Annotated in this window: 111 protein-coding genes (2 of these 111 only partly in view); 40 read left to right on the top strand and 71 right to left on the bottom strand. The window is 57.7% G+C overall.

The genetic code is table 11. The features are described from left to right. From ABJM03_RS10045 to ABJM03_RS09995, 11 genes are all read left to right on the top strand, one after another. A protein-coding gene (locus ABJM03_RS10045; RefSeq protein ID WP_348417252.1) for a paraquat-inducible protein A crosses the window boundary here: on the top strand, positions 1-130 show its final stretch. The gene continues 332 nt to the left of window position 1, outside the view; only the last 130 of its 462 coding nucleotides appear in the window; its start codon lies off the left edge, out of view; the stop codon is at positions 128-130. Between the two features lie 138 nt (positions 131-268). Then, complete coding sequence (locus ABJM03_RS10040; RefSeq protein ID WP_348417251.1) at positions 269-1072, top strand: DNA repair protein; 804 nt, start codon at positions 269-271, stop codon at positions 1070-1072. Positions 1073-1185: 113 nt separating this feature from the next. Beyond that, the gene (gene radA, locus ABJM03_RS10035; RefSeq protein WP_348417250.1) at positions 1186-2553 is read left to right on the top strand and encodes a DNA repair protein RadA; all 1368 of its coding nucleotides are present in this window, start codon (positions 1186-1188) and stop codon (positions 2551-2553) included. 27 nt (positions 2554-2580) lie between these two features. Further along, entirely contained in the window at positions 2581-3138 is a 558-nt protein-coding gene (locus ABJM03_RS10030) for a CvpA family protein (protein WP_348417249.1), read from the top strand. A gap of 269 nt (positions 3139-3407) precedes the next feature. After that, positions 3408-4892 carry an amidophosphoribosyltransferase gene (purF, locus tag ABJM03_RS10025; protein WP_348417589.1) on the top strand — a complete coding sequence of 495 codons (1485 nt, stop codon included), beginning with the start codon at positions 3408-3410 and terminating at the stop codon, positions 4890-4892. 110 nt (positions 4893-5002) lie between these two features. Next, positions 5003-5407, top strand: a complete 405-nt coding sequence (locus tag ABJM03_RS10020; RefSeq protein WP_348417248.1) for a hypothetical protein — start codon at positions 5003-5005, stop codon at positions 5405-5407. A 113-nt stretch (positions 5408-5520) separates the two neighbouring features. After that, the gene (locus tag ABJM03_RS10015; RefSeq protein WP_348417247.1) at positions 5521-5781 is read left to right on the top strand and encodes a pilus assembly protein PilZ; all 261 of its coding nucleotides are present in this window, start codon (positions 5521-5523) and stop codon (positions 5779-5781) included. 40 nt (positions 5782-5821) lie between these two features. Next, entirely contained in the window at positions 5822-6466 is a 645-nt protein-coding gene (locus ABJM03_RS10010) for an SDR family NAD(P)-dependent oxidoreductase (protein WP_348417246.1), read from the top strand. 59 nt (positions 6467-6525) lie between these two features. Further along, complete coding sequence (surE, locus tag ABJM03_RS10005; protein ID WP_348417245.1) at positions 6526-7311, top strand: 5'/3'-nucleotidase SurE; 786 nt, start codon at positions 6526-6528, stop codon at positions 7309-7311. Then, a complete protein-coding gene (locus ABJM03_RS10000; protein ID WP_348417244.1) occupies positions 7308-7967 on the top strand; it encodes a protein-L-isoaspartate(D-aspartate) O-methyltransferase in 660 nt (219 codons plus the stop codon). Before surE ends, ABJM03_RS10000 begins: the two co-directional genes overlap by 4 nt. A gap of 61 nt (positions 7968-8028) precedes the next feature. After that, complete coding sequence (locus ABJM03_RS09995; RefSeq protein WP_348417243.1) at positions 8029-9306, top strand: peptidoglycan DD-metalloendopeptidase family protein; 1278 nt, start codon at positions 8029-8031, stop codon at positions 9304-9306. A gap of 88 nt (positions 9307-9394) precedes the next feature. Here ABJM03_RS09995 and ABJM03_RS09990 read toward each other — a convergent pair whose 3' ends face one another. Genes ABJM03_RS09990 through ABJM03_RS09975 form a run of 4 tightly spaced genes read right to left on the bottom strand, consistent with a single transcriptional unit; the run spans position 9395 to position 11966 of the window. Then, complete coding sequence (locus ABJM03_RS09990; RefSeq protein ID WP_348417242.1) at positions 9395-10237, bottom strand: ATP-binding protein; 843 nt, start codon at positions 10235-10237, stop codon at positions 9395-9397. After that, entirely contained in the window at positions 10234-11151 is a 918-nt protein-coding gene (tatC, locus tag ABJM03_RS09985) for a twin-arginine translocase subunit TatC (RefSeq protein ID WP_348417241.1), read from the bottom strand. Before tatC ends, ABJM03_RS09990 begins: the two co-directional genes overlap by 4 nt. Then, positions 11148-11738: a Sec-independent protein translocase protein TatB gene (tatB, locus tag ABJM03_RS09980; RefSeq protein ID WP_348417240.1), complete on the bottom strand. Its 591-nt coding sequence runs from the start codon at positions 11736-11738 to the stop codon at positions 11148-11150. The genes tatC and tatB overlap by 4 nt, the downstream gene beginning before the upstream one ends. Positions 11739-11744: 6 nt before the next feature. Next, positions 11745-11966, bottom strand: a complete 222-nt coding sequence (locus ABJM03_RS09975; RefSeq protein ID WP_348417239.1) for a twin-arginine translocase TatA/TatE family subunit — start codon at positions 11964-11966, stop codon at positions 11745-11747. Between the two features lie 171 nt (positions 11967-12137). On the opposite strand from ABJM03_RS09975, the gene ABJM03_RS09970 reads away from it, so the two are divergent. Continuing rightward, positions 12138-12809 carry a YafY family protein gene (locus tag ABJM03_RS09970; RefSeq protein WP_348417238.1) on the top strand — a complete coding sequence of 224 codons (672 nt, stop codon included), beginning with the start codon at positions 12138-12140 and terminating at the stop codon, positions 12807-12809. On the opposite strand, the gene ABJM03_RS09965 is transcribed toward ABJM03_RS09970, so the two are convergent. The 6 genes from ABJM03_RS09965 to ABJM03_RS09940 form a co-directional block, all read right to left on the bottom strand. Further along, entirely contained in the window at positions 12799-13155 is a 357-nt protein-coding gene (locus tag ABJM03_RS09965; RefSeq protein WP_348417237.1) for a Lin0512 family protein, read from the bottom strand. The two genes, ABJM03_RS09970 and ABJM03_RS09965, sit on opposite strands and share 11 nt — an antisense overlap. After that, positions 13152-13499 (bottom strand): Lin0512 family protein, encoded by a 348-nt coding sequence (locus tag ABJM03_RS09960; protein ID WP_348417236.1) that lies wholly within the window; start codon positions 13497-13499, stop codon positions 13152-13154. The genes ABJM03_RS09965 and ABJM03_RS09960 overlap by 4 nt, the downstream gene beginning before the upstream one ends. Before the next feature lie 15 nt (positions 13500-13514). Next, the gene (locus ABJM03_RS09955) at positions 13515-14612 is read right to left on the bottom strand and encodes an ABC transporter ATP-binding protein (RefSeq protein ID WP_348417235.1); all 1098 of its coding nucleotides are present in this window, start codon (positions 14610-14612) and stop codon (positions 13515-13517) included. Between the two features lie 39 nt (positions 14613-14651). Further along, entirely contained in the window at positions 14652-16007 is a 1356-nt protein-coding gene (locus tag ABJM03_RS09950; RefSeq protein WP_348417234.1) for a sodium:proline symporter, read from the bottom strand. Positions 16008-16102: 95 nt separating this feature from the next. Beyond that, positions 16103-17218: a hypothetical protein gene (locus ABJM03_RS09945; RefSeq protein WP_348417233.1), complete on the bottom strand. Its 1116-nt coding sequence runs from the start codon at positions 17216-17218 to the stop codon at positions 16103-16105. Positions 17219-17223: 5 nt separating this feature from the next. After that, positions 17224-18003, bottom strand: coding sequence for an SDR family oxidoreductase (locus ABJM03_RS09940; RefSeq protein WP_348417232.1), 780 nt, complete (start codon positions 18001-18003; stop codon positions 17224-17226). 139 nt (positions 18004-18142) lie between these two features. Here ABJM03_RS09940 and ABJM03_RS09935 point away from each other — a divergent pair, with 139 nt between their 5' ends. The 4 genes from ABJM03_RS09935 (at position 18143) to ABJM03_RS09920 (ending at position 23543) form a co-directional block, all read left to right on the top strand. Continuing rightward, on the top strand, positions 18143-19153 hold the full coding sequence (locus ABJM03_RS09935) for a Hint domain-containing protein (protein ID WP_348417231.1): 1011 nt from the start codon (positions 18143-18145) through the stop codon (positions 19151-19153). 103 nt (positions 19154-19256) lie between these two features. Beyond that, on the top strand, positions 19257-20876 hold the full coding sequence (locus ABJM03_RS09930) for a peptide chain release factor 3 (RefSeq protein WP_348417230.1): 1620 nt from the start codon (positions 19257-19259) through the stop codon (positions 20874-20876). A 3-nt stretch (positions 20877-20879) separates the two neighbouring features. After that, complete coding sequence (locus tag ABJM03_RS09925) at positions 20880-21830, top strand: glycosyltransferase family 2 protein (RefSeq protein WP_348417229.1); 951 nt, start codon at positions 20880-20882, stop codon at positions 21828-21830. A gap of 123 nt (positions 21831-21953) precedes the next feature. Beyond that, positions 21954-23543 carry a DEAD/DEAH box helicase gene (locus ABJM03_RS09920; RefSeq protein ID WP_348417228.1) on the top strand — a complete coding sequence of 530 codons (1590 nt, stop codon included), beginning with the start codon at positions 21954-21956 and terminating at the stop codon, positions 23541-23543. A gap of 85 nt (positions 23544-23628) precedes the next feature. Here ABJM03_RS09920 and ABJM03_RS09915 read toward each other — a convergent pair whose 3' ends face one another. From ABJM03_RS09915 to ABJM03_RS09745, 35 genes are all read right to left on the bottom strand, one after another. Then, positions 23629-25296 (bottom strand): ribonuclease J, encoded by a 1668-nt coding sequence (locus ABJM03_RS09915; RefSeq protein WP_348417227.1) that lies wholly within the window; start codon positions 25294-25296, stop codon positions 23629-23631. Next, positions 25293-26072 (bottom strand): type III pantothenate kinase, encoded by a 780-nt coding sequence (locus ABJM03_RS09910; RefSeq protein ID WP_348417226.1) that lies wholly within the window; start codon positions 26070-26072, stop codon positions 25293-25295. Before ABJM03_RS09910 ends, ABJM03_RS09915 begins: the two co-directional genes overlap by 4 nt. An 18-nt stretch (positions 26073-26090) precedes the next feature. Beyond that, a complete protein-coding gene (locus tag ABJM03_RS09905; RefSeq protein WP_348417225.1) occupies positions 26091-26825 on the bottom strand; it encodes a biotin--[acetyl-CoA-carboxylase] ligase in 735 nt (244 codons plus the stop codon). Between the two features lie 8 nt (positions 26826-26833). Beyond that, complete coding sequence (gene nuoN, locus ABJM03_RS09900) at positions 26834-28273, bottom strand: NADH-quinone oxidoreductase subunit NuoN (RefSeq protein ID WP_348417224.1); 1440 nt, start codon at positions 28271-28273, stop codon at positions 26834-26836. Between the two features lie 10 nt (positions 28274-28283). Beyond that, entirely contained in the window at positions 28284-29846 is a 1563-nt protein-coding gene (locus tag ABJM03_RS09895; RefSeq protein ID WP_348417223.1) for an NADH-quinone oxidoreductase subunit M, read from the bottom strand. Next, complete coding sequence (nuoL, locus tag ABJM03_RS09890) at positions 29846-31942, bottom strand: NADH-quinone oxidoreductase subunit L (RefSeq protein ID WP_348417222.1); 2097 nt, start codon at positions 31940-31942, stop codon at positions 29846-29848. Before nuoL ends, ABJM03_RS09895 begins: the two co-directional genes overlap by 1 nt. A gap of 4 nt (positions 31943-31946) precedes the next feature. Next, on the bottom strand, positions 31947-32252 hold the full coding sequence (gene nuoK, locus ABJM03_RS09885; protein ID WP_348417221.1) for an NADH-quinone oxidoreductase subunit NuoK: 306 nt from the start codon (positions 32250-32252) through the stop codon (positions 31947-31949). A gap of 246 nt (positions 32253-32498) precedes the next feature. Further along, complete coding sequence (locus ABJM03_RS09880) at positions 32499-33101, bottom strand: NADH-quinone oxidoreductase subunit J (RefSeq protein ID WP_348417220.1); 603 nt, start codon at positions 33099-33101, stop codon at positions 32499-32501. Next, the gene (locus tag ABJM03_RS09875; RefSeq protein WP_348417219.1) at positions 33098-33502 is read right to left on the bottom strand and encodes a carboxymuconolactone decarboxylase family protein; all 405 of its coding nucleotides are present in this window, start codon (positions 33500-33502) and stop codon (positions 33098-33100) included. The genes ABJM03_RS09880 and ABJM03_RS09875 overlap by 4 nt, the downstream gene beginning before the upstream one ends. A gap of 70 nt (positions 33503-33572) precedes the next feature. Beyond that, entirely contained in the window at positions 33573-34061 is a 489-nt protein-coding gene (gene nuoI, locus ABJM03_RS09870; protein WP_335752377.1) for an NADH-quinone oxidoreductase subunit NuoI, read from the bottom strand. A 1-nt stretch (position 34062) separates the two neighbouring features. Further along, positions 34063-35103: an NADH-quinone oxidoreductase subunit NuoH gene (nuoH, locus tag ABJM03_RS09865; protein WP_348417218.1), complete on the bottom strand. Its 1041-nt coding sequence runs from the start codon at positions 35101-35103 to the stop codon at positions 34063-34065. Positions 35104-35109: 6 nt separating this feature from the next. Further along, positions 35110-35484, bottom strand: a complete 375-nt coding sequence (locus ABJM03_RS09860) for a hypothetical protein (RefSeq protein ID WP_348417217.1) — start codon at positions 35482-35484, stop codon at positions 35110-35112. Positions 35485-35489: 5 nt separating this feature from the next. Next, a complete protein-coding gene (gene nuoG / locus ABJM03_RS09855) occupies positions 35490-37505 on the bottom strand; it encodes an NADH-quinone oxidoreductase subunit NuoG (RefSeq protein WP_348417216.1) in 2016 nt (671 codons plus the stop codon). A gap of 4 nt (positions 37506-37509) precedes the next feature. Further along, a complete protein-coding gene (locus tag ABJM03_RS09850) occupies positions 37510-37911 on the bottom strand; it encodes a DUF5333 domain-containing protein (protein WP_348417215.1) in 402 nt (133 codons plus the stop codon). A 113-nt stretch (positions 37912-38024) separates the two neighbouring features. After that, positions 38025-38357, bottom strand: a complete 333-nt coding sequence (locus ABJM03_RS09845) for a hypothetical protein (protein ID WP_348417214.1) — start codon at positions 38355-38357, stop codon at positions 38025-38027. A 90-nt stretch (positions 38358-38447) separates the two neighbouring features. Next, entirely contained in the window at positions 38448-38687 is a 240-nt protein-coding gene (locus ABJM03_RS09840; protein ID WP_348417213.1) for a hypothetical protein, read from the bottom strand. A gap of 91 nt (positions 38688-38778) precedes the next feature. Then, complete coding sequence (locus ABJM03_RS09835; RefSeq protein ID WP_348417212.1) at positions 38779-39087, bottom strand: hypothetical protein; 309 nt, start codon at positions 39085-39087, stop codon at positions 38779-38781. Continuing rightward, positions 39084-40382, bottom strand: a complete 1299-nt coding sequence (nuoF, locus tag ABJM03_RS09830; RefSeq protein WP_348417211.1) for an NADH-quinone oxidoreductase subunit NuoF — start codon at positions 40380-40382, stop codon at positions 39084-39086. The genes ABJM03_RS09835 and nuoF overlap by 4 nt, the downstream gene beginning before the upstream one ends. 5 nt (positions 40383-40387) lie before the next feature. After that, on the bottom strand, positions 40388-40612 hold the full coding sequence (locus ABJM03_RS09825; RefSeq protein ID WP_348417210.1) for a DUF5337 family protein: 225 nt from the start codon (positions 40610-40612) through the stop codon (positions 40388-40390). A gap of 17 nt (positions 40613-40629) precedes the next feature. After that, complete coding sequence (locus tag ABJM03_RS09820; protein ID WP_348417209.1) at positions 40630-41220, bottom strand: hypothetical protein; 591 nt, start codon at positions 41218-41220, stop codon at positions 40630-40632. 67 nt (positions 41221-41287) lie between these two features. Beyond that, complete coding sequence (locus ABJM03_RS09815; RefSeq protein ID WP_348417208.1) at positions 41288-42541, bottom strand: NADH-quinone oxidoreductase subunit E; 1254 nt, start codon at positions 42539-42541, stop codon at positions 41288-41290. A gap of 81 nt (positions 42542-42622) precedes the next feature. Beyond that, positions 42623-43849 carry an NADH-quinone oxidoreductase subunit D gene (locus ABJM03_RS09810; protein ID WP_348417207.1) on the bottom strand — a complete coding sequence of 409 codons (1227 nt, stop codon included), beginning with the start codon at positions 43847-43849 and terminating at the stop codon, positions 42623-42625. Next, the gene (locus ABJM03_RS09805) at positions 43846-44451 is read right to left on the bottom strand and encodes an NADH-quinone oxidoreductase subunit C (RefSeq protein WP_348417206.1); all 606 of its coding nucleotides are present in this window, start codon (positions 44449-44451) and stop codon (positions 43846-43848) included. The genes ABJM03_RS09810 and ABJM03_RS09805 overlap by 4 nt, the downstream gene beginning before the upstream one ends. 25 nt (positions 44452-44476) lie before the next feature. Further along, positions 44477-45019 carry an NADH-quinone oxidoreductase subunit B family protein gene (locus ABJM03_RS09800; RefSeq protein WP_348417205.1) on the bottom strand — a complete coding sequence of 181 codons (543 nt, stop codon included), beginning with the start codon at positions 45017-45019 and terminating at the stop codon, positions 44477-44479. Further along, a complete protein-coding gene (locus ABJM03_RS09795) occupies positions 45010-45375 on the bottom strand; it encodes an NADH-quinone oxidoreductase subunit A (protein WP_348417204.1) in 366 nt (121 codons plus the stop codon). Before ABJM03_RS09795 ends, ABJM03_RS09800 begins: the two co-directional genes overlap by 10 nt. Positions 45376-45570: 195 nt before the next feature. Continuing rightward, positions 45571-46341, bottom strand: coding sequence for a DUF805 domain-containing protein (locus tag ABJM03_RS09790; RefSeq protein ID WP_348417203.1), 771 nt, complete (start codon positions 46339-46341; stop codon positions 45571-45573). A gap of 208 nt (positions 46342-46549) precedes the next feature. After that, positions 46550-47332, bottom strand: a complete 783-nt coding sequence (locus ABJM03_RS09785; protein ID WP_348417202.1) for a crotonase/enoyl-CoA hydratase family protein — start codon at positions 47330-47332, stop codon at positions 46550-46552. 35 nt (positions 47333-47367) lie between these two features. Further along, positions 47368-48222, bottom strand: a complete 855-nt coding sequence (locus ABJM03_RS09780) for a hydroxymethylglutaryl-CoA lyase (protein ID WP_348417201.1) — start codon at positions 48220-48222, stop codon at positions 47368-47370. A 79-nt stretch (positions 48223-48301) separates the two neighbouring features. Continuing rightward, on the bottom strand, positions 48302-50245 hold the full coding sequence (locus tag ABJM03_RS09775) for a biotin carboxylase N-terminal domain-containing protein (protein WP_348417200.1): 1944 nt from the start codon (positions 50243-50245) through the stop codon (positions 48302-48304). Next, positions 50245-50661 carry an ASCH domain-containing protein gene (locus ABJM03_RS09770; RefSeq protein ID WP_348417199.1) on the bottom strand — a complete coding sequence of 139 codons (417 nt, stop codon included), beginning with the start codon at positions 50659-50661 and terminating at the stop codon, positions 50245-50247. The genes ABJM03_RS09775 and ABJM03_RS09770 overlap by 1 nt, the downstream gene beginning before the upstream one ends. An 11-nt stretch (positions 50662-50672) precedes the next feature. Beyond that, positions 50673-52277, bottom strand: a complete 1605-nt coding sequence (locus ABJM03_RS09765) for a carboxyl transferase domain-containing protein (protein WP_348417198.1) — start codon at positions 52275-52277, stop codon at positions 50673-50675. Between the two features lie 7 nt (positions 52278-52284). Further along, positions 52285-53817, bottom strand: a complete 1533-nt coding sequence (locus ABJM03_RS09760; RefSeq protein WP_348417197.1) for an AMP-binding protein — start codon at positions 53815-53817, stop codon at positions 52285-52287. Continuing rightward, on the bottom strand, positions 53817-54980 hold the full coding sequence (locus ABJM03_RS09755) for an acyl-CoA dehydrogenase family protein (RefSeq protein ID WP_348417196.1): 1164 nt from the start codon (positions 54978-54980) through the stop codon (positions 53817-53819). Before ABJM03_RS09755 ends, ABJM03_RS09760 begins: the two co-directional genes overlap by 1 nt. 164 nt (positions 54981-55144) lie before the next feature. Further along, a complete protein-coding gene (locus ABJM03_RS09750) occupies positions 55145-56344 on the bottom strand; it encodes an aminotransferase class I/II-fold pyridoxal phosphate-dependent enzyme (protein ID WP_348417195.1) in 1200 nt (399 codons plus the stop codon). Between the two features lie 3 nt (positions 56345-56347). Beyond that, positions 56348-57019, bottom strand: coding sequence for an HAD-IA family hydrolase (locus ABJM03_RS09745; RefSeq protein WP_348417194.1), 672 nt, complete (start codon positions 57017-57019; stop codon positions 56348-56350). Positions 57020-57161: 142 nt separating this feature from the next. Between ABJM03_RS09745 and glmU the strand changes: the two genes are divergently transcribed. Both glmU and glmS read left to right on the top strand, forming a co-directional pair. Then, positions 57162-58514: a bifunctional UDP-N-acetylglucosamine diphosphorylase/glucosamine-1-phosphate N-acetyltransferase GlmU gene (glmU, locus tag ABJM03_RS09740; protein ID WP_348417193.1), complete on the top strand. Its 1353-nt coding sequence runs from the start codon at positions 57162-57164 to the stop codon at positions 58512-58514. A 2-nt stretch (positions 58515-58516) separates the two neighbouring features. Further along, entirely contained in the window at positions 58517-60337 is a 1821-nt protein-coding gene (gene glmS / locus ABJM03_RS09735; RefSeq protein ID WP_348417192.1) for a glutamine--fructose-6-phosphate transaminase (isomerizing), read from the top strand. Positions 60338-60405: 68 nt separating this feature from the next. Here the strand turns inward: glmS and ABJM03_RS09730 are convergent, their stop codons facing one another. Continuing rightward, on the bottom strand, positions 60406-60948 hold the full coding sequence (locus ABJM03_RS09730) for a hypothetical protein (protein WP_348417191.1): 543 nt from the start codon (positions 60946-60948) through the stop codon (positions 60406-60408). Between the two features lie 88 nt (positions 60949-61036). Between ABJM03_RS09730 and moaA the strand changes: the two genes are divergently transcribed. From moaA to ABJM03_RS09715, 3 genes are read left to right on the top strand one after another with little or no spacing between them, the layout of a single operon-like run. Beyond that, entirely contained in the window at positions 61037-62044 is a 1008-nt protein-coding gene (gene moaA, locus ABJM03_RS09725; RefSeq protein WP_348417190.1) for a GTP 3',8-cyclase MoaA, read from the top strand. An 8-nt stretch (positions 62045-62052) separates the two neighbouring features. Beyond that, positions 62053-63330: a 3-deoxy-D-manno-octulosonic acid transferase gene (locus ABJM03_RS09720; RefSeq protein WP_348417189.1), complete on the top strand. Its 1278-nt coding sequence runs from the start codon at positions 62053-62055 to the stop codon at positions 63328-63330. Beyond that, positions 63327-64364, top strand: coding sequence for a glycosyltransferase family 4 protein (locus tag ABJM03_RS09715; protein WP_348417188.1), 1038 nt, complete (start codon positions 63327-63329; stop codon positions 64362-64364). The genes ABJM03_RS09720 and ABJM03_RS09715 overlap by 4 nt, the downstream gene beginning before the upstream one ends. Here the strand turns inward: ABJM03_RS09715 and ABJM03_RS09710 are convergent, their stop codons facing one another. From ABJM03_RS09710 to ABJM03_RS09685, 6 genes are all read right to left on the bottom strand, one after another. Next, positions 64365-65528 (bottom strand): M20 aminoacylase family protein, encoded by a 1164-nt coding sequence (locus ABJM03_RS09710; protein ID WP_348417187.1) that lies wholly within the window; start codon positions 65526-65528, stop codon positions 64365-64367. A gap of 49 nt (positions 65529-65577) precedes the next feature. After that, a complete protein-coding gene (locus tag ABJM03_RS09705) occupies positions 65578-66744 on the bottom strand; it encodes a M20 aminoacylase family protein (RefSeq protein ID WP_348417186.1) in 1167 nt (388 codons plus the stop codon). 12 nt (positions 66745-66756) lie between these two features. After that, positions 66757-68112: an FAD-binding oxidoreductase gene (locus ABJM03_RS09700; RefSeq protein ID WP_348417185.1), complete on the bottom strand. Its 1356-nt coding sequence runs from the start codon at positions 68110-68112 to the stop codon at positions 66757-66759. After that, the gene (argE, locus tag ABJM03_RS09695; protein ID WP_348417184.1) at positions 68103-69266 is read right to left on the bottom strand and encodes an acetylornithine deacetylase; all 1164 of its coding nucleotides are present in this window, start codon (positions 69264-69266) and stop codon (positions 68103-68105) included. The genes ABJM03_RS09700 and argE overlap by 10 nt, the downstream gene beginning before the upstream one ends. Beyond that, entirely contained in the window at positions 69263-69547 is a 285-nt protein-coding gene (locus ABJM03_RS09690) for an SDR family oxidoreductase (protein ID WP_348417587.1), read from the bottom strand. The genes argE and ABJM03_RS09690 overlap by 4 nt, the downstream gene beginning before the upstream one ends. Before the next feature lie 134 nt (positions 69548-69681). After that, on the bottom strand, positions 69682-71517 hold the full coding sequence (locus tag ABJM03_RS09685; RefSeq protein ID WP_348417183.1) for an ABC transporter ATP-binding protein: 1836 nt from the start codon (positions 71515-71517) through the stop codon (positions 69682-69684). Between the two features lie 347 nt (positions 71518-71864). Between ABJM03_RS09685 and ABJM03_RS09680 the strand changes: the two genes are divergently transcribed. The 3 genes from ABJM03_RS09680 to ABJM03_RS09670 all read left to right on the top strand — a co-directional run bounded on the left by ABJM03_RS09680 (position 71865) and on the right by ABJM03_RS09670 (position 75768). Next, positions 71865-73586, top strand: a complete 1722-nt coding sequence (locus tag ABJM03_RS09680; RefSeq protein ID WP_348417182.1) for a peptide ABC transporter substrate-binding protein — start codon at positions 71865-71867, stop codon at positions 73584-73586. 120 nt (positions 73587-73706) lie between these two features. Next, entirely contained in the window at positions 73707-74774 is a 1068-nt protein-coding gene (locus ABJM03_RS09675) for an ABC transporter permease (protein ID WP_348417181.1), read from the top strand. After that, entirely contained in the window at positions 74767-75768 is a 1002-nt protein-coding gene (locus tag ABJM03_RS09670) for an ABC transporter permease (protein WP_348417180.1), read from the top strand. The genes ABJM03_RS09675 and ABJM03_RS09670 overlap by 8 nt, the downstream gene beginning before the upstream one ends. A gap of 54 nt (positions 75769-75822) precedes the next feature. Here ABJM03_RS09670 and ABJM03_RS09665 read toward each other — a convergent pair whose 3' ends face one another. The 8 genes from ABJM03_RS09665 to ABJM03_RS09630 form a co-directional block, all read right to left on the bottom strand. Continuing rightward, entirely contained in the window at positions 75823-77112 is a 1290-nt protein-coding gene (locus tag ABJM03_RS09665) for a DUF3422 domain-containing protein (RefSeq protein WP_348417179.1), read from the bottom strand. Positions 77113-77309: 197 nt separating this feature from the next. Then, positions 77310-78749, bottom strand: coding sequence for an NAD(P)(+) transhydrogenase (Re/Si-specific) subunit beta (locus ABJM03_RS09660; RefSeq protein ID WP_348417178.1), 1440 nt, complete (start codon positions 78747-78749; stop codon positions 77310-77312). Positions 78750-78763: 14 nt separating this feature from the next. Beyond that, positions 78764-80338, bottom strand: a complete 1575-nt coding sequence (locus ABJM03_RS09655; protein WP_348417177.1) for a Re/Si-specific NAD(P)(+) transhydrogenase subunit alpha — start codon at positions 80336-80338, stop codon at positions 78764-78766. A 302-nt stretch (positions 80339-80640) separates the two neighbouring features. Beyond that, complete coding sequence (locus ABJM03_RS09650) at positions 80641-81351, bottom strand: porin (protein ID WP_348417176.1); 711 nt, start codon at positions 81349-81351, stop codon at positions 80641-80643. A gap of 143 nt (positions 81352-81494) precedes the next feature. Then, a complete protein-coding gene (locus ABJM03_RS09645) occupies positions 81495-82274 on the bottom strand; it encodes a gamma-glutamyl-gamma-aminobutyrate hydrolase family protein (protein ID WP_348417175.1) in 780 nt (259 codons plus the stop codon). A 131-nt stretch (positions 82275-82405) separates the two neighbouring features. Then, positions 82406-82831 carry a heme-binding protein gene (locus ABJM03_RS09640; protein WP_348417174.1) on the bottom strand — a complete coding sequence of 142 codons (426 nt, stop codon included), beginning with the start codon at positions 82829-82831 and terminating at the stop codon, positions 82406-82408. A gap of 41 nt (positions 82832-82872) precedes the next feature. Beyond that, positions 82873-85011, bottom strand: a complete 2139-nt coding sequence (locus tag ABJM03_RS09635; protein WP_348417173.1) for a malate synthase G — start codon at positions 85009-85011, stop codon at positions 82873-82875. Positions 85012-85124: 113 nt separating this feature from the next. Next, positions 85125-85280, bottom strand: a complete 156-nt coding sequence (locus ABJM03_RS09630; RefSeq protein WP_348417172.1) for a DUF2256 domain-containing protein — start codon at positions 85278-85280, stop codon at positions 85125-85127. A gap of 189 nt (positions 85281-85469) precedes the next feature. Between ABJM03_RS09630 and ABJM03_RS09625 the strand changes: the two genes are divergently transcribed. From ABJM03_RS09625 to ABJM03_RS09610, 4 genes are read left to right on the top strand one after another with little or no spacing between them, the layout of a single operon-like run. Next, positions 85470-86420, top strand: coding sequence for a glycosyltransferase family 2 protein (locus ABJM03_RS09625; RefSeq protein WP_348417171.1), 951 nt, complete (start codon positions 85470-85472; stop codon positions 86418-86420). 5 nt (positions 86421-86425) lie between these two features. Continuing rightward, entirely contained in the window at positions 86426-86806 is a 381-nt protein-coding gene (locus ABJM03_RS09620; protein WP_348417170.1) for a GtrA family protein, read from the top strand. Positions 86807-86819: 13 nt separating this feature from the next. Beyond that, positions 86820-87581 carry a methyltransferase domain-containing protein gene (locus ABJM03_RS09615; protein ID WP_348417169.1) on the top strand — a complete coding sequence of 254 codons (762 nt, stop codon included), beginning with the start codon at positions 86820-86822 and terminating at the stop codon, positions 87579-87581. Further along, the gene (locus ABJM03_RS09610) at positions 87578-89038 is read left to right on the top strand and encodes a hypothetical protein (RefSeq protein ID WP_348417168.1); all 1461 of its coding nucleotides are present in this window, start codon (positions 87578-87580) and stop codon (positions 89036-89038) included. The genes ABJM03_RS09615 and ABJM03_RS09610 overlap by 4 nt, the downstream gene beginning before the upstream one ends. 137 nt (positions 89039-89175) lie before the next feature. Here the strand turns inward: ABJM03_RS09610 and ABJM03_RS09605 are convergent, their stop codons facing one another. Continuing rightward, complete coding sequence (locus tag ABJM03_RS09605) at positions 89176-89427, bottom strand: hypothetical protein (protein WP_348417167.1); 252 nt, start codon at positions 89425-89427, stop codon at positions 89176-89178. A 96-nt stretch (positions 89428-89523) separates the two neighbouring features. Here ABJM03_RS09605 and pepN point away from each other — a divergent pair, with 96 nt between their 5' ends. Genes pepN through ABJM03_RS09590 form a run of 3 tightly spaced genes read left to right on the top strand, consistent with a single transcriptional unit; the run spans position 89524 to position 93344 of the window. Next, positions 89524-92076, top strand: coding sequence for an aminopeptidase N (gene pepN, locus ABJM03_RS09600; protein WP_348417166.1), 2553 nt, complete (start codon positions 89524-89526; stop codon positions 92074-92076). Then, positions 92073-92813 (top strand): SDR family oxidoreductase, encoded by a 741-nt coding sequence (locus tag ABJM03_RS09595; protein WP_348417165.1) that lies wholly within the window; start codon positions 92073-92075, stop codon positions 92811-92813. The genes pepN and ABJM03_RS09595 overlap by 4 nt, the downstream gene beginning before the upstream one ends. Positions 92814-92816: 3 nt before the next feature. Next, entirely contained in the window at positions 92817-93344 is a 528-nt protein-coding gene (locus ABJM03_RS09590) for a hypothetical protein (RefSeq protein ID WP_348417164.1), read from the top strand. Positions 93345-93392: 48 nt separating this feature from the next. Here the strand turns inward: ABJM03_RS09590 and ABJM03_RS09585 are convergent, their stop codons facing one another. After that, positions 93393-94295, bottom strand: a complete 903-nt coding sequence (locus ABJM03_RS09585) for a LysR family transcriptional regulator (protein WP_348417163.1) — start codon at positions 94293-94295, stop codon at positions 93393-93395. A gap of 115 nt (positions 94296-94410) precedes the next feature. Between ABJM03_RS09585 and ABJM03_RS09580 the strand changes: the two genes are divergently transcribed. After that, the gene (locus ABJM03_RS09580) at positions 94411-94605 is read left to right on the top strand and encodes a hypothetical protein (RefSeq protein ID WP_348417162.1); all 195 of its coding nucleotides are present in this window, start codon (positions 94411-94413) and stop codon (positions 94603-94605) included. Positions 94606-94788: 183 nt separating this feature from the next. Here ABJM03_RS09580 and ABJM03_RS09575 read toward each other — a convergent pair whose 3' ends face one another. Further along, positions 94789-95589 carry a transglycosylase SLT domain-containing protein gene (locus ABJM03_RS09575; protein ID WP_348417161.1) on the bottom strand — a complete coding sequence of 267 codons (801 nt, stop codon included), beginning with the start codon at positions 95587-95589 and terminating at the stop codon, positions 94789-94791. A gap of 280 nt (positions 95590-95869) precedes the next feature. Between ABJM03_RS09575 and ABJM03_RS09570 the strand changes: the two genes are divergently transcribed. From ABJM03_RS09570 to ABJM03_RS09560, 3 genes are all read left to right on the top strand, one after another. Then, complete coding sequence (locus ABJM03_RS09570; protein ID WP_348417160.1) at positions 95870-97210, top strand: hypothetical protein; 1341 nt, start codon at positions 95870-95872, stop codon at positions 97208-97210. A gap of 225 nt (positions 97211-97435) precedes the next feature. Continuing rightward, on the top strand, positions 97436-98947 hold the full coding sequence (gene gatB, locus ABJM03_RS09565) for an Asp-tRNA(Asn)/Glu-tRNA(Gln) amidotransferase subunit GatB (protein WP_348417159.1): 1512 nt from the start codon (positions 97436-97438) through the stop codon (positions 98945-98947). A gap of 200 nt (positions 98948-99147) precedes the next feature. Next, complete coding sequence (locus ABJM03_RS09560) at positions 99148-99633, top strand: hypothetical protein (RefSeq protein WP_348417158.1); 486 nt, start codon at positions 99148-99150, stop codon at positions 99631-99633. Here the strand turns inward: ABJM03_RS09560 and ABJM03_RS09555 are convergent. Then, the gene (locus tag ABJM03_RS09555; protein ID WP_348417157.1) at positions 99630-99887 is read right to left on the bottom strand and encodes a BolA family protein; all 258 of its coding nucleotides are present in this window, start codon (positions 99885-99887) and stop codon (positions 99630-99632) included. The genes ABJM03_RS09560 and ABJM03_RS09555 overlap by 4 nt on opposite strands. 95 nt (positions 99888-99982) lie before the next feature. Between ABJM03_RS09555 and ABJM03_RS09550 the strand changes: the two genes are divergently transcribed. Next, positions 99983-100609 carry a J domain-containing protein gene (locus ABJM03_RS09550; protein ID WP_348417156.1) on the top strand — a complete coding sequence of 209 codons (627 nt, stop codon included), beginning with the start codon at positions 99983-99985 and terminating at the stop codon, positions 100607-100609. Between the two features lie 234 nt (positions 100610-100843). Next, on the top strand, positions 100844-101830 hold the full coding sequence (gene cobS / locus ABJM03_RS09545) for a cobaltochelatase subunit CobS (RefSeq protein WP_348417155.1): 987 nt from the start codon (positions 100844-100846) through the stop codon (positions 101828-101830). 74 nt (positions 101831-101904) lie between these two features. Here the strand turns inward: cobS and ABJM03_RS09540 are convergent, their stop codons facing one another. Continuing rightward, a complete protein-coding gene (locus ABJM03_RS09540) occupies positions 101905-102192 on the bottom strand; it encodes a hypothetical protein (RefSeq protein WP_348417154.1) in 288 nt (95 codons plus the stop codon). A gap of 302 nt (positions 102193-102494) precedes the next feature. On the opposite strand from ABJM03_RS09540, the gene cobT reads away from it, so the two are divergent. Genes cobT through ABJM03_RS09525 form a run of 3 tightly spaced genes read left to right on the top strand, consistent with a single transcriptional unit; the run spans position 102495 to position 106576 of the window. Continuing rightward, positions 102495-104372 carry a cobaltochelatase subunit CobT gene (gene cobT / locus ABJM03_RS09535; protein WP_348417153.1) on the top strand — a complete coding sequence of 626 codons (1878 nt, stop codon included), beginning with the start codon at positions 102495-102497 and terminating at the stop codon, positions 104370-104372. 41 nt (positions 104373-104413) lie between these two features. After that, a complete protein-coding gene (locus ABJM03_RS09530; RefSeq protein ID WP_348417152.1) occupies positions 104414-106204 on the top strand; it encodes an aminopeptidase P family protein in 1791 nt (596 codons plus the stop codon). A 27-nt stretch (positions 106205-106231) separates the two neighbouring features. After that, the gene (locus ABJM03_RS09525; RefSeq protein WP_348417151.1) at positions 106232-106576 is read left to right on the top strand and encodes a DUF427 domain-containing protein; all 345 of its coding nucleotides are present in this window, start codon (positions 106232-106234) and stop codon (positions 106574-106576) included. Here the strand turns inward: ABJM03_RS09525 and ABJM03_RS09520 are convergent. The 6 genes from ABJM03_RS09520 to ftsA form a co-directional block, all read right to left on the bottom strand. Further along, the gene (locus ABJM03_RS09520; RefSeq protein ID WP_348417150.1) at positions 106573-108261 is read right to left on the bottom strand and encodes a chloride channel protein; all 1689 of its coding nucleotides are present in this window, start codon (positions 108259-108261) and stop codon (positions 106573-106575) included. The two genes, ABJM03_RS09525 and ABJM03_RS09520, sit on opposite strands and share 4 nt — an antisense overlap. Before the next feature lie 64 nt (positions 108262-108325). Next, positions 108326-109975 carry a DNA repair protein RecN gene (gene recN / locus ABJM03_RS09515; RefSeq protein ID WP_348417149.1) on the bottom strand — a complete coding sequence of 550 codons (1650 nt, stop codon included), beginning with the start codon at positions 109973-109975 and terminating at the stop codon, positions 108326-108328. A 35-nt stretch (positions 109976-110010) separates the two neighbouring features. Then, entirely contained in the window at positions 110011-110883 is an 873-nt protein-coding gene (locus ABJM03_RS09510; RefSeq protein WP_348417148.1) for an outer membrane protein assembly factor BamD, read from the bottom strand. Positions 110884-111054: 171 nt separating this feature from the next. Next, positions 111055-111978: a UDP-3-O-acyl-N-acetylglucosamine deacetylase gene (lpxC, locus tag ABJM03_RS09505; protein ID WP_348417147.1), complete on the bottom strand. Its 924-nt coding sequence runs from the start codon at positions 111976-111978 to the stop codon at positions 111055-111057. Positions 111979-112182: 204 nt separating this feature from the next. Beyond that, positions 112183-113904: a cell division protein FtsZ gene (gene ftsZ, locus ABJM03_RS09500; protein ID WP_348417146.1), complete on the bottom strand. Its 1722-nt coding sequence runs from the start codon at positions 113902-113904 to the stop codon at positions 112183-112185. Between the two features lie 173 nt (positions 113905-114077). Beyond that, on the bottom strand, positions 114078-114857 hold the 3' portion of the coding sequence (gene ftsA / locus ABJM03_RS09495) for a cell division protein FtsA (protein ID WP_348417145.1). It continues 555 nt past the right edge of the window; only the last 780 of its 1335 coding nucleotides appear in the window; its start codon lies off the right edge, out of view; the stop codon is at positions 114078-114080.

Here is a 114857-nt window from a genome sequence, read left to right as displayed (position 1 = left end):
GATCACAAAAGGAATCGGTGTCGGCCGCATCGAAGTCGCCTGGGGGTTGTATTTATTTACCTTCTGCATCCTTACATCGTTGTTCATAAGCTGTAAAACACAGCAATCAATGCATTTTGGCCACGGTTGAGTGTTTTCCCGGAGACAGTTTGCGCAATAGCTGTCGGTTGTTTAGAAAAATTTTCTTTGCAAGTCATCTTGCGGCCCTTATTCTGCTATAGCTTGAAATTGAGCGAATTTTTGCTCAACCTGCCACCCGAGGACCCAGATGAAGCAGCTCAAAGCCGTTGGCTTTTTTATCCAATACATGATGCAGCGCGCAGCTGTGTTCTTTTTTGCGGTTTGCGCCGCAGGGCTGATAGTGGCGACAGTCATGGCCGTATTGGGGGTCTGGGCATGGGTTGATCTGCCGCTCAGCTATGCGGGCGAGCCGGTGCAGAATGCCGGCATGTATTTGCAGATCGCAGCGACCGCTCTGGCCACGGGCATCTGCTTTTTCCTGCCCGCCAACGCGCGCATCATGCAGCTGGAAAATTCGCACCGCCGTTTCTCGGTTTCTATGGACGATGTAGCCCGGGCATACGGTGCCGTACATGCCGCTGACCGCGGCCGCGCTTTTCAGCTGAGTTCGGAATTCGATGCTGTGCGCGAACGCCTTATCTATCTGCGTGACCACCCTGACCTCAGCACGCTTGAGCCTGCCCTTCTCGAAGCCGCTGCCCAGATGAGCCATATCAGCCGCGAATTGGCCGAGGTCTACTCTGACGAAAAAATCGACCGCGCGCGCAATTTCCTCAAGCAACGCCAAGAAGAGATTGATCAATTCAATGCACGCCTTGATCAGGCCAAATCCATCTCGACCGAAATGAAGCACTGGCTCCATGAGGTCGAATTGGAAGAAAGCGTCGCCGCAGCCCAACTTGCCCGTCTCTCCGAAGAAATGAACGAAATCCTGCCGCAACTGGGCCGTGAGACAGTGCTCCACGTTCCAGCCCCATCCACCGAGGATGCGCCACTTGATAGCACAGCCCTTGATAACAGCCTCTATGAGCTCCCCAAAGCTGCGGAATAATCACGCCCGACTAGGACGGCCCTGATCCAACAAAATTACTGGCACGTCATACGGGCACTTTTGCCATCTGTTTCCCATTGATCCTTACCCCGACCCAAGGCACTAAGGCGACCATGGCAAAACCTGTAAAATCATTCTCCTGCACCAAATGCGCCGCCAGCTATGGCAAATGGTCAGGCCGTTGCGACAATTGCGGCGAGTGGAACACCATTCAGGAAGACAAGGGCATCAGCGCAGGCCCGCCGTCCAAATCATTAGGTGCGCGACGCGGCTCTTCGATGGAGCTGATGGATCTTGCCACTGAAGAATCCCCCCCGCCCCGCACGCTGAGCGGTCTGGGAGAGCTCGACCGCGTGTTGGGCGGCGGGCTTGTGGCCGCCTCGGCCATTCTGGTCGGTGGTGATCCCGGCATCGGTAAATCCACCTTACTGCTTCAGGCCGCTGCCGCCTTTGCCAACCGGGGCCTGAAGGTCGTCTATATTTCGGGCGAGGAAGCCTCGGCGCAGGTGCGGATGCGCGCGCAACGCCTCGGGCTGTCCGACGCGGCCGTAAAACTGGGCGCAGAAACCAACTTGCGCGACATCCTGACCACATTGGACAAAGAACGCCCGCAGCTTGCGATCATCGATTCAATCCAGACCATGTGGGCTGACAACGTAGAAAGCGCGCCCGGTTCGGTATCACAGGTGCGCGCCGCCTCTCATGAACTCACCTCCTTTGCCAAACGCACCGGCACTTCGATTGTGTTGGTCGGCCATGTCACCAAAGAAGGCCAGATCGCGGGCCCGCGCGTGGTCGAACATATGGTAGATACTGTCCTTTATTTCGAAGGCGAACGCGGCCACCCTTTCCGCATTCTGCGCTCGGTTAAGAACCGCTTTGGCCCTGCCGACGAAATTGGCGTGTTCGAGATGACAGGCCGCGGGCTGTCCGAGGTGGTCAATCCATCGGCCCTGTTCCTATCCGAACGCGGCCAGCCCGCTGCGGGATCAGTGGTTTTTGCAGGCATCGAGGGCACCCGCCCCGTACTGGTCGAAATTCAGGCGCTCGTCGCCCCCTCGCCTCATTCGCAGGCAAGGCGCACGGTTGTCGGCTGGGACGGTGGGCGTCTGGCGATGATCCTTGCCGTTCTCGAGGCGCGCTGCGGGATTCCCTTTGCCGGGCTTGATGTCTATCTGAATGTGGCAGGCGGTATGAAGATATCCGAACCTGCAGCCGATCTTGCTGTGGCCTGCGCCTTACTAAGTGCGCGCGAAGATACCGCGCTACCTGCCGAAACCGTGGTTTTCGGGGAACTAAGCCTGTCAGGTGCGCTGCGCCCCGCCACACAGACCGAAAACAGGTTGAAAGAAGCGCAAAAACTTGGTTTTACCTCGGCGATAGCTCCCAAAGGGGGCAAACCTGTTGTCGTAGACGGTATCGCGCTCAGACCGATGACCGATCTGACAGCGTTTGTGGGTGAAATTTTCGGCGCTGGCTAACGCGTCACAACAAAAGGCGAGACAAGCATGGAAGGTTTTACCCTCATTGACGGCGTGGTGGCATTGGTCATCGTGATGTCGGCACTGCTGGCATACGGACGCGGCTTTGTACGCGAATTGATGGCCATTGTAGGTTGGATCGCTGCGGCTGTGCTGGCCTATCTGTTCGCCCCACAGGTCGAACCGCTGGTACGTGAAATCCCCGTTGTAGGTGAGTTTCTGGCCGACAGCTGTGAACTGTCGATCATCGGAGCCTTTACTTTGGTACTGGCTATCACCCTTGTTGTGGTATCGCTGTTTACTCCGCTTTTCTCGTCGCTTGTCCAACGGTCGATCCTTGGCGGTTTCGATCAGGCGCTTGGTTTTATCTTCGGTGTGGCACGCGGCATCCTGCTCGTTGCGATTGCGTTTTTCGTCTATTCCACCGTGATCACCGGCCAGCAGTTCACCATCGTGGACGACAGCCGTTCGGCACAGGTGTTTGGCCGCTTCACCGACGACATCCAGAACTCCGACCCCGATCAGGCATTGGGCTGGATCACCGGCAAATACGAAGAACTGGTCGCAAGCTGCACAGCAAGCTGATCCGTTACCCTAACGAACCAATCGCGAACCCGGCATCCTTCTGGATCGCCGGGTTTTTTAATATTGTGGCCCCCGGCTTTCAAAACATCGGCAAAGGCCAGCGGTTCACCTGCCGAATGCGCTGAAATTTCCGTCTTGGCGCTACACAAAACCGCCCCGGAGTTATTTAGCACATTCACAGCGTGACTCTGGGCGCGGACTTTCGTAATACCCCCGTAACCTTTGCCGGTCACAGGAGCGCCCCCTTGTCCCACACCCCGCCCAAGTTAATGCCCCCAGCAAATCCATTTGATACATCCTATCTGACGGATGCAGGGGATGATGATAAATTAAAGGAAGAATGCGGCATTTTCGGCGTTGTCGGTGTCGCTGACGCCGCGAATTTTGTAGCCCTCGGCCTGCACGCCCTCCAGCATCGCGGCCAGGAAGCAGGTGGAATCGTTACCCATGATTCCGAAGCCGGCTTTCAATCTGCCCGCCGCTTTGGCTATGTGCGTGACAACTTTACCAGCCAGAAAGTGATGGAAACCCTGCCCGGCCCGATTGGCATCGGGCATGTGCGTTACTCCACTGCCGGCTCCAAAGGCCAGACCGCCATCCGCGACGTACAGCCCTTCTTTGGCGAGTTCGCCATGGGCGGTGCGGCGATTGCGCATAACGGCAACATCACAAACGCCAACGCCCTGCGCCGCGAGCTGATCGAGCGCGGTTCAATCTTTCAATCTTCCAGCGACAGCGAATGCATCATTCACCTGATGGCCCGCTCGCTCCAACGGAATATCCCCGAGCGGATGGAAGACGCATTGCGCCGTGTCGAGGGGGCCTTTTCTGTTGTGGCCATGACCCGCACCAAATTGATCGGTGTGCGTGATCCGCTGGGCGTGCGCCCGCTGGTTCTTGGGCAGCTCGGCGATGGCTGGGTCCTGAGCTCTGAAACTTGTGCGCTGGATATCATCGGTGCCGAATTCATCCGCGAAATTGAGCCCGGCGAAATGGTCGTCATCACGGATGCAGGCGTGCAAAGCCACTTCCCCTTCCGCCGTCAGCCTTCCAAGTTCTGCATTTTCGAGCATGTCTACTTCTCTCGCCCCGACAGTATCCTTGGCGGGCGCTCGGTCTATGAGACACGCGAAGCGATTGGCCGTGAACTGGCCAAGGAAAACCCCATCGAGGCTGATCTGGTCTGCCCTGTGCCGGATTCCGGCACCCCCGCGGCCATCGGCTATAGCCTCGAGAGCGGCATCCCCTATGCAATGGGCATTATCCGCAACCAATATATGGGTCGGACCTTCATTGAGCCCTCCGAGAGCATCCGCAACATGGGTGTGCGCCTGAAACTCAACGTGAACCGCGCGTTGGTGAAGGGGAAGCGCATCATTCTGGTTGACGATTCCGTTGTACGCGGCACCACCAGCCGCAAGATCAAAGAGATGATCCTGGATGCCGGTGCGGCCGAGGTCCACTTCCGCATCGCCTCGCCTCCGACGGCATGGCCCTGCTTTTACGGCGTGGACACCCCTGACCGCGACAAACTGCTGGCCGCGACCATGTCCGAAGACGAAATGTGCAGCTATCTGGGCGTCGACAGCCTCAAATTTATCTCGCTCGACGGTCTCTACCGCGCGGTCGGCGAAGCCGAGGGCCGCAAGAAATCCTGCCCGCAATATTGCGATGCATGTTTCTCGGGCGAATACCCTGTGGTCCCCTCTGATCGGGTCGAAGACGGTTTCGAGATGAAGCCAGCCGCTGAATAAGCGCGCCTTCAAAATTACCATAGGGCGCGACCTGCGCCCTATGCCTCCTCCCTCTCTACATTTTGGCAGTAAAGTCACCTTAGCCTGCGCGGCTGTGCTATGCTGGCCTTATGCTTGATCCTCTGCCCGATCCCATCACCCGCACCACAGCCCACTGGCCTGCTGAAGCCCGGTTAAAATTCACAGATATCCGAGCGTTGATTCTAGAAGCGGGTGCGCGTGCTGATATCGGCCCGCTCACCGAGAGCCTGAAATGGGGCCAGCCCGCATGGCGGCCGGATCGTCCGCGCAAAGGCAGCACACTTCGGCTCAATTGGAGCGATAAGCTCCCCCGGACCCTTGCGCTTTTTGTAGATTGTAAAACCACGCTCGCCGCCGAAATATTCGCGGCCTATCCAGATGATTTTCAATACGAATCCAATCGCGCCATGCGTATGCAGCTGAATGCCCCTCTGCCCAAAGACGCCATCGCTTATTTGGCCCATGCCACCTTCACCTACCATCAAAACACCTGACCGGCGCCTTTGCGCGCACCCTATGGCAATGCTCTGCCGAGCGCAGCGTGCCCCCCTGTTTCGCTTGCGGACAAAGGCATAACTGACCCTTTGGAATGACCAAAGGAGCCACCATGGCCACGCAAGACACCGCTACCTCGCCCGCCGTCGCAGAGCTTGCGACTGAACAGGTAAACCTGCCGCGTACGGCGCTGTTGGGTATCGTTGGCACCGCATCTGCGCGCCGCGCGCTTGTCCGTTTGTCCAAGGGCAAAACCCAGACCGTGCGTGTGGGTGACCGCATCGCACGCAGCACAGTTGCGGCAATTAGCGATGACCAGCTGGTTCTATCGCGCGGCGGCAGCACACAAATCCTGACCATGCCAAAAGGTTAGAGCCCTTGACGGCACCGCGCCTCCCGCGCATATCCCTTGAATGACAGATAAAACCGTATTGATCACCGGCGCATCGCGCGGCCTTGGTGCCGCCCTCGCAGAAGCGCTCGCTCCGACCCATCACATCATTGCAGTCGCCCGCACCGTTGGCGCGCTCGAAGAGCTTGATGACCGCATCAAGGCCCGTGGCGGTAGCGCGACACTTGCACCAATGAACATTACAGACACAGGTGCCATGCAAACCTTGTGTCGCGGTATCTATGACCGCTGGGGGAGCCTTGATCTGTGGATGCATACTGCGGTTCATGCGGCACCACTGACGCCGTGCCATCACATTGACGCCAAGGACCTCAAACAATCCGTGGATATCAACATCACTGCCACCTCAACCCTGATCAACTATGTCTCACCTTTGTTGGGTGAACAGGGCCGCGCCGTGTTTTTTGATCATCCGGTGAGCGGTGGAAATTTCTATGGTGCATACGGTGCGACCAAAGCAGCGCAAATCTCTCTTGCCCGCAGTTGGCAAGGTGAAAGCGCGCGTATTGGCCCCAAGGTCGATATCATGACGCCGCAGCCTATGCCGACAGCCACCCGCGCGCGCTTTTTCCCCGGTGAGGCCCGCGATGCGTTGAATGATATCCACGTAGAAGCAGCACGCCTTCTGGCAACACTCGATAAATAAGCGCCCCCTCGCTTGCCCGCCTGCCGCACCTCGCTTATCAAGGCAAAAAGGGGCAATTTATGCGTATTCTGATTACCAACGACGACGGCATCAACGCACCGGGTCTTGCCGTGCTCGAAGGCATTGCGGCAACGCTGGCCGGACCCGAGGGCGAGCTGTGGGTCGTGGCCCCCGCATTTGAGCAATCAGGCGTAGCCCATTGCATCAATTACACAAAACCAACCCTTATCACGAAAATCAGCCCCCGCCGTTATATGATCGAAGGCAGCCCTGCGGATTGCGTGCTCTGCGCGCTTTATGATCCGATGAAAGACGCACGCCCCGATCTGATCCTGTCAGGCGTGAACCGCGGCAATAACGCAGCCGAGAATACGCTCTATTCCGGCACCATCGGTGCCGCGATCGAGGGGGCATTGCAAGGCGTGCCCTCGATTGCTTTGTCGCAATTCTATGGCCCTGCCAACCGTGACCTCGATAACCCATTCGAGGCCGCAGTTGAGCACGGCGCAGATGTCTGCCGCCGCATCCTTGCCCGCGCCCCTGCCGTGGCCAACGGGTACGGGTTGTTCTGGAACGTGAACTTCCCGCCTGTGGCCGCCAAAGACGTGGCCGGCATCCGCCTTGCCCCTCAAGGACGCAGACCCGGTGTGAATTTCTCAACCCAGCCCCATGACGCGCCAAACGGGCGGCGCTATTTGTGGATCACCGGCGGTGACCAGCAGGTTCCCCCTGCTGCAGGCTCTGACGCTGCGGTTAATCTGCAGGGGTATATCTCTGTCACGCCCATGCGCGCCGATCTTACCGCCCATGACGAATTTGCCGACATGACGGACATCAACACATGAACGACACCCCCGAGGACGAAATCGCTGAACGCAAAATGCAGTTCCTTTATGCCCTACGCTCCAAGGGCGTCACGGATAAGCTGGTGCTGGAGGCGATGGAAGCAGTCGACCGAGGCCCGTTTATCCGTGGCCTGTTTGCCGAACGCGCCTATGAGGACATGCCCCTGCCCATTGCCTGCGGTCAGACGATCAGCCAGCCATCCGTTGTGGGGCTGATGACCCAAGCGCTTGAACTGACACCGCGCGACAAGGTACTCGAGATCGGGACCGGCTCCGGCTATCAGGCCGCGATCCTGTCCAAACTGGCCCGCCGCGTCTACACCATCGACCGGCACCGCCGCCTTGTGCAAGAAGCGCGCACCGTCTTTGACGTGCTTGACCTCAACAATATCACCGCAATCATCGCCGATGGCAGCTTTGGCCTACCCGAACAGGCCCCCTTTGACCGCATCATCTGCACTGCTGCTGCCGAAGACCCCCCCGGTCCATTGCTTGCCCAATTAAAAGAAGGGGGCATCATGGTCTTGCCCGTCGGTCAGTCAGACGCAGTTCAGCATCTTATTCGCGTGCGAAAAACCGCCGACGGGCTGGAATATGACGAAATGCGCGCCGTTCGCTTTGTTCCTTTACTCGAAGGGTTGGGAAAAGACACATAATGTGGTAGGAACACTGAAAATCCCGGGCACACGGGATGGGCAGTGACAAGGACCACACGGAATGACAGCTTTTCCAAGGCGCAAAACCCTGCGCACATCGCTTTTTGCGGGCGCTGCCTGCATGGCACTAACCGCATGCAGCGACCCGCTTGATTTTGATTTGCGCGGTTTGGGCGGCGGGTTTTCAACCGCCAACGCAGCGCAGGCACCGCTGGCCGCACGGCCGCAACCCGACAGCCGCGGTGTGATCTCATACCCCAATTATCAGGTCGCCGTCGCACAGCGCGGCGATACGCTGACCGATGTTGCCCGCCGTGTGGGCCTGCCCGCCGCGACGCTGGCCTCTTACAACGGCATCGACGCGAATGTGCCGTTGCGCAAGGATGAAATCATCGCTTTGCCGACCCGCGTGTCAGAGCCTTCCCCCGCAACAGGGGCAACAGGGACCGGGCCGATCAAACCCGTGGACGTCACCAGCCTAGCCGGTAGCGCCATCGACCGCGCGCCTGCAACGCCCAGCGTACAGACCGCAGCACTAGCACCAGCCGCCACCACGCCGGCCACGCAAACCCCCAAGGCCCAAACCGGCAAAGAGCCTGTGCGCCACAAGGTCGAACGGGGCGAGACCGCCTTTACCATCGCGCGCCTCTACTCTGTTCCGGTCAAGGATTTGGCCCAATGGAACGGGCTTGGTTCTGATTTTGCGATCCGCGAGGGGCAATTCCTATTGATCCCGGTTCCGTCACAGAACCCGCCAAAGGCAGCGCCAGCACAAACCGCAAGCGCCGCTGCCGCGACCACCTTGCCAGGCCAAGGTTCGGCCACGCCAACACCGCCATCCGCGACCAAACCACTGCCCGCAGAGAAAATTGCACCAGCAGTTCAGCCCGCACCGGCCACTCCGGCGACCTCTACCGCCGCCGCCCCGAAACCCGAGCCCGCGCCGGCTCCGGTGGCTGACGTTGGCAAAACAACCAAACCCGCCGCTTCAGGCCAATTCGTCCGCCCTGTTTCCGGCACGATCATCCGCGACTATGCCAAGGGGCGCAATGAAGGCGTCAACATCAAGGCGGCACCGGGCACGCCTGTAAAAGCAGCCGAGGCTGGCACGGTCATTGCCCTGACCAAAAGCCCCGATGGCATCCCGATTGTCATTGTCCGCCACCCCGATCAGTTGATCACGGTCTATGCAAATGTCGATGACGTTGCCGTTAAAACCGGCGACACGGTCACCCGCGGTCAAAGTATCGCCAAGCTACGCAGCGGGGAGGATTCATTTGTTCACTTCCAAGTCCGCAAAGGCACCGACAGCGTCGACCCCAACCCGTTCTTCAACTAATTCACGCTACCTTTAAAAGTAACAAAAGCTCTGTCCCCGTTAGGGACAGAGCTTTTGTCATGTCTCAACCTACCACCGATGGAAGCATTCAGCCGACGGCAACCCCCTGCCGCCCGGCCAGATCAGTAAAATACTGCCATGCTACACGGCCCGAGCGGCTACCTCGGGTGGCTTGCCACTCAATCGCCTCGGCGCGTAATGTGGCGTCGTCAATCTCGACGCCATGGGCATCACAATAGCCGCGGATCATCGTTAGATACTGGTCCTGATCGCAAGCATGGAACCCAAGCCACAGGCCGAACCGATCCGAAAGTGATACTTTTTCTTCCACGGCTTCTGCAGGGTTAATCGTCGAACCACGCTCGTTCTCGATCATGTCGCGAGGCATCAGATGGCGGCGGTTGGACGTGGCATATAGCACCACATTGTCAGGCCGCCCTTCGATCCCGCCATCCAGAACCGCCTTGAGCGATTTGTAATGGGCGTCATCATTGCTAAAGCTCAGATCATCGCAGAACAGGATAAACCGCGCCTTAGCACCGCGCAGCAGGTTCAGCAGACGGCCCACCGACGGTAGGTCTTCGCGCTGAAGCTCGACCATCTTCAAATCCGGATGAGTAGCCTGCACAGCACCGTGCACAGCTTTGACAAGGCTGGATTTTCCCATCCCCCTTGCTCCCCACAACAACGCGTTATTTGCTGGCAATCCAGCCGCAAACTGTGTGGTGTTCTGCATCAAAGTATCGCGCGTGCGCCCGACCCCGACCAAAAGGGAGATATCGACACGGCTCACTTTTTTCACAGGCTCTAAGCGGTCGGGCCCCGTGTGCCAGACAAAAGCCGTGGCCGCGTCGAAATCGGGGGCGGGCTGCGGCGCTGGAGCCATACGTTCCAGCGCCGCAGCGATACGGTCCATGGGATCATCGATCACAGGTCACGGTCCTTTACATCCTCGACGATGGGGTCTTGATCCATGGTTTCCACGCCCATGTCTGCGGCCTCTTCGTCGTCGTAAAAACCATCTTCGCGCAGCTGTTTTTCGCGCTTTGCATCCACACGGCTCACAAGGAAGATCGACACCTCATACAGGCCGTAGACCACCACAAACAGGATCATCTGTGTCACAACATCAGGCGGCGTCACCAAAGCGGCCAGCAGCAAAATCCCCACCAGCGCGTATTTACGCACATTGCGTAGCCCTTCAGCACTCACCAGACCGGCCTTGCCCATCAGGGTCAACAGGACTGGCAATTGGAAGCACAGGCCAAAGGCAACGATCATTTTCAGCGTGATATCAAGGCTTTCGTTCACCTTACCGTTAAAGACGATCTCGATCCCGCCTGTAGACGGCTCTGCGTCGGCAAGCATCGCAGACAGGTAGCTTGCCGCATCCGAAAACCCCAGAAAGAACTGCATCGCCAATGGCACAACCACGAAATGCGCAAATGCAGCGCCAAGCAGGAACAACACCGGCGAGGCGATCAAAAACGGTAAAAACGCGCTTTTCTCGTTTTTATACAGCCCCGGTGCCACGAACCGCCAAAGTTGGTGCGCAATAACGGGAAAGCTGACCGCAAGCCCGCAAACCATCGAGATACGAATAAGCGTAAAGAAATATTCCTGTGGCGCGGTATATTGCATCACAGGGTTAGGGTTGCCTAGATCGCGCATGGTGTTTTCGATCGGGATCAACAAGAAATCCAGGATCGCACTGCCAAAAGAAAAGCAGATGATCATCCCCACCACAAACGCCAGCACCGAACGGATCAACCGCGTGCGTAGCTCGGCCAGATGTTCGATCAGCGGCGCGGCGCTGTCGTCGATTTGATTGTCGCTCGCAGTCATTTAGCGGCCTTCTTCTTGGCTGGGGCTTTTTTGGCCGCTGTGGTTTTCGCGGCAGGTTTCTTTGCAGCAGGCTTTTTGGCCGCAGGTTTCTTGGCGGCTGCAGGTTTGACCGCAGCAGGTGTGGCCGCCGACGCATCCTTAGCCGCCAGCGTTTCTTGCAAAGACGCCTCAAGCTCGTCTGCTTTTTGCATCGCCTCTTTTGCCTCACGCGCTTTGCGTTCGGCAGCAGAGCGCGCAGTGCTCGCTTGAATACGCTTCACATTCTCCTGACGTTCAGCAGATAGTTTTGTATCGCTCTCTGTCTCAAAATTGGTGAGAGAGCTTGCCGCGTCCTTGACCCCGTCCATCGCAGCGCCCACCGGATTGGTGGCAGCTTTTAGCGAGCTGTTGAGCCCCGAGGCCATCTCGCGCACGCCGGTATCGTCAGCGGCATCGTTCATGGCCGAAGAAAACTCTCGCGCCATGCCTTTGGCCTTACCGACAAACTGGCCCACGCGGCGAAACATCACCGGCAGATCCTTGGGGCCCACGACGATTAACGCCACAACCCCCACCACCAGCATTTCGGTCATGCCAATATCGAACATGGGCGTTTACACCTTGTCCTTGGTTTCGACTTCAGGCTGTGAAGCCTCGGCCATATCTGCGGATTTATCATCCAGCTGTTCTTTTTCGCCTTCGCTGATGCCTTTTTTAAAGCTGGTGATGCCCTTGCCTACTTCGCCCATCAGCGAAGAGATCTTGCCCCGACCAAAAAGAACCAAAACCACCACTGCAATCAGCAGCAGACCCGGCAACCCGATGTTATTCAGCATGTCGTCACTCCTAAAGATAAGGCCCACATCCGGCGCGGGCTGTCTATTGTTGAAATAACAAAGATGCTTTTGCACAAAAATATCAAAATGCATCGGCGCAGGGACACAGGCCTGCTAAACACTGCGAATTTAACTCTTGCTGGCCCATACTGACAGGTTTATGTCAGTTGCATGTCCCGCAGCGACCGTCTTTTTAGTATTTTACAGATCTTGCAAGATGGCGCACTGCATACAGCCGGCGCATTGGCCGAACGCTTGGGGGTCTCCCAGCGCACGCTTTACCGCGATATGGACAAACTTGCAGCCTCGGGCGTGCCAGTGCAGGGCACACGTGGCACCGGTTACAGGCTGGCCGATCTGACCGCCCTGCCCCCTTTGATGCTCACATCACCCGAACTCGAAGCGCTCAACCTTGGCCTTGCGATCGCGGCACAGGTCGCCGATCCCGATCTGAAAGCAGCGGCAACCCGTTTGGCCGAGAAAATCGACGCCGCTTTGCCCGAGGTCGGCGCGCCGCCCCATCACAGCTGGGGCTTTGCCACCTCACCGTTCACCGATGCCGCGCGCAGCTTTGCCCATATGCCGACCCTGCGCGCTGCAATCAAAGCACGTCAAAAACTGCGCATCACCTACACAGGGCGTGACGGCGACGTAAGCATCCGCGTTATCCGTCCGCTCGAAATGTCCTATTGGACCCGCATCTGGGCCGTCACCGCATGGTGTGAGCAGGCGCAGGCCCACCGTGTTTTCCGGCTTGATCTGATGACCTCGGCCGAAGCGCTACCAGAGCTTTTCACAGAGGAGCCAGGTAAAACGCTGGCCGACTATACGCCTAATCCTTAAGAGACCAGCCGCTTTGCTTAGGCAAAAAGGCCTCGACGCTGGCTTGGGCGATGACGATTGTCTCATCCCCACTGGGCACATTCAGCCCGCCATGAACTGCCGTCACTTCGGCGCGACCGCGCGGCAAGGTTGCCCGCAGCGCCGCAAGGTCAAGTAGATCGGGCTCCTGCACAGCCACGGTAACCTGCACGCGCATCATCTCATGAGGCATCTCGACAACGCCGAAAATAGGCAAGGATGAATGGCGAAAGGCGTCTTCAATCGCGCGTTTGGCCGCCTTGGTATAATCCATACCGTGCAGGTCATTGCCCATGCCCATTTCAATAATCAACCGCTGTTCGCTCATGATGTGCGCTCCATGTCAAAGCCAACGGATAGCGCCACATTGGCCATGATCGTCGGGTTTCCCGTGCCCTCGGGTCGGGCGATATCAAGCCCGCCTTTGACGACATTTACTGTCACCTGCCCATAGGGAAACACCGCGCGCAGCGCCTCGGCATCGACTTCTTCGGGCTTTTGCACCCCCACATCCAGCGTGATGCGCATGTCCTCTTTATCAAAGCCGAACAGCTCGGCCAGATTGATCGAGTTATGCCACAGCGCGTCTTGCACCGCCCGTGTGGCAGCCTGAGTATAGTCACCGCGCCGCAGCGAAGTACCCATACCAAATTCGATCAGCAGTTTTTGCATCAGATCGTCCTTTTCCTAGGCCTCACGCGGGAAGACGAAACATTTGTCACGCCGGATCGTCAACCACATGACTGTCCCCGCATTGGGGATAAACACATTCGGCACAGTCGCTTTCAGCAGGCTGCCGTCATGATCCATGCGGAATTCCACAAGGCTCTCATTTCCCATAAAGCGCGCCCGCTCGACAACGGCGCGGGCGGCGGTCCCATCTACGGCTGTGGGCAGAGGGCCCTTGCCTGCGCGGTCGAAATCGATCCGCACGTGCTGGGGACGGAACACGATATCCACAACCGTACCATCCTCCACCCCCGGAGCCAGAAAACGTCCGAATGCCGTATGGGCCAAAGCCCCCGACACTTTTGCCTCAACCACATTTGCATCCGAAAAGAACGACACCGCAGCACGGTCCACGGGGAAGGTATAGACATTGTAAGGTGCGCCTTGCTGCACCACCCGCCCATCGCGCATCAGCGCGATCTCATCGGCCATGCGCATGGCCTCATCCGGCTCATGCGTCACCAAAAGAACGGCTGTATCTTCTTCTTTGAGAATGCTCAGCGTCTCATCACGGATACCATCACGCAAGCGGTTGTCCAAACCGCTGAACGGCTCATCCATGAGCATGATCCGTGGCCGCGGCGCAAGCGCGCGCGCAAGTGCCACGCGCTGTTGCTCACCGCCCGACAATTGATGCGGATAGCCGTCGATGTAGCGCAGCAGGTCCACCCGCGTTAACAGCTCTTCCACGCGGGCGCGTTTTTCCGCCTTGGTCCCGCGTAGCCCGTAGGCCACGTTGCCTGCCACCGTCAGATGCGGAAACAGGGAGAAGTCCTGAAACATCAGGCCAATTTCGCGCCGCTCTGGCGGCACCCGAAACACGGTATCGCAGATCAGCTTACCATCTACATGGATCGTCCCGCTGTCCTGCATTTCAACACCGGCAATCATGCGCAAAGTAGTTGATTTACCGCAGCCCGACGGCCCCAGCAGGCAGGTCACCTGCCCCGGCATGATTTGCAGGCTTACATCATCGACAACTGCACGTCCCTCGAACGAGCGGCGCAGATTGCGAATTTCAAGGCGCGGAACAAGGCGCGGTATGGGTCCCGACATATGGGGGCTTATCCGATTGTTTCTGTCGGGTTCCAGCTATCAGCGCTGACGCGTCCCCGCAAGCACCGCAGCAAACCCCGCCACAAGAACACAGACACAGATCAACAAAAGCTGTTCGTATTTGTGACCTTCCATCAACCACGGCGATACGATGTCCCAACCGCGCGCGAAATATACAAACGCGCCCAGAATTGCCGAGGCAAATGCCACAATATAGGCCCACGGCGCGATCGTGCGGCCCATCACCAGACCAACAACCAACACCGGCGTCAAAAACATCGAAGCAGTACCGCTAACCGCGACCGCGTCAAACAGCGTCGCATTACCCCACAGCGTCAGCAACGTGCCCGCCAGCATGAAGGCCACCATCACAACGCGCCCCGAGGCAAGCGTGCGGGGCAAACCGCCCTCTTCAACCGCCAGACGCGCCGCCGAAGACAAAGCCGAATCCAGCGTGCTCATGGCGGACACCAGCAGCGAGATCATAAGCAGACCAAAAATCCAGGTGGGGAACATTGCCGCCCATGTGCCGATCAGCTCACCCTCATAGGCGGCCCCGATCAGACCGGCCTGAATACCGAAAAAGCCAAAGCCGATAATGCACAGGGTGCTGATCCAGAAAGCATGCAGGAAAGACGTGCGTGTTGTCGCCTCATCCGCGATGAAACCACGGTCCATCATCACCGGATCATGCGCAGGATAGCTGAATACCTGCAATGCGGCCACGGCCAGCAAAACCCAACCATTGTAGCTGCCTGCAGTGCCCGGCGCCGTCAGCACCGCTGCCACATCAAAACCGGGGCTAAGCACAAGTGCGACCAGCGCAACGATGAACACAACCAGAAACACCGCCATTTGCACCACATCCGTGCGCAGCGCCGCGCTTAGCCCCCCCCAAGCGGAGTAGCCAAGGCCAAGGATCGCAACGATCCAGATCGCAGCCGTCCCGCTTCCCGCGATGACCGCGTTAAAGATCAGGCCTACGACGATGAGGTTTGCAAATACTTCGGACAGCAGGCGTAGCGCGATAACAAAGTTGTAGCACCCCGTGCCCGCGCGCCCGAACCGCACGCTCAGCCAATCCTGCACCGATCCCGCACCCTGCGCCCGCAAGCGCGCCACGATAAAGCCCCCCGTAAGGAAAGACCCGTAATAGGCGGCATAGGCCAGCGTACCCGCAATCCCGTAATAATAGCCAAGAATGGCCGAATTCATCAGGCTGCGGGCAAAAATCCATGTGGTGACCTGACTGAGAACAAGCACCCAAAGCCCCGGCGCACGCCCCTGCGTACCCTGCCCGCCAAAGAAACCCTCAAGGCTCGCGCTGCGCGGCGCGGCCAACAGCGAAGCTGCGACAATAATGGTAAAAGCAGTAATCATTACAATGGGCAGCATGGCTATTCTCTCAATTATCTCGGTGATTTCGGGCTACATGAGCCGTGTGGGTTAAACCATATAAATTACATCAGATAGACAAAATGTGATGGCTGTTACGCGATTAATGCAAAATCAACAGACACCAAATCCCGCCCGTTCACCTGCAGAATAAAGCGGTGCGCACCTTCGCATAGCGAAAAAGTACTGGCTGCGGCCTTGAAAACATGTCGTTTGGAGAGGCTCAGCGCGCCGTTCTCGGGGATCACTGCGGTCTTGATCTTGAACACTTTCTCGGTTGTTTTGCCGGAAGGGCGCAGAAAGGCGATCCTGTAATCCACCAATACAGGCAGTTCTTGCCCGGCTGTTAGCGTTATATCCACCTCTAACGCCTGCCCGATCTTCACCCGCGGATCGGCCAGCGTCACCTGAGCGGTAACAGGCACGTCCCCACGGTACCCCAACGCCGCCATCGCCCCTGCGTGCCCCTGTTTGATCAATGTACGCAACGCATGGCGCGTCATCCAAGCCAGCTCTTTAGGGCTTTGCAGCCCCTGCCCGCGCCACATTGCAAGCCGTGCCAACACCTCATCCGGTGCTGTTTTGCTTAGGTCATTCAAATGGTTCGCCACCGAGCGCGTGACATAGCGGGTAGAATCCGCATGCAGCGCATCCAGCAACGGCAACGTCTGTGCAAAGGTGAGCCCTACGCCGACGGCCCATGGCAAACGCGGGCGCGTTCCCTCGCTTACCAACCGGCGCAGGTGGTAATTGTCATTCTGCGCCCAGACTGCCAGCTCGGCCAAAGTTTCCTCGGGCCAACGAATGAGGAAGGCACGGATGTAGAACTCCATCGTGAACCGCTGGGTCGCCTCATACAACAGCGCCATAGCCCGCGCGCGGTGTTCTTCCAATCCGTGGCGCACCGCAAGAATACCGGGAAGCGCGTGGATGAATTGTCCAAAATCATCATCCGCCCTTGATGGATCAAGGCGGGCGGGCAAGGCGGCCTGCAATTGGTCTGCCATGGTCGGAAAGTCGGTGGCAAGCTGCTCTTCCAGACAATCGGCCATCCACTCCAGCCGCGCCATCAATTCACGCGCGGGAAACCCCGCAAGACAAGCGGCCGCGAAGCGCGGGCCGTCAAAACCCGGCACTGCGGCCGCATACTCACCCGCCAGCTGCCCGACGCTTGTCGCATTGAACAGCTGGTCTTTCAAAAGAACCGGCACCCTGATCACATGGTGAGGTTCGTCGCCCCACCATCAAGCAGAATCGACTGCCCCACGATAAAGCCGGCGTGCTGTGAGCACAGAAAAGCGCAGGCCGCGCCGAATTCATCACGGGTGCCATAGCGCCCTGCGGGGATCGTCGCGGCACGTTCTGCCCGTGCCGTATCAAGCGAGATGTTGCGCGCAGAAACCACAGCACCGTCCAACGCGTCCGCGCGGTCAGTGGCATGAATACCTGGCAACAGGTTGTTGATTGTCACGCCCGAGCCTGCCACCTGCCGCGAGGTGCCCGCGACATAACCGGTCAGCCCTGTCCGCGCCGCATTGCTAAGCCCCAGAACACCAATTGGCGCACGCACAGATTGCGAGGTGATGTTAACCACACGGCCCCAACCACGCTCCATCATCGCGGGGATCAACGCTTTGATCAGCGCGATGGGTGCCAGCATATTGGCATCAAGGGCAGCGATGAAATCATCGCGGTCCCAATCGCTCCACATGCCGGGAGGCGGGCCGCCTGCATTGTTCACCAGAATATCCACGCCCTGCGCCTCTGCGATCACCGCGGCCTGCCCCTCTTGCGTGGCCACATCGGCTGCCACAGTAGTGATATTGACGCCGTAAGTGTCGCGCAGCCGCGCCGCCGAGGCCTCCAGCGCTTCGACACCACGCGCGTTCATCACCAGATCGACACCCGCCGCTGCCAGCGCCTCGGCACAGCCAAGGCCCAAACCTTTGGAAGACGCGCATACCAGCGCCTTTTTGCCTTTGATTCCCAGATCCATCTTGTCTCTCCCTATGATGTTGGAGGAAGTGCTAGCCCACCATGCCTGCCTGCGCCAGCAAAACACCCTCTCATTGACCGCAGCTTGCCATAATTATAGATTACCCAAGCGCAAAATCAGACCTTAAAAGGCTTCTTACATGTCCACAGGCTCTCTTTCTTCTCAGAGTGTTCCGGTCTATCTGGCCGCGCACATCCGCGCGACGGACGGGGCAAATATGGGCGATCTTTTGTCCTTTGCCAGCGAGCTAACACTCGACGATGTGTACGAACTCGACCAAGGCGCAGAACCGGCGCGCCTGTCGCTGACAGCACGGGATGATGAAACATTCGGCATTGGCCAGGACACTAGCATCGGGGACCCCGGTGCCGTGGTGCATCTGGACAGCGCGCTTACGTTCATGTCGCCGGACGGCGGGATCTGCGATGCGGTACTGATGGTCGAAGTCGACGAGGAAGGTGCTGCTGCGCAGATATACCTGCTGCCCTTCACGACGCTTGCCCCCGGAACGGAATACAGGCTGGTAGGCATCGAGCGTGATGAGGCGCACCTCAAATTCGCACAGCTTGCCTGCGTCAGCTTTACCCGCGGCACGCATATCACCATGGCGTCAGGCGCGCAAAAACCTGTCGAGGAGCTGAGCGTGGGCGACCGCGTCCTGACCCGCGATGATGGCGTACAAACCTTGCGTTGGATCGGCACCTCGACCACCCGTGCCGTGGGCGAATTTGCCCCCATCCGCATCAGCGCCGGCACGCTCAACAATACCGCTGACCTGCTGGTGAGCCCTGACCACCGGTTGTTCATCTATCAACGCACAGACGAGCTGGGCGCGGGGCGTGCCGAATTGCTGGTTAAGGCGCGCCATCTGGTCAACGGCGATACAGTCACCGTGGCGCAGGGCGGGTTTGTTGACTATTTCCAACTGCTGTTTGACAGCCACCAGATTATCTATGCCGAAGGCATCGCCGCCGAAAGCATGTTGATCACAAGCAGAACACGCCGCGTGCTGCCTGCGGATCTGTCCGAAAGCCTTGGAACCCACGTAAAAGGCCACTCCGATCTGCCCCATGCGGGCCTCGACGTGAATGAAGGTCTGCTCAAACGTCATGACGCGGCGGATTTACTCAAAAAGGCCTCGCGCCGCTGAGGCTTGCCTCTGAGGCCTGTTAGGGTATGTGTAGCGCCAATTGAAATGGCCTGTGCACGCCCTGCACGACCATGTGGAATATACATCAGGATTGCGCCGCAACATGCTGGATACAAATACAAATCGCCCCGATCTACCGCCAGAAATCGCGCGGCGGCGCACCTTTGCGATCATCAGCCACCCCGATGCGGGCAAGACAACTTTGACCGAAAAGTTCCTGTTGTTCGGCGGCGCAATCCAGATGGCGGGCCAAGTGCGCGCCAAAGGTGAAGCGCGGCGCACGCGTTCGGACTTTATGGCGATGGAGAAAGACCGCGGTATCTCTGTATCCGCCTCGGCCATGTCTTTTGACTTTGAAAACAAGGGCACAAACTTTCGGTTCAATCTGGTGGACACGCCCGGCCACTCGGATTTCTCGGAAGATACCTACCGCACGCTGACGGCTGTGGATGCGGCCGTGATGGTAATCGACGGTGCCAAAGGCGTCGAAAGCCAGACGCAAAAGCTGTTTGAAGTCTGCCGTATGCGCGATCTCCCGATCCTGACATTCTGTAATAAGATGGACCGCGAAAGCCGCGATGTGTTCGAGATCATCGACGAAATCCAGCAAAACCTCGCCATTGATGTAACGCCCGCCTCTTGGCCCATCGGCGTGGGCCGCGATTTTGTCGGCTGCTATGATATCCAGCGCGACCGGCTGGAGCTGATGGACCGCGCGGACCGCAACAAGGTCGCCGAAAGCATCGAAATTGACGGGCTGGATGACCCCAAGCTGGCCGAACATGTGCCTGCGGCCCTGCTCGACAAGCTGCGCGAAGATTTGGAAATGGTGCGTGAGCTGATGCCCCCGCTCGATCCTGCGCTGATGGCCGAAGGGTCGCTGACGCCGATCTGGTTCGGTTCCGCGATCAACAGCTTTGGCGTCAAGGAATTGATGGACGGGATCGCCACCTTCGGGCCAGAGCCTCAAATCCAAAAGGCCCAGCCGCGTGAAATCCTGCCCGAGGAGAAGAAAGTCGCAGGGTTTGTGTTCAAAGTGCAGGCCAATATGGACCCCAAACACCGCGACCGTGTTGCCTTTGTCCGCCTCGCCTCAGGTCACTTTCAACGCGGTATGAAGCTGACCCATGTGCGCACCAAAAAGCCGATGAGCATTACCAATCCGGTGATGTTTCTCGCCTCTGACCGCGAATTAGCCGAGGAAGCATGGGCCGGCGATATCATCGGCATTCCCAACCACGGGCAGCTGCGCATTGGCGATACGCTGACCGAAGGCGAAGCCATCCGCGTCACGGGCATCCCCTCCTTTGCACCCGAGCTGTTGCAAGGCGTGCGCGCGGGCGATCCGTTGAAATCCAAGCACCTTGAAAAAGCCCTGATGCAATTCGCCGAGGAAGGTGCCGCCAAAGTGTTCAAACCCGCCATCGGTTCAGGCTTTGTCGTCGGGGTCGTGGGCCAATTGCAATTCGAGGTCCTCGCCAGCCGGATCGAGCTGGAATACGGTCTGCCCGTACGGTTTGAGCAGTCGCAGTTCACTTCTGCCCGCTGGGTAGCAGGGGACAAGCAAGCCGTGGATAAATTCACCGAAGCCAACAAACAACATATCGCACATGATCACGACGGCGATATTGTCTATCTTACACGGCTGCAGTGGGACATCGACCGCGTTGACCGCGACTATCCGGATGTAAAACTCACCGCGACAAAAGAGATGATGGTCTAGACCATGGTGAAATGGGGTGTCATCGCGACAATCAAGGCCGAGCTGCCTTTGATTTTGCGCTTTGTCTCCCATCACCTCGATCTGGGCGCACATCGTGTCTATGTATATCTCGACACGCCCAACCCGCAAGTACAGCAACTACTGCGTGATCATCCGCGCTGCCGTGTGGTGCGATGCGACGACGGCTATTGGAAGCGCAACGCAGACGGCCGGCCTGACATGCACCAGCCGCGCCAGACTTTCAACGCCACGCGCGCCTACCACCGCGCGCACGAAGTTGATTGGCTTATGCATCTTGATGTAGACGAGTTTCTGGTCAGTAAACCGCTGATCGCAAATCTGCTTGGGACCCTGCCCGACACTGTGCAATGCGCCCGTGCGCGCCCCATGGAGCTGCTTTCGGGCGGCGACCCGCAACTGGACGCCGCATTCAAAACATTTATCCCTGCCGGAAAACAGCGCGAGCGCACGGTTGCCGCCCTCTACCCCACCTTTGGTCAGCACATCAAAGGCGGGTTTTTGAGCCATATCGCAGGCAAGGTTTTTGTACGTACAGGCATCGAGGGGCTGAAGTTCCGCATCCATAATGCCTTTCTAAGAGGCGAAACCAATCCCAATCAGGTTGAGCTGCCCGAATTGCATCTGGCCCATTTCCATGCCGCAGATTGGGAAACATGGCATGCGCATTTCGCCTATCGCCTCCAGAACGGCTCTTATCGCGATGGGCTTGGACCCGCGCGCAGCCGTGAACGCGGCGGGATCAGCATGCATGAGCTGTTCAACATGATCCATGAGGACAGCGGCGAGGCCGGATTACGCGCCTTCTTTGATGAAGTATGCGCCGACACCCCCCAGCTGCGTGACCGGCTCGATGCCCATGGGCACCTGTTTCGCACAGCATTCCCATTTGACACAGCCGTGGCTAAACATTTCCCTGATATCGCAACTATTTGACGCTGACCGCACAAATTGCTATGCGCAAGGCAGATATGTCGCGGCAAGTGCCGCCCTTTGGGCCATTCGGGCCGACGCTACTGCTGCCGCGGGCCAAGACGTGTCCGTAACTAACGGATACACATGACAAAATTTAGCGACCTCAGCTTGAACCCCAAGGTTCTCAAAGCCATCGAAGAAGCAGGCTATACCACGCCCACACCGATTCAGGCGGGTGCCATTCCTCCTGCCCTTGAAGGGCGCGACGTTCTGGGGATTGCCCAGACCGGTACAGGCAAGACCGCCAGCTTCACGCTGCCAATGATTACCATGCTCGCACGGGGCCGTGCCCGCGCCCGTATGCCGCGTTCATTGGTTTTATGCCCGACACGCGAGCTTGCAGCGCAAGTTGCCGAAAACTTTGACACCTATGCAAAATACACCAAGCTGACGAAGGCGCTGCTGATTGGTGGTGTGTCGTTCAAAGAGCAAGACAAATTGATCGACAAAGGCGTGGACGTATTGATCGCCACACCGGGTCGCTTGCTTGACCACCATGAGCGCGGCAAGCTGATCCTGACAGATGTCAAGGTTATGGTGGTGGATGAAGCCGACCGTATGCTCGACATGGGGTTCATTCCCGATATTGAACGTATCTTTGGCCTTACCCCCTTCACGCGCCAGACGCTGTTCTTCTCAGCCACAATGGCTTCCGAGATCGAGCGGATTACCAACACCTTCCTGTCCAACCCCGAGCGGATCGAAATGGCGCGTCAGGCGACAACGTCCGAGAACATCGAACAAGGTGTGGTGATGTTCAAGGCATCGCGCAAGGACCGCGAAGCCACTGAAAAACGCCGCCTCCTACGCACGCTGATCGAGGCGGAGGGCGACAAATGCTCAAACGCGATCATTTTCTGCAACCGGAAGATGGACGTGGATGCAGTGGCAAAGTCACTCAAGAAATACGGCTATGACGCGGCGCCGATCCACGGCGATCTGGACCAGAGCCAACGCACAAAAACCCTCGACGGTTTCCGCGGTGGCGAATTGCGTTTCCTCGTCGCCTCCGACGTGGCCGCGCGTGGGCTGGATGTGCCGACGGTAAGCCACGTGTTCAACTTTGACGTGCCCAGCCATGCCGAAGACTATGTGCACCGGATCGGCCGAACAGGCCGCGCAGGTCGGGATGGCAAGGCGATCATGATCTGCTCGCCGCGCGACGAGAAAAACTTTGAAGACGTGGAACGCCTTGTCCAAAAGGAAATCCCGCGCATCGAAAATCCGATCGCAGCCAAAGCACCGAGTGCATCAAAGGCAAAACCGACTGACAACGAGGCCGCGAGCACTGAAAAGCCCAAGCGTACCCGCTCTCGCAGCCGGAGCAAATCCACCGAAGCGCCAAGCACAGCCGCGGAAGAGACAACCACAGCACCGGTAAAGACGCCGCCCCGCTCCAACAGCCGCGCAATGGCTAAACCCGAGACAGAGGCCGCGCCGAAAACCAAAACCGCCGCAGCCCCGGTGGCGGAAACCAAACCCGCACCAAAGTCGGAAACCGCCAGCTCGTCTAAATCGGACAGCAGCCGCAGCAGTCGATCACGCTCCAACAGCAGCCGCAGCAAGGGCGACCGCCGCGACGACAACCGTGGCGGTGGAAACCGTGTGGTTGGCCTTGGCGATCATACCCCCGCCTTTATCGAGCTAAGCTTTGCGGACCGTCCCAAAGACTAAGCCGTTTTACCACCAAATAGAAAAAGCCCCGCAGGATCATTCCTGCGGGGCTTTTTTTGTTTCAATCTACGGGTCGTGCACTGCCTTAGCTTAGGCGGCTCACTACAACAGTCACTTCGGGCTTTTTGCCGATCTCGTTCTGAGCCGATTGGCGCGCGACCTTACGCAGGCCGTCATCCAGTGCTTTGTCGTCCCGCAGGGTTTTGGCACCTGCCCGACCCAGCCACTGGCCCAGATCATGCTCAACAACATCCGTCAAAGAAGACTTGCTGATGCCCATATCCGGCAGACCCATTGTGTCGACCCAAGGCTCGCCCAAAGGCTCATCCTGTTCGTCCATGAGCACAGTTACGGTCATATGACCGTTCAGCGCCATACGGATCCGGTCACGGACAACACCATCCAACGCGCCAACCTGAACCGAACCGTCGATATACGTGCGGCCGGTTTCGACGTATTCCGCAACTGTGGGCGCATTGCCCGACAAATCGATCATCATGCCGTTCACCGCCATCACGCCGGTGTAGCCTTTGCCATTCGCGATCTTTACATGTTCGCGCAGATGCCGGTGTTCGCCGTGCATCGGAATGACGACCTGTGGTTTAATCAGATCATGCAGTGTTTCGATGTCAGGGCGGTTCGCGTGGCCCGACACGTGGTATTTTCCGGAACTGTCGTCAATCACGTCAACGCCCATTTCCGAGAACTGGTTCATGATGTGAATCACGCCTTTTTCATTGCCCGGAATGGTCTTGGACGAAAAGAGGAACATATCGCCCTCTTTCATGGTCAGGCCCATGTATTTGCCACGCGCCAATTGCGCCGATGCCGCACGGCGCTCGCCCTGAGAACCGGTCACCAACAGCAGCAGGTTCTCGCGCGGCACATCACGTGCTTGCTCCGGGCTGATTGTAGGTGGGAAGTCCTTCAGAACGCCCGCCTCAATCGACGCTTCGACCATACGCTTCATCGCACGGCCCAACAGCACAACAGAGCGCCCCGCCTTTTGCCCTGCAACAGCAAGGGTTTTCACCCGTGCCACGTTCGACGCAAAAGTGGTCGCCACAACCATGCCCTGCGCACCCGAGACCAGCTCGGTAATCGCGTCAGGCAATGTCGCTTCGGAACGGCCAGCATCAGGGCTGAATACGTTGGTACTGTCACAGACGAGCGCTTTGATCCCGTCCTTTGCAATCTCTTCAAAGGCTTCCGGATCAAAAGGTTCACCCACACCCGGTGTCAGATCAACTTTGAAGTCGCCCGAATGTACGATGCGCCCAACGGGCGTGTCGATGATCAAGGCAGAGCTTTCAGGGATGGAGTGGGAAATCGGTTGGAAGCCCACCTTGAACGGTCCTGCATCCACCTGATGCGGGAAGGTTCCCACAATGGTGACCGCATCGTCAGGGTGGTTGTATTCCGACATCTTGCGCTTGGTGATATTGGCCGTGAATTTACGGGCAAAAATCGGGGCCTGCAGACGGCCGTAGGTATGGGCGATCCCGCCTACGTGGTCCTCATGTGCGTGGGTTACAAACACCGCCTCGATACGGTCCTTGCGCTGCACCAGCCAATCAATATCGGCAATAATCAGGTCCACACCAGGGGATGTGTCCATATCCGGAAAGGCCACGCCGATGTCCACGACAATCAAACGTTCCTTGTTTGGCTCACCATACCCATAGACATAGGCGTTCATGCCAATTTCACCCGCCCCGCCAAGGGGAAGGTAGATTAATCTCTCGTTGCTCATTCGCTCGCAAATTCCTTGTTATACTTATGTATCACGGTCAGCCCGTGCATCGTCAGATCATCTTGATATTCGTCAAACAGGGCTTCAGCCTGTTGAAACAGCGGTGCAAGCCCGCCCGTAGAGATCACGCGCATCTCGCGCCCGCGCTCCGTCTTTATCCGCGCACATATCTCACGCACGAGCCCAATGTAACCCCAGAAGACACCCGACTGCATACAAGCTACTGTGTTCGTGCCCACAACATCCGCCGGTTGGGTAATATCAATGTGCGGCAACGCGGCGGCGGCATTGTGAAGTGCCTCAAGACTCAGGTTCACACCCGGTGCAATTACCCCGCCTACATAGGCCCCGTCCTCGGCCACGACATCAAAGGTGGTCGCCGTTCCGAAGTCGACCACAATCAGGTCGCCGCCATATAGGTCAAACCCCGCAACGGTGTTCACCAAACGGTCCGGCCCTACTGCGGTGCCCGCATCCACACGCACATCCACAGGCAACGCGCATTCCGGTTTGCCCACAACCAACGGCCGGGTATTAAAATAGCGATCTGCCATGACCCGCAGATTCCACACCACGCGCGGCACCGTCGAGGAGATAATCATGTCCGTAATGCTGGCTTCGATCTTTTGGAGCGACATTAACGTGCTGAGCCAGACATAATACTGATCCGCTGTGCGCTGCCATTCTGTGGACGTGCGCCAGGTTGCCACAAATTCGGCCCCGTCCCAGATCGAAAAGACCGTATTGGTATTCCCGCAATCGATTGCCAAGAGCATCGCGCGCCCTCCTATCTTTTAAAAATAGACGTCAGCCGCTGTGATCGCGACGGGACCTTTGGGCGTCCGCAGCACCAGATTTCCGGCCGTATCCACATCCTCAAAAACGCCTACTGTCTCGTCGCGCATAGTGCGCGCTGTGACAACCTCACCTATGCGGGCCGCATGGGCAAGCCACGCACTGCGTACCGGCGCAAAACCGTAAGTGTTAAATTGAACTTCCCAATAGTCATAGGCCAAGGCCAGCGCATCCAGAAACGCCTCTGGCGGCACATTGACACCCAAAGCCCCGGCAAGGCTTACGGGCGTGACCGCCCCGGCTTCGATCTGTGCGGGGTTTGGTGCATGGACCAAATTGACACCGATACCGATCACCAGATGCGGTCCCACGGCTTCCAACAAAATCCCTGCAACCTTACCGCCAAACAACAGCACATCATTCGGCCACTTCAACGCAAAGGCATCGGCCATACCTGTCACAGCAACAAATGCATCTCTAAGGGCAAGGCTTGCCACAAAGCTGCGCAAAGCAGCATCTGCTGCTGTTCCCTTTCGGTGCATGATGAGGGTGCCGGCAAAATTGCCGCGCGGCGTGGACCATGTCCGCCCTCGCCTGCCCCTTGCGGCTGTCTGCTCTATGGCGAGTATCCACGTCGGCCCTGTTAATGTCGGGGCTATACGCGCGGCCTCTGACAAGGTCGAATCCAACGTGTCAAAGACCTGCCGCGCATATCCTTGCGGCCAGCCACCCACAGCAGATGCTATTGAACTAGCGTGGCCGCCGCAGATGCCGCCGCCCCTTCAATACCGAACATGTTGACGATAGCGACAAGCATGATCACAGCCGAAGCAACCAGGAACGCGCCCAGAACACCACCACGGTTCTTGTCCAACGCCTCACCTTGGTCGCTACCAAAGTACATGAAGAACACGATCCGCAGATAGTAGTAAGCGCCGATTACCGAAGCAATCACACCTGCGATTGCCAGCCAAGCCAACCCACCTTCAAAGGCAGCCCGCAGAACGTAGAGCTTACCAAAGAAGCCGAGGAACGGCGGTACACCTGCAAGGCTGAACATCAGGGCCAGCACCGCCAGCGCACGACCGGGGTGGGATTTGGAATACATATTCAACGCTCTGATGTCCGTGACCGGTGCACCGTCTTTTTCCATCAGCAAGATGAAGGCAAACACACCGATGTTCATGGTCACGTAAATTGCCATGTAGATCAGCAAGGCCTGCACGCCAAATACCGTGCCAGCCGCCAGGCCCATCAGCGCATAGCCCATGTGGGCAATGGAGGAAAAGGCCATCAAGCGTTTGATATTGGTTTGGCCAATCGCAGCAATAGAACCCAGAAACATCGACAGCAATGACAACAACGCGATGATCTGGCTCCAGTCGCTGACTGCATTGCCGAAGGCGTCATGCAGCACACGGGCAAACAGCGCCATCGCAGCGACCTTTGGGGCTGTCGCAAAGAAGGCGGTAACCGGCGTTGGAGAGCCCTCATACACGTCGGGTGTCCACATATGGAAAGGGACAGCCGATACTTTAAACGCCATGCCCGAAATCAGGAACACGATCCCGAAGAGCAAGCCAACAGAGGTCTGTCCGCCCTCAGCCGTTGTGATGATGCCAGAGAACAGCGTGGTGCCTGAATAGCCGTAAACCAGGGATGCACCGTAGAGAAGCAAACCCGAGGACAATGCGCCGAGTACAAAATACTTCAGGCCCGCTTCGGTTGATTTCACACTGTCACGGCGCAAGGAGGCCACAACATAAAGCGCCAGCGACTGCAGCTCCAGCCCCATATACAGCGCCATCAAATCACCGGCGCTGACCATCACCATCATACCGACCGCGCTAAGCGCTACCAGAATAGGATATTCGAACCGCAGCAAATCCCGTGTTCTCATATAGCCTTCTGACATGATCAAGACACAGGCAGCCGAGACAAGAATGGCGACTTTTGCAAACCGGGCAAAGCCGTCATTGATGAACATGCCATTGAAAGCTTCGTGCGTCGTGCTTCCGCTACCCGCGACCAGCACAGCAACTACAAGCAGCACCGCCGTTGTCGCCCAAAGCAGCGGCCGCGCGATGGCGTCCTTTCCGCAATAGGCACCTGCCATAAGGCCGGCAATCGCAAAGAGCGCCAGAATAATCTCGGGCAGGATCTGAAGGATATCGTTACTCATGTCTCTCGCCTCAATTATGGGCTGCGGCAGTGTCGGTCACAGCCTGAGCTGCGGCCACGGCCGTGTCATATTGTTGAACCAATGCGGATACGCTGGGCCCGATCACATCAAGGATCAGTGCAGGATAGATCCCCAACAGCAGGGTCATCACCACCAGCGGCGCAAAAGTCCATTTCTCGCGGGCGGTCATATCTGTGATCGCCTTCAGGCTTTCCTTGATCAGATCGCCCATCACCACACGGCGGTACAACCACAAGGCATAGGCCGCCGAGAAGATAACACCGGTTGTTGCCACTGTGGCCACCCAAGTGTTGACCTGGAACACCGCCATCAGCGTCAGGAATTCCCCGACAAAGCCGGAAGTCCCGGGAAGACCGACGTTCGCCATAGTGAACAACATAAACAGCAGCGCATAGACCGGCATACGGTTCACAAGCCCGCCATAGGCGTCGATTTCACGGGTGTGCATCCGGTCATAGATAACGCCGACTGCAAGGAACAACGCACCCGAGATAAACCCGTGGCTGATCATCTGGAAGATCGCTCCATCCAGCCCCTGCTGGTTGGCCGAGAAGATCCCCATGGTCACAAACCCCATGTGGGCCACAGATGAATAGGCGATGAGCTTTTTCATGTCTTCTTGAACAAGTGCCACAAGCGATGTGTAGACGATCGCGATTGCGGACATCCACAAAATCAACGGCCCGACCACTTCGGCACCAATGGGGAACATCGGCAGCGAGAACCGCAAGAAGCCGTAGCCGCCCATTTTAAGCAGGATCGCCGCGAGTACGACAGAACCGGCTGTCGGAGCCTGAACGTGCGCATCGGGCAGCCATGTGTGGACTGGCCACATCGGCATTTTCACCGCAAAGCTGGCAAAGAAAGCAAGGAACATCAGTGTCTGCATCCCGCCGACGATCTGAATGCCCATGATTTCGAAATTGCCCGCGCTGAAGCTGTGGGTCAGCAGGCTTACGTCACAGCCCCCGATACAGGTGGTGCCTGCATCCGCAAACATAGCAACCATCGCAACAAGCATCAGAACCGAGCCGAAGAAGGTATAGAGGAAGAACTTGAAGCTCGCATAGATGCGGTTTGCACCGCCCCAGATACCGATGATCAGGAACATCGGGATAAGGCTCGCTTCGAAGAACAGATAAAAGAGGATCAGATCAAGCGATACAAACACCCCGATCATCAATGTCTCAAGGATCAGGAAAGCGACCATATATTCTTTGACGCGGTGCTTAACATCCCAGGATGCGGCAATCACCAGTGGCATCATGAAGGTCGTCAACATCACAAACAGTACCGAGATGCCATCAACACCCAAACGATAGTTCAGGCCCAGCAACCATTCTTTTTCGACCAACAACTGAAAACCGGTGTTGGAAGAGTCGAACTCGGCCAAGACAAACAATGAGATCAGGAACGTAATAGACGTAGTCACCATGGCCAGCCATTTGGCATTACGCTGTGCTGCTTCATCTTCTCCGCGCAAGAATACGGCAAGGATCAGCGCGGCAAAGGCGGGCATAAATGTGACGATGGACAATAGATTGGCTTCCATCAGTTCGCTCCTCCGGTCATCGTCATCCATGTCACCAGAACCGCAATCCCGATCACCATGGCAAAGGCATAGGTAAAGATATAGCCAGACTGCATTTTCCCAGCGAGGCGTGTGAAGAAGGGTACGATGCCCATGGCCAGACCGTTCAGACCGCCATCAATCACCGCGCCATCGCCGCGTTTCCACAAAAAGCGGCCGATCGCTTTGGCAGGCTGTACAAAGATAAAATTGTAAAGCTCGTCAAAGTACCATTTGTTGAGCAGGAAGTTGTACAGATACTTCTGCTGCGCAGCCAGCCGTCCCGGTAACGATGGATCTTTGATATAAAAGAGCCACGCCATGAGGAAACCGGATACCATTGCAATGAATGGCGAGGTTTTCACCCAGGAAGGCACCGCATGCGCATCGTCAAGCACGGTATTGTCTGGCGCGATATACAGCGCACCCTCCCCCGGCTGACCCGCGAAGGCATAGTGATGCTCGGCATCGCCATGTTCATTGTCATGGCTATCGCCATGGCCGGTTTCGGCACCATCAACATGGGCTTCGCCATGTGCTCCGGCTTCGGCATAAGGAATACCATAGAAGTCCGCGATTTTGTCGGTGTGGCCAAAGAAGGAGTTATAGAACACCATCCCCGAGAACACGGCACCCAAAGCCAGCACACCCAAAGGTACCAACATAACCATTGGCGATTCATGTGCGTGATCATGGGTATGCTTGTCGCCGCGCGGCTTGCCGTAGAATGTCAGGAACATCAGGCGCCATGAGTAGAAGCTAGTGAAGGCAGCGGCGATGACCAGCATCCAGAAACCATACATCGTACCCGCACCAAAGGCGCTCTCGATGATGGCATCCTTCGACAAGAAGCCAGCAAAGCCGATATGGGTCAACGGAATGCCAACACCGGTAATCGCCAATGTGCCGATCATCATTGCCCAGAAGGTATAGGGGATCTTTTTACGCAAAGCGCCATAGTTCCGCATGTCTTGCTCATGGTGCATCGCATGGATTACCGAACCGGCCCCCAAGAATAGCATCGCCTTAAAGAAAGCGTGCGTCAGCAGGTGGAACATCGCCGCAGAATACATACCAACGCCGGCAGCCACGAACATATACCCCAGCTGGGACATGGTTGAATAGGCAATGACGCGTTTGATGTCATTCTGAACCAGACCGATTGTAGCGGCGACAAAGGCTGTCGTCGCGCCAAGGAAGGTTACAAAGGACATAGCTTCGGGTGCGAACTCCATCAATGGCGACATGCGGCAAACAAGGAAGACACCCGCAGTAACCATCGTCGCTGCGTGAATAAGCGCCGACACAGGTGTCGGACCTTCCATCGCGTCGGGCAGCCAAGTGTGCAGGAACAGCTGCGCCGATTTACCCATTGCACCGATGAACAGAAGGAAGGCAATCAGGTTGGCCGCATTCCAGTCCGCCCAAAGGAAGTGGACTGTTGTCTCGGCCAATTCCGGCGTCAGCGCAAAGATATCGCTAAAGTTGATGCTGTCGGTCAGCAAGAAAAGACCAAAAATACCAAGTGCAAAACCAAAGTCACCGACACGGTTCACCACAAAGGCTTTCATCGCGGCAGCATTAGCGGAAGGCTTTTTATAGTAGAAGCCAATCAACAGATATGACGCAACGCCCACACCTTCCCAACCAAAGAACATCTGCACCAGGTTGTCAGAAGTCACCAGCATCAACATCGCAAAGGTAAAGAACGACAGATAAGCAAAGAAGCGCGGCTTATAGCTGACCCCGTCATCAAAGTGATCATCGTGAGCCATGTAGCCAAAGGAATACAGATGGACGAGGCTGGACACTGTGGTGATCACGATCAGCATGATCGCGGTCAAACGGTCCAGACGGATTGCCCAATCTGTGCTTAGGCTGCCGCTTTCGATAAACCGCAAAATCGGGAGTGTCTCGGTCGTACCGTCAAAGGACAGGAAGACGATCCAGCTCAGCAAAGCAGAAAGGAACAAGCCGCCCGTAGCGATCCAGCATGCCGCCGTTTCGCCAATGAATTTCCAGCCAAAGCCACAGATCAAAGCACCTACCAGCGGTGCAAAGAGGAGCGTAATTTCCATGTCCTCAGCCCTTCATCACGTTGACGTCTTCCACAGCAATCGTGCCGCGGTTCCGGAAGAAACAGACCAGAATGGCCAGACCAATCGCAGCCTCGGCAGCAGCAACTGTCAGGACAAATAAGGTAAACACCTGCCCGACCAGATCGCCCAGATAGCTCGAGAAGGACACCAGATTGATATTTACCGCGAGCAACATCAACTCGATGCTCATCAGCAAGATAATGATGTTCTTGCGATTCAGGAAAAGCCCAAAGATTCCAATGACAAACAGCGTCGCCGCCACTGTCAGGTAATGTTCCAGTCCGATCATGGTCGTCCCTCAGTTTCTCCCCCGTTCGGGGGACTGTCATTCAACGCCAAAGGTTGTTTGGCGCTGCGTATTTCACAAGAAGCTAAAGCCGCCAAGCACAATGATCAGCACCACAATAAGAGCGACCAGCATGTTGCGAGACATCAGCATCCATCCTTTAGTATCTCCCGGAATATCCCGCCTCCGGTTACGGAAACGGTCCGGTGTTTAGAAACCCGGCGCGGGTTGGCGCGCCAGATCATTCGTTTAAAGCCCCTGCCCCGGCTTCACATCATGCAGGTCCATGGCCTTGGCCGGATCACGCATCATCTGGGCAACAACATCCTGACGTTTCACATCCGAGCGGTGGCGCAGGGTCAATGCAATCGCACCGATCATAGCAACCAGAAGGATCAATGCCGACAGTTGGAACAGAAGGAAGTATTCATCATATAGAACCAACCCGAGTGCGGCTGTGTTGCTCACATCCGAGGTGATCACCTGCGCGCGCAACCCTTCAGCCGCGGCGTTGGCATCCCACGCACCGTAGGCCATGATGAATTGCATCAAGATCACCAATCCGATGAGCAAAGCCAGTGGCATGTATTTGGCCATCTCCGCCTTCAGTTCGGCAAAATCGACATCCAGCATCATCACCACAAACAGGAACAAAACCGCGACCGCGCCGACATATACAATGATCAGCAACATCGCGACGAATTCAGCCCCCAGCAGCACGAAAAGCCCCGCCGCCGACAGAAATGAAAGGATCAACCAAAGCACCGAGTGCACCGGATTACGGCTTATCACCGTGAACAGCCCGCCTGCGATCACGCAGATCGCGAACAGATAAAATGCAAAAACGCTCATGCGTCACCTTCCTGTCTGTCATCATCCAAGACCTCTTGCGCCAGCGTCATTGCACGCTGCATCGCAGGGATGCCAGCAAAAGCTGACATCTGGCCAATTGTCTCGATAATTTGTTGTTTATGCGCGCCGGATTCGACCGCGTGACGGACCGTCTGGCGCACAGCCACTTCGTTTTGCGCGCCCTGCATTACCAATCCGGCAAGCGTCAAAAGCAGCCGTGTTTTGGCGTCCAATCCGTCGGGGTTCATTTTATTGCCAAAGAACGCTTCCATCATGTCTTTGGGCAATACACCCATCATCGCCTCAAAACCCTTTGGTGAAAACGCATCCATCGCCGGAAAAGCCTTAGCCATTTCCTGCGCTTGACGCATCATGTCTTCCCATGGGTTTTTATCAGTCATACCGCACACCCCGACAGCGCTGAAAAAACGCTGTCTTGTTTCTGGCTGCCTGACTGGGTGGCCTTGAGTGTCATCGGTAGGGCGCGTCCATTTCTAGATTACGGGCAATCTCGGCTTCCCAACGGTCGCCATTTTCCAACAACTTGGACTTGTCGTAGTAAAGCTCTTCGCGGGTCTCGGTCGAGAATTCGAAGTTCGGACCTTCAACAATCGCGTCCACCGGGCAGGCTTCCTGACAGAAACCGCAGTAGATGCATTTGGTCATGTCGATGTCATAGCGCGTGGTCCGGCGGCTGCCGTCTTCACGTGGTTCGGCATCAATGGTGATCGCCTGTGCAGGGCAAACAGCCTCGCAAAGTTTACAGGCGATGCAACGCTCTTCGCCGTTGGCATAACGGCGCAGCGCGTGCTCACCGCGGAAACGCGGGGACAAAGGCCCCTTCTCATGCGGGTAGTTGATCGTTGCCTTTGGCTTGAACATATATTTGATGCCCAGCTTCATGCCTTGATAGAAATCCTGCAGCAGGAAGTATTTGGCGTGGCGTGTGTAGTCCGTCATATCAGCCTCCTACCGTATAGCGGGCGTAGATGCCCCAGAACCATTCAAATTTTGCCGCGAATGCTACGAACACCACCCAGAAGAGCGAGAACGGCAGGAAGACTTTCCAACCCAGACGCATCAGTTGGTCGTAGCGGTAGCGCGGTGTGATCGCTTTGATCAGCGAGAAGAAGAAGAAGACGAGGCCCATTTTGGCGATCATCCAGAAGATGCCATCTGGCAAGCCCGGGATCGGGGACAACCAGCCGCCAAAAAACATCAGCGAGATCAAGGCGCACATCAGGACCACGGCCACCAGCTCACCGATCATGAAGAGCAGGAATGGCGTGGAGGAATATTCAACCTGATAACCGGCCACCAATTCTGATTCCGCTTCGGGAAGGTCGAATGGCGGGCGGTTTGTCTCGGCCAAGGCAGAGATGAAGAAGAGGATCAGCATCGGGAAATGCGGCAGCCAGTACCAGCTCAGCAAACCATAGCTGCTGTCTTGGGCTCCGACGATGCCGCTAAAGTTCATGGAGCCGGTGGAAATAATCACACCGATGATAATCAGGCCGATCGAGACTTCATAAGAAATCATCTGCGCCGCAGAGCGCAATGACCCGAGGAACGGGTATTTCGAGTTCGACGCCCAGCCCCCCATGATCACGCCGTAAACTTCAAGCGATGAGACCGCAAAGACAAACAAGATCGCCACGTTGATATCCGAGAGCACCCAACCGTCATTGAACGGGATCACCGCCCACGCGACCAGCGCCATGACCAAGCTCACCATCGGAGCGAGGAAGAACACCGGACGGTCCGCACCAGCAGGCACCACAATCTCTTTGACGATGTATTTGCCGAAATCCGCAAAAGATTGCAGCAGGCCATAAATGCCCACCACGTTCGGGCCGCGCCGCAGCTGAACCGATGCCCAGATCTTGCGATCCAAATACATCAGAAAGGCCAGCGCCAGCAGGAGCGGTATGACCACCAAGAAAATCTGGCCGATAATCAGCAGGATCATCCCCAGGGTGGTGTTGAAAAAGAAGTCAGCCATAGGTCCTCACACCGTCGGTATGCCTTTGTCACGGCAGTTTTCCGTGACAACTTCAGCATCAATAGTCTTCAAGCCTTTGGGCAGGCTCGGCGAGATTGTGTAAACAGCATCAGCCCGCCAAACGCCACCCTCAATTGCCACATTTGTCCTAACATGACGTGCAAATCCGTAGCCACGTATCAGAGTATACTGCGCTGCAGCACATTCAGCATAGGCAGCGACGTTTTCAGGTACCATAGCCTTTGTCATTGCAACGTTAAACTGCACCAGATCACCATCCAGCAAAGCCGTTTCTACCCCTTTGTATTCAGGGATGAAATCCTCAGCTGTGGGGCTCGCAGGCGCACAGGCAGCCAGCGCCAAAAGCGCTATAGCAGCCATGTATTTCACTCTGCCGCCATCGCCTCGGTGCGGCGCGCTTTTGCATTGGCAGAAAGTTCAGCCATCAAGCTAGACGCACGCGCGATAGGGTTACTGAGGTAGAAGTCGGCGATTACGTAGGAAACCGGTGCCGTGCCAATTTTACCAAGTGCTACGGGCTCCCATGCGTTTTCAATCACCTGATCTACCTTCGCCAAAGCCGGGTGCGCCTTAACCAAAGCCTGACGCAATGCGGCCAGCGAATCAAACGGCAGTGCCGCATCCAGTTCGGCACTTAATGCACGAAGAATGGCCCAGTTTTCCTTGGCCTGACCCGGCGCGAATCCTGCACGCTGAGCAAGCTGCGGACGACCTTCTGTGTTCACAAACAGTCCGCCCTCTTCGGTATAGGCGGCCGCTGGCAGAATGATATCGGCACGGTGCGCACCACGGTCACCATGGCTGCCTTGATAGATCACAAATGGCCCTGCCGGGATGTCACCCTCGTCGGCACCGAGGTTAAAGATAACCTCAGCCGCTAGGACATCAGAAATTCCACCCTCGGCCGTTGCCCCCACATCCATCGCGCCTACACGGCCCGCGGCGGTGTGCAGTACCAACAATTTGGATTTCGTCAACTCGCTCAGCTTCATGGCAGCGGCAAGGACGGCTTCACCATCTTCACGGGCCAATGCCCCCATGCCGACGACAATCAACGACGGTTTTTCCGCGATCTCAGAATGATCCCGCGTCATCAACTCGTCCATCAGGTCAAGGTTATCGCCCATATGGTCAACAGGATAGGTCAGATCAACCATCGGACCTATCGCATGGATATCCGCACCGCGTGCCCATGCTTTGCGCAGACGCGCATTCAATACAGGTGCCTCAACAGCCGGATTCGTGCCGACCAGCATGATGCCTTCGGCCGTATCAATATCTTCAATGCTGGCTGTACCAACATAGCCCGACCGGTTCCCCGCAGGCAGCTTGGCACCATCGGTGCGACATTCAACAACACCGCCCTGCCCTTCGATCAATGCCTTCAGCGCAAATGCAGATTCGGTCGACACAAGATCACCGATCAGACCGCCCAGCTTCTTGCCCTTCATCGCGGCTGCCGCAGCGGCCAGCGCTTCGGGCCAGTCGGCTTTGCGCAGCTTGCCGTTTTCACGGATATACGGCGTATCAAGACGCTGCTTGCGCAGACCATCCCATACAAAACGGGTCTTATCGGAAATCCACTCTTCGTTCACGCCGTCATGGTTGCGCGGCAAAAAGCGCATCACTTCGCGGCCTTTGGTATCCACCCGAATGTTTGACCCAAGCGCATCCATCACATCAATCGACTCAGTTTTGGTGAGCTCCCAAGGGCGTGCCGTAAACGCGTAAGGTTTGGACACCAGCGCACCAACGGGGCACAGATCAATGATGTTGCCCTGCATGTTACTATCGAGGGTTTCCCCCAAATAGGCTGTAATCTCGGCATCCTCACCGCGGCCCGTCTGGCCCATCTGTGTGATGCCTGCCACCTCAGTGGTGAATCGCACGCAGCGTGTACACGAAATACAGCGTGTCATATGAGTTTCGACAAGCGGACCAAGGTCCAGATCTTCGGTGGCGCGCTTTGGCTCGCGGTAGCGCGAGAAATCAACGCCGTAGGCCATGGCCTGATCCTGCAAATCACATTCGCCACCCTGATCGCAGATCGGGCAATCCAACGGGTGGTTGATCAGCAGGAATTCCATTACGCCCTCACGGGCTTTCTTAACCATGGGGCTGTTGGTTTTAACAACAGGCGGCTGGCCTTCGGGACCAGGGCGCAGATCCTTGACCTGCATCGCACAGCTTGCCGCAGGTTTGGGCGGGCCGCCTACCACTTCCACAAGACACATCCGGCAGTTGCCAGCAATCGTCAGACGTTCGTGGTAGCAGAAACGCGGCACTTCCACGCCCGCCTGCTCACACGCCTGAATGAGCGTCATCGCCCCTTCCGCCTCAACTTCGTTACCGTCGATGATGATCTTGCGAATGTCGCTCATGTTGTCACTTTTCTTTCAGCAATGAACCAATACGGCTCGATTTTTGAATTTCCTTGCGCCCTACTGCGCAATAGCTTTGCGGGTCTTCGCGGACAACCCCTTGGGCACTTAAATATGCATCACGTTTTGCGCGAATGCGTAATTTCTCGGTCTTCGATTTAGTATAGCTGTCGATCTCTTCGTTACTATAGCCGAGGTCCCGCGCATGTTGCTTTGTTGCGCTATACAATGAAAGTGCCCGTGCCATACGCGGTGCAAGGTCATCACATTTCTTGCGGATCTTATCTGCAACAGACACATCGAAAATAGCATTTTCAATCTTCGGGACATCCCGCAACGCCGGATTGGCCGAAACACTACCCGCTGACACCGCGAGAACACTCAGAGCTGTAAGTAACTGGCGCATGTTATTCTCCTCAAATACAAATAGGGGCTTTTGCCCCTGTATGCATATGGTGTCGGGATCCTTTGTTATCCAATATCACGATAAAAACCGGCAATCTTGCGCCTGTCCTTTAGTTATCTACCACCCGGGCATTTACCTTGCAAAAGCAACGTATCTCCGGAAATCGCAAGCATATCATCTGCCGCATCGGGGCCAGCGGTCCAGATCACATCAGAGCTGCCGAACTGGCTCACGCAATATACCGTCGCCTCATGCTTGCCCGCTTCACGTGCGCCCTTAAGCGAGCGCGACACAGGGCTTACCGCTACTGTGAAAGTATCAAACTGCCGGTCAACCTTGCGCAATTTTGCCCGATAGGATTGTCCGTCAAACAAGATACGGTCATCTGCGGCCGTGCACCCCGCAAGAAGTCCAACACACAGAGCAAGGCCAGTCCAAAGTTTCATCACCGTCTCCTCCGCAATTTTGCATGCGGCTCATCTATTTATCCGGCCAGTTATTACGCAATTTCGCGCATAGGGCCAGTCCTTGTTGCCTTATCCCCGCTTGCGCGTCCTAAGTGGCGATACGCCATCCAACGCCTTGCGCAAAAACGCAATTGCCAGATTGGCACCGACGTAAAGCATCCCCACTGTCGGCAGGTAAATCCACGCGCTCACCAGACCATAGGTCACCGCCGAATGGGTCGCCCAAGCAGGTGCACCAAAGGCCACCACAGTCAGAACAAATGCGATCAAACTCAGCAAGCCGTCAAAGATATTGCGAAAAAACCCCATAACACCCCCTAGCGTAACAAACCGAACATCACCAATTCCCTAGCCCGCAAAATAACGCAGGCCAAATTCGCAAGGCACGTTGCCGCCCCCGCTACCGTTGAACCGCCACTGGCCACCGGGAAAATACGATCACAAACAACGGAATGAAGGAGATCAAAGCCATCACAACCGGATAAAGCGTTATGCTAAACGGGATCGGGCCCAATACTTCGTAAAAGCTGATCCATCCTCCGCCATAGTAGATCCCGACCTGCGCCAGAATCGGCACGAAGGGGAAAAAAGCAGTCCATCGCGGTAGTCCGGCTTTGCCAAGGATCGAAACGAATAAAAGGCATTGGATCACCGCGATCACAAAAGGGATCGCGATGAAATTAAACGCTTCGGTTAGCAGTGCAATCATTCAGCTGCGACTGCCGGCGTTGAACGACCGCGCTTATGGGCAATCCGGTCCTCGATTTCGCCGCGGAAGTGCCGAATGAGGCCCTGAATAGGCCAAGCAGCGGCATCACCAAGGGCGCAAATCGTGTGACCTTCGACCTGTTTTGTCACATCCAGCAGCATGTCGATTTCTTCGGGTTCTGCATCGCCTTTGACCAGACGATCCATCACGCGCATCATCCAACCGGTACCTTCACGGCACGGCGTACATTGGCCACAGGATTCGTGCTTGTAGAACTTGGACAAACGCCAGATCGCTTTGATGATATCGGTATTCTGATCCATCACGATCACCGCTGCGGTGCCCAGCCCCGACTGTAGATCATTACGCAAATAGTCGAAATCCATCGTCGCGCCGCGCATCGCAGCGCCCGGCACCATCGGCACAGATGAACCACCCGGGATCACCGCCTTGAGATTATCCCAACCACCGCGAATACCGCCACAATGCTTTTCGATGAGCTCTTCAAAGGAGATGCTCATCGCCTCTTCAACAACGCAGGGGTTGTTCACGTGACCGGAAATCGCAAACAGTTTGGTGCCAGTGTTATTGGGACGGCCGAAACCCGCAAACCATGCGCCGCCACGACGCAGGATCGTAGGCACAACAGCAATAGATTCGACGTTGTTCACTGTCGTCGGGCAGCCATAAAGACCCGCCCCTGCAGGAAACGGCGGCTTCATCCGCGGCATACCTTTTTTACCTTCAAGCGATTCCAGCAAAGCTGTTTCTTCGCCGCAGATATAGGCCCCTGCCCCGTGGTGCAGATAAATGTCGAAATCCCAGCCGGATTTGGCTGCGTTCTTGCCAACCAGACCGGCCTCATAGGCCTCGTCAATCGCAGCCTGAAGCGCTTCTTTCTCGCGGATGTACTCGCCGCGGATGTAGATGTAGCAGGCGTTTGCATTCATCGCGAATGAGGCGATAAGGCAACCTTCGATCAGCGTGTGTGGATCGTGACGCATAATCTCGCGGTCTTTACATGTACCCGGCTCTGATTCATCGGCGTTCACGACCAAATAGCTGGGGCGGCCATCTGATTCCTTGGGCATGAAGGACCATTTCAGACCCGTCGGGAAACCCGCGCCACCACGGCCGCGCAGGCCTGATGCTTTCATCTCGTCGATGATCCAGTCGCGGCCCTTTTTGATGATCGCGGCAGTCCCGTCCCAGTGACCACGCTTTTGTGCGCCAGCCAGCGTGCGGTCATGCATGCCGTAGATGTTGGTAAAAATCCGGTCTTTGTCCTGCAACATAGTCGTTATCCGTCTCTCTCCGACCGGCGCGCGCGCCAAAGTCGATACGCTTGTATAAAGACCCACAAGAACACGGCAGCAATGCCAAGCTCAAGCAGGCCCATTGTCTGGTTCGACCATCCAAGGATGGTTCCGGCGGCTTCCACCCCGATAAACGCAAAGGCTCCGGCTACACTTACTAGAGCAAGCCGGCGTCCGTCACGTGACAGTTTGTCGTCATTATGCGTCACAGACATCTCCTTTGCACTCAGCTTTTTTTCTTTGTCGAGAACTCAGTCTCTCCACCTTTTGCCAAAATCGCGGCTTGGCCCATCCAATCGTCCCGCGCGATACGCCCCTTAAACCGCACACGGGCGTCGACCCACGCGATGTCTTCCGGCTGGAAACCCGCGATTTGGTCAAAGTGAAAAATGCCCAAGCTATTGAGCGTCTCCTCCAGCTTTGGCCCGACGCCGCTGATCCGCTTTAGATCGTCCTTGCCCTCTGGGCGCGGCGCTTCCAACACCCAATCGGGATTTCCCTCGGAAGAAACGGCCACCTGTGGTGTTATTTCGATCGTCGCTGTCCCTGTTTCTGCCGCAACAGTCGCATCTTTGGCGGCTTCGCCTTCAGTTTCAAGCACCACCGCTTGGGGCGCAGTGGTCGCCGCTTTAGCGGGCGCCTCCGACGAGGTCTCTGGCGCGTTTTCACAGGCCAACTTGCTCAAAAGGAACCCGCAACCGACGGCAACAACAAGCCCGACAAGGATCGCTTTGACCGCTCCAAAATCAAACCCGAAGAAAAACAAGACGGCAGCGACAAGGCCCGCAACGACAGCAATGCTCCAGCACGTTTTCACACACTCTGCCTTGTCTTTCGTTGAAGCCATCTCTTGAATCTACCCCTTAAATGGAAGGCACCGGACGTTAGTCGTACCGCCCATCCTTGCTGGCCTTGGCCGAGAATTCGGTCTGTTCGCCGCGCGCAAGCTTGCCGGCCTGTTCAACCCAATTGTCACGGGTTGCACGGCCTTTGAAACCTTCAAGGTTCTGATCAACCCAAGCCAGTTCATCCTGACCCCATTTTGAAATCTGGTCAAAATGGAAAAAGCCCATTGAGTTCAGCAGGCCTTCAAGCTTGGGACCGACCCCTTTGATCAACTTGAGGTCATCCGCCCCTGCCTTGCGTGGTGCTTTCAGAGTTGCCGGTTTCTTGCCAGCCTGCGTAGCTGTGCCGCTTTTCGCCTTGGCATTGGACTTTGGTGCAGGTGCCACCGATCCAGTGGCCGGTTTGGCCGCCGCCGCGTCTTTGGGTGCCTCCCCTTTGACATTGGCGTGGTCGTCAGAGGACGCACCGCGGTTGCGCGGCGCGGCCGCTGCACCTTTGGCACGGCCACCTTGTGCGCCGTCTGGCCCATCGGGAGGCATCAGATCACTGCGTTCGGCTTTCGGGGTTTTGCCCGACTTGGCCGCCTTGCCCTGCCATGGGGCAAGCAGCGGCACTTCGGTCCCGTCAATACGTTTGACAGTGTCCCCGATATCAGTCGCCAGTTGCGCGCTTGCGTTATACTGTGTCTTGCCGCTCTCATGCTCGGTGAGCGAGGTCAGACCGCTCAGCGGCTCGGAAGCATAGCGGCCGTTCTGGGGACCCGGTACCGGCACTTCGCCGCGCGCCAGCTCATCCAGCATCGCGGTAAAACGCTCACCCGTCAGATCTTCGTAATAGTCTTTGCCGATCTGCGCCATGGGCGCGTTCGAGCAAGCCCCCAGACATTCGACCTCTTCCCACGAAAATTTACCATCCGCAGACAGCTCATGGGGGTTTTTCGCAATCTTTTCCTTGCAAATCCCGATCAGGTCCTCAGCGCCGCAGATCATGCAGGACGTTGTACCGCAAACCTGAATATGTGCCACAGAACCAACAGGTTGCAGTTGGAACATAAAGTAGAAGGTCGCAACCTCAAGCGCGCGGATATAGGCCATCCCCAGCATTTCAGCGACATGTTCAATCGCCGGGCGGGTCAGCCAGCCCTCCTGTTCCTGAGCACGCCACAACAGCGGAATGATCGCGCTGGCCTGACGGCCCTCGGGGTATTTGGTAATCTGCGCTTCGGCCCATGCCTGATTGTCAGGGGTAAAGGCGAAAATTGCGGGTTGGTCAGCGTGTAAGCGGCGAAGCATCGGATCAGGCTTTCGTACTTGCGGAGGCGATAAATGCCTCCGACTGGAGTTTAGAGGGCAAAATGAAGCAGCGAGCCATGCTCACCGGTCAACCTCACCGAACACGATATCCATCGTCCCGATGATAGCGGCCACATCGGCCAGCTGGTGACCCTTGGCGATATAGTCCATCGCCTGCAGGTGCATGTAGCCGGGCGCGCGCAGCTTGGCGCGGTAGGGTTTGTTGGTCCCGTCTGCCACCAGATACACACCAAATTCGCCCTTGGGCGCTTCAACGGCGGCATAAACCTCACCGGCGGGCACGTGGAAGCCTTCGGTATACAGTTTAAAGTGGTGGATCAGGCTTTCCATATTCTGCTTCATGTCAGAACGTGCAGGCGGCGTGATTTTACCGCGGGCAAGGACATCGCCCTTCCCTTCGGGTGCTCGCAGTTTTTCGATGGCTTGCAACATGATGCTCGCCGACTGGCGCATTTCTTCCATCCGCACCAGATAGCGGTCATAGCAGTCGCCATTCACGCCAGTCGGGATCTGGAAATCGAATTCGTCATAGCATTCATAGGGCTGCGCACGGCGCAAATCCCACGCGAGGCCGGAACCGCGCACCATCACGCCGGAGAAACCCCAATCCGAGATGTCCTGTTCGGTCACAACGCCAATATCAACGTTACGCTGTTTAAAGATACGGTTTTCCGTCAGCAGCGTGTCAACGTCGACCATAAACCCTTTGAGGAATTTATGCGTCCACGCTTCGATATCGTCGATAAGCGCCTCTGGCAGGTCCTGATGCACACCGCCGGGGCGGAAATAGGCCGCGTGCAAACGCGCACCACAGGCACGTTCATAGAAGATCATCAAATCTTCACGCTCTTCAAATCCCCACAGCGGCGGGGTGAGCGCGCCCACGTCCATCGCCTGTGTGGTGACGTTCAGAAGGTGCGACAGGATGCGGCCAATTTCGGAGTAAAGCACGCGGATCAGCGATGCACGGCGTGGTACTTCAACGCCGGTCAGAAGCTCGATCGCCAAGCACCAAGCATGCTCTTGATTCATCGGGGCTACATAATCCAGCCGGTCGAAATACGGCAGGTTTTGCAGATAGGTCCGGCTTTCCATCAGCTTTTCGGTGCCACGGTGCAGCAGGCCGATGTGTGGATCGCAGCGTTCAACGATCTCGCCGTCCAGCTCAAGCACCAGACGCAGAACGCCGTGTGCCGCAGGGTGCTGCGGGCCAAAGTTGATGTTAAAATTACGGATTTTCTGTTCGCCGGTCAGGGCGTCTTCGAAACCTTTGCTGCCGTCCATCATTTCGCGGCCTCCTTCTCATCACCGGGCAAGATGTATTCGGCACCTTCCCAAGGGGACATGAAATCAAACTGGCGGTATTCCTGCACAAGGCTCACAGGCTCGTACACAACGCGCTTTTCTGCCTCGTCATAGCGTACTTCGGTATAGCCCGTGGTCGGGAAATCCTTGCGCAACGGGTGACCGCGAAAGCCATAGTCCGTCAGCAGGCGCCGCAAATCGGGGTGACCCGAAAAGAGAATACCGAACATGTCAAAGACTTCACGTTCGAACCAGTTCGCAGAAGGATGCAGAGACACCAGCGAAGGCACCATATCCTCTTCGCGCACAGCGACGCGCACACGGATACGTTGGTTCTGGTACATCGACAGAAAATGGTAAACCACATCAAACCGCTTGGCGCGGCCGGTGTAATCCACTGCCGTGATGTCCACCAAAGACGTGAACCGGCATGTTGCGTCGGATTTCAGAAACTCCACCAGCCCTGCAATATTGGCCAGCGTTACATCCAGATTAAGCTCACCATGGGAGACATCCCACCCCAGCACACAATCGGGACGTTTTGCTTCGATATAGCCACCCAGTTCGGTCAGTGCATCACTCATCGTACATTCCTTTCAAACGTGCGGATCAACGCACGATCGTCCCTGTCCGGCGCATTTTGCGCTGTAGCTGCATGATACCATACAACAGCGCCTCTGCCGTTGGAGGACAGCCGGGCACGTAAATATCCACAGGCACGATCCGGTCACAGCCGCGCACAACGGAATAGCTGTAGTGGTAATAACCGCCACCGTTCGCACATGACCCCATCGAGATCACATAGCGCGGCTCGGGCATCTGGTCATAAACCTTGCGCAGCGCAGGCGCCATTTTGTTGGTCAACGTACCGGCCACAATCATCAGATCGGATTGGCGAGGACTGGCGCGCGGGGCCGTGCCAAACCGCTCAAGGTCATAGCGCGGCATCGAAGTATGCATCATCTCGACCGCGCAGCACGCCAGACCAAAGGTCATCCAGTGCAGCGAGCCGGTGCGCGCCCAGTTGATCAAATCCTCTGTCGAGGTCAGCAAAAAGCCCTTGTCTGCAAGACTGGCGTTCAATTGCTGCGTAGCCACATCACGGTCCATACCTGCCGTTCCGGTGGATAGGTTTGTGGATGTTACTGCCATTCGAGGGCACCTTTCTTCCATTCGTAAGCAAAGCCTGCGGTCAGAACCGCGAGGAAGATCATCATAGACCAGAAGCCTGCCATGGAAATGTCGCCAAATGCCACAGCCCACGGAAACAGGAACGCGATTTCAAGGTCGAAAATGATGAACAAGATCGACACCAGATAGAATCGCACATCGAATTTCATGCGCGCATCGTCAAAGGCATTAAACCCGCATTCATAGGCCGAAACCTTCTCGGGATCGGGGTTGCGTACAGCCAAAACCACAGCGGCAAGTATCAGGGCAAGGCCCAACACAATGGCAACGCCCAGAAAAATAAGGATGGGCAGGTATTCCCTAAGCATATCGTCCAAGACTGGCTCCTCTCGAGGATGGTCGCGGCACAATGCCCGCGCAACGCTTTACATGGGGTTTAGCTGCGCGCGCAGATGGGGTCAACGGGAGGAAAGGCGGAAAGCAGCTGCAGATTTAGAGAACTTGGCCTGCCCGAGCCTGCACAATGTTGACCTTAGCGGCAATTAAACGCGGCCCGTGACACCATGCCACCGTTAAGTCCTGTGCCATAGGTTCGTTTCATCGTGATTGGCAATTTTGCTTTTACCATATTTATTTTTGCAGGGATGAGACAAGAAAGACAGAACAAACAGATGTGCAAAACCAGTGACCAAAGGCAGCGCCGTCAAGGCAAACATTGTTACCGCCATCAAATAGGTATGGCGCAGATCCCCCCAGATTTCACGTCGCAAATTGATGTTGCTCCGCCTCACATCCACCGCGCCGTTCATCGAATAGACTTCGGCCATCAGATTATTGATCGCCTTCATGCCGGTCGCATCAAGCACCATCGCGATTGTGAACATTTCCTCCCAGAATTTCTCTTGAGAGGACATAAAGAGGGTAACCGGATAGATAAGATGCCCAAGATCATCGGGCGCATCGGGCTTGCCCGTCAGGCCCGAATTCATAAAGCTCCCCAACAGGGCACACCCCACAGCCAAGGATGAAACAAACGCGACCGCAGGAATAAATGTCCAAATGCAACTGCGCCCGATGTCATGCAAGCGACGGATATTCAATGTAAACCGCGGCACGAGCGTTATCAGGAAAATAATCACGCTGGAGTAGGCCAAAGGATTAGTAGGCGGGCGTTCATGCGCAAGAAGATACGCCTCCACCATATCTAAATCGCGCCAGAAGGCAATCAGGATGACAGCCCAGGTAAACGGGACAACGGTCCAGTATTCCGCAGCAGCCGCGCGGCCCCGGACATTAAAGGCAAACAGAATGAAATTTCTGAAATTCAAGCTAAGATTGATCAAAATATAATTCCTATCAATGGATTATATTTCGAGCATCACAATCAAAAGCGGCATAAGTTTGAAAAATTTCTACCATTTGTAGAAATTGATCACTGCCTTCGAATTCCAACCAGAAATCAACCCTACCCCGTTGCTTTCACGGCCCATCCGCTTGGCCAGCCCTGATAACATACTGACTTCAATACTTTTCAAAACTGCACGGAAGGGCTCAAATCACCCAAGCCGCTTTCCGCTTGTCAAAAAACGCACCGATCCCCTCGGCGGCCTCCTCTGTCTCCCAGCGGTCAGCCAATGCAGCAATCGACATCGCGACCGCCTGCTCGGTCGCGGCACCGCCCAAATCCTGCGCCAGCTTTTTCGCCGCGGCCACTGCCCCCGGCGCGCAAGCCAGATAGGGCACTACCTCACGCTCGATCGCTGCGTCCAGGTCATCTTTTGGCACAGCCCTCGCAAGCAGGCCAAGGTCGACCGCTTCTTGCGCATCAAACACGCGGCCGGACATGAACACCCGCCGCGCGCGCCCCTCGCCCATACGGGCAATGACATAAGGACCAATGGTAGCGGGGAGAATGCCCAACCTCGTTTCGGTCAGCGCCATTTTCAGATTATCTACCCCTATTGCCACATCGCAGACCGATGCCAAACCGACACCGCCCCCAAAGGCATTGCCTTGTAGCCGCCCGATCAAGGGTTTCGGCAAACCGTTCAACGCTCCCAACATGGTCGCAAGTTTGCGCGCCTCTTGCGCACGGGTGCTGGCATCCATCGTCATCTGCGCCTGCATCCACGCCAGATCCCCCCCCGCACAAAATGTCTTACCCGTTGCGGCCAATACGACCACGCGCACAGCGTCATCTGCGCCCAGCGCCGTGGCCGCCTGCGTCAACTCCTCCAGCATCTGCGCAGACATGGCGTTGTGCTTTTCAGGCCGTGCCAAGGTCAGCGTGGCCACACCGCGACTGTCCGTCTTGATCGAAATTGTCTCAAACATGAACATTCCCTTTCGAAGTCCGCCTCGCGACCGGCTTAGCCCCGCATGGCCCGCGCCATTGCCGCCGCTGATTTAACCGCCTCAAGATCCACCCCTGTATGATACCCCAGCTTGGCCAAATGAGCCGCCAAAACTTCGGTTGCGACATTGCCCGAGGCACCGGGCGCATAGGGGCAGCCCCCCAAGCCCCCTACTGCGGCATCAAAAACCCGCACCCCAAGGCTGAGGCTTGTGTCGATATTGTCCAGCGCCAGCCCCCCAGTGTCGTGGTAATGCCCCGCCAACCGGCCCACAGGGACCACGTCACGCACTGCCAAAAGCATCCGCGCAATGCTGTCCGGCGTCGCTGCGCCAATCGTATCGCCCAGTGATATCTCGTAACACCCCATCGCAAATAACCTGTCGGCAAGCTTTGCCACCGCCGCAGGTGCCACTGCCCCGTCATAAGGGCAGGCAATCACACAAGAAATATAGGCGCGTACAGGTAGATCATCATGGCGCGCCTGTTCCAGAATAGGCGCGAAGCGTTCAACGCTTTCGGCGACCGAGGCATTTATATTCTTGCGCGAAAACCCCTCAGAGGCGCTGGCGAAGACGGCGACCTCATCCGCACCAGCCGCAACCGCATCTGTAAAGCCGCGCATATTCGGCGTCAGCGCACTATACCGCACACCCTCCTTGCGCTTGATCCCCGCAAGCACCTCTGCGCTTCCCGCCATCTGCGGCACCCACTTGGGCGAGACGAAACTTGCACATTCAATCCGGCCAAACCCTGCCGCACTAAGCGCATCAACAAGTGCTATCTTCTCTGTCACCGGAATATCGCGCGGCTCGTTTTGCAACCCGTCGCGCGGGCCTACCTCGAAAATCTCGCAAAATCCTGCTTCCATTTGGTCCCCCAAAATCACTGGTTATTTTTCTGCCGGCTCACGGCGCACCATAGCATGTGCAAGCAATCATATTGCCCGCTCATACTGGCCCCGTTTCGATCTCAAGCCGGATAAGCGCAGCACCCGCCTCTACCTGATCCCCCGCCATCGCCAGCACCTCGGCCACCACGCCATCCCGCGCGGCAAGCAGGCTATGTTCCATCTTCATTGCCTCCAGCACGGCAAGCTTATCACCGCCGCGCACCTGTTGGCCCGGTTTGGCAAAGACGTCACGCACCAGACCCGGCATGGGGGCCTCGACCAGATTACCATCCCCCTGCGGGCCTGCCGCCTGCACCAGCGGATCAATATGCGTGAACTCAAGCCCGTAGCCGTCAAAGACAGTGATCCTCTCTCCCGTCATCGCCACTTGCGCGGCAGGCAGACCACCGATCTGCCACCGCCCGCCCAAATGGCGTGCCGTGACAAGCTCATCCCCGATATGCCAATGCTGCTCCTTGGGTCCCAAAACCTCGACCTTCAACAGCGCGCTCTCTTCTCCCCAGCCCAGCATCACCTGCTGCAACAAAGGTGCCCAAAGGGTGAAACCCGCCAGCGGCTTTGGCTCAAGCAGGCCCAGCGCCGCCATACCCGCCAAGGCCAAATGTCGCGGGGCCACATGCGGGGCCTGCGTGAGCGCATCAATGTCGCGGGCAATCAGACCGGTATCCACCTTACCCTTCCCAAAACCTTCATGCCCTGCCAAAGCGCCCAGAAAGGCAAGGTTGGTGACCGTTCCCGCCACTTCACAACGGCTTAGCGCTTGGCGCAGCCGTGCCAGCGCCACATCGCGCGTCGGCCCATGCACGATCACCTTTGCGATCATCGGATCATAAAACGGGCTGATGGTATCTCCGCTGCGCACACCGCTATCTGCACGGCAGGCCGGATCAAATGCCAGATGGGTCAGCCTGCCTGTTGCGGGCAAAAACCCCTTTGGCACGTCTTCCGCATAGAGCCGCGCCTCAAAGGCATGGCCCTCAATCGCCAGCTCCTCCTGACGTTTTGGCAAAGCCTCACCTGCCGCCACGCGCAGCTGCCATTCGACCAAATCAACACCCGTGATCGCCTCTGTGACCGGATGCTCCACCTGCAAGCGGGTGTTCATTTCCATGAAGTAAAACCCATCCACACGCAGCCCGTCCGAACCATCCACGATAAACTCAACCGTGCCTGCACCCGCATAGCCAATCGCCTCTGCGGCCTTTACCGCTGCAGCCCCCATTGCGGCGCGCAGCTCGTGGGTCATACCCGGTGCGGGGGCTTCCTCAATCACCTTTTGATGGCGGCGTTGCAGGGAACAGTCCCGCTCAAACAAATGAACAGCCTGTGTGCCATCGCCAAAGACTTGCACCTCGATGTGGCGCGGATGGGGGATGAATTTCTCGACCAACACATCCGCATTGCCAAAGGCCGCCTGCGCCTCGGAGCGCGCAGAGCCCAGCGCCTCGGCAAAGCCAGCGGGGGCCTCAACCAACCGCATCCCCTTGCCGCCGCCGCCTGCCACGGCCTTGATCAACACGGGATAGCCGATCTTATCGGCCTCCCCTGCCAGCACAGCATCCGATTGATCGCTCCCATGATACCCCGGCACCACCGGCACGCCCGCCTGCACCATCAGCGCCTTGGCTGCATCCTTGAGGCCCATCGCGCGGATCGCCCCTGCGGAGGGGCCGATGAAGACCAAACCGGCCTCCTCAACAGCATCTACAAAGTCGGGGTTTTCGCTCAGGAAACCATAGCCGGGGTGGATCGCTTGTGCTCCGGTATCACGCGCGGCCTGTATGATCACATCGCCGCGCAGGTAGCTGTCTGCGGGGGCGTTGCCCCCGATATGGACCGCCATATCGGCCATCGCCACATGTTTGGCGCTTGCATCCACCTCCGAATACACCGCCACACAGCGCACCCCCATGGCCTGTGCTGTCTCGATCACGCGGCAGGCGATCTCACCTCGGTTGGCGATCAGGATTGTATCAAACATCAGGCGTAATCCTCGATGACTTTGAAACGCTCGCACATCAGCTTCATATTCGGCTCGAACATGCCCGCACGCCGGAAATACGCCTCATAGCTTGCGCGCCAATGCGCCAGATCGCGGAACTCCCCCTGCGCGGCGACAAAGGCTTCGTCCATTTCATCAAAGCGGCGGGTGAAGACCTCGACCGTTTCGACCATCACCGCAGGCGTGCCGTCCCAATTCAGCGCCACATCGCGGCGGCCGACTTCGGGCCAAGCATCTTTGCCCTTGCCGTAAGCCGCGGCGGCATCACAGGTCGCGGTCTTTGTGCCGCTCCGCACAAGGGTAAGGATCTCGGCACAGAGCTTTGCGCTATCGCCATAGCGGAATGTTTCGGCTTCGGGGTTCGCGTCGATGATCTCTTGTAGGCTCTGAGGCATTGGATCGTCCTTCACATGCGGAATACGCCAAACTTTGTTGGCTCTATGGGCGCGTTCAAACTGGCCGAGAGGCTCAGGAAGAGCGTATCACGGGTTTTGCGCGGATCAATAATGCCATCGTCCCACAGGCGGGCAGAGGCATAAAGCGGATGGGATTGCTCCTCGAACATATCTACGGTGGGTTGCTTAAAGGCGGCCTCTTCCTCAGCCGACCACGTCCCGCCACCGCGTTCAATTGCATCGCGTTTGACAGTGGCCAGCACACCTGCCGCCTGCGCGCCGCCCATGACGCTGATGCGGCTGTTGGGCCAAGTCCACAAGAACCGCGGGCTATAGGCGCGCCCCGCCATGCCGTAATTGCCCGCGCCAAATGATCCACCCACCAGCATCGTGATCTTGGGTACATTGGCACAGGCCACGGCAGTGACCATCTTGGCCCCGTGGCGGGCAATGCCTTCGTTTTCATATTTGCGCCCCACCATGAAGCCGGTGATATTTTGCAGAAATACCAGTGGAATGGCGCGCTGGGTGCAAAGCTCAATGAAATGCGCGCCCTTCTGGGCGGCCTCGGAAAACAACACACCATTATTGGCGATGATCCCGATGGGGCAGCCCTTGAGATGGGCAAAGCCGGTGACCAATGTCTCGCCAAAGCGGGGTTTGAACTCATCAAAGCGGCTGCCATCCACCACCCGCGCAATCACCTCGCGGATATCATAGGGCGTGCGCAGATCGGCAGGCACCACGCCGAGGATCTCATCCGGGTCATAGGCGGGGTCTTCTGCGCTTTCCCATTGCACGGTCGCGGGTTTGGTACGGTTCAGATGCCCCACCGCGCGCCGTGCCAGCGCCAGCGCATGGGCGTCATCCTCGGCCAGATAATCCGCCACGCCGGACAGACGCGTGTGCACATCGCCGCCGCCCAAATCCTCGGCGCTGACCACCTCGCCGGTCGCGGCCTTGACCAAGGGCGGACCGGCCAAAAAGATCGTGCCCTGCTCTTTTACAATGATCGTCACATCGGACATCGCAGGCACATAGGCCCCACCGGCCGTGCAAGAGCCCATCACCACAGCAATTTGCGGAATGCCCTTGGCGCTCATCCGCGCTTGGTTATAGAAAATCCGGCCAAAGTGATCACGATCGGGAAAGACCTCATCCTGATTGGGCAGGTTCGCACCACCACTATCCACAAGGTAGATGCACGGCAGGTGATTTTCCTCGGCGATCTCTTGGGCGCGCAGGTGTTTCTTGACCGTCATCGGGTAATAGGTGCCGCCCTTCACGGTGGCATCATTGCAGATCACCATCACCTCTTGGCCCTGTACCCTGCCCACACCGGCAATCACCCCCGCACAGGGGGCCGCACCGCCATAAAGCCCATGGGCCGCAACCGCGCCCACCTCGAGGAAGGGCGCGCCTGCATCCAACAGGTTCGCCACCCGCTCACGCGGGAGCATCTTGCCACGGCTGAGGTGACGGTCGCGGGATTTCTCACCGCCGCCAAGGGCCGCGGCTTGGGCGACCTCGCGTATCTGTGCCAGCGCCTCCAAATGGGCGGCAGTATTGGCCTTGAACACCTCAGAGGACGGGAGTGCTTGGGATGTTAATTTCATGCTCGTCTCACTTCCTGTTCAATCCGCTGGTCTGATCCGCCATGGCCCGTGCTTTCAACTCGCGCCGGATCACCTTACCGGTTACCGTCATTGGCAGCGCTTCCAGAAACTCGATTTCTCTTGGGTAAGAGTAGCTTGCCAGCCGGTCCTTGACCCAATCCTGCAACGCTACCGCACTCACTTGCGCGCCCTGCTTCACCACCACATAGGCTTTCACCAGCTCCGTGCGCAGCGCATCGGGCTTGCCCACCACGCCCACAGTCGCCACTGCCGGATGCGTCAGCAGGCAGTCTTCGATTTCCGCAGGCCCAATCCGGTAGCCGCTTGAGGTGATCACATCATCCTCGCGACCCACAAAGCGCAAGAACCCGCCCTCCCAGACACCCCGATCCCCCGTCAGCATCCAGTCACCACGGTATTTCGCCGCCGTTTCCTCGGGGCGGTTCCAATAGCCCAACATCATCGGTGCCGCTCCGCGCTTTACCGCGATCTCACCTTCGCCATCCGTGGGCATGTCACCATCCAGCACGGCAATCTCGAACCCAGGCACTGGTTTGCCGATACACCCTGCCTGCGGCGCAAAGGACGCAGAACAGCTACTGGCCACCATATTGCACTCTGTCTGGCCGTAAAATTCATTGATCTGCACGCCAAGCGCCTCCCGCCCCCAGTCCAGCATCTGTGCGCCCAGCGGCTCTCCGCCGCTGGCGACAGACCGCAGGCCGTCAATCTGCGCATCCGCCGCCTTGAGCATGCGCAAGGCCGTTGGGGGAAAGAAGACATTGCGCACATGGCCTGCCGTGATAATCCGCTGGCATTCTGCCACATCAAACTTTGCCATACGCGCCGCCACCACGGGCACACCAAGCGCAAGCGCAGGCATGGCCACGTCAAACAGCCCGCCGATCCACGCCCAATCCGCAGGGGTCCACAGGCAATCGCCCTGTTGTCCCAAGTAATCATGGCTCATCGCGACACCGGGCAAATGGCCCGTTAGCATCCGGTGGCCGTGCAGCGCACCCTTTGGGGTGCCCGTGGTCCCAGAGGTATAGATCAGCACCGCCGGATCATCCGCGCCCGTGTCCGCGAAATCCACAGGCCCACCGTCCAGTCCGACCTCATCAGCCATCCAAGCCTCGGCCAGATCGCCCAGCAGTGCGGCCCCTTCAGCATCGGTCAGCACGATCTTTGTGCCGCTATCACCCAGCCGTGACGCCAAGGCATCATGCTTGAAGAGCTTAAACAAAGGCACTGAAATTGCACCAGTTTTCCAAATCGCCAAATGCGCCGCCAGACACAACGGGCTTTGGCTGAGCAACACGCCCACGCGATCGCCGGCTTGCACGCGCCACAAAAGGGCGCGCGCCAAACCATCCACCATCACGCCCAGTTCGGCAAAACTCACATCGCGCCGCGAGGGTCCTGTCAGATCAATGACGGCAAGCGCATCACCGCGCTGGCTGAGACACTGCCGTCCCATGTTCAGCCGTGCGGGGATGTCCCACCTTCCCTGCCCATCAAGACCCGGCAAAGACTGCATCAGCCCATCGCCGCCATCATTTCGCGCCCGATCAACATGCGCCTAATCTCGGAAGTGCCTGCGCCGATCTCCATCAGTTTGGCGTCACGGAAAATACGCGCAACGGGATTGTCACTTAGATAGCCAGCGCCGCCCATGGCCTGCACGGCCTGATGCGCCTGCACCATCGCCTGCTCAGAAGCATACAGACAGCACGCCGCCGCATCCGCGCGCGTCACTTCCCCCCGATCACAAGCCTTGGCCACTTCATAAACATAGGCCCGCGCCGAATTCATCGCCGTATACATATCGGCCATCTTACCCTGCATCAGCTGGAAGGAGCCCACAGGCTGACCAAATTGCTTGCGCTCGGCCATATAGGGCATGATCTCATCCAGACAGGCCGCCATGAGGCCCAAACCGATGCCCGCCAGCACCACACGTTCGTAATCAAGGCCGGACATGAGCACCGCCACCCCGCGCCCTTCCTCACCCAGCACATTCTCAAACGGCACTTCGCAATCCTCAAAGATCAGCTCGGCCGTGTTTGAGCCCCGCATGCCCAGCTTGTCGAAATGCGGGCTGGTGGTGAAACCCTTCATGCTCTTTTCAATCAAAAACGCCGTGATCCCCTTTGACCCTGCGTCCTTGTCTGTTTTTGCATAGACCACCAGCGTCTCGGCGTCACAGCCATTGGTGATCCAGTATTTATTCCCGTTAAGCCGGTAGTGATCATTGCGCTTTTCCGCGCCCAATTTCATCGACACAACATCCGACCCCGCCGTCGTCTCTGACATGGCCAGCGCCCCCACATGCGCCCCCGAGCACAGGTTGGGCAGGAATTTTGCGCGCTGCTCATCTGTTCCGTTCAGGCTGATCTGATTAACGCAAAGATTGCTATGCGCCCCGTAGGACAATGAGACCGAGGCGCTGGCCCGCGCGATTTCCTCAACCGCGACAGTATGCGCAAGATAGCCCATCCCCGTGCCGCCCCATTGCTCATCCACAGTCATACCCAATAGGCCTAGACTGCCCATTTCCTCCCAAAGCTCTGAGGGAAATAGATTATCTGCATCAATGCCTGTGGCCATCGGGCGCACACGCTCTCGTGCCCAGCGGTGCACCGTGTCGCGCAATGCGCCCACATCCTCCCCAAGATCGAACTGCATGGTGGCGTTGAACATAGACCCTCTCCCTTGATCCGCTCTTATTGAACGCTTGTTCAATAGTTGCAGAACAGACTTCACAGGTCAAGCACCCCCACGCGAGGCACTCTACAGCGCAGGCTTGCTCACCACACGGGCGCGGTAAAGGAATGAGAATTTTCGGAATGCGCGTCAGCGCGCTGTCAGGTCACGCCTGCCTGAAACACAGCGCTTGCTTCTTCCCGGATGATCTCGCCAATCAGGGCGCAATCCTCCAGCGAGAATGTCAGCGGTACACGCATGTCGATAATGCCTGCCAACACACGGTCGCTTTCGGGCATGGGGGGCGCATCCACATAACGCCAGCTGTCATAACGGCTGGTAAAACCCACAGGTTCCGCCGCGCCAAACCACTTCAACTCAACGCCCCGCGCCGCACAACGGCTGACAAAACCCGTCACAGCATCGGCGCGCCAATCCTTTAGCAAGAACTGGATTGACGACCCTACGATGCTCTCTTCTGCTGGGCGTTCGATCACCTTGAGGCCGGGGGTCCCCCGCAGGGCTTGCTCCAATGCAAAATACCGTTCATTCCATCGCCCGCACTGCGTCGCAAGATCCGCCAACTGCGGCCGCAAGATCGCAGCACGCAGGTTATCCATCCGCCCCGAGATGTTTGGCGTCTCGTACCGGATATTGGCAAATGTTTCTTTGGGCGGGCCTGCAAGATGGGTCTCATAGAGCATATAGCTGCCCGAATACATGATTGCCCGCGCCGCTACTTCTGCGTCATCGGTCACCAACAAACCACCCTCGCCCGCGTTCATGTGCTTGTAGGTCTGGCAAGAGTAACAGCCAACAATCCCCCAAGTCCCCGAAGGCTTGCCCCTCCATGCAGCCCCCATGGTATGCGCGCAATCTTCAATCACCGCGATATTGTTTGCGTCACAGATCTCCATCAGGCGTTCCATATCGCATAGATGCCCGCGCATATGGCTAAGCATCAGCACATCCGCCTGATCCGCCTTGGCCGCCAGATCATCGAGGTCAAGCACCAGCGCATCAGTCACCCCGACGAACACAGGCACAGCCCCCACAGCAGCGATAGACCCGGGCACCGGTGCCAACGTAAAGGCGTTGGTCAGGACACGGTCGCCCGGCTTTACGCCGATGGCACGCAGGGCCGTGGCCATGGCATAGCCACCCGAAGCCACAGCAAGGCAGTATTTCGCACCCACGGAGGCGGCAAATTCCTGTTCCAGCAACACCGTCTGCGCAACTTCACCTTTAACAGTGTTGTAACGGTGCAAACGCCCGCTGCGCATCACCTCAACCGCCGCCTTGATCCCCGCCTCGGGGATCGGCTCTTGCTGTGTGAAGCTACCCTCGAATGTGCGGCCCATTGTCTATGCCTTTCCCAACAGACGCTCCACCACATCCGGCAGATCGCTATAGCGTTGCAACAATGCCTCGGGCGCAAGAGCGCTCATATCATCGCCTGAAGGGCCAAAGGTCACCAGAACCGATGGCACACCCGCAGCCCGCGAGGTATTTCGGTCGGTGTCACTATCCCCTACCAGCACGCATTGCGCCGGATCGCCCCCTGCACGGCGCACGGTCTCTAGCAGATGTTCGGGATCCGGCTTGCGTACGGGAAGGCTATCTGCACCCAGCATCGCGGCGAAGTCATCCACAATGCCCAACCGCGTAAGCAGCTCGCGCGCCAGTGCCTCGGGCTTGTTGGTGCAGATCGCAACGATAAACCCGCGCGCTTTCAATTCCTCAACCGCCGCCATCGCGCCATCATAAAGCCGCGTGTGCGTGTCGATGTCACGCGCATAGTGATACAGCAGTGCCTGATAATATTCGTCGATCAGCGGGTCGTCATCTGCGCGGCCCAACCGCTCCATGCCCAAACGCAGCATCGCGCGCCCACCGCGCAGCGCGGTACCGGCATCCAATGCGGGGTCCAACAGATCGCCCTCCCCCATATCACGGAAACAGGCATTCGCGGCCGCGATCAAGTCACCGCTGGTGTCGGCCAATGTACCGTCCAGATCAAACACCACTGTCTTCATCGCTATCCCCTGAAATACTATCGTTAACGGCCTAGCCTGCACACACCAATGTGGCAAGACGCAACCCTTTTGACCCCCCTACCTTGCGTGCCGCCACGCTTGCGTTAAACAGGACAAAACACAACGAGCAGAACGGACACCCATGAATACCAGCCTTATCATCCTTGCCGCCGGTATGGGCACACGCATGAATTCGGACTTGCCCAAGGTGCTACACCAGATTGCGGGCGACCCGATGCTGGTTCATGCCATGGCAGCCGGTGCCACCCTAGAGCCACAACACACCATCGTTGTCGCGGGCCACGGTGCCGCCAAAGTAACCGCTGCGGCGCAAGAGTTTGACGAAAATGCAACCGTCGTGGTGCAGTCCGAACAATTGGGCACCGCCCATGCCGTTGATCAGGCCAAGGACGCGCTGGCCGGTTTTGACGGGATCGCCTTTGTGCTTTATGGCGACACGCCTTTTGTCTCTCCCGAAACGCTTGAAGAAATGCTCGGCGCTGCCGAAGGGGCCGATGTGGTGGTCCTTGGCTTTGAAGCTGCCGACCCGGGGCGCTATGGCCGCCTCATCATGGAAGGCCCCTCCCTTGAGCGGATTGTCGAATTCAAAGACGCCACCGAACAAGAGCGCGCCGTCACCCTGTGCAACAGCGGTGTGATCGCATGTAAATCCGATCTACTGTTCGATCTGATTGCCGGCGTGAACAATGACAACGCCTCTGGCGAATATTACCTCACCGATATTATCGGCCTTGCACGCGCCCGTGGGCTCAAGGCGACCGCCGTCACCTGCGCCGAGGCTGAAACACTTGGCGTAAACTCCCGCGCGCAACTGGCCGAAGCCGAAGCCGCGTTTCAGGCCCGCGCCCGCGCAGGTTTGATGGAAAACGGTATCACCTTGCAAGCGCCCGAAACCGTCTTTCTGGCCCGCGATACAATCATCGGCCGCGATGCCTTTATCGAACCAAACGTATTTTTCGGACCCGGTGTGACAGTCGAGAGCGGCGCACATATCCGGGCCTTCAGCCACCTTGAGGGCTGCCATGTCGCGCGCGGTGCCGTTGTTGGCCCATATGCCCGCCTGCGCCCGGGTGCCGAGCTTCAGGAAAACACCCGTGTCGGCAATTTCTGCGAGATCAAGAACGCCGTTGTCGCCGAAGGGGCCAAGGTCAATCATCTGAGCTATATCGGCGATGCATTTATCGGGGCTGCGGCAAACATCGGTGCGGGCACCATCACCTGCAATTATGACGGCGTGATGAAGCATCACACCCACATCGGCGCGCGCGCCTTTATCGGCTCCAACACAATGCTTGTCGCCCCCGTGCATGTGGGCGATGGGGCGATGACAGGCTCTGGTTCGGTCATCACATCGGATGTGGAAGAGGACGCGCTGGCGCTGACCCGCGCACCGCAGGTCGAAAAACCCGGCATGGCGCGAAAATTGTTCGAAATGTTAAAGGCCAAGAAGGCCAAACAGCAGCGAGGCAGCTAAAAATGTGTGGAATTGTAGGGGTCCTGGGAAACCACGAAGCAGCGCCCATTCTGGTAGAAGCGCTTAAACGGCTCGAATATCGCGGCTATGACAGCGCGGGTATTGCCACGATAAATGACGGAACATTGGACCGCCGCCGTGCGGTGGGTAAACTGGTCAATCTCGGCGATCTTCTGGTGCATGAACCGCTGGCGGGAAAATCCGGCATCGGCCATACCCGCTGGGCCACCCACGGAGAGCCGAACGTCGGCAACGCCCACCCGCATCGCGCCGGCCCCGTGGCCGTGGTTCATAACGGGATCATCGAGAACTTCCGCGACCTACGGGCCGAGCTGGCCGAACACGGCATCACCCCCACGACCGACACCGACACAGAAACCGTCGCCATGCTGGCACAGCATTTTATATCCACAGGCATGGCCCCCGCGGATGCGGCCATCGCCACGCTGGACAAATTGCGCGGTGCCTTTGCGCTGGCGTTCCTGTTTGACGGTGAGGATGACCTGATCGTTGCAGCACGAAAGGGCTCCCCCCTTGCCATCGGTTATGGCGAGGGTGAGATGTTTGTCGGCTCCGACGCGATCGCGCTCTCTCCGATGACCGATCAGATCAGCTATCTCGAGGAAGGTGATTACGCCATACTCACCCGCGAGGGTGCCTCGATCTTTACCGCCGAGGGCACGCCTGCAAACCGCGAGATCCGCAAAATCGAGATCGGAAATACCCGCATCGACAAAGGTGGCCACAAGCACTTCATGGCCAAAGAAATCGCGGAACAGCCCACTGTAATTGCCGAGACTTTGGCCAATTACATCGACACAAACGGCAAAATCCGCCTGCCCGACCCACAGATCGACTTTGCCAATGTTGACCGTATCACCATGGTTGCTTGCGGGACGGCATTTCTGTCGTGCCTCACGGCGAAATACTGGTTTGAGCAGATCGCACGCCTGCCTGTCGAGGTCGATGTAGCGTCTGAATTCCGCTACCGCGAGCCGCCCATCCCTGCACGTTCTGTCAGCCTGTTTGCCAGCCAGTCGGGCGAGACGGCCGACACCCTCGCCGCTCTGCGCTATTGTGAAGGCAAAGCTGACCACATTCTCTCCGTAATCAACGTGCCCGAGTCCTCTATCGCCCGTGAAAGTGATCTGGCCTTGCCGATCCATGCGGGCGTCGAAATTGGTGTGGCATCGACCAAAGCTTTCACCTGTCAGCTCACCGTGCTGTTTTTGCTGGCCCTCAAAGCCGCATCCGACCGTGGTGAAATCACGGCCGAACAGCTGGAAGACCATCTGGCACAGCTACGCCGCCTACCTGCGCTGATGGCCGAAGCACTGGATCAGGACGACAAAATACGTGAGACCGCACGCAAGCTGTCCAACGCCCGTGACGTGCTGTTCCTTGGCCGTGGACCGCTCTACCCACTGGCCCATGAAGGCGCGTTAAAACTAAAAGAAATCAGCTACATACACGCCGAAGCTTATGCATCAGGAGAGCTCAAGCATGGGCCCATCGCCCTGATCGACGAAGACATGCCCGTCGTTGTCATGGCCCCCCGTGATGCCCTGTTTGAAAAGACAGTGAGCAACATGCAAGAGGTCATGGCACGTAAGGGCAAGGTCATCCTGATCTCTGACCGTGAGGGCCTGTCAGAGGCCAGCATCGGCACATGGGACACGATTGAAATGCCCGATGTATCGGATGCCGTCGCTCCGATCCTCTATGCGCTGCCTGCGCAGCTATTGGCCTATCACACGGCCGTGGCCAAAGGCACGGATGTCGATCAGCCGCGCAACCTCGCCAAATCTGTCACGGTAGAATAACGCCTGACACACAGGCACAGCCAACGCAGGTTTCCCCCGCCGCGGCTGTGCCTGAATAGATTGCGATCCTAGCTGCCCAATGTCACGTCGACTTCGGTCAAATCGGTAAGCGAGGCCTCAATCAGGCGCATGGCGGGCAATGACATTCGGCTGCCACCGGTCACAGGCCCGTCAATCGGGATCAACGTCACAGCCGAGGATTTCCCGTTCGCTTTATTCGTAACGCGGCCCGCTGTCTCGACCTTTACAAGCGGTGTCTTCAACCAGAACCCCGGCTCCGAAGGGCTGCCCAGACTGGCGATAGTCGTGCCGAGCAACTTGCTTTGCGCTGCGGGCGTGACGGGCGCTGCCGCCTGTGCCCTTTGCTCTGCTGTGGTGGTATCCAACGCTTCTTGCGTTTTTGCAGCCTTGGGCGGTGGCGGCGCAGAGGTCAGGACCGGATCAGGGGCAACCGCTGCCACCTCTTGTTCTGTTGCCTCTGGCAAATCCGGTGCAGCAATGACAGCCGTTGATCCACCAACGACCGGGCCGACATCATTGGGCTGACCAAAACCGAAACGGGCACAGGCGCTAAGCGACAAAAGAGCCGTTGTAATAATAATCTGTTTCATAACCTCACAGTAGACCACTCTGCACCGCCCTCCAACCCCCCGCAAAAGTGACTTGCCCCTCAAACAGACGCCCTATAGCGTTCAACCTATGAAAACGCCTCTTATTGACCCCTTCGCCCGCGCCATCACCTATCTGCGTGTATCCGTTACGGACCGCTGTGATTTCCGCTGCGTCTATTGCATGTCCGAAAACATGACCTTTCTTCCCAAGCGCGAATTACTCACGCTGGAGGAACTGGACCGCATGTGTTCGACCTTTATCGGGCTTGGGGTGGAAAAACTGCGCATCACCGGTGGTGAGCCGCTGGTGCGTCGTGGCATCATGGGGTTTTTCAACAACATGGCACGGCATCTGGAGGCAGGCACGCTCAAAGAGCTGACACTGACCACCAATGGCAGCCAGCTCGAGAAATATGCAAAAGACCTTTACGCCGCTGGCGTGCGGCGGGTGAATATCTCGCTCGACACGCTGGATGAGGGAAAATTCGCCGATATCACACGCTGGGGCCGCCTGCCCCAAGTGCTGCGCGGCATTGATGCGGCATTGGCCGCTGGACTACGGGTCAAGATTAACGCTGTGGCGCTCAAAGGCTTCAACGAGCCGGAGCTGGCGCAGATCACCCAATGGTGCGCCGAGCGTGACATGGACCTCACATGGATCGAAGTCATGCCTATGGGCGATCTGGGCAATGAGGACCGGCTGGGCCAATATTGGTCGCTCAAGGATGTGCGTGCCAAATACGCCGAGCATTATACCGTGACCGATCTGGCCGAGAACTCCGGTGGGCCTGCCCGCTATGTGCGCCTTGAAGAGACAGGCCAGAAAATCGGTTTCATCACGCCGCTGAGCCACAATTTCTGCGAATCCTGCAACCGCGTGCGCATTACCTGCACCGGCGAAATCTATCTGTGCCTCGGCCAGGAAGACAGCGCCGATCTGCGCGCGCCGCTGCGAGAGCATCCAGAGGATGACGCCCCGCTAGAGCACGCAATCCGCGCGGCAATCGGGCTCAAGCCCAAAGGCCACGATTTCGACTATTCGCGCCAGACTGCCGGTGGCCAGATGCCCCGCCACATGAGCCACACAGGCGGCTAAGGCAGCCCATGCGCGCGCCGTTTCTTTATCGCGCCTACACCGTTCTCAGCATGATCCTGCTGCCGTTTCTAGCGCGTAGTGCGGTCAACAAATTGCGCCGCGCCGGCCTGCCAGCTTACCGCGCCCATGAACGGCTGGGCAACGCCACCGAAGCCCGCCCCGAGGAGACGCTGATCTGGTTCCATGCTGCCTCGGTTGGCGAGAGCCTGTCGGTGCTGGCGCTGATTGCGCGGATGGGGGCGGCGCTGCCTTCGGCACATTTCCTGATCACCACCGGCACCGCCACCTCTGCCGCGCTGGTTGCGCAGCGGATGCCGCCGCGCTGCACCCATCAATTCGCCCCCCTCGACGCCCCCGGCCCGCTCAAACGGTTCTTGCGCCACTGGCGCCCTGATGCAGGCCTCTTTGTCGAGAGCGAGCTTTGGCCACAAATGCTACGCCGGACCCGCGCCACAGGGGCTGGCATGGCCCTGATCAATGCCCGCCTCTCAGAGCGGTCGATCAAAGCATGGAGGAAGCGCCCCCAGCTTGCGGCCTATGTCCTTGATGTCTTTGATCTGATTCTGACCCAGAATGACGCCATGGCCGAGGCGATGGTACAGATGCACGCCCCCGCCCCGCATGTAGCACGGGGGCGGAATCTCAAATCCTTTGCAGGGCCATTGCCGCAGGACGAAGACCTGCTGTTTGAAGCCCGCGCAGCCCTTGGCCACCGCCCTGTATGGATCGCCGCATCGACCCATCAGGGCGAAGAACAAACAGTGCTGCAGGCCCATCAAATCCTACGCGAAACCCATCCCGATCTAGTGCTTATCCTTGCACCGCGCCACCCCGACCGCAGCACAGAAGTGGCAGGTTTGATTACGAAGACAGGGATGCAATACACCTGCCGCAGCAATGGTGATCTACCCCGCGCCGAAGTCTATCTTGCCGATACGTTGGGTGAATTGGGCACGTGGTACGCCATGGGAAAAATCGTATTTCTGGGCGGCTCATTGCGCCCCATCGGGGGGCATAACCCGTTTGAAGTGGCTCAAGCAGGCGGCATCGTCCTGTCGGGGCAGCATGTGTCCAACTTTGCCGAAACTTTCGCGGCCATGGAAACCGCTGGTGCTGCGTGGCTTGTGGCGGATGCGAGCGATCTGGCAACCCATGTAGACAGGCTTTTGTGTGATGATCACAGCCGCGCCAAAGCTGTCGCCGCCTCACTGCGCTTTTCCCAAGGGGAGACCGGCAAGCTGGATGTGATTGCCCAACGGCTGATCAAGGCATTGGACCTCACGTGACTGAACTGAAAGATATTCAGGTCATCGCCCCCAATTTCAAACGCAGGTTGTCCGGCGTGACCGCGACCGTGGTGAGGTTGGTGCCGATACAGGCCCGCGATATTGCGATCGTGGCATCTGGTCCTGTGCTGCCCCAAGATGTGCCACAGATTCCTCTGCGGGCCCTGCTGACCCTGCCGCACAACTGTCTGCGCGTCTGGCATGCCCGCCGTAACATTGAAATGATCGCGGGGCTTGCGCTTAAACATCTGTTACGCAAACGCCTGAAACTGCTGTTTACCTCGGCCTCCCAACGCAAGCATACCGGCCTCACCCGCTGGCTGATACGCCGTATGGATGCCGTGGTTGCCACCTCTGACGCCACGGCCGCCTATCTTGAACGTCCGGCGGACGTCATCATGCATGGCATTGACCTTGAGAGCTTTACCATACCGACGGATCGTGCCGCATTGCGGGCAAGGCTGGGCCTGCCCGTGTCCGGTATCCTGATCGGATGTTATGGTCGCATCCGCCCGTCAAAAGGGACTGACATCTTTGCGGCGGCCATGACGGCCCTGCCCCCTCACCTGAATGCGCAAGCGGTGATCATGGGCCGTGCCACGGCAAAGGAGCGGACATTTCTGGCCTCTGTAAAAGAGCAAGCCGCCAAAAGCGCCCATCCCGAGCGGTTTCATTTCTTGCCCGAAGTGCCGGTACAGGACATGGCCGACTGGTACCGTGCGCTCGATCTTTACGTGGCCCCCCAACGCCAGGAAGGCTTTGGCCTGACCCCGATCGAGGCAATGGCCTGTGGCGTGCCGGTCATCGCAACCCGTGTCGGGGCCTTTGAAAAAGTCGTAACAAAGGAAACAGGCACCTTGGTGCCAGCAGGAGATGCCGCGGCGCTTAGCAATGCTATCGCCGCCGCCCTGACACCACCAGCCGACATCGAGAGCTGGGCACAGAATGCCCGCCCCCATGTCGCAGAGAATTTCTCGATCACCCGTGAGGCGGCGGCGCTGGTTGCCCTATACCACCGCCTGCTGGAGCAATAATCAGGCCGCTGGCATCCGCTGCTCGGCAATGCCCGCCCACCAGCTACAGCCCACAGGGATCACATCGTCGTTGAAATTATACAGCGGGTGGTGCACCGCCGCCGTATCGCCATTGCCCACGAGGATATACGCGCCCGGACGTTCTTCGAGCATAAAGGCGAAATCCTCGCCGCCCATCACAAGCGGAGCCTCGTCACATGAGCCCGAAACCGAGCGCGCAACATCAGCTGCAAATTCGGTCTGTGCCTCATGGTTGACCATCACCGGATAGTTGCGGTGATAGCTCACCCGCGCCTCACCGCCCATCGCCGAGGCAATACCGCTACAAATCTCGTTCACGCGTTTATCCGCGAGATCGCGCAGTTCTTCGGACATGGTCCGCACAGTGCCCTTCAGGTGCACCTTTTGCGGGATCACGTTATAGGCGTTTGAGGAAGTCTCGAATGAGGTGATCGAGACAACGATATTGCCGACCGGATCGGCATTTCGGCTCACGATGCTTTGCAGCGCGGTCACGATCTGGCTGGCGATCACTGTGGTGTCGATGGTCTCATTCGGCTTGGCGGCGTGCCCGCCCTTGCCCTCGATCTCGATATCTAGCAAATCAGTTGCGGCAAAAAACGGACCGGGGCGAATAGCAAAACTGCCCGGTTCCATTCCCGGCCAATTGTGCATGCCGTAAACTTCCTGAATGCCCCAACGCGCCATCATCCCGTCGTCGCACATGACCTTGGCGCCGCCGCCGCCCTCTTCGGCCGGTTGAAAGATGACAATGGTTGTGCCGTCAAAATTCCGCGTCTCTGCCAGATATTGCGCCGCACCCAGCAACATCGCCGTGTGCCCGTCATGGCCGCAAGCATGCATCGCGCCATCCGTCTTTGAGGCATACTCCAGCCCTGTTTCCTCGTGGATCGGCAGCGCATCCATATCCGCGCGCAGGCCAATGACTTTACCCGATGCGGTGCTTTTGCCTTTGATCACGCCCACAACACCGGTGCGCCCGATGCCCTCGACAACTTCATCACAGCCGAAACTGCGCAGCTTTTCCGCGACAGTCGCCGCCGTGCGGTGAACCTCAAACAGGATTTCCGGATTCTCGTGCAGATCGCGACGCCACGCGGTGATATCGGCGTGCAATTCGGCGAAACGGTTCTTAACTGGCATTGGTAGTATCCTTTGGAATCAGTGCAAAACGCACAAAAGTGAACAAGCTTCAGGCAAGCGGCAAACGCCGCTCGACCAATTCGGCGAACCATGAACAGCCCGCCGGAATTGCCTCATCGTTAAAGTCATACTCGGGGTGATGCACCACTGCACCGCCCCCATTGCCCAGCATGATATACGCACCGGGCCGTTCTTCGAGCATGTAAGAAAAATCTTCGCCAGCCATGATCGGCGGCGTGGCGCGGTCAACGCCCGGGCTGACCGCCTCGGCTGCATCGGCCGCAAAATCGGTATAGACCGTGTGATTGACGGTTGCGGGATAGCCGCGATCGTATTTGATATCTGCACTGCAGCCATGCGCCCGTGCCGTCAGATCTACGATTTCTATCAGCCGTCTCTGCCCCAAATCACGCACATCGCCTTCCAGCGTCCGTACCGTCCCCCTCATCGTGACGGTTTGTGGAATAATGTTGAACGCCTCATTGTGCGAACGCAGCACACAGACTGACACAACCACCTGTTTGAGCGGATCTGTGATCCGGCTGGCGACCGATTGCAGCGCAACGGTCACATGCGCTGCTGCAAGGTTAGGGTCGACCGCTTCATGCGGGGCAGCAGCATGGCCACCGCGTCCGGTAATGGTAATGTCAAACTCATCGGCTGCAGCCAATAGCGCACCCTCGCGTATGTGGAAACTGCCCACTTCCGCACCCGGCATATTATGCAGCCCATAGACCTCATCAATACTCCAGCGTTTCATCAATCCTTCGTCGCACATGACTTTACCGCCGCCGCCGCCCTCCTCGGCAGGTTGGAAGATCAGCACAACACGACCATCAAAATTGCGCGTCTCGTTCAGATATTTTGCCGCCCCCAGCAGCATTGCCGTATGCCCGTCATGGCCGCAGGCGTGCATCACACCAGCATTCTTTGACGCATACTCCAGCCCTGTTTCTTCTTTGATCGGAAGCGCGTCCATATCCGCGCGAAGCCCGATCGTGCGGCCAGATTTTTTATCGCGCCCCTCAATCACCGCTACAACGCCGGTACGTGCAATACCTGTCGTGATGTCGGCAATGCCGAAGCTGCGTAGCTTTTGTTCAACAAATTCGGCGGTCTGGTGTTCTTCGAACATCAACTCGGGGTGTGCATGCAGATGGCGGCGCCAGCCGGTAATCTCGGCGTGCATCTCGGCCATTCGGTTCTTGATCGGCATTAATTGTCCTCCTTAAACGTCCGGACCGGGCTGCATTTTTGTACCATCGCTGAACCGCGAAAAACGGAACCGGTCAAGGTCGTGCCCTGCCGGCTGGCCGGCCGCCAGATCGGCCAGTATGCGACCGATTGCAGGCCCGATGCCAAAGCCATGGCCGCTCATTCCGGTGCCCACAATCACCCCCTCGATAGGCGTGTGATCCACCACGGGCACGATATCAGGCATAGTGTCGATCATTCCGGCCCATGACGCCTTGATCCTTACCTCGCCCAGCTTGGGGAACATTTCGGCAAAATCGCGGGCCAGCTTGGCAATGATGCGCGGCACCGGCTTGGGATCGAGAATGCGCATCCGCTCAAACGGAGTTTGCTCATCGGCGCTCCAGCGCCGTTTGGTGCCCCACGCATCGGGGAAATCGCGTGGCGCGTAGGGTTTGATCATGCAGCCAAACGGGTCGATGCGCAACTGTGCCAAAAATTTTGGCAGCGCGCGAAACGCATCCGGCCCGACAAACAGCTCGGACATCATATTGGGCGCAAGCGTATAACCTCCGTCTGCACGCCGCCGGAATGCCAGTTTTTTAGCCGAAGCAGCACATTGGCCCACATCGGCCAGCGGCTCGGTTGCGGCCACTTGCGAACGCACGGAAAGCTGGGGCAAGGCCACACCGTGATTGCGCAAAAACAACGAAGACCACGCCCCGCCCGCCAGCACCACACGCGGTGCGGCCACACGGCCTTTTTCCGTCAGCACACCGGCAACCTTACCATCTGTGATATCAAGACAGCGCACCGCGCAATGCTCGATGATCTGCACGCCCTCACGCGTTGCAATCTCGGCCAACGCAGGCACGGCCGCCCATGGTTCTGCACGCCAATCGCTGGCTGTATGCAACGCGCCCTCGGGGCGATCACGTAGATCGGGATAAAGCGCGGCAATCTCCGCACGGCTAAGCAGTTTACTGTCCAGACCGTGATCTTTTGCATGGGGCAGCCACGCCTCGTAACGCGCAATGGCCTTGGGTCCATAACCCAGATAGGTCGTGCCAGATTGGGTCAGCCCGAAACCGTTGTTGATTTCACGCGAAAACTCCTGCCACAACAGCTGCGCCTCATCCACGATGGGAATTTCAGCTGGATCACGACCCTGTTGGCGAATCCATCCCCAGTTGCGGCTTGATTGCTCCGCCGCAACAAGCCCTTTTTCCAGCACCACAACCTTTGCCCCGCCGCGCGCGGCAAAAATTGCTGTTGTGATCCCGATAATGCCCCCGCCGATGATCACCAGATCGGCGGCCTGCGGCAAATCAGCAGTATAGCGCGGTGCCTGCGCCGCTGTGATCGGGAAACCGCCCAAAGTTACTGACACAACCGCTCCACCAATTTACGCATGAAATCATGCCCTGCGTTGAATTGTGATACTTCGATAAATTCATTGGGTTGATGCGCTTGCGCGATATCACCCGGCCCACAGATAACCGCGCTATAACCGGCCTCCTGAAACTGGCCTGCCTCTGTGCCATAACTGACCTTGTGGCTGGCATTATCGCCAGTGATCTGGCGCACTAGTGTTTCTGCCTCGCCGCCTTCTTCGGGCTTGAGCGCCGGCACGTCAAAGCGGGGCGTCACTTCGATCCGTGCCTCGGGTACAACCGCCTGCATGGCTTGCTCGACTTCGCGTACCTTTTCGAGATAGGCAATTTCCCACTTTTTCTTATCCTCACCCGGCACGACGCGGAAATCCATCGGGAAATGGCAATCCTTGGCGGTGATGTTATGGGCGGTGCCACCACTGATCATGCCGACATGTACAGTGGTAAAGGGCGGGTCGAACATGGTGGCGATATCGGTCGGCTTCATCTCCATGTTCAGGGTGTTCATCTCGTTGGCCCATTCAATCAGCTTGGCCCCTGCCATGATCGCGTTCACGCCTGTGTGCAGCAATGACGAGTGGACCTCGAAACCGATCACATGCGTGTCAAAGCCCGAGCCCCCCTTGTGCCCTGTCACTGCCTGCATGCTGGATGGTTCACCCACAATAACCGCACTGGCTTTGGGCACCACGCCCTGCATCGCAGCAATGAGCGGCGGCGCGCCGGTACAGCCGATTTCCTCATCAAAGCTCAGCGCGATTTGCAACGGGCGTTTGACACCGGCGTATTTGGCTTCGACCAGCGCCCAGATGGCCAATGCGTCAAACCCTTTCATATCACAGGTGCCGCGCCCGAAATATTTGCCGTCTTTTTCGACGACAACATACGGGTCCGTATCCCACGGCTGACCATCCACCGGCACCACATCCGTATGGCCCGACAACACCAACCCGCCCTCGATATCGGGGCCGACATGGGCAAACAGCCCGTGTTTGGGTTGCTCGGGGTCAATATAGCGATGGCTGATAATGCCATGGCTGGTTAGATACCCCTCGACCCAGTCGATAAGCGGGATGTTGGTATCCCGCGAGACGGTCGGAAAGCTGATGAGCTTGGTCATTAACTCAAGCGGTGTCATGCGGTCGGTCACAGCCGGTATCCTCCTGAAAAATTAAGCACTTCGCCGGTGATGGTCCGTGCCCGTTTACTTGCCAAAAAACAAACGGCATCTGCAATGACTGATGGCTCTGACAAGCGGTCTGACGCCGTCATTTCAACAACTGCCTGCGTAAGTGCCGCATCCCGAGGCGCCTGCGGCATGTTCACCGCTGCCAGTGCCACCGCATTGAGGCAAATGCCCTGCGGCCACGGCTCTTTTGCCATGGCGCGAGCCCATAAATACAGCGCGGCCTGTGCTGCGCCGGCCACCATCACGCGATGGCCGCCTTGGCAGTGTCTTGCCTCATCCTCACCGCATACGCGGTGCCACAACCTGTCATTTTACGTTCCTATGCCGGACATGTTGGAAGTCGCCTGATGGTGCAAACCTCCCCCCGCCCCTTCAATTAATACCCGCTATCCGTGATCAGCACCTTATGGCCCGGACCAACTTCGCGGTACACGCTTGGCTCGGGGCGGTAGCTGACAGGATGGATGGGCGACGGGATAGGTTTGAAATTCAAATCCTTCTCGGCCTTTCGCTTGCGCGGATCAGCAATAGGCACGGCTTTCATCAAGGCTTGGGTATAGGGGTGTTGCGGGTTTTCGAACACCGCGCGGCGCGGGCCAATCTCGACAATCCGGCCCAGATACATCACGCCGACATGGTGGCTGACCCGTTCAACCACGGCCATATCATGGGAGATAAAGAGGAAGCTCAGCTCCATTTCGGCCTGCAATTCCATCATCAGATTCACTACCTGCGCCTGAACCGACACATCCAGCGCCGATACGGCCTCATCTGCGATGATCAACTTGGGGTTAAGCGCCAATGCCCGCGCAATCGCCACACGCTGGCGCTGCCCGCCCGACAGCTCATGGGGGAAGCGGCGCATGAAGCTGCGCGGCAGCTCCACACGGTCAAACAGCATTTCAACCCGTTGGGAAATTGCCGCCCCCTTGAGGGTTTTATAGTTCAGAATCGGCTCGGCCACCTGATCGGCCAAATTCATCTGCGGATTGAGCGAGGCAAACGGATCCTGAAAAATCATCTGCATATCAAGCCGCGCCGTACGCAGCGCCTGCGTATCAAGGGCCATGATGTCCTTGCCGCCCAGATCGACCTCGCCTGACAATGGCTCAACCAGCCGCAGAATCGAACGGCCCGCAGTGGATTTGCCGCAACCGCTTTCGCCCACAAGGCTCAGCGTCTGGCCCTTGTTGATGGTAAAGCTCAGATCTTCCACAGCATGGACATTCGCCACACGCCGCCGCAACAGCCCGCCCGTGACGGGGAAACGGGTGGTCAGGTTCTTGACCGTCAACAGTACCTCATCAGTGCCCTTGATCGGCACGATGGGCTTGTCCTCACTACCCAACAGCTTCATCGGCTCGGGGTAGTCCTTGCCTGTCATCTCGCCCAGCTTGGGCACAGCGGCCAACAATGCCTTGGTATATGGGTGCTGCGGGTTCTCGAAAATTTCCTCGACCGTGCCTTCCTCGACCTTATTGCCGCGGAACATCACCACCACACGATCCGCCATCTGGGCCACAACCGCCATGTCGTGCGTAATAAACATCACCGCCGTACCGGTTTCGCGCTTCAAACGGTCCATCAAGGCTAAAATCTCGGCCTGAATGGTCACATCCAGCGCGGTAGTCGGCTCATCCGCGATCAACAGGCGCGGCTCACAGGCCAGCGCCATGGCGATCACAACCCGCTGCCGCATACCACCAGACAGCTCATGCGGATATTGGGCCAGCCGCTTTTGTGGCTCGGGGATGCGAACCTGTGTCATCAGCTCCAGCGCGCGCGCCTCGGCCTGCGATTTGTTCATCCCCTTATGCAGGCGCAGCCCTTCGGTCAGCTGTTTGCCCACAGTGAACACAGGGTTCAGCGCCGTCATCGGCTCCTGAAAGATCATCCCGATCTCATTGCCACGGATGCCGCGCATCTGATCCTGACCGGTTGCTGCTAAATTAATCGCATCCGCATCGGTGCCACGATCAAACATCAGCTTGCCGCCCGTGATTTCCCCGCCGCCGAATTCAACCAAGCGCATAAGCGACAATGAGGACACCGATTTACCCGAGCCCGATTCGCCCACAACACAAACCGTTTCCCCCGGCGAGATATCAAAAGAGACATCCTTAACCCCTACAACAGGGCCATCTTTGGTCTGAAACTCGACCCGAAGACCCTGAATCTGTGCAATTGGAGTGGTGTCGGTCTGATCAAGCATCATGAGGTCCTTATTAACTGTACGGTCAGTCTTACCGACTGCGACTTGCACACGCTAAGCGCAAGGGTCCGGCGCGTCAAACGCAGACCACTGCGCAAATCGAAGGCAAATAACAATTCATTCACATTGGCTGACAAATTCAGCAGCTTTAAATCCGGACAAGGCTTGCAATCGCCGCGCGGACTGCTGCAATGTTAGGCATGCGTTCTTGGGCGGCGTTAGATTCCATGGCTTTATCGCCTAAGATCAGCCGCATAGGCTCCGCCCTAGAAATAGGCATCATAAAAAATTCCCCGGCCAGCGGGGCAAATTCGCCGTGCGTCAGCGCGGTCAACAAGGAGTATACTATGAAACTGAAAGCCCTTTTGATGGGTGCAATCGCGACAACGGCCTTTGCGCCTGTTGCTTTCGCCGATGGCCATTCCGGCGAACGCGGACGCGATGGTGAGGTAAAGGCCCTGTTCTGGCAAGCCCCCTCCATCATGAACCCATTCCTGTCCGGCGGCACCAAAGACATCGAGGCTGCCTCGCTCGTGATCGAACCGCTGGCCCGCTACACTGAAACCGGTGAGCTGGTGCCTTGGCTGGTCGACGAAGTGCCCACCGTAGCCAATGGTGGCGTCTCCGAAGACCTGACCTCCATCACATGGAAACTCACATCAGGCATCAAATGGTCTGATGGCACGCCTTTCACCTCCGCGGATGTCAAATTCACGGCTGATTACTGCATGAACCCAGAAGGCGGTTGTGCACAGGGTGCCAAATTCGACGGCGTGCAAAGCATTGAGACACCTGACGATCTGACTGTTGTCCTTACTTTTGCAGAACCGACACCTTATCCGTACCTTCCCTTCGTTGGTGCCGAAAGCCCCATCATTCAAGCCGCGCAGTTTGCCGATTGCCTTGGTGCCAAAGCGCCCGAGTGTACCGAAGCCAACTTCAACCCCATCGGCACCGGCCCGTTCACCGTCACAGAATTCCGTCCGAATGACGTGATCACACTGGCGGCCAACGAAAACTACCGCGAAGAGGGCAAGCCCGCCTTTGCGACGATGACCCTCAAAGGTGGCGGCGATGCCGCTGCTGCAGGCCGTGCCGTTCTGGAAACAGGCGAATTCGACTATGCATGGAACCTGCAACTCGCACCCGATGTCATCACCAAGATGGAATCGGCCGGCAAGGGTATTGCGCTTGCTGGTTTTGGCCCGCTGCTTGAGCGGATCGAAATCAACCTGACCAACCCTTCCCCCGATCTGCCGCCAGAAACACGCTCCACCGTGGCAGAGCCGCACCCCTTCCTGTCCGACTTTAACGTACGCAAAGCGCTATCGATGGCCATCGACCGCGAATTGCTGACCGAATTAGGCTACGGCAAGGCAGGCAAATCCTCGTGTAACCTTGTTCCTGCCCCTGCGATCTACAACTCGGCGGACAACACCGAGTGTCTGACACAGGACATCGAAGGTGCAAAAGCACTGCTTGCCGAAGCAGGCTGGGCCGACACGGATGGCGACGGTACATTGGACAAAGACGGCATCAAACTGGCGCTGTTGTTCCAAACCTCCACCAACGCCGTGCGTCAGGATTTCCAAGCGCTGATCAAAGACTGGTGGGTGCAAATCGGTGCCGAAGTCGAGCTGCGCAACCTTGACGGCTCTGTCTTTTTCGGCGGCGATCCCGGCTCACCTGATACTTTCCAGAAGTTCTATGCAGACGTAGAAATGTATGCCAACACCTTCCCGGGTACGGACCCGCAGGCCTATCTGTCGGCCTACCGTTGCGGCAACGAGCCAAAACCGTCCAGCCAATGGCAGGGCGAAAACATCAACCGCTTCTGTGATCCGGCCTATGATGCCCTGCTTGATGAGCTGGCAAAAACAGGTGATATCGAAAAGCGCGGCGAAATCGCTCGTACGCTTAACGACATGATCACAAAAGACACCATGACCATCCTGCCTTTGGTTCAGCGCGCCCGCGTTTCGGCACGCTCCAACAGCCTTGGCGGTGTTGTGCTGAATGTTTGGGACGCCGAGCTGTGGAATGCCGCAGATTGGTACCGTGTAAAATAAAACGGTTGAAGTGGGCGATGGCCCACTTTAACCGCCTACCATCTAGGGCGGGTTCAAACCCGCCCTTTCTTAACAATCACCCAGACTGCTTTTCAGACTGATTAACAAAGGCGCCGCTTGATGCTGAATTTCACCATCCGACGACTGCTGCTCTCGATCCCGACGCTCTTATTTATCAGCCTTGTGATTTTTTTGCTGCTCCAACTCGCCCCCGGCGATCCTATGGCCCAAGTGCCCCTGACTGTCCCGCCGGAGGTCAAACAGAAAATGCGCGAAGCGCTTGGCCTTGGTGCGCCAGTGCATGTGCAATATTATAAATGGCTGGTGCAGTTCTTTGTGACCGAACCTTCAGTCTATATCGACCATTTGACCGCCAATAGCTTCCTATTCGGCTGGTTGCCCGACACCCAGTTGAGCATGACAACCGATCCGGTCACCGGCCTGCTGGTAGAGAAACAGCGCGTGATCAGCTGGCAAACCCGTAGCCCTGTTATGGACATCGTCATGCAGCGGATGCCCCAAACCCTTTGGGTCGTGGGCCTGAGCTATGTCGTCGGTATCCTTATCGCCATTCCGATCGGGATTTATTCCGCCTACCGCCATTATTCGGTCTTCGATCAGGCCGGGACTTTCGTCACCATGGTTGGGTTTTCTATCCCGCCATTCTTTACCGGTCCTTTGTTGATTGTCGTCTTTTCAGTCACCCTTGGCTGGCTGCCGTCGATCTATGACACCACACATGTCGTCAATGATTGGGCCAGCTTCAAAGTACAGCTTTTGCAGATGATCATGCCGGTAATGGTGTTGGCGCTGCAAACCACCGCACAGATCAGCCGCTATATGCGGTCGGCCATGCTTGATAACCTCAATCAGGACTATGTGCGCACCGCACGGGCCAAGGGCCTGAAGGAAAGCGTTGTGATCATGGTGCATGTGCTGCGTAACTCGATGATCCCTGTGGTCACGGTGATTGCCCTTGGCATGCCTGCCATCTTCGGCGGTGCGATCATCACTGAAAACGTGTTCAAAGTGAACGGCATCGGCCAGCTTCTGTTGACCGCCCTATTTGCCAACGATCTGCCAATGGTGATGACGCTGACCTTCATCTTCGCCATCCTCATCGTACTCTTCAATCTCATTGCCGATATCCTCTACGGCGTACTTGACCCAAGGATCCGCTATGACTGAACAAGCCATCCCAGCAAGCCCCATCGAGGCCGATCTGGAAGTCATCGGTGCACTCACGGACAAAGAGCCCTCTGCACCTCCGCGTAGCCAGTGGAAAGATGTCTGGGACCAGTTCCGTAAACACAAAGGCGCGCTCTTTGGTGGCGGGTTCCTGATATTTATCACGCTCGCTGTGATCTTCGGTCCGCTGATCTGGTCTCTTGAGCCGACCACCCTGGATATCCGCAACAAAAACTGGCGGCCGATCTATACGCTTTTGTGGAACAGCGAAGCCTCGGCCGGTTGGGCACATCCCTTTGGCACCGATCAATTAGGCCGCGATATCCTGTCGCAAATGATCCACGGCGGGCGTGTCTCGATGGCTGTCGGCTGGGCGGCGATGGTACTGTCGCTGCTGATCGGCACCGCAATCGGTGTCGCCGCAGGCTATTTCAAACGTGCGGATTTCTTGCTGATGCGCTTGACCGATCTGGTGCTAAGCCTCCCGATCCTGCCGCTGGTGCTGTTGGCTGTGACGCTTTTCCGTCAACCTCTGACCAAAGCCTTTGGCGGTCCCGAGGCAGGCATGTTCGTGCTGATCGTTTCCGTTATTGCGCTGACCTCATGGATGCAAACCGCGCGTATCGTGCGTGGCGATATCCTTGCACTGAAAGAGCGCGAGTTCATTCTCGCCGCCCGCTCTATCGGGTCGACCTCAGGCAAGATCATCCGCCGCCACCTGCTGCCCAACGTGATCTCTCCGATCATGGTTTCGGCCACGCTTGGCCTTGCCACGGCGATCATCACGGAAAGCGCTCTGAGCTTCCTTGGCGTAGGCTTTCCATCGGACTTTCCCACATGGGGCAAGCTGCTGTCTGATGCCGTAAACCGGATGCAGGAATTCCCCGAGCGTGTGATGCTGCCCGGCATCCTGATCTCGCTCACTGTGCTAAGCGTGAACTACCTTGGTGACGGCCTGCGCGATGCGCTTGATCCGCGCGTACGCGGTCGCTGAACCAAAGACACCAAACACAAAAAAGGGGCCCTGCGGCCCCTTTTTCTTTGCGCGCTATTCAAGATGCTTGCGCAACCTGCGCACGGAGAGCCAAACCAATAGCACAACTGGCAAGGTCACCCCCCCCTTCAGAAGGCCTTCGCTCATCTCCAGAACACCTGCAAGCGGGTACAGCAGATACCCCACCAGCGAGACAGCGTAGTAGCTGATCGCCACCACCGACAGCCCCTCGACCGTGTGTTGCAAGCGCAGCTGCAAATCCGCGCGCTTGTCCATGCTTTCTAGAATTGCCTGGTTCTGGGCCGACCGTTCCACATCTACCCGCGTGCGCAGCAGGTCAGAGGCCCGCAGCGCCCGCGCCGACATTCGCTCCAGCCGCCGCTCCATCGAGGTCACCGTGCGCATCGCGGGCTCATAGCGGCGCATCATAAATTCACCAAACCCCTGCCGCCCCTCGAACCGTGTCTCACGCAGGGCGACGATCCGTTCATCCACAATCGCTTTGTAGGCCTGTGTGCCCGCGAAACGGAATGCGGTCTGGGCCACGGTATTCTCCAGCTCTACAGACACATCCAGCAGCGCATTCAACGTCGTCTCGGGCTTGCTTTCATGCGCGCTCATCTGCGCCATCAGATCACTGATCTGGCGGTCCATCTTACCCACCTGCGCGCCGACCTCTCTGGTCAGTGCAAAGCCCAGCATCGACATTGTCTTATAGGTTTCGATCTCGAGCAGACGTTGGATAATCCGCCCAATGCGCCGGTTACCTGTTTCTGGCTGCACGAATACCGCAAAGCGCGAATGCCCGGCAGGATCAATCCGGAAATCCCCCGCCACGACCGCCGCCCCATCAAGCACATGCGCCACGGCTAGGCTTTCTGGCACAAACCATTCACGCAACTGGCCAAGGATGTCATCGGTCTTGTCCGGCGCGGGCATCAGGCGCAACAAACAGGAGGTGAGCCGCTGTCCCGGTGCGTTAGCCAACCAATCGGCTGGAAAAACATCAAACTCTGCCGGGTCAAAGGGCCGTTTGCTCAGATCTTCGCCAAAGGCCGTGAAGGTCACAAATTCGGTGTGCTGCTCCCATTTGATATGAAACCGCCCCATCGCGCCGTAATAATGCGTGGCATCCGGATCGGGCAGCGGCGCGCCGTAATGTTCAAGCAGCGCCACCAGATGCGCCATATCCGCCGCGCGGTCACGATCCCGCGCCGCCGCATCCCCTGCCTGTTTGATCGCGACAAAGGCCACGACTTGCGGCGCTTTGACATTGGGAAATGGCCGCGCATGTAGCTCTCCCGTCAGGGCATAACGCAGCGGGTGGTCGGTAATCGGGGGCATAGGGTCATCCTTGAACGCAACATAGCACAGAATGGCCCCTAATGCCGCTCCTGCGCAATCTCGCTCTACCCTGCAAGGCCGCAAAATCCGGGTACACCAGTATACACTTCCACCTATCGGAAAATAACATCGCACCAAACGCAAAACGCCCCGCCGTTTCGGGCGGGGCGCTTGGTCACGTCAAATCCGACGCGCTGTTAGTCGATCATCGGCAAAAGCTTGTCCAAAGACGCCTTGGCATCTCCGTAGAACATGCGCGTGTTATCCTTGAAGAACAGCGGGTTCTCGATACCAGAGTACCCTGTCCCCTGCCCTCGCTTGGACACGAACACGGTCTTTGCCTTCCAGCATTCCAGCACCGGCATACCGGCGATGGGGCTGTTTGGATCGTCCTGCGCCGCAGGGTTCACGATGTCATTGGAGCCAATGACGATGGCAACATCTGTCTCGGGGAAATCATCGTTGATTTCATCCATTTCCATCACGATGTCATAAGGCACCTTGGCCTCGGCCAGCAGCACGTTCATGTGACCGGGCAAGCGGCCCGCAACGGGGTGGATGGCAAAACGCACGTTCTTGCCCTTGGCGCGCAGCTTTTTGACCAGCTCGGCCACACCGGTTTGCGCCTGGGCCACCGCCATGCCGTAGCCGGGGATGATGATGACGCTATCCGCTTCATTCAACGCCGCAGCAACACCGTCTGCCTCAATCGCGACCTGCTCACCTTCAACGGCCATCTGCTCACCTGCGGGGCCACCAAAGCCGCCAAGGATTACAGACACAAAGGACCGGTTCATCGCCTTACACATGATGTAGGACAGGATCGCCCCCGAAGAGCCAACCAACGCGCCCACAACAATCAACAGATCATTACCAAGGCTAAAGCCAATCGCCGCCGCGGCCCAACCGGAATAGCTGTTGAGCATGGAGACAACCACCGGCATATCCGCGCCGCCGATGCCCATGATCAGGTGATAGCCGATGAACAGCGCCGCCAGTGTCATAATGAACAGCGGGAAGAAACCGCCCGTGTTGAAGTACCAGATCAGCGTAATCACAGAAACAACCGCCGCTGCGATGTTGAGCATATGCCCCCCCGGCAGCTTTTCCGCAGCCGAAGAAACCTTGCCCGCCAGCTTGCCATAGGCAATCACGGAACCTGTGAAAGTGACCGCACCGATGAACACGCCAAGGAACAGCTCAACCCGCAAGATGTTAATCTCGACGGCTGATTTCTTGGCGATCAGCGCGGCAAACGTGCCCAGCTCATAAACATCGCCGCCCGCAGCCATAAAGGATGCCACACGACCGATCTCGAAATGCGCGATCAGGCCAACGAAAACCGCTGCCAGACCCACAAGGCTGTGCATCGCGGCAACCAGTTCGGGCATTTGCGTCATCTGCACCTTGGTCGCCAATTGATAACCAATGGCACCGCCACCCGCGATCAACAGCAAAGACAAAAGCCAGAAGCCAGCGCCCGGTCCAACCAGTGTCGCCGCAACCGCCAGCGCCATGCCGACAATCCCGTACCACACCGCACGTTTTGCGCTTTCCTGCCCCGAAAGGCCGCCCAGCGACAGAATGATAAGAATAGCGGATACGACGTAAGCCGCTGTTGTGAAACCGAAATCCATTATTCAGTCCCCCTTCAAGATTTCTGGAACATGGCAAGCATGCGCCGTGTCACGAGGAAGCCACCGAAAATGTTGATCCCACACATGAAGACCGACAAAGCAGCAAGAATAACAACCAACCCCGAGCCAGAGCCGATTTGCATCAGCGCGCCCAGAATGATGATTGAGGAAATCGCATTGGTGATCGCCATCAGCGGTGTGTGCAGGCTGTGCGCCACACCCCAGATCACTTGGAAACCAATGAACACCGACAGAACAAACACGATAAAGTGCTGCATAAAGCTGGCCGGTGCGACAAGCCCTACCAGCAACAACAACGCCCCACCAACACCCAAAAGGATGGCCTGATTTTTCGTCTGCGCCTTAAAGGCTGCGACTTCTGCGGCTTTCTTCTCTTCTGGTGTCTGCTCTGGCACTGCCGCCTTCTTAGGAGCAGCCGCAATCGCGGCAACCTTGGGCGGTGGCGGCGGGAAGGTAACCTCAGAGGCGTGAGCAATCGTTGCCCCACGGATCACGTCATCTTCCATGTTGTGATTGATCACACCGTCTTTTTCCGGCGTCAGATCGGTCATCAGATGGCGGATGTTGGTCGCATAGAGCGTCGACGCCTGCGTGCCCATCCGGCTTGGGAAATCCGTGTAGCCGATGATGGTCACGCCATTGTCGGTCACGATCTTCTCATCCATGACGGTCTGTTTGCAGTTGCCGCCCTTCTCTGCTGCCAGATCCACAATCACCGAACCCGGCTTCATCGATGCGACCATGTCTTCGGTCCACAGCTCGGGGGCTTCGCGGTTGGGGATCAGCGCGGTACAGATCACGATGTCGACCTCGGGGGCCAATTCGCGGAACTTGGCAAGCTGCGCTTCGCGGAACTCAGGCGAGGATACAGAGGCATAACCGCCTGTCGCGGCGCCATCTGTCTGCTCTTCTTCGAAATCAAGATAGACGAACTCGGCGCCCATGCTCTCGACCTGCTCGGCCACTTCGGGGCGCACGTCAAAGGCCAGCGTGATCGCACCCAGCGAGGTCGACGTACCGATGGCCGCCAAACCGGCCACACCGGCACCCACAACCAGAACTTTCGCAGGGGGAACTTTACCCGCCGCTGTGATCTGGCCGGTAAAGAAACGGCCAAAATTATTGCCCGCCTCGATAACCGCGCGGTAGCCCGCGATATTGGCCATGGACGACAGCGCGTCCATCTTTTGCGCCCGCGAAATACGCGGGATCATTTCCATCGCGACGACAGTGGCACCTTTCTTGGCGGCCGACTTCATCTTGGCTTCATCGGCGACGGGGCTGAAGAACGAAATCAGTGTCTGCCCTTCGCGCAACCGCTTCATCTCGGTCGTATCCGGTGCGCGTACTTTGGCGACAACATCGGCTGCCTTCCACAGGGCGGCGGCGGTTTTAACAACCTCAACGCCTGCCGCGCGGTATGTTTCATCGTCGAAACCAGAAGCGAGACCAGCCCCTGTTTCGATCAGGCATTCATGGCCCAGTTTTTGTAATTGAACAGCACTGTCGGGCGTCATCGCCACGCGGCGCTCGCCCTCGAATACCTCTTTAGGTGTCCCGATCTTCACTCAAAATCTCCCAAATATGCGTTTGGTGCCGAAACTGGCGTGTCGCAGATGCAAGATGACCTACCCCGCGCAACACTAACACACAAGTATACCACGCAGGATTCACCCGCCGGAGCGGCGCAAAACGCAAAACTGCCGCAGCGTTTGGCATAGTTTTAAACAAATTTAGAAAGATATCCTACGATCGACGATCATTCAGCTTTGCTGCGATGTCAGGGCTGTCGTGGATTCGCAATGCATCCACGCAGGCGAAATTGGGCCTGCGTGGATGATGGGTCATAGACCTGTCAAAAATCGGCTAATTAAAGCCCCGGGATAAACTTCGTCAGGCTGCGCTGCTCGAACGTCGCACCGCGCTTGTTACCGAATGCGATCTTGGCACCTACGCCGACAAAACCTTCGAAATCCGTGCTGCCCAGACCATCAATCCCGATTTCACCGCCGCCTGCCTTCAGGAAGAGGTTCACATTCGGTGTCACATCATAGTCAACGGCAACGGTCAGAACATTCGCATCAATGCTTCCCTCATCGAAGCGGTCAAAAGACCCTGTGATGCCAACCGCGTTTTCAAATTCATACCGGCCGGAAAGACCAAAAAGAGCACCATCGGCCACGTCGGCATCCCCATATGCCAGATAGGCTTCGATCTCGATGTTCGACATCTCATGACCGACCTCGACACCTACAATGTCCAAATCACCAAGGTCGGTATCGTCTTTTGTGTAATAGATCCCGAACGACGTGTCGTCATCCAGATGATAGATCCCGTGCAAACCGTAAACGTTCGAGTCCAGATCGGTTTCATTGAAGCTCTGATACCCGAGGTCTGCCTGAACACTGAAGTTCCGGTTAAAGGCGACCTCGAGAGACCCTTCGATACCGACCCGCGAGAAATCTGTTTCGTCAGTAAATGCCGAATATTCCAGTTTGATTGAGCCACCGGTGATCTCGGCCGCCATCGCAGATGTGCCGGTCATTGCAAGACCAACGATTGCAAAAGTTGTCAGTTTCATTTTTCCACCCCAATATACGCATAACTCATTGATGCTATTGGGTTAGCTAACCCGCCACCGAAACCGCGTTCAACCCGAAATTGCACACAAATGCGCAAACCCGAAAAGCTGTGTCAAAAATGAATCAGGCATCAGCCTGTGGCCTAAACCGCCCGCACAATCGCCTCAGGGCGTTGCCCTTGCGCCCAATCATGGGCCGCTTTGCCAAATGCGCTGAACAAAGGTTGCGATACAGGGTCCTGGGCCGCCCTATATTCAGGATGCCACTGCACGGCGAGCGTAAAGCCCGGTGCCCCTTCGACATAGATTGCCTCCGGCGTGCCATCCTCGGCATAGCCGTCAATCACAACGCGCGCACCAGCCTTTTTGATCCCCTGCCCGTGCAGCGTATTGGTGCGCACGACATCCGTTCCCATCACGCGGTGGAATACACCGTCAGGCGTAAACCGCACATCGTGGCGCAGCTCGAAAATCTCTTCCATCGTGCCATCCGGTGGCATCCGGTGGTTCATACGGCCCTCAAGCTCCCGAATTTCGGGATAGAGCGTACCACCCATCGCCACGTTCATCTCCTGAAAGCCGCGACAGATACCGAATACAGGCTGCCCTGCATCAACACAGGCACGCACCAACTCCAAGGCGATCGCATCACGGGCGCGGTCGAACGTCCCATGCGCAGGGGTTTCTTCCTCACCGTATTCTTCGGGATGCACATTGGGGCGTCCGCCGGTCAGCAAAAAACCGTCACAGCAGGCCATAAGCTCGGGCACAGATACAAGATCGGGGCATGTTGGTACCATCATCGGCATACAGCCCGACACTTCGGCGATGGCCTGCGAACACAACTCGCCTACGCCGTGCACCGCGTAGGTAGGGCTCACAAGATGTCTGTTGCCCAAAATGCCAATGACCGGTCGACCCATCGCACGTTCCCCCGTTGCTGCGGCCCCTACGGGCTATCGACGAACAATAGCGTGCAGCCGCGCGGGTCTCAACACTGCAATGGCGCGCGTGCCGACTAAGACAACACGCGCGCCGGATTTTTAATCAGCGCCTAGCCTTCGCCGACCAGTTTGACCGCTTCGACACCCGCCAGCGCGGCAATCAGGTCGTTGTCGGAGGTATCGCCCGTCACGCCCATTGCGCCGACGACGTCGCCCTTGGCCGTACGCAACAGCACACCACCAGGCACAGGCACAACCTGCCCACCATAGACGCCATTCACAGCGGCCATGAAATAGGACTGCGCCTCGGCACGTGCCATCTGCGCCGTGCCGGCCATGCCCAGCATAACCGCGCCGTAAGCTTTGCCGTGGGCAATCGCGAAACGCCCCGGTGCCGCGCCGTCCTGCCGTTCAAACGCGATCACATGACCGCCCGCATCCAGCACCACGACCGAAAGCGGCTTAAGCCCCATCTCTCCGCCTTTTTCCAACGTCTTGCGGATCATCGTCCGCGCTTTGCTCAGTGTGATTTTCATATCTTCGTCCTAACTACTTAATTATATCCCGAGAAAAGGCCTCAGCCCGCCGCCTTCAGCTCCAGACGGCGCGCATGCAATACGGGTTCCGTATAGCCCGAAGGCTGAACAGCCCCCTTGAACACCAGATCATGCGCCGCTTTATAGGCAATCCCGTCAAAGCCCGGTGCCATGGTGCGGTACAACGCATCACCTGCATTCTGGCCATCCACAACCGCTGCCATCTTTTGCATCGCCGCATTGACCATGTCAGGGCTGACCACACCGTGGTGCAACCAGTTGGCCACATGCTGTGCCGAGATACGACAGGTCGCGCGGTCTTCCATCAGGCCTACATTGTTCATATCCGGCACTTTGGAGCACCCGACCCCCTGATCAATCCAACGCACCACATAGCCAAGGATGCCCTGCACATTGTTTTCGACCTCGCGCTGGATCTGCGCATCGGTCCATTTGCGATAGCTGGCCACCGGAATCTCAAGCAGCGTCTCTTTGTAGGTACGCCGCCCGCTTTGCTTTAGCTTGTCCTGAACCGAAAAGACGTCGACCTGATGATAGTGCAGCGCGTGCAACGTCGCTGCCGTAGGCGATGGCACCCACGCACAGTTAGCACCTGATTTGGGGTGGCCGATCTTTTGCTCTAACATCGCGGCCATTTGATCCGGCATGGCCCACATGCCCTTGCCGATCTGCGCACGTCCCGAAAGGCCACATTCCAGCCCGATATCGACGTTCTGCAACTCATAGGCATTGATCCAAGGCTTGTTCTTGATGAAATCCTTGCGCGAGAACGGACCCGCCTCCATCGAGGTGTGGATCTCGTCGCCCGTGCGATCCAGAAAGCCTGTGTTGATAAAGGCAACGCGGCTGCACGCAGAGCGGATGCATTCCTTGAGGTTGACCGAAGTGCGACGCTCTTCATCCATGATGCCCAGCTTGACGGTATTGGCAGGCAGGCCCAGCGCGGCCTCGACATGGGTGAAAATCTCGTCTGCAAAGGCGACCTCTTCGGGGCCGTGCATTTTCGGTTTCACCACATAAACAGAACCATGCAGCGAATTGCCGCCCGCGCGGCCCAGATCATGCATCGCGATCAACGTGGTGATCATCGCATCCATCAGGCCTTCGAAAACCTCATTTCCGTCGCGGTCAAGCACGGCAGGGTTGGTCATCAAATGCCCCACGTTGCGCACCAACATCAGCGCGCGGCCCTTGAGCGTCAGCGCGCCACCATCCGCTGCTGTATAGTCGTGGTCACCGTTCAGCTTGCGCGTCATCTGCGCTCCGCCCTTCTCGAAGGTCTCTTGCAGATCGCCGCGCATCAGGCCCAGCCAGTTACCATAGGCCAGCACCTTGTCTTCGGCATCCACACAGGCCACGGAATCCTCGCAATCCATAATCGCGGAAACGGCGCTTTCCATCTGCACATCAGCCAGCCCCGCCTGATCGGTTTTGCCAATCGGGTGATTGCGGTCAAACACCAACACAACGTGCAAGCCGTTGTTACGCAACAAAACCGCCTCGGGGGCATCTGCCGCGCCGCGGTAGCCTACAAATTTTTCAGGATCAGCCAGCGGGTTGCCATCAATGCTCAATGCCCCGTCCAGTACGGTGTAAGACCGTGCATCCGCATGGCTTTGGCCGCTGATCGGAAACGCCTGATCCAGAAACACCCGCGCGCGGGCAACAACGCGGCCGCCGTGCCCTTTATCATAAGAGCCTTTGGGAGGCTGCGCACCCATAGCATCGGTGCCATAGAACCCGTCATACAGGCTACCCCAACGGGCATTGGCCGCATTCAACGCAAACCGTGCATTTGTAATCGGCACAACCAGCTGCGGCCCCGCGATGGTTGCGATCTCGGGATCGACATTCTGCGTATCGATGGTGAAATCCTCACCCTCTTCAACCAAATAGCCGATCTCTTTCAGGAACGCCAAATAGGCCTCTGCATCATGCGGCTTGCCTGCACGGGCCTTGTGCCAATCGCTGATCTTCTGCTGAAGGGACTCACGCGTTTCGAGCAATGCGCGATTCTTGGGGCCCATCTTATGCACAAGATCGGAAAAGCCGGCCCAGAATGCCTTTGCGGTTACCTCCAGCCCATCCAGAGCACGATCTTCAATAAAATCAACAAGCTGCTTGTCCACCTGCAAGCCGTCGCGGTCTACTCTTTGCATGTTGTGTCTCCCTGCACTATGCATGTATGTTTCCGATAGGAAATTCGGCTTCCCCACAGATAGGCAAACCATAGAGCTGCCGCAAGCCCATTGGTAATATTTTATTACCAATTCTAATCACGCCCATTTGATCCGCCCCGTTTGCACCGCTGCGAACAATACCGGACTTCCTCCCAGACAGTCGCCCACTTCTTGCGCCATGTGAATGGCCTGCCACATCTCGCGCATGTCTTCTGCGGCAGGTCGGATTTCTTTTTGTGCTTTCCCATATTCGATCACATAGCCCGCGCGCTCCACGAAGAAAGAGCAGCCCGCCCACTCTGCCTATCAGTGCTGCCCAGAGGGATTGGGCATAGCGAACATACTCACCCGAGCCCAATTTCACCCATAATACAGACACATTTAGTCGCTAGGTTTTGCCCTGAACCTGAATTTACTTTAATAGCAAGGTGGCTCTTATGCTGATCTCAGTGGTTGTTCCGTGTATGAACGAAGAAGCATCAATACCTCATTTGATGGAACGTTTGTCACAAGCGGTGGCCCCATACAAAGATCGCGCCGAGATTTTGCTGATTGATGACGGGTCTACCGATGCAACATGGGAAGCCATTCAGACCGCACGCGCGACTTACCCGATGCTGCGCGGCATCAAGCTTTCAGCCAACCGCGGCCATCAGATTGCATTGACTGCCGGGCTTGAGATTGCGCAGGGCGAGCGTATTTTTATGCTCGACGCCGATTTGCAAGACCCGCCAGAGTTGCTTGGCGATATGATGAGCATGATGGACCGTGGCTATGACGTCGTCTATGGACGGCGCAGCGAACGGCAGGGTGAGACACTGTTCAAGCGCGCGACCGCTTGGGTCTTCTACCGCGCGCTGAATGCGATGTCCGACATCGACATCCCTCGCGACACCGGAGATTTCCGTCTGGTCAGCCGCAAAACACTCGACGCTGTTCTGTCCATGCCAGAGCGTGCGCGCTTTGTGCGCGGCATGTTCGCCTGGGCCGGCTTTCGCCAAATTGGGATAGAATACGCCCGCGCACCACGCGCATCGGGTGAGACGAAATACCCCCTGCGTAAAATGGTACGCTTTGCTGTCGACGCAATGACCGCATTTTCCACCAAACCACTGAAGTTCGCGACACGCATGTCATTTGCCAGCCTCGGGTTTTCCGCTTTGATGATGATTTATGTGATCCATTCGCTGATTGTCTATCAAACGGCCCCGGGCTGGGCCTCTGTTGTGCTGGCGATCAGCCTGTTCTCCGGTGTGCAATTACTGACCTTGGGCATCTTGGGCGAATATATCGGCCGCCTCTATGTGGAGGCTAAAAACCGCCCGCTCTATTTTGTATCAGAAGACACCCGCAGTGCTGCGCTATTGCCGCTTCGTAAAGTGATCTGAGCCCGATGCAGTTCGACCGAATAATCCCTTTTGCGCTGATCGGCGTCGGGATAGCGCTTCTTTATGTCGTCGTTTATCTTGCGTTTTTACGCATCGGTCTCGTGCAGAGCGCGGCAAATGCGCTGGCATTCGGCATCGCCGTAACTGTGCAGTATATCGGACAGGCGCGGTTCACATTTCACCGCCAGCTGAATGACCCTCGTCAGATGCTGCGTTTTGCCATAATGATTGCTGCCGGTTTTTTGACCTCGGCGCTTATCACCGGGGGAATAGCCCCCTACTTCATGCTCGCCCCTTGGATCGCGGCCGTTGCAGTAACGCTGATCCTGCCTGTTCAGAACTTTGTCCTTATGACCCTGTGGGTATTTTGCACTCCCGAAACATGAAAGCAGATTTCACATGACACATATCTATTCCGATACTTTTTTCGATTACATCGACCAAGGCGCGCGTCGCTCCGCCCAGCACATGCTGGCGCTTTTGGGGCCTCTCTTACAACCGGCATCTGTGATTGATCTGGGTTCCGGGCGCGGTACATGGCTGGCTGAATGGCGCAACACGGGTGTGGAGGATGTTCTGGCCGTCGACGGTGACTATGTGAACCGCGATCAGTTGGCGGTACCGCACGAGAATTTCATGGCCGCCGATTTGACGGCACCGGTGTTTACCGACCGCCGCTTTGATCTGGCCCAAAGCCTTGAGGTCGGGGAACACCTGCCGACGTCCGCGTCAACGACACTGGTAGAAAGCCTCACCCGTGCCTCCGACCGAGTATTATTTTCAGCTGCTGTAACCGGCCAGGGAGGCGAGTTTCACATTAACGAACAGCCATTGTCGTTCTGGCAGGATCTGTTCGCTGCGCGTGGCTATACCGCCTATGACTGTATTCGCCCGCATCTGTCAGACAATGCAGCGGTTGAACCTTGGTACCGCTACAACACAATTCTCTATGTGAACGAGGCGGGCCGCCGCGGCTTGCCAGAGGAAATCACCAAACATGAAATTCCCGCTGGTGTGGCTGTCAAAGCCGGCGGCAGCCTGCTGTGGAAACTGCGCCGTGCAATGGTGTCGCGTTTGCCCCGTGACACAGTGACCCGTATCGCCCAAATCCGCGCTAAAATCATTGCAGCACGCGCAAGTAAAAAGTTGAATATAACGTGACACTCGCCGCTGAGGTTCCAGCCCTTGGGCGGTCACACGGTGGCCTTCGACCGACCGGCGAACTGGCGCTGCCATTGTGGAAGGTGATCGTGATCACCCTCGTGGCCGCCTGCGCTATATCTTTGCCGAACCTGATTGATCCCTTCATTCGCCATGACGATTATCCGGCCCTCTTTGCCGAGGCACATTGGTTTTGGGACAAGACATTGCACGAAGGGCGCTGGCTCAATTACATCTGGCATTTGCGGGGTTTTGTAACGCCGTCGTGGCTCAATTTTGTCATCTATCAATCACTCTGGGCAATATTGGCATCCGCTCTCGCAGTGGCCGCGATGGGCCGCGATGGGCGTCCGTGGTTTGTCATCGTGCTAGCACTATTTATCCTAGTATCGGCACCAGCCACATTAATCTCACTGTGGTTCAACACGCTCCTTCCCGGATTGGCCGTCGTGACCATTTATGCGCTATTGGGCTGCCGGGTCTCGCAACGGACCCTGCGCGCGCTGTTGCCTGTGTTTGTGATTGTCACTTTCTGGGCCTACACGACCTACCCGCTTATTCTTCTCGCCGTGTGTTTGATCCGTACACAAAACCGTTCGCTGCGTGATTTAGTCGGGCTGATAACGCTTTTTATCTGCAGCTTCGCCGCAGCCGTTTTGCTGACCTATACATTAAACTGGCAGGTTCACGGTGTGTTTGGCATCCCGCTTGACGATTGGCGCGATGCGACAGCTGCCGCAGATGTCGCCGGTATGATCGCAAACCTACCTGTGTTGAGCCAGACGTTTGAGACACTCATGACGTTAGTGTCCTACAACTTTGGCCCCGCTGCGTATTTTCACCTGGGCCTCCTGCTCGCAGCGACATTTGTGATGTTCAGCCGCGCCCCGATGGAAGCGCTTTATCTACATGCCGGATTGTGGGCGGGTATCGCGCTGATCGTCCTGCAAGCTCTCAAACTTGGTGTGATCGTGCCGCCGCGTACGTTCAATTTTGCTTGGGTGTTTTATGCCGTGATTGTCCTGCGCGCGGCGGCCATTCTAAGCGTGACACCTAATCTGGGCGGACGTCTTCTGCGCAATCTATCGCTGCTGGTGGTTATAAGTTATGCGTTAACAACATTCTACCAGTACACGATTTACCGCTCATGGCAGGCCGAGACACGCGCGCTGGCGACCACCCTAATTAAGGAAGACCCCACACGCGGACGCCCGACACTGGTCTACGGTGACGTTATGACCCTTAACAGCGCCAAGAAGGCCTACCTCCAAAAGGACATGGCGCTCATCTTTCGCATGCAACAGTTGACCGGACATAAAATCGTGCTCTGTCATAGCGACTCAGAAACCTGCACACAGATAAAAACATCGCGCCGTGCAGCGGGCTTGCCCTTGCCTCTAGAGGTGGCAGTTGAGACCAGCGGCGATAAAACCCTCCTAAGAAGCCCCGTAGAATAAATAAAACCGGACCTTAGCTTTGGAGCCGTTTGCGTCTGCAACATCAGACGCACCAGTGATTGAACGGCGCAGGCCAGCGGCCCCGCAATCGGGGCCAAAGACCGCTATCCGCTCTACCGCCAACCGGCCCGACTGCTTTAATTGCTTTCTACCGGTGTGCTGGCCTTGTTTGTGCCCGGTTCATAAACATCCGTGGGAACAGCGGTCGTTTGCTCTGCTGCGGCATCTTCTCCCTTGAAGGCCGACGCATCCTCATCTGCCTTCACCACGCCGTAGCCTCCCCAAAGCAGCATCATTATCGCAGCAAACACCAGCACGCCGCGAATACCCAACAAAGACGCGCTGTGGCGGCGTTCCTGTTTCTCAATGTTTGTATCAGGTGCAGACATCTTTCATTCTCCAATAAATTGCGCCTCGCCTTGCGGCCGGACTGTTGCAGTCATAACGTGCGGCCACATAAACCGGTTCCCAAAAAGGTATCTCTCATGCGCGATGCAGCCCCCCAAACCATCTATCTAAAAGATTACGCAGCCTTTGGCTGGAAGGTGGAAAGCGTCGCGCTGCACTTTACGCTGGACCCTCACAAAACCCGCGTGAAAAGCCGCATCGCCTTTGCGCCGAACCCCGACGCCCCGTCGCAGGATTTCTTTCTGCATGGCGAGGCGCTTGAGCTGATTTCGGCCCAGATCGACGGTGCCCCCGTCAAGGCAACTCTCACGCCCGAAGGGCTGACCTGTGCCGTGCCCGACACTGCATTTGTCTTTGAGGCAGAGGTCGAGATTGACCCCGCCAATAACACCGCCCTTGAAGGGCTTTATATGTCCGGCGGCATGTACTGCACCCAATGTGAGGCCGAGGGCTTTCGCAAAATCACCTATTACCCCGACCGCCCCGATGTGATGGCGGTGTTCTCTGTCACCATCGACGGCCCGCATGATGTGCTTTTGTCCAACGGCAACCCCGTCGCCAGCAGCACCCATCACGCCGAATGGCATGACCCATGGCCCAAACCCGCCTACCTCTTTGCCCTCGTCGCAGGTGAGCTCATTGCCCATGAGGGCAGCTTTACCACCCGCTCGGGGCGTGATGTGGCGCTGAACCTCTATGTGCGCCCCGGCGATGAAGGCAAATGTGCCTTTGGCATGGAGGCTCTCAAGGCCTCAATGAAATGGGACGAAGACGTTTACGGGCGCGAATATGATCTGGATCTGTTCAACATCGTCGCCGTGGATGATTTCAATATGGGTGCTATGGAGAACAAAGGCCTCAATATCTTCAACTCTTCCGCGGTGCTGGCCTCGCCAGAGACCTCGACCGATTTGAATTTTGAGCGGATCGAAGCGATCATCGCCCATGAATATTTCCACAATTGGACCGGCAACCGCATTACCTGCCGCGACTGGTTCCAGCTGTGCCTCAAAGAAGGGCTGACCGTTTTCCGCGATAGCCAGTTCACCGCCGATATGCGCTCGGCCCCTGTGAAACGCATCTCGGATGTGATGGACCTGCGCGGCCGCCAATTTGCCGAAGACCAAGGCCCCCTTTCCCATCCTGTGCGTCCAGAGAGCTTTCAGGAGATTAACAACTTCTACACCGCCACCGTTTACGAAAAAGGGGCGGAGGTCATCCGCATGCTCAAGTTACTGGTCGGGGATGACGCCTATGCAAAAGCTGTGGATCTGTATTTTGAGCGGCACGACGGCGACGCCGCCACCATCGAAGACTGGCTCAAAGTATTCGAAGACACCACCGGCCGCGACCTTGGGCAATTCAAACGCTGGTATTCCCAAGCAGGCACACCGCGGGTGACTGTGGTTGAGACCTTCGAGGGCGACACACTCACCCTCAACTTCACCCAAACCACACCACCCAGCGCGGCAACCCCTGCGCCGCAGCCCCAAGTCATCCCCATCGCTGTCGGCCTCATCGGCGCTGATGGCGCCGAAGTACTTCCCACCCGCGTTCTGGAAATGACACAGGCCGAGCAAAGCTTTACCTTCAGCGGCCTCAGCGCAGCGCCCACCGCCTCGATCCTGCGCGATTTCTCTGCGCCTGTGGTGCTGACCCATGATCTCGGCGATGCGCAGCGCGCGCATTTGCTGGCCCATGACAGCGATCCGTTCAATCGCTGGGAACAAGGGCGGATGCTGGCGCGCAAATCGCTTATCTCTATGATCACCGAAGGGGCCGCACCTGATCCCGCCTACCTCGCTGGCATTCATAAGGTCGCCAGCGACGACAGGCTTGATCCCGCCACCCGCGCGCTGATGCTGGCCCTGCCAGGCGATTCAGAACTGGCCAATGTGCTGCATGAGGCAGGCATCACCCCCGACCCTGACGCCATTCACGCCGCGCGTGAAACCATGGGAGAGGCCCGCGCCGATCTCTTCGCCAAAGATGCCCCCGCCATCTATGCCGCCAACACGGTAACCGACCCCTATCAACCGAATGCCGAGCAATCAGGCCGCCGCACATTGGCCAACACCATGCTGGCTTTGATCACCCGCCGCGACGATGGCGCACAAGCGCTCGAGCAATTCCAAACAGCCGATAACATGAACCAGCAATCCGCAGCCCTTGCCCTGTTGATCAGCGCTGGCAAAGGTGCCGAGGCCGTAAGCGCCTTTGAAACCCAGTGGAAAGACGACCGGCTGGTCATGGACAAATGGTTCGGCCTGCAAGTGGCGCGCGCGCAACCGGATCAGGCCGTAGCCATGGCCGATGCTCTTACCCGCCACCCTGATTTCAACTGGAAAAACCCCAACCGCTTCCGCGCCGTCTTTGGCAGCCTCGCCATGCATCACGCAGGCTTCCACCATGCCTCAGGTGCCGGTTACAAACTGCTGGCGGACTGGCTGATCAAACTTGATCCCGTGAACCCGCAAACAACCGCGCGCATGTGTTCGGCCTTCCAGACATGGAAACGCTATGATTCCCAACGTCAGGCCTTGATCCACGCACAACTCGCGCGCATCCTTGGCACCGACGACCTAAGCCGCGACACAACAGAAATGCTCACAAGGATTGCCAACGCATGACCCGACCTGTCTGCCTGATCACCGGTGCCTCTGCAGGCATCGGCGCTGCCTGTGCCGCCCTTGCTGCCGCGCAGGGCTATGACCTTGCGCTGACCTATAACTCCGACGCTGCGGGGGCCAAAGCCGCCGCGCAAAAGGCGCAGGCCGCCGGTGCCAGAACGCTGGTGATCAAGGCCGATGTCGCAGACCCTGCCCAGATTGACGCGCTTTATGCCGCTCTGGATGCGGAATACGGCCAGTTGGACGCGCTTATCAACAATGCCGGCATCGTGGGCCTGCCCACCCGTGTGGCCGATCTCACCCATGAGCGGCTGCGCCAGATGTTTGATGTCAATGTCATCGGGGCCATGCTGGTCGCAGCCGGTGCCGTCAAACGGATGGAGCCGCACGGCAAAGGCACGATCATCAACATCACCTCCGTTGCCGCGCGCATCGGATCGGCAAATCAATACGTCGATTACGCCGCCTCCAAGGCCGCCATGGACACATTCACCAAAGGCCTGTCTGATGAAGTCGTCCCCGCAGGACTGCGCGTTGTGGGCGTGGCCCCCGGCCTGATTGATACAGAAATCCACGCCAAAGGCGGCGATCCCGACCGCGCTGCGCGGCTGTCCTCAATGGTACCGATGCAACGCACCGGCAAACCCTCCGAAGTCGCCGAGGCGGTGCTTTGGCTGATGTCGGACAGCGCCAGCTATGTCACCGGATCAACAATAGACGTGTCCGGCGGCAGATAGACTATGCTTACGATTGTTATTCTACTGGGCGCCGCTGTGGTCGTCTTTTTGCTATATACCCGCAGCACCGGCGGCCCTCTTCGCATTGCAAACCCCATCACGGATCCCGATATCCGCGCCGCTGCCAAACGGTTGGAATTCACCCCCTCATCAGGGGCCGATCCCATCGCCTCTTTGCACAGCGCCGACTTGTGCATCACCGCGATGGCCACCGCCTTTGCCGCCATGGACGCCAACAGCAAGGCAGACACCGCCCTGCGTACCGCAGCCTTCGAAAAACGTCTGGACCTCGACCCACAGCAAGCACGCGATGCCGCAACTCTCGCACCGTGGCTGATTTCCCAGGGCGGCGGCGCTACGCCAGCGTTCGAGCGGTTGGCAAAACGCCTCAAACAACTCGACCACGGCCCTTGCTTTGACAAACTCATGCGCGTGCTGGGTGATGTAACCGCCGCCGGCACCAAAGGCATGCCCAGCGCGGCCCAAGCCGATGCTATGGGGGCCCTCGCCCGTATTTTCCGCACCGCCTGAAACAAGGCTACCCTATTCCAACATGCCTCCTGCGCTTATGAAAAACCTTTACGGCATAGAGCCATCCATCACCTCCAGACCTTCGATAGAGGCCTCTTGCTCCTTTTCGGCATTTTGAACGACCTTCGCCAAAGCACTTCGCGCCAAAGCGGCAAGGTCGTCTGGCAAATCATCCCGGTAAACGACCCATGACGGATAATGAAACCGCGGGGCCCCCGCCACGATATGAAGCCGCCCCGCATCCAGATGGCGCTTTACCGAACGGGCAGGCAGATACGCCGCAGCCTTGCGATTAACAATATACTCCATCGCCAAGGCACCCAGCGCCATAGACCGGCCAGAATCGGTCAGATGCGGCAGTGCTACGGCAAGCGCATGGGTGAATTCCGGCCCCCAATCAACCGATACAAAATGACGCCCCAAATCTGTCGTCGCGTCTGGATAAGAGGCCACGAGGATCAACTCGTCATCAAGCGCATGCTCTGCAATCAACCCCGACCGCAACTGCGGCGTGTACAAAAGCGCAGCCTGCACAACCCCCTCCATGAGAAAACGGGTGATGCGCTCTGGCATTCCCAATTCCGCATGAATGCTCAGCTCGGGCATATTCAGCTGCATTTCATCCATCCACCGAAAGCCCAATCGCGGCCAAAGCGAATACTGTGCCCCGATGCTAAGGGCCCTGCTATAGCCTTCGGGAATGGCGATTTGCTGGCGCGCCTCTTCCCAAAGCTTCAACATACTCAAGGCATAGCGTTCAAATTGCTGCCCCTCAGGGGTCAGCATCGCCCCGGCCTTAGAACGCGTGAACATGGCATGTCCCAAACTTTCCTCAAGCCGCTGAATACGAAGGCTGACAGCCGATTGCGTTACAAACAACCGATCACAGGCAGCCACAAATGAACCGGTATTGGCGACCTCGAGAAAGGTTCTGATAAGGGTGATATCCATGACCTACCCATAAGCAATACGCGCCTTAAATACAATTCTTATTCGTTTTCCTGTCTTCAAAAGACCCGCTATACCAATCTCAACGAAACGACATGAATGGCGAAAGGAGCCTGAGATGTTCAAGACACAGAAAATGATGATCGTTGGTTTGATCGGCGCGGTTCTCACATTATCCGCATGCTCAACGGATCAAGTCGCAAGCAACACGGGCTCAACTGTTGGCTTTGTCGCTAAAACCGCTGTGAAAGGTACCGTTGGCGCAGGCAAACTGGCCGCGCAAGGCGTCAAGAAAGTCGTTGGTTCCGAATAACGAAAACCACTGAAACCCGACCTGCCAACTGGAGCGGTGCGCGAAAACGCACCGCTCATTTTATTTTGGATCGCACCAGAATCGCATGACTGATTGAAGGGCGCAGGTGCCCACTTGCGGCCACCCCGTAACAAAAGGGCCCGACGGGGGTGTAGCCATCTCCCGCCTGTTTCCCCTAAGCCCTCAGGGCCGCAGACGCGGACGGATCGAGCTGGTCAACTGGCAGTACTTCTGCCGCTTGAGCCAACTGGCCATCTCGCGCCGCTTGGCTTCATTGCGCATCGGCCCCCAATCGGCAGATACCCCGCGCCAGCGGCTGTCACGACCATGGATCACCCCGTCCCGCAGGACCGTATGGGCCATAATCCGCACGCCACAGCTCAGATTCGCACCACCATCCTTGAGCGCCTCGCCCGTACCCGCAGCACAGCCATACCCGCGCGCAGTTGCGGGCAAAATCTGCAACAACCCGTACCAGCGGCCACCGCCCCCCACAGCCCACGGCTTGTAGGTGCTTTCGTATTTGGCCAAAGCCGACATATAGCCCACCCAGAACGCGCGCCGCTGGGCGTCAGTATTCGTGGGATAGGCCGGACACCACTGCGCAATATCGCGCGGGACCGTATCCACCAATGGCTTGCCATGATCTTTGAGCGCCGACAGCGCCCTGCGGGTCCAAAGCGCATTGCCCTTCATATGCCGCCAACGCGTGCGCGGGATCTGTGTGCGCAGCGGCGGTGGCCGCATAGAGACCGCAATCCCTGCCAGCTCGGCCTCAGAATCCTCACTCACAGCCTCTTGCACAAAAGGAGCAGCCTCCCCCGCGCCGGCCAAAACCGCCTCTGATTCCGGCTTGGCAAGCTCGCGCGCCGGAGGGCCGACCACATCCAAGGCAACCGGCGCCTGCGCATCGGCCTGTGCCATCGCCTGCGCTGCCATCACCAAAAGCGCCACACCCGCCCCGCTCAGAGGGCTGTTCCACATGCTGCGCATCCTGCGCTTTGCTGTCAGATAAAATACCATCGGCGCACTATGATATGCCGGCCCGCCGCATGACAAGTATTTTTGCACGCACACCGGCGCGGCGTTCGCCCTTTGCGAACAGTCCGCCACCATACGCGCAATCCCCCGCCAACCGGCAACAAACCGCCTGAAAGCGCGCTTTTTCGCCGCCAGATTTCCCGAGATGACCGCCCCATTGCCACGATCGCGCCCCAAAGTGCCGTCAATCTTACAGGTATCAACTAGCAACCTGGACTCTCACATGACGCATTTGCTTTCCCTTCTCCGCAAGCTCCCAATGCCCGGCTGGTCCAGCCTGCATAACCAAGAAGCCGCATCACTCGTCATACCTGAGCTCCCCAAGCGAGCTGCGCCCGCATCCCAATCCCGCACCAAAGCTGCCCCTGTGCCGGCCGCTGCTTCGAAACCTGCGCGCAGCCGCAGCACTCCGCCTTTGCACCTCAACATCCCCTGCCCCGATCCCACGCTCGAAGACCGCACCCGCGACGCCCATCAGAACCGCGCCCTGCATCTTGTGCGTCAGGAAGACTGGGGCGTGCTGTCTGAACTGATCCGCGCCGCCGATGACACCGCCACTATGACGCCGGGCGGCATGCCCGTGGCCGAACTGATGGCATTTGGCGCCCGTGCCGATGTGGTCATGGCCGTCGAACATGCCCTGCTCGACCGAACACCACCGCGCGACGCGCCCATCCTGCGTGGCATCGAAGCGCTCGAATTTGTACTGGCCGAACATAGCGATGACTATGTCATCAGCTGCATCGTCGCACAGGCCCATATGGATATGGCATGGGCATGGCGCGGGATCGGCTGGGATGTCGAAATCGCACCGCGCAACCGCGAAGCCTTTGACGCGCATTTCTCGCGTGCACGCGACATTATCTGCCAATTCAAAGGCGTTCCCAAAAATTCGGCCCTGCTGGCCAGCACTGAATGCGCCCTGCTGCGCGGCCAGAACGCCAGCGCCCAATCTGTCGCCGACCGCTATGAGGCGCTGATCGACCTCAACCCCGGCAATACCGGCCCGCTCCGTGCGCTTGGCACCCATATGCTGCCGCGCTGGTACGGCAGCCACGCGGGTCTCGAACTCGAAGCGCGCCGCACCGCCATCCGCACACGCGAAATCTGGGGGGCCGGCGGTTATACCTGGGTCATGTTTGACGCCATCAGCGTGGATGACGAAGCCTGCGCACGGCTCGATCTGCCGTTCTTTGTGGAAGGGCTGCGCGACATCCTCGCACGGCGTCCCGATCAGCATACCGTCAATCTTCTCGCAGCTTATTGCGCCAACACCATGGGTCAGGCCTGTTCGGGGAATGACGCAGCCGATCACATCCGCGCACAAATCGCCGATTGCGCCAATTGGATCGTGCGCGAACATCTGACCGAACTACACCCTATGATCTGGGCCCATGCGGCGCAGGGTTTTGCCAATAACCTGCGCGTGGCCTCTGCCCAACGATTTGCCGCTGCAGGATATGACGATGCCCTCCGCATCATCACCGACCTGTTCCGCCGCGAAATCGCCGAAGGCAAGCGGATCACCTTCACCGATCAAGGTGCTGTGGCAACACCCGCCTAAAGCCTGTGCAGATAGCTTCTTATAACCCGCTGCCTCTTTCCTGAAACCGTCCCGCCGTGGTCGGTTTCGGCTTAAAACGGCGTGCCTCCCTGTTCCGGAATAAATTCAACTCGCGCAATGCCACGAAAATACGCTGTGCGGCCGCAAGCCGCCCCCCTCACCCCTCTTGCCCATATGCACGCTGCCCGCTAAACCCTGCCTAACACCTAGCGAAAGGCTCATCCCATGCTTGATCTCACCTATGACACCCCCAAAGTCCGCACCATTGCAGGGGCCAAACAAGACTGGGAACTGGTCATCGGGATGGAGGTCCACGCGCAGGTCTCCTCCAATGCAAAACTTTTCTCCGCCGCCTCGACCAAATTCGGTGCAGAACCGAACGCGAATGTGGCCTTTGTGGATGCGGCCATGCCCGGCATGTTGCCCACGCTAAACAATTTCTGCGTTGAGCAAGCCGTGCGCACAGGCCTTGGTCTCAAGGCTAAAATCAACCTGTGGTCCGCCTTTGACCGCAAGAACTACTTCTACCCCGACCTGCCCCAAGGCTATCAGATTTCCCAGCTCTACCACCCCATCGTTGGCGAAGGTGAAGTGCTGGTCGAGATGGGCGATGGCACCGCACGTATGGTAGGGGTCGAGCGTATTCACCTTGAACAGGACGCGGGTAAATCCATTCACGACATGGACCCGAACATGTCCTTTGTGGACCTCAACCGCACGGGCGTCGCCCTGATGGAGATCGTTTCACGCCCCGACATCCGTGGCCCGGAAGAGGCCGCCGCCTATCTTGCCAAACTGCGTCAAATCCTGCGCTACTTGGGCACCTGTAACGGCGATATGCAATCGGGTGCGATGCGCGCTGACGTCAACGTCTCCATCTGCGCCCCTGGCCAGTATGAAAAATACAAGGCCACAGGTGATTTCGGCCACCTCGGCACCCGCTGCGAGATCAAGAACATGAACTCCATGCGCTTTATCCAGCAGGCCATCGAGGTCGAGGCGAAACGCCAGATCGCCATCGTTGAAGGCGGCGGCGAAGTCACACAGGAAACACGTCTGTTTGATCCTGACAAACAGGAAACCCGCTCCATGCGCTCCAAAGAAGAAGCGCATGACTACCGTTATTTCCCCGACCCCGATCTGCTCCCGCTGGAGATTGAACAATCATGGGTCGATGAAATCGCCGCCACCCTGCCCGAGCTTCCAGATGCCAAGAAATCGCGTTTCATCAATGATTTCGGCCTGTCGGATTATGACGCCTCTGTGCTGACTGCCGATCTGGACAGCTCCAGCTATTTTGAAGAAACGGCCAATGGCCGTGACGGCAAGATAACGGCAAACTGGGTCATCAACGAGCTGTTCGGCCGCCTGAAGAAAGACGAAAAAGACATCTCCGAGAGCCCTGTCAGCCCCGCGCAGCTGGGCGGCATTGTTGATCTGATTTCCTCTGACACCATCAGCGGCAAAATCGCCAAAGACGTGTTTGAAATCGCTTATACCACTGGCCGTGACCCCTCCGAAATCGTCGAGACCGAAGGCCTCAAGCAGGTTACCGACACCGGTGCCATCGAGGCCGCTGTGGATGAAATCATCGCCGCCAACCCCGATCAGGTCGCCAAGGCGCAGGCTAACCCGAAACTTGCCGGTTGGTTCGTGGGTCAGGTCATGAAAGCCACAGGCGGCAAGGCCAACCCCAAAACGGTCAACCAGCTGGTTGCGAAAAAACTTCAGGGCTAATGCCCCTGCCGTGGTGTGACACAGATCACACCACGGCACCGTAGGGTGGGTGAAACCCACGCTTCAAACAGATATATCCGCATGCTCGTGCAGCACGCATGGTGTACGCGCGGTGCACATTGTGTGACTCCTCTGTGTTCCCTTGTTTCCTTCTTGCAACCTGCGCGTTAAAACATGGTGAAACCAGCCGGAAGCCCCCCATGCCCCGATATGAATACAAGGTCGTTCCCGCCCCCACCAAAGGCATAAAGGGCAAAGGTGTGCGCGGTGCTGAAGCCCGATTTTCCTTCGCACTCCAAGAGCTTATGAATGGAATGGCCGGATACGGCTGGGAATATCAGCGCTCGGAAACACTGCCCTCGATCGAGCGGTCAGGCCTCACCGGCTCTACCACCGAATGGCGCAATGTGCTGGTTTTCCGCCGCCTTCGTGAGGGCGACGCCCAAGAATTCCAGCCTGAGCTTCTGCCCGCCCCCGAAGAGGGCAACGACGAAGACAGTCATCCCATTGAAAATGAAGAGAAAACAGAGCAACCTCCGCTGCCCGACAACGGGGTTGAAGATGCCGAAAGCCACGCAGCGGTCAGCCCTGCACTCAGCATCCTTGCCCGCGCTCGCAGCCTGACATCGGTCAAGCCGGACGCGCAAGAAGACGCAGAAGAAAAAGACGAGGGTCCGAAGACTTAAGGCGCAATATCCATCGAAAGCGCATGGATACGACCGATCAGGTCCTTGCCCAAAGCAGCATGCATAGCGCGGTGTTTCGCAACACGGCTCATCCCTGCAAATTCCGGCGCTGTGATCGCCACATCAAAATGCGTCTCTCCCCCCTCCCGAAACCCCGCATGTCCGCGATGCGCCTCGCTCACGTCTTCGACCACCAACCGTGATGGCGTGAACGCCACGCGCAGCGCTTGTTCGATCTCATCTTTAATCGGCATAAACCCTCCCATGGGAGCGATTTATTTGCCTCGCCCCCCTTCCTTCTGACAGCCACACGTTTAGAGTGACTGGCTCGAGTCGGAAAGGTGCAACAATGCGAAAAGACGATCCCTTCGGTTTTGATATGTCAGTCTCTTCTGCCAAAAAGAAGAATCCGCGCGGCAGGCGGGGTATGTCCGGCGCGTCCGAGACATCAACACGGGTGTGCGACCATGAAGGTTGCACCGAGGCAGGCAAATACCGTGCCCCCAAAGCACCTGATGTGTTGGATGATTATTTCTGGTTCTGCCAGCAGCACGTGCGCGAATATAACACAAAATGGAACTTCTTCCACGGCACCACCGAGGCCGAAATGAATGCGAAATTGTCCGAAGACAAGGTCTGGGACCGCCCAACCAAGCCGATGGGCGACCCGGAAGCCCGCGCTTGGGCGCGCCTTGGCATTGAAGACCCGCATCAGGTTCTAGGCGCAAATGCTACCCAGAACCCGGGCAAAGGCCCCCAAGCCGGCCGTCGCCTCCCTCCAACAGAGAAGCGCGCGCTCGAGATTCTGGATGCAAAGGACAATCTGACAAAGCCGGAAATTCGCAAGATTTACAAATCTTTGATCAAAGTCCTTCACCCTGACATGAACGGCGGTGACCGCTCGCAGGAAGAACAGCTGCAACAGGTGGTCTGGGCATGGGACCAGCTGAAATCCAGTAAGAACTTCAAGGACTAGCCTCCTTTCGGGCCTCACGCCTCAGGGTGTGAGGCCACAATCAGGCGTTTCCCCTTCCCCTACTGCCCAAGAAGCGTACAAAGCTCCCGAACCATCGGTGTTGTAACGCTGGAATGAGGGGTGTTGTAAAAGGGCGTTGTCATTTTGACCTTTCCCTTGAAGCTGCCCGCTATATGTTGCACCCAGAGACAAAAGCCCCGACGCGCGGGCGCACAGAATTTAGGATAGACAGACATGGCTGACGGCGGACTGGACCTCAACGCAACCCCGACCAAAGAAATCTCGGTGCGTGAGGTTTTTGGCATTGATACAGACATGACTGTGAAGGGCTTCGAGCAGTGCACAGACCGTGTGCCAGAGCTCGACAGCACCTATAAATTTGACGCCGACACAACCTTGGCGATTCTTGCGGGATTTTCGCACAATCGCCGCGTGATGGTGCAGGGCTATCACGGTACGGGCAAATCGACGCACATCGAACAGGTGGCAAGCCGCCTGAACTGGCCAACTGTACGTGTGAACCTTGATAGCCACATCAGCCGGATCGACTTGATCGGTAAGGACGCGATCAAACTGGTAGACGGCAAACAGGTCACCGATTTTCAGGAAGGCATCCTGCCTTGGGCATTGCGCACCCCTACTGCAATCGTATTCGACGAATATGACGCGGGCCGTGCGGATGTGATGTTCGTGATCCAGCGCGTTCTCGAAGTGGACGGCAAGCTGACGCTGCTTGACCAGAACAAAGTGATCGAACCACACCCCTATTTCCGTATCTTTGCCACGGCCAACACTGTCGGTCTGGGCGATACAACCGGCCTGTATCACGGCACACAGCAGATCAACCAAGGTCAGATGGACCGCTGGTCACTCGTCTCGACGCTCAACTACCTGAGCATTGACGCAGAAAGCGCCATCGTGCTGGCCAAGAACCCGCATTTCAACACCGCCGAGGGCCGCAAGACCGTCAAGCAAATGGTCACTGTTGCAGACCTGACGCGCACCGCGTTCATGAACGGTGATCTGTCCACGGTGATGTCACCACGTACCGTGATTGCCTGGGCACAGAACGCCCAGATCTTCAAAAATGTGGGCTATGCCTTCCGCCTGAGCTTCCTCAACAAATGCGACGAACTTGAGCGCCAGACGGTTGCCGAATTCTATCAACGTCTGTTCGACGAAGAGCTGCCCGAGAGCGCTGCAAGCGTCAGCTTGGGGTAATCTCCTTGCGCCGCAGCAGACCCGAAAAAACCCCAGTGCATTGCACTGGGGTTTTGTTTTGAGCATTCGCCAACTTAGCTGTCGTGCTTGGTCTTTGGCTTGGTCACCGTCTTTTTCGATGTCTTGGCAGAGTCATCTTTGCCAGACGCCTTTTTACCGGTCTCCGTCTTACGCGTATCTTTCACGGTCTTGGATCCGGTGTCTTCCGTGACTTTTTTCTTTATTTCATGCGTGCCACTACCTTCGATCACTTGCGCTTCTTTGTTTTTGTGGCTGGTCTCCGCAAAGGCCATCATCGGCGCGCTGACAGCCATCACCGCAATCAAGACTGCACCAGCGAATTTTGTTTTGAACTTGGTCATCGTTATCTCCTTCAATTTGCCGTTCCAATGAATATGGCGTGCCACTTCATTTCGCATGCAGAGACAACTGCGGCCTCTTGCATTCGTTCCATGCACCCTCGAAAACCCCAGCCCAAGCACCTGTAGTAAAATGATAAATTTATTATCCGTCCTTCGAAACCATCGTTGCCCTTTGCGCCAAACGACAGATCGGACACCCCCCATAACCGACCGCAATTGAATAAAGCGGAATAGTCGCCCGTGGCCTTTGACCCGGCTCGAAAAACCTGCGAAATGTTGTGTAACTATCAGGGACAGGCCTTATGAACAAACCAACTGACAATCCGGCAGATGTATTCAAAAAAGCTTTGGCCGAAGCCTCCAAGGTGATGGCAAATGATCCTGAATTGACTGTCAGCTACTCCGTGGACCCTTCGGGGCTAAGCGGCGATTCCATGCGCCTGCCGCAGGTCACGCGGCGCATGACCCGTGATGAAGTGCTGCTGGCGCGCGGTACCGCGGATGCGTTGGCCCTCAACCGCCGCTATCACAACGGCCAGACCCACGCCCGCTATCAACCCACAGGTGAGATGGCCCGCGACCTGTATGAGGCGATGGAAACCGCCCGCTGCGAAGCCGTGGGCGCGCGCGATATGCCCGGCACGGCAGGTAATATCGACGCCAAGATCAAGCATGAGGCACTGCGCAAAGGCTATGATCAGGCGAAATCAGCCTCTGACGTGCCGCTGGCCGTTGCTGCCGGTTATCTGGTGCGCCACCTCGCAACAGGGCGCGACATGCCCGCAGGTGCAGAAAATGTGATGGAGCTGTGGCGCGGCTATATCGAGGATCAATGCGGCACCACGCTCGAAGATCTTGAACAGACGCTGGACGATCAGGCGGCCTTTGCCAAATTCGCACGACAGATGATTACTGATTTAGGCTATGCCGATCAATTGGGCGATGATCCTGACGGTCTGGACGAAGATCAGGAAGACGAAGCCGAAGAGGGCAGCGACGAGCAAGACGATCCCGATAGCACCGGCAGTGATGATCAGGAAGAGGAAGACGCAGACGCCTCTCCCGAGCAATCGCAAGAGGAACAGCAGGACGCATCCCAGGCGCAGGTCTCGATGGATGACATGGCCGATCAGGAGATGGGCGAAGAGGCTGAAATGCCCGAGGGCGAGGCCCCGATGGAGCCACCTGCCCCGCAGCCGGTTTCGGACGCGGACCCCGACTATACCGTTTATCTGACAGATCACGACGAAGTGGTTGGTGCCGAAGAATTGGCCGAACCGGCCGAACTGGAGCGTTTGCGCGCCTATCTGGACCAGCAGCTTGAGCCCCTTAAAGGTGCCGTGAGCCGTCTGGCGAACAAGTTACAGCGCCGTTTGCAGGCCCAGCAGAACCGCAGCTGGGAGTTCGATCTGGAGGAAGGCACGCTGGATGCTGGGCGTCTGGCGCGGGTTGTGGCCACACCTACGACACCGCTAAGCTTTAAACAGGAAAAAGACACCGAATTCCGAGATACCTGTGTGACGCTGCTGCTGGATAATTCAGGATCGATGCGCGGGCGGCCGATTTCCATCGCGGCGATCTGTGCCGATGTTCTGGCCCGCACATTGGAGCGTTGCAACGTCAAGGTCGAAATCCTGGGCTTTACCACCCGCGCATGGAAAGGCGGGCAAGCCCGCGAGGCGTGGCTGAACGAAGGGCGCCCGACGGCTCCGGGTCGCCTGAATGATCTGCGCCATATCATCTATAAATCCGCAGACGCCCCTTGGCGGCGGACACGGCCCAATCTGGGGCTGATGATGAAAGAAGGTCTGCTGAAGGAAAACATCGACGGCGAGGCGCTGGAATGGGCCCACCGCCGCATGATGGCGCGCAACGAGTCGCGCAAGATCCTGATGGTGATTTCGGATGGCGCGCCAGTGGATGACAGTACGCTGTCGGTTAACCCTGCCAATTTCCTTGAGAAACACCTGCGCGACGTGATCGCCATGGTCGAAAAACGCAAAGCGGTCGAGCTGTTGGCGATTGGCATCGGACATGATGTGACCCGCTATTACGAGCGCGCGGTTACGATCACGGATGTTGAACAGCTGGCCGGAGCCATGACCGAACAGCTCGCATCGCTCTTTGATAGTGACCCGCGCAAACGGGCCCGTGTTCTGGGGATGAAGCGCGCCGGTTAAGCCCGCGCTGTGGCATGATACATAAATAAGGGAGAGTATGCGTGTTTCAATCATTTGAGGTGACCGCACGGCCCGAACAGGGCCCTCCCCGATTGGCTATGCTGCGCACACAGATGCAAGCTGCAGCCTTGGACGGGTTTATCGTACCCCGCGCAGACGCCCACCAAGGTGAATATGTTGCAGCGCGCGATGCGCGGCTGGCATGGTTGACGGGCTTTACCGGATCCGCGGGTTTTTGCGTTGTGCTGGCGGATGTAGCGGGGGTGTTTATCGACGGGCGTTACCACACGCAGGTCAAGGCGCAGGTGGCAGATGTCTACACCCCGGTGCCGTGGCCAGAGACCTCGATGGCCGGCTGGCTACGTGCGCAGATGCCCAAAGGCGGGCGTGTAGGGTTTGACCCATGGCTGCATACGGTAGACCAGATCGCGCAAACGCAATCCGCATTGGAAGGCACGGGAATCGAGCTGATCCGCTGCGACAACCTCGTGGATGCCATTTGGGACGACCAACCCTCCGCCCCGATGCAACCGGCCAAACTGCACCCGATGGAATACGCCGGCGAAAGCCACGCCGACAAACGCGCGCGTCTGGCACGCACGCTGGTGACCAAGGGCGAGACTTCGGCCATCATCACCCTACCCGACAGTATTTGCTGGCTCCTCAATATCCGCGGTGCCGATATAGAACGGAACCCCGTTGTACACGGGTTTGCTATTTTGCACGACAATGGCAGCGTTGACCTTTTCTCGGAGCCGTCAAAATACGCAGGGCTCGAAGCGCATCTGGGCACAGATGTACGCCTGTACGGGCCCGACGGGTTTCTACCTGCCTTGACCGCGCTGCGGGCTCCTGTGCGCATCGACACAGGGACCGCGCCCCAAATCGTTGCCGACAGGCTGGGTGATGCTGCTGAAAAAGGGCCCGAACCTTGTGCCCTGCCCAAGGCCTGCAAAAACGCTGCCGAAATCGAAGGGGCCGCCGCCGCCCATTTGCGCGATGGGGCCGCTATGGTTGAAATGCTGTGCTGGCTGGATGCCCAAGCCCCCGGCAGCATCACCGAAACGCAGGTGGTCACCCAGCTCGAAACCCTACGCCGCCGCGATGACGGATTACAGGACATCAGCTTTGAGACTATTGCGGGCACCGGTCCGAATGGTGCCATCATGCATTACCGCGTCACCGAAGAGACCGACAGCACGCTTGAAGATGGCCATCTGATCGTGCTCGACAGCGGCGGGCAATATCTGGACGGCACCACCGACATCACCCGCACAATTGCCATCGGCACTCCCCCGCAAGAGGCCTGTGCGGCCTTTACCCGCGTTCTGGCGGGAATGATCGCCATGAGCCGCCTACGCTGGCCTGCAGGGCTTGCAGGTAGCCATATCGAGGCCATCGGACGGATGCCGCTCTGGCTCGCAGGGCAGGATTTTGACCACGGGCTTGGCCACGGTGTCGGCGCGTACCTCAGCGTGCATGAAGGGCCTCAGCGGCTTAGCCGTGTGAGCAACGTGCCCTTGGAACCCGGTATGATCCTCAGCAATGAGCCGGGGTATTACCGCGAGGGCGCATTTGGCATTCGCATCGAAAACCTGCTTGTCGTGCAAGAGGCACCGGATTTGCCCGGTGGCGATGCGCAGCGCAAAATGCTGGATTGGCGCACGCTGGCCTTTGCCCCGATTGACCGCCGTTTGATCCTGCCTGAAATGCTGGATACCGATGCGCGTGATTGGCTGGATAACTACCACAGGGAAGTCGCCGCAAAGATTGGCCCACGGGTTACACCAGCCGCCAAAGAGTGGTTATATGCGGCAACCGCGCCCCTTTAGGGGGCAACACATCAGGAGAGCGACAAAATGAGTGATTACATCACGATCCGCAAAGCTGCCGGCACATGGACAGTCCGCGCTGGCGGTGCTGTTTTGGGCGAAAGCAGCGAAGCGCTGGAATTGGTCGAAGGCGACTACCCGCCCGTGATCTATTTCCCGCGCAGCGACATCGCGATGGCGTTTCTTGACGCGAGCGACAAAACCTCCCATTGCCCGCGCAAGGGCGACGCGCGCTATTTTTCGGTTGTGACCAAAAGCACCACTTTGGAGAATGTCGTATGGTCCTATGAAGAGCCACGCGAGGAAGCAGCACGCGTTAAAGGCTACCTGGCCTTCCACAATGTCCCCGAGGTCGCTGTCGAACAGATCTAGGAATGTTCTTCGGCTGCAGTGGCTGCCAAAGCGCGGTTATAGGCGCGCAAAGCATCCACATGGAACAGCGCGCCCAGTAGTTCGGGTGGCGCTGCATCCGCAGTTAGCGTGACCACGGGTAGGAACGGCACGCCGGTTTTTTCGAAAATCGGCATCGCCGTTTCCAGTGTCGCAGCGGCATCTACATACTGCCCTTCCCCGATCAGCTCCCAACAGCGCGCCTCATCCGCAGCGCGGGGATCATCAACCGTGCGCATGGTTTTCGCCGCCGAGAACATCGCCAGCAGATAGGCCTGCGGCCCTGCGGCCAAATGAATGCCCCGCCGCTCGATCTGGGTGAGGAAAAAGCTGCGGTTGACCATTCTAGAGGCCAGCGCCGTGGACATGCTCACGGCGACCATTACGGCCAGCCCTGTCTGCCAGTCACCCGTCAGCTCGAACACGATCAGCGTCGTGGAGATCGGCGCGCCCAGCACCGCAGCAGCAACCGCCCCCATCCCCGCCAAAGCATATAGCGAGGTCGATCCGGAGACCTCAGGAAAGAGGCTGGTGGCAATCAACCCGAAGGCCAGCCCCGCCAAAGCGCCTGTCATCAGTGAGGGTGAAAAGATACCGCCGCCCATGCGCCCGCCCAATGTGATCGCAACAGCCACCACTTTGAGTGCCGCAAATACAATCGCCTCATGCAAGGCCAGCTCACCGGTTAAGGCAAGGGAGGTCGTCTCATAGCCGACACCAATGATATGCGGAAACCCTACGGCCAGAATGCCCAGCAGCGCCCCTGCCACCATCGGGCGCAGATAACGCGGCAGCCCTGTCCGGTTCTGGATTTCATTTCCGACATCATCCGCCCAAAACACTGCCCGCATCAAAACGACTGCAAGCACGCCACAGGTTAGCCCCAGCATCAAAAACGCCGGCAGCTCGACATAGAATTGCAATTCCCCCGTTGTAGGGAGCTTGAACTCTGTCACCCCTCCGAATTCAAGCCGGTTGATCACGGTGCCCGCGACGCTGGCAATCACGATAGGGGCAAAAGCGTGCACTGCGAAATGACGCAAAACGACCTCAAGCGCGAAAAGCGCGCCTGCGATAGGGGCATTAAAGCTGGCCGAGACAGCCGCGGCCACAGCACAGCCCAACAAATCGCGGCCAGTGATGCCATCGGCATTAATCCGGCGGTTGATCCACGTGGTAATGACAGCCGCCAAATGCACGACCGGCCCCTCGCGCCCGGACGAGCCGCCCGTGCTGAGCGTCACCAAAGAGGCCAGAGCCGACGCAATGCCTGCGCGCCCCTCGACGCGGCCATCATGTAGCGCTGATCCGACGATCACATCGGCCACCGAACGCGCCCGCGCATCGCGGGTAAAATAGTGCAGAATCAATCCGGTGACCAATCCGCCTGCTGCCGGAATAAGGACAACAAGGTACCAATCCAAGCCGCTGATAAAGCTGTGCAAATGCTGTACATCATCCGTACCGTACAGCGCTTCTTGCAGCCAATAGACACCTTTTCGGAAAAACAGGGCAGCAAAGCCTGCCGCAATCCCGACAAGCAAGGCGATGAACCAAAAGGTCACCTTGCCCGGTCCTTTGTGCCGCAGCACCTGCCAGCCCTTTTTGCAATCGGCAAAAAATATCGCGAATTGCTCCGATATGAAAGAACGGGAGGGCGTGGTCATGGATGGCTTTCGGGAACAGTGTCGCGGTGGCTTTGCTCTATAACGCGCTTTCGCCCGAGAAAGGTCAAGCGTTCAGCAAGGCCCGTGCGGCCTCGCGGGCGGCCTCGGTTATGGTATCGCCCGAAATCATGCGTGCGACCTCATCCACCCGTTGATCCACGTCCAACGGGATCACATCCGTGGTGGTCATGCCTTTGGTCACCGATTTTGCGACCTGCCAATGATGCGCCCCCAAGGCTGCCACCTGCGGCGAGTGGGTCACAACAAGCACCTGCCCCCCCTCTGCGAGCGAACTAAGCCTGCGACCAACCGCATCAGCCGTCGCGCCGCCTACCCCACGGTCGATTTCATCAAAGATCAACGTGAGGCCGGATTGGCCTTGGGTCAGGCAAACCTTCAACGCCAGCAAAAAGCGGCTCAGCTCGCCGCCGGAGGCGATTTTATTCAGCGGACCGGCAGGCGCGCCTGGGTTTGTGGCAACGGTAAAGGACACCGCATCACGGCCCTCCGGCCCTTCAGGTTCATCCGTGATCTGGGTGGCGAACACCGCACGCTCCATTTTGAGCGGAGCCAATTCGGCGCTGACAGCCTTGTCCAGCTTGGTCGCTGCCTTTTTGCGCGCCGCACTCAGCGCATCTGCAGCAGCGGTGTAAGCAGCTTCGGCCGCAGCCACATCCGCCTGTAGTTTGGCCTGATCCGCCTCGCCCGCATCAAGCGTGTCAAGCTTGGCACGCAGAGTGTCGGCAAAACCGCTCAAGGCGTCAGGTTGGATATCGTGTTTACGGGCCAAGGCGCGCAGGGCAAACAGCCGCTCTTCGGTGTCTTCCAGCTCTCCCGCGTCAAAGGACATCGCCTCGATCGCGGCCACAACACCGTCCATGGCACCATCAAGTTCGATCATTGCGCGGTTCAGCGCGGCCATCGGTTCTTCCAATGCTCCATCGGCACGCTCGGCGGCTCCGTCCAGCCAGCGGAACGCATCAGCGAGCTGTGCCTCGGCTCCGTTCTGGCCCATCGCCTCATAGGCGTTGACCACATCAGCGCGGATTTTCTCGGCGGATTGCATCATGCGCCGTTTGGTATCAAGGGCGACTTCCTCCCCCTCCTCCGGTGCCATTTTGTCCAGCTCGGCCACAGCATAGCGCAGGAATTCCTCTTCCTCGCGCAGCGCCTCTTGGGCCTGTATCGCAGCCGCCTGTAGCTTGCGCAGGCGCGCCATCTCGCTCCATGCCTTGCGGGTTTTGGCCCGTGCCGCATCGAGATTACCAAAAGCATCCAGAATACTGCGGTGTCCGCGCGGATTAAGCAGGCCACGGTCATCATGCTGACCGTGCAATTCCACCAGTGTTTCGCTTAGCGCACGCAATACCTCGCCCGAACAGCGGCGGTCGTTGATCCATGCGGTCTTGCGCCCGTCAGCAGTGTTTATCCGGCGCAGGATCAGCTCATCTCCCACGGGCAGCCCAGCTTCCTCAAGCACCGCACGCGCAGGATGGTCATCGGTAAGGTCGAACCACGCCGTCACCTCTCCCTGGGCGGCCCCTTGGCGTACCAGATCAGCACGGCCACGCCAGCCCAACACAAAACCCAGACTATCGAGCAAGATCGACTTGCCCGCGCCGGTTTCACCGGTCAGCACATTAAGACCCGGCTGGAAGTTCAACTCCAACCGCTCAATGATCAGCATATCCGAAATATCAAGACCGCGCAGCATTAGGTGCGCCCCGTCACAGGCCTGCAAGTGCCACGTTAAATCCACTCGCCTTTCACCATTTCACGGTAAATTCCCGACAGCCAGTTATTGCCCAACGAGCGCAGTTCAAGCCCGCGGCCCGTGAGCAGTTTGTAGCTGTCTTCGTACCATTCGGTTGAGCGATAGTTATAGCCCAGAATCGCACCTGCGGTCTGTGCTTCATCCGTCAAACCAAGAGCAAGATAGGCCTCGACCAGACGGTGCAGCGCCTCGGCGGTATGGGTTGTCGTCTGAAAATCCTCGACCACAACGCGGAACCGGTTGATTGACGCGGCTTGGTGGCCACGGCGCAGATAATAGCGGCCGATCTCCATTTCCTTACCCGCCAGATGATCAAAAGCGAGGTCAAATTTAAGGATAGATGCGCTAGCATATTCGCTGTCAGGATAGCGTTCGATCACCTGGCGCAGCGATTGCAACGCCTGAAACGTGAGCCCCTGATCACGGCCAACATCGTCGATCTGGTCATAATAGCTGAGCGCAAGCAGATAGGCGGCATAGGCCGCATCATCATCATCGGGGTAGAAATCGATAAACCGCTGTGCCGAGGATCGGCTGTTTTCGTAATCGCGGTCCTGATGATAGGCAAATGCCTGCATGATCAGCGCACGTTTCGCCCATTCCGAATAGGGATACAGGCGCTCGATCTCGGCGAAATAGAAAGCGCCGTCAGAGGGGCGCTTGCGATTGATCTCAAACTCGCCTCGTTCGAAAATCTGCTCTGGCGTGTAGGTCTCGAGCGGGATCTCTTCGCGACTGAAAAGACCTTTGGTGAATCGCCCGGCATTTTGATCGCCGCCGCACGCACCGAGCGCTGCAACAGCCACAAACGCGACGGAAAGACGTCTTGCAGACCCTCCAAAACCCATCCTTGGCTATCCTTATTCTCTTTACGCTGTCTTCATATCAAAGCTTCGCGCCTTGTTTGAAGAATGTGTTAGCATAATATTTTCCGGTGCAAAACGTCCATTTCCCACTTTATAAAAAAGCAATCAGCTTTCGCACAAGGTTGTGAAGGAACTGGCAGCTTTTGTATGGCGTCATGCGACGGCAGGAACTTCGCTTTGGTTCAGACCATATCCCGGCAAGCGCGCTGTCACATCGCGGTCGCACCGGATCATACGCACGGCGTCAGGTGTGGTAAACAGCTTGCGCAGCAAGCGATTGGTGAGCGCGTGGCCTGCACAAACGCCGGTGTAATGCCCCAACAGCGGTGCACCGGCGAGCGCGAGATCTCCCAATGCATCCAACATCTTATGGCGAACAGGTTCATCGGGATACCGCAAGCCCCCCGGGCTCAGCACGCTGTCCCCGTCAAAAACCACCGCATTTTCGCCAGCCTGCCCACCAAGCGCCAGACCCTTGGCCTGCATCGCACTTACATCCGCCTGACGGCAGAAGGTACGACTATCGCACAGCTCACGCGCAAATGCGCCATTGGTCAGCGAGATCGTCTTTTTCTGACGACCGATTGCTTGATCCCGAAAGTTGATTTCGAAATCAATCAGCAAACGGTTTGCCGGCACGATTGTTGCATAGGAATCGCCGTCCTGCACGCGCACTTCCTTAAGAACCTCATAGGCGACCGCGGGTGCAGATTGACGCTGAATACCACCGGTCAGAATACCGCGGACAAAATGCGCCGAAGAGCCATCTAGGATCGGAACTTCCGGGCCATCTATGGTGATCAAAGCATTATGAATGCCGCACCCTGCCAGCGCCGCCATCAAATGCTCGACGGTAGAGACTTCTAATCCCGTCTTATTCGCAAGGCGCGTACAAAGCTCGGCCTCCACGACGGCATCCCAACGGGCGGGAATTATCTTGTCGCCCACTTCCACATCCGTGCGCTTGAACGAGATCCCGTGATAGCAAGGCGCCGGAGACACTGTGACAGTCGCAGGCTTCCCGCTGTGCAGGCCTTTGCCTTTAAAGCTGGTCGAAGTTCTAACAGTGTTCTGCACGGTGCACCTCGTTAACAGGACAAGCTCTCACTTGGTTAACTCATTGCTAGGCCTCTGGTTCGCTACACACAAATCAAGGATTGCAACCGTCTGAAACATCGCAATCAGGAACGGGCACATTGCCGCCACCCCTTCCCTAAAGCCCTTTCTTCAAACGAAAAAGGCCGCCCTAGGGCGGCCTTTTCCATCACGAGGTAAGGTGATTTAGTTTGCTTGGCGACGCAGGAACGCGGGAATTTCAATGCGTTCTTGCTCAGGATTGGCTTCCTGACGGGGCTGCGGCGCAGGTGCCGCTGCGGCGCCTTGGCCACGCTGTACCGGTGGCTGCTGGCGTGCAGGTGCGGCCGGAGCTGCGGCGCGGGGCTGTGCCTCACCTTCTTGTGTGCCGGTCATGCGGTTGATCAACGAGTTGATACCAAAGCGAGGACGCTCGCCGCCTTGCTGTGGCGCTGCGGCCTGAGGTTGCTGCGGTGCTGCAGGGGCAGCGGCAGGCTGAGGAGCCGGGTTTGCACGTTGGGCTGCGGCACGCAGACGGGCCATGGCTTCGGGCGATGGCGTACCTGGCGCTGGCGCACGTGGTGCAACAAAGGCCTCGGGCTCGGCCTCGATCGGCATTGGCTCTGGCTCGAATGCTTCCGGCTCGGGTGTGTAGGCCGGAGGAGGCAGATCATCTGCTGCTTCCTCGATCGGCTCATAACGGCGGCCAGCGAACATATCGCGAGAGCTATCGGCACGTGGGGCCTGTTGAGGCGCATCATCAAAGAAGCTTGGTGTTTGTGCTTCTTCGCGAGGTGCTTCGGCGGCAGCAGGTGCGGCCGCCACGGCGGCTGTGGCTGGCGCTGGTGTAGGCGCAGGTGCAGCAGCAGCAGCAACCGGTGCAGCTTCTTCTTGCTCTACCGTTTCAGTCGCCAAAGGGCGCGACATGGACCGGCGCGGAACCGGCATATCCGTGTTCACGTCGACCGCGTCGATACCTGTTGCCACAACGCTTACGCGCATAAAGCCACCAAGGCTTTCGTCCATTGTGGAGCCCACAATGATGTTTGCTTCTGGATCAACTTCTTCGCGGATGCGGTTGGCTGCTTCATCCAGCTCAAACAGGGTCAGATCATCACCACCGGTGATATTGATCAGCACGCCTTTCGCGCCACGCAGCGAGATTTCGTCGAGCAGCGGGTTGGCGATGGCTTTCTCGGCGGCCTGGATGGCGCGATCTTCGCCCTCTGCCTCGCCTGTGCCCATCATCGCTTTGCCCATTTCGTCCATCACGGCGCGCACATCAGCAAAGTCGAGGTTGATCAGGCCGGGGCGTACCATCAGGTCGGTCACGCCTTTAACGCCTTGATAAAGCACATCATCGGCCAGCGAGAATGCTTCGGTAAAGGTGGTTTTTTCATTCGCCAGACGGAAGAGGTTCTGGTTCGGAATGATGATTAGCGTGTCGACAACTTTTTGCAATGCCTCAACGCCGTCCTCGGCCTGACGCATGCGCTTGGCACCCTCAAACTGGAACGGCTTGGTCACAACACCAACAGTCAGAACGCCAAGCTCGCGCGCGGCTTGTGCGATGATAGGTGCCGCGCCTGTGCCGGTCCCCCCGCCCATGCCTGCGGTGATAAAGCACATATGCGCACCCGCAAGGTGGTCCACAATCTGCTCAATGCTTTCTTCGGCTGCGGCGGCCCCTACGGTTGCACGCGCACCAGCACCCAAACCTTCGGTAACTTTAACCCCCAACTGCACACGGCTGTCGGCCTTGGCTTGCTGAAGCGCCTGTGCATCGGTGTTGGCTACAACGAAATCGACACCCTCAAGGTTTTTGTCGATCATGTTATTTACCGCGTTACCGCCCGCACCACCGACACCGAAAACGGTAATCCGTGGTTTTAGGTCTTCTTGTCCCGGCATGGAGAGGTTCAAAGTCATCTTATGTCCGCCTGTTCTGTTTCCCGCACCGCGCGGGTATAATTGTCCCAGTTTTTATTGACATTAGCCCTCATATCGCTTGTCGTCACGTAAAAAAGGCCTTTTCGGCGCCAAATATAGGCATTTTTTCGCCCATTCTCACCGTATATCGTCGATGTTACCCCATGTTGAGGTCACCAATTGTCCTTGAACCATTTCACAGCCCGCTTGAGCGAACGTGCAGGGTAGCGATCGGCCGGAATATCGAAATCCCACCATTCATCCTGAGGGTTGGCAGCAAACAACGCGAGCCCGACCGCCGAAGAAAATCCCGGCCCGGTGGCGGCTTGTGGCAAGCCATGCACACGAAGCGGACGACCCAACCGCACCTGTTGGCCTAAAATTTTGCTGGCCAGCCCGTCCAACCCCGGAATCTGGCTGCCGCCACCGGTCAGGACGATCTGCTGGCTGGGCAGATGGTCAAACCCTGCCGCATCAAGGCGCGCACGTACTTCTTCGAGAATTTCCTCGACCCGTGGACGCATGATGCCGATCAACTCTGCACGGCTGGCAGTGCGGCGGTCATGCTCATAATCGCCGGTTTCTCCGCCGATTTCGATCATCTCGCGATCGTCCATGCCCGTGGCCTGCAAGCCGCCGTAAAATGTCTTAATCCGCTCTGCATTGGCGGTGGGCACTTGCAAGCCCATCGAGATATCCGAGGTCACATGATCCCCGCCCATGCGGATACTGTCCGAATAAATCATGTGCTTTTTGATAAAGATCGAAACGCCGGTTGCGCCGCCACCCAGATCAATACAGGCGGCGCCCAACTCTTGCTCGTCCTCGACCAGCGCTGCAATGCCGGACACATAGGCCGACGAAGCAATCCCCGCCAATTCAAGATCACAGCGTTTAATGCAATAAGCCAAGTGTTGCACAGCGGCGGCGTCTACCGTGAGCATATGCATATC

The sequence above is a fragment of the Sulfitobacter sp. genome (genome assembly GCF_039977885.1).
Taxonomy (GTDB): Bacteria; Pseudomonadota; Alphaproteobacteria; order Rhodobacterales; family Rhodobacteraceae; genus Sulfitobacter.
Note: the sequence above shows the minus strand (reverse complement) of the source record. Positions and strands in the feature narration are given on the sequence as shown.

What these genes read in the sequence shown, in the direction of transcription:
- ABJM03_RS09750 (WP_348417195.1), bottom strand. Translation starts at nt 56,344, where the DNA reads ATGGGCCGCACATTCGAGGGTAGCTTCACACAGCAAGAGCCGATCCCC.
- ABJM03_RS09730 (WP_348417191.1), bottom strand. Translation starts at nt 60,948, where the DNA reads ATGAAACAGATTATTATTACAACGGCTCTTTTGTCGCTTAGCGCCTGT.
- ABJM03_RS09720 (WP_348417189.1), top strand. Translation starts at nt 62,053, where the DNA reads ATGCGCGCGCCGTTTCTTTATCGCGCCTACACCGTTCTCAGCATGATC.
- ABJM03_RS09835 (WP_348417212.1), bottom strand. Translation starts at nt 39,087, where the DNA reads ATGATTGCACTGCTAACCGAAGCGTTTAATTTCATCGCGATCCCTTTT.
- glmS (WP_348417192.1), top strand. Translation starts at nt 58,517, where the DNA reads ATGTGTGGAATTGTAGGGGTCCTGGGAAACCACGAAGCAGCGCCCATT.
- nuoI (WP_335752377.1), bottom strand. Translation starts at nt 34,061, where the DNA reads ATGACGGACTACACACGCCACGCCAAATACTTCCTGCTGCAGGATTTC.
- nuoF (WP_348417211.1), bottom strand. Translation starts at nt 40,382, where the DNA reads ATGTTGCAGGACAAAGACCGGATTTTTACCAACATCTACGGCATGCAT.
- ABJM03_RS09665 (WP_348417179.1), bottom strand. Translation starts at nt 77,112, where the DNA reads ATGCCCCCGATTACCGACCACCCGCTGCGTTATGCCCTGACGGGAGAG.
- recN (WP_348417149.1), bottom strand. Translation starts at nt 109,975, where the DNA reads ATGCTGCGCGGTCTTGATATTTCGGATATGCTGATCATTGAGCGGTTG.
- ABJM03_RS10010 (WP_348417246.1), top strand. Translation starts at nt 5,822, where the DNA reads ATGACAGATAAAACCGTATTGATCACCGGCGCATCGCGCGGCCTTGGT.
- ABJM03_RS09895 (WP_348417223.1), bottom strand. Translation starts at nt 29,846, where the DNA reads ATGGAAGCCAATCTATTGTCCATCGTCACATTTATGCCCGCCTTTGCC.
- ABJM03_RS09960 (WP_348417236.1), bottom strand. Translation starts at nt 13,499, where the DNA reads ATGCAAAAACTGCTGATCGAATTTGGTATGGGTACTTCGCTGCGGCGC.
- ABJM03_RS09675 (WP_348417181.1), top strand. Translation starts at nt 73,707, where the DNA reads ATGCTGAATTTCACCATCCGACGACTGCTGCTCTCGATCCCGACGCTC.
- ABJM03_RS09640 (WP_348417174.1), bottom strand. Translation starts at nt 82,831, where the DNA reads ATGAAAATCACACTGAGCAAAGCGCGGACGATGATCCGCAAGACGTTG.
- ABJM03_RS09525 (WP_348417151.1), top strand. Translation starts at nt 106,232, where the DNA reads ATGAGTGATTACATCACGATCCGCAAAGCTGCCGGCACATGGACAGTC.
- ABJM03_RS09940 (WP_348417232.1), bottom strand. Translation starts at nt 18,003, where the DNA reads ATGGATCTGGGAATCAAAGGCAAAAAGGCGCTGGTATGCGCGTCTTCC.
- moaA (WP_348417190.1), top strand. Translation starts at nt 61,037, where the DNA reads ATGAAAACGCCTCTTATTGACCCCTTCGCCCGCGCCATCACCTATCTG.
- ABJM03_RS09630 (WP_348417172.1), bottom strand. Translation starts at nt 85,280, where the DNA reads ATGGGAAAGCACAAAAAGAAATCCGACCTGCCGCAGAAGACATGCGCG.
- ABJM03_RS09775 (WP_348417200.1), bottom strand. Translation starts at nt 50,245, where the DNA reads ATGTTTGATACAATCCTGATCGCCAACCGAGGTGAGATCGCCTGCCGC.
- ABJM03_RS09670 (WP_348417180.1), top strand. Translation starts at nt 74,767, where the DNA reads ATGACTGAACAAGCCATCCCAGCAAGCCCCATCGAGGCCGATCTGGAA.
- ABJM03_RS09970 (WP_348417238.1), top strand. Translation starts at nt 12,138, where the DNA reads ATGTCCCGCAGCGACCGTCTTTTTAGTATTTTACAGATCTTGCAAGAT.
- ftsZ (WP_348417146.1), bottom strand. Translation starts at nt 113,904, where the DNA reads ATGACTTTGAACCTCTCCATGCCGGGACAAGAAGACCTAAAACCACGG.
- radA (WP_348417250.1), top strand. Translation starts at nt 1,186, where the DNA reads ATGGCAAAACCTGTAAAATCATTCTCCTGCACCAAATGCGCCGCCAGC.
- ABJM03_RS09510 (WP_348417148.1), bottom strand. Translation starts at nt 110,883, where the DNA reads ATGGGTTTTGGAGGGTCTGCAAGACGTCTTTCCGTCGCGTTTGTGGCT.
- ABJM03_RS09755 (WP_348417196.1), bottom strand. Translation starts at nt 54,980, where the DNA reads ATGTTCAACGCCACCATGCAGTTCGATCTTGGGGAGGATGTGGGCGCA.
- glmU (WP_348417193.1), top strand. Translation starts at nt 57,162, where the DNA reads ATGAATACCAGCCTTATCATCCTTGCCGCCGGTATGGGCACACGCATG.
- ABJM03_RS09915 (WP_348417227.1), bottom strand. Translation starts at nt 25,296, where the DNA reads ATGAGCAACGAGAGATTAATCTACCTTCCCCTTGGCGGGGCGGGTGAA.
- ABJM03_RS09975 (WP_348417239.1), bottom strand. Translation starts at nt 11,966, where the DNA reads ATGCTGAATAACATCGGGTTGCCGGGTCTGCTGCTGATTGCAGTGGTG.
- ABJM03_RS09800 (WP_348417205.1), bottom strand. Translation starts at nt 45,019, where the DNA reads ATGGCAGTAACATCCACAAACCTATCCACCGGAACGGCAGGTATGGAC.
- ABJM03_RS09605 (WP_348417167.1), bottom strand. Translation starts at nt 89,427, where the DNA reads ATGTCTGCACCTGATACAAACATTGAGAAACAGGAACGCCGCCACAGC.
- ABJM03_RS09520 (WP_348417150.1), bottom strand. Translation starts at nt 108,261, where the DNA reads ATGACCACGCCCTCCCGTTCTTTCATATCGGAGCAATTCGCGATATTT.
- ABJM03_RS09550 (WP_348417156.1), top strand. Translation starts at nt 99,983, where the DNA reads ATGCGAAAAGACGATCCCTTCGGTTTTGATATGTCAGTCTCTTCTGCC.
- purF (WP_348417589.1), top strand. Translation starts at nt 3,408, where the DNA reads ATGCCCCCAGCAAATCCATTTGATACATCCTATCTGACGGATGCAGGG.
- ABJM03_RS09660 (WP_348417178.1), bottom strand. Translation starts at nt 78,749, where the DNA reads ATGGATTTCGGTTTCACAACAGCGGCTTACGTCGTATCCGCTATTCTT.
- ABJM03_RS09620 (WP_348417170.1), top strand. Translation starts at nt 86,426, where the DNA reads ATGCAGTTCGACCGAATAATCCCTTTTGCGCTGATCGGCGTCGGGATA.
- ABJM03_RS09880 (WP_348417220.1), bottom strand. Translation starts at nt 33,101, where the DNA reads ATGAGCGTTTTTGCATTTTATCTGTTCGCGATCTGCGTGATCGCAGGC.
- ABJM03_RS09760 (WP_348417197.1), bottom strand. Translation starts at nt 53,817, where the DNA reads ATGCAGTCTTTGCCGGGTCTTGATGGGCAGGGAAGGTGGGACATCCCC.
- ABJM03_RS09840 (WP_348417213.1), bottom strand. Translation starts at nt 38,687, where the DNA reads ATGGGGTTTTTTCGCAATATCTTTGACGGCTTGCTGAGTTTGATCGCA.
- pepN (WP_348417166.1), top strand. Translation starts at nt 89,524, where the DNA reads ATGCGCGATGCAGCCCCCCAAACCATCTATCTAAAAGATTACGCAGCC.
- ABJM03_RS09810 (WP_348417207.1), bottom strand. Translation starts at nt 43,849, where the DNA reads ATGATGGACGGCAGCAAAGGTTTCGAAGACGCCCTGACCGGCGAACAG.
- ABJM03_RS09560 (WP_348417158.1), top strand. Translation starts at nt 99,148, where the DNA reads ATGCCCCGATATGAATACAAGGTCGTTCCCGCCCCCACCAAAGGCATA.
- ABJM03_RS09590 (WP_348417164.1), top strand. Translation starts at nt 92,817, where the DNA reads ATGCTTACGATTGTTATTCTACTGGGCGCCGCTGTGGTCGTCTTTTTG.
- ABJM03_RS09850 (WP_348417215.1), bottom strand. Translation starts at nt 37,911, where the DNA reads ATGCGCCAGTTACTTACAGCTCTGAGTGTTCTCGCGGTGTCAGCGGGT.
- ABJM03_RS09625 (WP_348417171.1), top strand. Translation starts at nt 85,470, where the DNA reads ATGCTGATCTCAGTGGTTGTTCCGTGTATGAACGAAGAAGCATCAATA.
- ABJM03_RS09860 (WP_348417217.1), bottom strand. Translation starts at nt 35,484, where the DNA reads ATGGCTGCTATAGCGCTTTTGGCGCTGGCTGCCTGTGCGCCTGCGAGC.
- gatB (WP_348417159.1), top strand. Translation starts at nt 97,436, where the DNA reads ATGCTTGATCTCACCTATGACACCCCCAAAGTCCGCACCATTGCAGGG.
- ABJM03_RS09705 (WP_348417186.1), bottom strand. Translation starts at nt 66,744, where the DNA reads ATGCCGATCAAGAACCGAATGGCCGAGATGCACGCCGAGATTACCGGC.
- ABJM03_RS09575 (WP_348417161.1), bottom strand. Translation starts at nt 95,589, where the DNA reads ATGTGGAACAGCCCTCTGAGCGGGGCGGGTGTGGCGCTTTTGGTGATG.
- ABJM03_RS09685 (WP_348417183.1), bottom strand. Translation starts at nt 71,517, where the DNA reads ATGCTTGATCAGACCGACACCACTCCAATTGCACAGATTCAGGGTCTT.
- ABJM03_RS09555 (WP_348417157.1), bottom strand. Translation starts at nt 99,887, where the DNA reads ATGCCGATTAAAGATGAGATCGAACAAGCGCTGCGCGTGGCGTTCACG.
- ABJM03_RS09910 (WP_348417226.1), bottom strand. Translation starts at nt 26,072, where the DNA reads ATGCTCTTGGCAATCGATTGCGGGAATACCAATACGGTCTTTTCGATC.
- ABJM03_RS09745 (WP_348417194.1), bottom strand. Translation starts at nt 57,019, where the DNA reads ATGAAGACAGTGGTGTTTGATCTGGACGGTACATTGGCCGACACCAGC.
- cobT (WP_348417153.1), top strand. Translation starts at nt 102,495, where the DNA reads ATGAACAAACCAACTGACAATCCGGCAGATGTATTCAAAAAAGCTTTG.
- tatC (WP_348417241.1), bottom strand. Translation starts at nt 11,151, where the DNA reads ATGACTGCGAGCGACAATCAAATCGACGACAGCGCCGCGCCGCTGATC.
- ABJM03_RS09785 (WP_348417202.1), bottom strand. Translation starts at nt 47,332, where the DNA reads ATGTTTGAGACAATTTCGATCAAGACGGACAGTCGCGGTGTGGCCACG.
- ABJM03_RS09690 (WP_348417587.1), bottom strand. Translation starts at nt 69,547, where the DNA reads ATGGTGGCCGGCGCAGCACAGGCCGCGCTGTATTTATGGGCTCGCGCC.
- ABJM03_RS09780 (WP_348417201.1), bottom strand. Translation starts at nt 48,222, where the DNA reads ATGGAAGCAGGATTTTGCGAGATTTTCGAGGTAGGCCCGCGCGACGGG.
- ABJM03_RS09635 (WP_348417173.1), bottom strand. Translation starts at nt 85,011, where the DNA reads ATGCAAAGAGTAGACCGCGACGGCTTGCAGGTGGACAAGCAGCTTGTT.
- nuoL (WP_348417222.1), bottom strand. Translation starts at nt 31,942, where the DNA reads ATGGAAATTACGCTCCTCTTTGCACCGCTGGTAGGTGCTTTGATCTGT.
- ABJM03_RS09920 (WP_348417228.1), top strand. Translation starts at nt 21,954, where the DNA reads ATGACAAAATTTAGCGACCTCAGCTTGAACCCCAAGGTTCTCAAAGCC.
- ABJM03_RS09965 (WP_348417237.1), bottom strand. Translation starts at nt 13,155, where the DNA reads ATGAGCGAACAGCGGTTGATTATTGAAATGGGCATGGGCAATGACCTG.
- ABJM03_RS10040 (WP_348417251.1), top strand. Translation starts at nt 269, where the DNA reads ATGAAGCAGCTCAAAGCCGTTGGCTTTTTTATCCAATACATGATGCAG.
- ABJM03_RS09615 (WP_348417169.1), top strand. Translation starts at nt 86,820, where the DNA reads ATGACACATATCTATTCCGATACTTTTTTCGATTACATCGACCAAGGC.
- ABJM03_RS10000 (WP_348417244.1), top strand. Translation starts at nt 7,308, where the DNA reads ATGAACGACACCCCCGAGGACGAAATCGCTGAACGCAAAATGCAGTTC.
- ABJM03_RS09935 (WP_348417231.1), top strand. Translation starts at nt 18,143, where the DNA reads ATGTCCACAGGCTCTCTTTCTTCTCAGAGTGTTCCGGTCTATCTGGCC.
- nuoN (WP_348417224.1), bottom strand. Translation starts at nt 28,273, where the DNA reads ATGAGTAACGATATCCTTCAGATCCTGCCCGAGATTATTCTGGCGCTC.
- ABJM03_RS09925 (WP_348417229.1), top strand. Translation starts at nt 20,880, where the DNA reads ATGGTGAAATGGGGTGTCATCGCGACAATCAAGGCCGAGCTGCCTTTG.
- ABJM03_RS09875 (WP_348417219.1), bottom strand. Translation starts at nt 33,502, where the DNA reads ATGACTGATAAAAACCCATGGGAAGACATGATGCGTCAAGCGCAGGAA.
- ABJM03_RS10020 (WP_348417248.1), top strand. Translation starts at nt 5,003, where the DNA reads ATGCTTGATCCTCTGCCCGATCCCATCACCCGCACCACAGCCCACTGG.
- tatB (WP_348417240.1), bottom strand. Translation starts at nt 11,738, where the DNA reads ATGTTCGATATTGGCATGACCGAAATGCTGGTGGTGGGGGTTGTGGCG.
- ABJM03_RS09845 (WP_348417214.1), bottom strand. Translation starts at nt 38,357, where the DNA reads ATGAAACTTTGGACTGGCCTTGCTCTGTGTGTTGGACTTCTTGCGGGG.
- ABJM03_RS09585 (WP_348417163.1), bottom strand. Translation starts at nt 94,295, where the DNA reads ATGGATATCACCCTTATCAGAACCTTTCTCGAGGTCGCCAATACCGGT.
- ABJM03_RS09650 (WP_348417176.1), bottom strand. Translation starts at nt 81,351, where the DNA reads ATGAAACTGACAACTTTTGCAATCGTTGGTCTTGCAATGACCGGCACA.
- nuoH (WP_348417218.1), bottom strand. Translation starts at nt 35,103, where the DNA reads ATGGCTGACTTCTTTTTCAACACCACCCTGGGGATGATCCTGCTGATT.
- ABJM03_RS09815 (WP_348417208.1), bottom strand. Translation starts at nt 42,541, where the DNA reads ATGCTTCGCCGCTTACACGCTGACCAACCCGCAATTTTCGCCTTTACC.
- ABJM03_RS09950 (WP_348417234.1), bottom strand. Translation starts at nt 16,007, where the DNA reads ATGCTGCCCATTGTAATGATTACTGCTTTTACCATTATTGTCGCAGCT.
- ABJM03_RS09805 (WP_348417206.1), bottom strand. Translation starts at nt 44,451, where the DNA reads ATGAGTGATGCACTGACCGAACTGGGTGGCTATATCGAAGCAAAACGT.
- ABJM03_RS09540 (WP_348417154.1), bottom strand. Translation starts at nt 102,192, where the DNA reads ATGACCAAGTTCAAAACAAAATTCGCTGGTGCAGTCTTGATTGCGGTG.
- ABJM03_RS10030 (WP_348417249.1), top strand. Translation starts at nt 2,581, where the DNA reads ATGGAAGGTTTTACCCTCATTGACGGCGTGGTGGCATTGGTCATCGTG.
- ABJM03_RS09995 (WP_348417243.1), top strand. Translation starts at nt 8,029, where the DNA reads ATGACAGCTTTTCCAAGGCGCAAAACCCTGCGCACATCGCTTTTTGCG.
- ABJM03_RS09580 (WP_348417162.1), top strand. Translation starts at nt 94,411, where the DNA reads ATGTTCAAGACACAGAAAATGATGATCGTTGGTTTGATCGGCGCGGTT.
- ABJM03_RS09710 (WP_348417187.1), bottom strand. Translation starts at nt 65,528, where the DNA reads ATGCCAGTTAAGAACCGTTTCGCCGAATTGCACGCCGATATCACCGCG.
- ABJM03_RS09930 (WP_348417230.1), top strand. Translation starts at nt 19,257, where the DNA reads ATGCTGGATACAAATACAAATCGCCCCGATCTACCGCCAGAAATCGCG.
- ABJM03_RS09955 (WP_348417235.1), bottom strand. Translation starts at nt 14,612, where the DNA reads ATGTCGGGACCCATACCGCGCCTTGTTCCGCGCCTTGAAATTCGCAAT.
- nuoG (WP_348417216.1), bottom strand. Translation starts at nt 37,505, where the DNA reads ATGAGCGACATTCGCAAGATCATCATCGACGGTAACGAAGTTGAGGCG.
- ABJM03_RS10015 (WP_348417247.1), top strand. Translation starts at nt 5,521, where the DNA reads ATGGCCACGCAAGACACCGCTACCTCGCCCGCCGTCGCAGAGCTTGCG.
- ABJM03_RS09765 (WP_348417198.1), bottom strand. Translation starts at nt 52,277, where the DNA reads ATGAAATTAACATCCCAAGCACTCCCGTCCTCTGAGGTGTTCAAGGCC.
- nuoK (WP_348417221.1), bottom strand. Translation starts at nt 32,252, where the DNA reads ATGATCGGACTGGAACATTACCTGACAGTGGCGGCGACGCTGTTTGTC.
- surE (WP_348417245.1), top strand. Translation starts at nt 6,526, where the DNA reads ATGCGTATTCTGATTACCAACGACGACGGCATCAACGCACCGGGTCTT.
- cobS (WP_348417155.1), top strand. Translation starts at nt 100,844, where the DNA reads ATGGCTGACGGCGGACTGGACCTCAACGCAACCCCGACCAAAGAAATC.
- ABJM03_RS09645 (WP_348417175.1), bottom strand. Translation starts at nt 82,274, where the DNA reads ATGGGTCGACCGGTCATTGGCATTTTGGGCAACAGACATCTTGTGAGC.
- ABJM03_RS09770 (WP_348417199.1), bottom strand. Translation starts at nt 50,661, where the DNA reads ATGCCTCAGAGCCTACAAGAGATCATCGACGCGAACCCCGAAGCCGAA.
- ABJM03_RS09680 (WP_348417182.1), top strand. Translation starts at nt 71,865, where the DNA reads ATGAAACTGAAAGCCCTTTTGATGGGTGCAATCGCGACAACGGCCTTT.
- ABJM03_RS09595 (WP_348417165.1), top strand. Translation starts at nt 92,073, where the DNA reads ATGACCCGACCTGTCTGCCTGATCACCGGTGCCTCTGCAGGCATCGGC.
- ABJM03_RS09570 (WP_348417160.1), top strand. Translation starts at nt 95,870, where the DNA reads ATGACGCATTTGCTTTCCCTTCTCCGCAAGCTCCCAATGCCCGGCTGG.